At 70.0% G+C, this 114,273-nt stretch carries 106 protein-coding genes, 6 pseudogenes and 1 riboswitch (2 of these 113 only partly in view); of the genes and pseudogenes, 45 read left to right on the plus strand and 67 right to left on the minus strand.

From position 1 onward, the window contains the following. The 9 genes in view from KBX71_RS02895 to KBX71_RS02935 are tightly spaced (at most 17 nt apart) and all read right to left on the minus strand, a layout consistent with a single transcriptional unit that may run on beyond the window. Positions 1–756: the beginning of a cytochrome bc complex cytochrome b subunit gene (locus tag KBX71_RS02895; protein WP_210816384.1), read on the minus strand. Its footprint begins 966 nt before the window's first position; the window shows 756 of its 1,722 coding nt (coding positions 1–756); it begins with the start codon at positions 754–756; its stop codon lies beyond the left edge, outside the window. Beyond that, positions 753–1,619, minus strand: a complete 867-nt coding sequence (locus tag KBX71_RS34490; RefSeq protein ID WP_210816385.1) for a ubiquinol-cytochrome c reductase iron-sulfur subunit — start codon at positions 1,617–1,619, stop codon at positions 753–755. Before KBX71_RS34490 ends, KBX71_RS02895 begins: the two co-directional genes overlap by 4 nt. Further along, positions 1,616–2,401 (minus strand): c-type cytochrome, encoded by a 786-nt coding sequence (locus KBX71_RS02905; RefSeq protein ID WP_210816386.1) that lies wholly within the window; start codon positions 2,399–2,401, stop codon positions 1,616–1,618. Before KBX71_RS02905 ends, KBX71_RS34490 begins: the two co-directional genes overlap by 4 nt. A gap of 3 nt (positions 2,402–2,404) precedes the next feature. Then, a complete protein-coding gene (locus tag KBX71_RS02910) occupies positions 2,405–2,791 on the minus strand; it encodes a cytochrome c family protein (RefSeq protein WP_210816387.1) in 387 nt (128 codons plus the stop codon). After that, positions 2,788–3,675 (minus strand): cytochrome c oxidase assembly protein, encoded by an 888-nt coding sequence (locus KBX71_RS02915; protein ID WP_210816388.1) that lies wholly within the window; start codon positions 3,673–3,675, stop codon positions 2,788–2,790. Before KBX71_RS02915 ends, KBX71_RS02910 begins: the two co-directional genes overlap by 4 nt. Next, complete coding sequence (locus KBX71_RS02920; protein WP_210816389.1) at positions 3,663–4,064, minus strand: hypothetical protein; 402 nt, start codon at positions 4,062–4,064, stop codon at positions 3,663–3,665. The genes KBX71_RS02915 and KBX71_RS02920 overlap by 13 nt, the downstream gene beginning before the upstream one ends. Next, positions 4,064–4,678 carry a heme-copper oxidase subunit III gene (locus KBX71_RS02925; protein WP_210816390.1) on the minus strand — a complete coding sequence of 205 codons (615 nt, stop codon included), beginning with the start codon at positions 4,676–4,678 and terminating at the stop codon, positions 4,064–4,066. The genes KBX71_RS02920 and KBX71_RS02925 overlap by 1 nt, the downstream gene beginning before the upstream one ends. Further along, positions 4,675–6,603 carry a cytochrome c oxidase subunit I gene (ctaD, locus tag KBX71_RS02930; protein WP_210816391.1) on the minus strand — a complete coding sequence of 643 codons (1,929 nt, stop codon included), beginning with the start codon at positions 6,601–6,603 and terminating at the stop codon, positions 4,675–4,677. Before ctaD (KBX71_RS02930) ends, KBX71_RS02925 begins: the two co-directional genes overlap by 4 nt. Before the next feature lie 17 nt (positions 6,604–6,620). Continuing rightward, positions 6,621–7,649, minus strand: coding sequence for a c-type cytochrome (locus KBX71_RS02935; RefSeq protein ID WP_210816392.1), 1,029 nt, complete (start codon positions 7,647–7,649; stop codon positions 6,621–6,623). A 131-nt stretch (positions 7,650–7,780) separates the two neighbouring features. Between KBX71_RS02935 and ccsA the strand changes: the two genes are divergently transcribed. The 5 genes from ccsA to KBX71_RS02960 are packed head-to-tail and all read left to right on the plus strand — an operon-like array spanning position 7,781 to position 12,308. Further along, the gene (ccsA, locus tag KBX71_RS02940) at positions 7,781–8,566 is read left to right on the plus strand and encodes a cytochrome c biogenesis protein CcsA (RefSeq protein WP_210816393.1); all 786 of its coding nucleotides are present in this window, start codon (positions 7,781–7,783) and stop codon (positions 8,564–8,566) included. Then, positions 8,563–8,970, plus strand: coding sequence for a cytochrome c maturation protein CcmE (locus KBX71_RS02945; RefSeq protein WP_210816394.1), 408 nt, complete (start codon positions 8,563–8,565; stop codon positions 8,968–8,970). Before ccsA ends, KBX71_RS02945 begins: the two co-directional genes overlap by 4 nt. Beyond that, positions 8,960–10,864: a heme lyase CcmF/NrfE family subunit gene (locus KBX71_RS02950; RefSeq protein WP_210816395.1), complete on the plus strand. Its 1,905-nt coding sequence runs from the start codon at positions 8,960–8,962 to the stop codon at positions 10,862–10,864. Before KBX71_RS02945 ends, KBX71_RS02950 begins: the two co-directional genes overlap by 11 nt. Then, positions 10,861–11,418, plus strand: a complete 558-nt coding sequence (locus tag KBX71_RS02955) for a TlpA disulfide reductase family protein (RefSeq protein WP_210816396.1) — start codon at positions 10,861–10,863, stop codon at positions 11,416–11,418. The genes KBX71_RS02950 and KBX71_RS02955 overlap by 4 nt, the downstream gene beginning before the upstream one ends. Then, positions 11,415–12,308 carry a cytochrome c-type biogenesis protein CcmH gene (locus KBX71_RS02960; RefSeq protein ID WP_210816397.1) on the plus strand — a complete coding sequence of 298 codons (894 nt, stop codon included), beginning with the start codon at positions 11,415–11,417 and terminating at the stop codon, positions 12,306–12,308. The genes KBX71_RS02955 and KBX71_RS02960 overlap by 4 nt, the downstream gene beginning before the upstream one ends. A gap of 4 nt (positions 12,309–12,312) precedes the next feature. On the opposite strand, the gene KBX71_RS02965 is transcribed toward KBX71_RS02960, so the two are convergent. Further along, positions 12,313–12,495: a hypothetical protein gene (locus tag KBX71_RS02965; RefSeq protein WP_210816398.1), complete on the minus strand. Its 183-nt coding sequence runs from the start codon at positions 12,493–12,495 to the stop codon at positions 12,313–12,315. 63 nt (positions 12,496–12,558) lie between these two features. Then, positions 12,559–14,049 (minus strand): cation:proton antiporter, encoded by a 1,491-nt coding sequence (locus tag KBX71_RS02970; RefSeq protein WP_210816399.1) that lies wholly within the window; start codon positions 14,047–14,049, stop codon positions 12,559–12,561. 133 nt (positions 14,050–14,182) lie between these two features. Here KBX71_RS02970 and KBX71_RS02975 point away from each other — a divergent pair, with 133 nt between their 5' ends. From KBX71_RS02975 to KBX71_RS02995, 5 genes are all read left to right on the plus strand, one after another. Next, the gene (locus KBX71_RS02975) at positions 14,183–14,488 is read left to right on the plus strand and encodes a hypothetical protein (RefSeq protein WP_210816400.1); all 306 of its coding nucleotides are present in this window, start codon (positions 14,183–14,185) and stop codon (positions 14,486–14,488) included. 25 nt (positions 14,489–14,513) lie between these two features. Then, a complete protein-coding gene (gene fdh, locus KBX71_RS02980) occupies positions 14,514–17,753 on the plus strand; it encodes a formate dehydrogenase (RefSeq protein ID WP_210816401.1) in 3,240 nt (1,079 codons plus the stop codon). A 4-nt stretch (positions 17,754–17,757) separates the two neighbouring features. Next, positions 17,758–18,729 carry a 4Fe-4S dicluster domain-containing protein gene (locus KBX71_RS02985; RefSeq protein ID WP_210816641.1) on the plus strand — a complete coding sequence of 324 codons (972 nt, stop codon included), beginning with the start codon at positions 17,758–17,760 and terminating at the stop codon, positions 18,727–18,729. After that, positions 18,726–19,748, plus strand: a complete 1,023-nt coding sequence (gene nrfD, locus KBX71_RS02990) for an NrfD/PsrC family molybdoenzyme membrane anchor subunit (protein ID WP_307846939.1) — start codon at positions 18,726–18,728, stop codon at positions 19,746–19,748. The genes KBX71_RS02985 and nrfD overlap by 4 nt, the downstream gene beginning before the upstream one ends. A gap of 166 nt (positions 19,749–19,914) precedes the next feature. Then, on the plus strand, positions 19,915–21,228 hold the full coding sequence (locus KBX71_RS02995) for a DUF2254 family protein (RefSeq protein ID WP_210816402.1): 1,314 nt from the start codon (positions 19,915–19,917) through the stop codon (positions 21,226–21,228). Positions 21,229–21,256: 28 nt separating this feature from the next. Here the strand turns inward: KBX71_RS02995 and KBX71_RS03000 are convergent, their stop codons facing one another. The 10 genes and pseudogenes from KBX71_RS03000 to KBX71_RS03045 form a co-directional block, all read right to left on the minus strand. Beyond that, positions 21,257–22,672, minus strand: a complete 1,416-nt coding sequence (locus KBX71_RS03000; RefSeq protein ID WP_307846940.1) for an NADH-quinone oxidoreductase subunit N — start codon at positions 22,670–22,672, stop codon at positions 21,257–21,259. Continuing rightward, entirely contained in the window at positions 22,669–24,150 is a 1,482-nt protein-coding gene (locus KBX71_RS03005) for a NuoM family protein (protein WP_210816403.1), read from the minus strand. Before KBX71_RS03005 ends, KBX71_RS03000 begins: the two co-directional genes overlap by 4 nt. A 3-nt stretch (positions 24,151–24,153) precedes the next feature. Continuing rightward, complete coding sequence (locus KBX71_RS03010) at positions 24,154–26,076, minus strand: proton-conducting transporter membrane subunit (RefSeq protein ID WP_210816404.1); 1,923 nt, start codon at positions 26,074–26,076, stop codon at positions 24,154–24,156. Further along, positions 26,073–26,378 carry an NADH-quinone oxidoreductase subunit K gene (locus tag KBX71_RS03015; RefSeq protein ID WP_210816405.1) on the minus strand — a complete coding sequence of 102 codons (306 nt, stop codon included), beginning with the start codon at positions 26,376–26,378 and terminating at the stop codon, positions 26,073–26,075. The genes KBX71_RS03010 and KBX71_RS03015 overlap by 4 nt, the downstream gene beginning before the upstream one ends. Then, the gene (locus KBX71_RS03020) at positions 26,375–26,911 is read right to left on the minus strand and encodes an NADH-quinone oxidoreductase subunit J (protein ID WP_210816406.1); all 537 of its coding nucleotides are present in this window, start codon (positions 26,909–26,911) and stop codon (positions 26,375–26,377) included. Before KBX71_RS03020 ends, KBX71_RS03015 begins: the two co-directional genes overlap by 4 nt. A 1-nt stretch (position 26,912) precedes the next feature. Continuing rightward, positions 26,913–27,836, minus strand: coding sequence for an NADH-quinone oxidoreductase subunit H (locus KBX71_RS03025; RefSeq protein WP_210816407.1), 924 nt, complete (start codon positions 27,834–27,836; stop codon positions 26,913–26,915). Continuing rightward, the gene (locus KBX71_RS03030; protein WP_210816408.1) at positions 27,833–28,942 is read right to left on the minus strand and encodes a hypothetical protein; all 1,110 of its coding nucleotides are present in this window, start codon (positions 28,940–28,942) and stop codon (positions 27,833–27,835) included. Before KBX71_RS03030 ends, KBX71_RS03025 begins: the two co-directional genes overlap by 4 nt. Further along, positions 28,933–29,256, minus strand: coding sequence for an NADH-quinone oxidoreductase subunit A (locus KBX71_RS03035; protein ID WP_210816644.1), 324 nt, complete (start codon positions 29,254–29,256; stop codon positions 28,933–28,935). The genes KBX71_RS03030 and KBX71_RS03035 overlap by 10 nt, the downstream gene beginning before the upstream one ends. A gap of 135 nt (positions 29,257–29,391) precedes the next feature. Further along, a pseudogene (gene ctaD / locus KBX71_RS03040) lies at positions 29,392–31,050 on the minus strand (cytochrome c oxidase subunit I); the annotation flags it as partial. Between the two features lie 125 nt (positions 31,051–31,175). Beyond that, positions 31,176–31,685, minus strand: a complete 510-nt coding sequence (locus tag KBX71_RS03045; RefSeq protein ID WP_210816410.1) for a DUF421 domain-containing protein — start codon at positions 31,683–31,685, stop codon at positions 31,176–31,178. Between the two features lie 108 nt (positions 31,686–31,793). Here KBX71_RS03045 and KBX71_RS03050 point away from each other — a divergent pair, with 108 nt between their 5' ends. Continuing rightward, positions 31,794–32,990, plus strand: a complete 1,197-nt coding sequence (locus KBX71_RS03050) for a DUF2254 domain-containing protein (protein WP_247682841.1) — start codon at positions 31,794–31,796, stop codon at positions 32,988–32,990. A gap of 182 nt (positions 32,991–33,172) precedes the next feature. On the opposite strand, the pseudogene KBX71_RS34730 reads toward KBX71_RS03050, so the two are convergent. The 4 genes and pseudogenes from KBX71_RS34730 to KBX71_RS03065 form a co-directional block, all read right to left on the minus strand. Then, positions 33,173–33,454 (minus strand): annotated as a pseudogene (locus KBX71_RS34730) (STAS domain-containing protein); the annotation flags it as partial. Between the two features lie 43 nt (positions 33,455–33,497). After that, positions 33,498–34,709 carry a cation:proton antiporter gene (locus KBX71_RS03055; protein WP_210816412.1) on the minus strand — a complete coding sequence of 404 codons (1,212 nt, stop codon included), beginning with the start codon at positions 34,707–34,709 and terminating at the stop codon, positions 33,498–33,500. 107 nt (positions 34,710–34,816) lie between these two features. Continuing rightward, positions 34,817–35,188 (minus strand): DUF1330 domain-containing protein, encoded by a 372-nt coding sequence (locus KBX71_RS03060; RefSeq protein ID WP_210816413.1) that lies wholly within the window; start codon positions 35,186–35,188, stop codon positions 34,817–34,819. Positions 35,189–35,218: 30 nt separating this feature from the next. Then, positions 35,219–37,021 (minus strand): serine/threonine-protein kinase, encoded by a 1,803-nt coding sequence (locus KBX71_RS03065; RefSeq protein WP_210816414.1) that lies wholly within the window; start codon positions 37,019–37,021, stop codon positions 35,219–35,221. A 253-nt stretch (positions 37,022–37,274) separates the two neighbouring features. Here KBX71_RS03065 and KBX71_RS33495 point away from each other — a divergent pair, with 253 nt between their 5' ends. Then, positions 37,275–37,721, plus strand: coding sequence for a hypothetical protein (locus tag KBX71_RS33495; protein WP_247682842.1), 447 nt, complete (start codon positions 37,275–37,277; stop codon positions 37,719–37,721). Positions 37,722–37,744: 23 nt separating this feature from the next. Here KBX71_RS33495 and KBX71_RS34735 read toward each other — a convergent pair. Continuing rightward, a pseudogene (locus KBX71_RS34735) lies at positions 37,745–37,810 on the minus strand (hypothetical protein); the annotation flags it as partial. Positions 37,811–37,834: 24 nt separating this feature from the next. Continuing rightward, a complete protein-coding gene (locus KBX71_RS03075) occupies positions 37,835–38,548 on the minus strand; it encodes an SDR family oxidoreductase (protein ID WP_210816416.1) in 714 nt (237 codons plus the stop codon). Positions 38,549–38,629: 81 nt separating this feature from the next. Between KBX71_RS03075 and KBX71_RS03080 the strand changes: the two genes are divergently transcribed. Beyond that, positions 38,630–39,430 carry a helix-turn-helix transcriptional regulator gene (locus KBX71_RS03080; protein WP_210816417.1) on the plus strand — a complete coding sequence of 267 codons (801 nt, stop codon included), beginning with the start codon at positions 38,630–38,632 and terminating at the stop codon, positions 39,428–39,430. Between the two features lie 110 nt (positions 39,431–39,540). Here the strand turns inward: KBX71_RS03080 and KBX71_RS03085 are convergent, their stop codons facing one another. Next, positions 39,541–40,188: an NAD(P)-dependent oxidoreductase gene (locus tag KBX71_RS03085; RefSeq protein WP_210816418.1), complete on the minus strand. Its 648-nt coding sequence runs from the start codon at positions 40,186–40,188 to the stop codon at positions 39,541–39,543. 94 nt (positions 40,189–40,282) lie between these two features. Between KBX71_RS03085 and KBX71_RS03090 the strand changes: the two genes are divergently transcribed. From KBX71_RS03090 to KBX71_RS03100, 3 genes are all read left to right on the plus strand, one after another. Beyond that, the gene (locus KBX71_RS03090; RefSeq protein WP_210816419.1) at positions 40,283–40,684 is read left to right on the plus strand and encodes a helix-turn-helix domain-containing protein; all 402 of its coding nucleotides are present in this window, start codon (positions 40,283–40,285) and stop codon (positions 40,682–40,684) included. A gap of 322 nt (positions 40,685–41,006) precedes the next feature. Next, positions 41,007–42,080, plus strand: a complete 1,074-nt coding sequence (locus tag KBX71_RS03095) for an aromatic acid exporter family protein (protein WP_247682843.1) — start codon at positions 41,007–41,009, stop codon at positions 42,078–42,080. A gap of 109 nt (positions 42,081–42,189) precedes the next feature. Next, the gene (locus tag KBX71_RS03100) at positions 42,190–43,494 is read left to right on the plus strand and encodes a low temperature requirement protein A (protein WP_307846942.1); all 1,305 of its coding nucleotides are present in this window, start codon (positions 42,190–42,192) and stop codon (positions 43,492–43,494) included. A 189-nt stretch (positions 43,495–43,683) separates the two neighbouring features. On the opposite strand, the pseudogene KBX71_RS03105 reads toward KBX71_RS03100, so the two are convergent. From KBX71_RS03105 to KBX71_RS03120, 4 genes and pseudogenes are all read right to left on the minus strand, one after another. Continuing rightward, positions 43,684–43,890: pseudogene (locus KBX71_RS03105) on the minus strand (hypothetical protein); the annotation flags it as partial. A gap of 736 nt (positions 43,891–44,626) precedes the next feature. Further along, positions 44,627–45,190, minus strand: a complete 564-nt coding sequence (locus tag KBX71_RS03110) for a GerMN domain-containing protein (protein WP_210816420.1) — start codon at positions 45,188–45,190, stop codon at positions 44,627–44,629. Beyond that, the gene (locus KBX71_RS03115) at positions 45,187–46,542 is read right to left on the minus strand and encodes a cell wall metabolism sensor histidine kinase WalK (protein WP_210816421.1); all 1,356 of its coding nucleotides are present in this window, start codon (positions 46,540–46,542) and stop codon (positions 45,187–45,189) included. Before KBX71_RS03115 ends, KBX71_RS03110 begins: the two co-directional genes overlap by 4 nt. Next, positions 46,539–47,228 (minus strand): response regulator transcription factor, encoded by a 690-nt coding sequence (locus KBX71_RS03120; protein WP_210816422.1) that lies wholly within the window; start codon positions 47,226–47,228, stop codon positions 46,539–46,541. Before KBX71_RS03120 ends, KBX71_RS03115 begins: the two co-directional genes overlap by 4 nt. 154 nt (positions 47,229–47,382) lie before the next feature. Here KBX71_RS03120 and KBX71_RS03125 point away from each other — a divergent pair, with 154 nt between their 5' ends. From KBX71_RS03125 to nhaA, 5 genes are all read left to right on the plus strand, one after another. After that, complete coding sequence (locus KBX71_RS03125) at positions 47,383–47,799, plus strand: STAS domain-containing protein (RefSeq protein WP_210816423.1); 417 nt, start codon at positions 47,383–47,385, stop codon at positions 47,797–47,799. 149 nt (positions 47,800–47,948) lie between these two features. Continuing rightward, a complete protein-coding gene (locus KBX71_RS03130) occupies positions 47,949–48,566 on the plus strand; it encodes an STAS domain-containing protein (protein WP_210816424.1) in 618 nt (205 codons plus the stop codon). 121 nt (positions 48,567–48,687) lie between these two features. Continuing rightward, the gene (locus KBX71_RS03135) at positions 48,688–49,047 is read left to right on the plus strand and encodes a hypothetical protein (protein WP_210816425.1); all 360 of its coding nucleotides are present in this window, start codon (positions 48,688–48,690) and stop codon (positions 49,045–49,047) included. A 109-nt stretch (positions 49,048–49,156) separates the two neighbouring features. Continuing rightward, positions 49,157–49,456, plus strand: a complete 300-nt coding sequence (locus KBX71_RS03140) for a BON domain-containing protein (RefSeq protein ID WP_374102570.1) — start codon at positions 49,157–49,159, stop codon at positions 49,454–49,456. A gap of 202 nt (positions 49,457–49,658) precedes the next feature. Beyond that, on the plus strand, positions 49,659–50,978 hold the full coding sequence (nhaA, locus tag KBX71_RS03145; protein ID WP_210816426.1) for a Na+/H+ antiporter NhaA: 1,320 nt from the start codon (positions 49,659–49,661) through the stop codon (positions 50,976–50,978). 15 nt (positions 50,979–50,993) lie between these two features. Here the strand turns inward: nhaA and KBX71_RS03150 are convergent, their stop codons facing one another. The 5 genes from KBX71_RS03150 to KBX71_RS03170 form a co-directional block, all read right to left on the minus strand. Next, the gene (locus tag KBX71_RS03150; RefSeq protein WP_210816427.1) at positions 50,994–52,043 is read right to left on the minus strand and encodes a CdaR family transcriptional regulator; all 1,050 of its coding nucleotides are present in this window, start codon (positions 52,041–52,043) and stop codon (positions 50,994–50,996) included. 60 nt (positions 52,044–52,103) lie between these two features. Next, the gene (locus KBX71_RS03155; RefSeq protein ID WP_210816428.1) at positions 52,104–52,892 is read right to left on the minus strand and encodes an ABC transporter permease subunit; all 789 of its coding nucleotides are present in this window, start codon (positions 52,890–52,892) and stop codon (positions 52,104–52,106) included. Then, entirely contained in the window at positions 52,870–53,796 is a 927-nt protein-coding gene (locus KBX71_RS03160; protein WP_210816429.1) for an ABC transporter ATP-binding protein, read from the minus strand. Before KBX71_RS03160 ends, KBX71_RS03155 begins: the two co-directional genes overlap by 23 nt. Before the next feature lie 249 nt (positions 53,797–54,045). Further along, a complete protein-coding gene (locus KBX71_RS03165; RefSeq protein WP_210816430.1) occupies positions 54,046–54,324 on the minus strand; it encodes a BON domain-containing protein in 279 nt (92 codons plus the stop codon). Between the two features lie 91 nt (positions 54,325–54,415). After that, positions 54,416–54,844, minus strand: a complete 429-nt coding sequence (locus KBX71_RS03170; RefSeq protein ID WP_210816431.1) for a PRC-barrel domain-containing protein — start codon at positions 54,842–54,844, stop codon at positions 54,416–54,418. Positions 54,845–55,008: 164 nt separating this feature from the next. Here KBX71_RS03170 and KBX71_RS03175 point away from each other — a divergent pair, with 164 nt between their 5' ends. Beyond that, positions 55,009–56,988, plus strand: a complete 1,980-nt coding sequence (locus KBX71_RS03175) for an acyl-CoA dehydrogenase (RefSeq protein WP_210816432.1) — start codon at positions 55,009–55,011, stop codon at positions 56,986–56,988. A gap of 30 nt (positions 56,989–57,018) precedes the next feature. Here the strand turns inward: KBX71_RS03175 and KBX71_RS03180 are convergent, their stop codons facing one another. From KBX71_RS03180 to KBX71_RS03195, 4 genes are all read right to left on the minus strand, one after another. Then, on the minus strand, positions 57,019–58,485 hold the full coding sequence (locus KBX71_RS03180) for a metallophosphoesterase (RefSeq protein ID WP_210816648.1): 1,467 nt from the start codon (positions 58,483–58,485) through the stop codon (positions 57,019–57,021). A gap of 127 nt (positions 58,486–58,612) precedes the next feature. Then, complete coding sequence (locus KBX71_RS03185) at positions 58,613–58,795, minus strand: STAS domain-containing protein (RefSeq protein WP_210816433.1); 183 nt, start codon at positions 58,793–58,795, stop codon at positions 58,613–58,615. 123 nt (positions 58,796–58,918) lie between these two features. Beyond that, positions 58,919–60,046, minus strand: coding sequence for a PP2C family protein-serine/threonine phosphatase (locus tag KBX71_RS03190; protein WP_210816434.1), 1,128 nt, complete (start codon positions 60,044–60,046; stop codon positions 58,919–58,921). Next, positions 60,024–60,815, minus strand: a complete 792-nt coding sequence (locus tag KBX71_RS03195; protein ID WP_210816435.1) for a potassium channel family protein — start codon at positions 60,813–60,815, stop codon at positions 60,024–60,026. The genes KBX71_RS03190 and KBX71_RS03195 overlap by 23 nt, the downstream gene beginning before the upstream one ends. Positions 60,816–60,863: 48 nt before the next feature. Between KBX71_RS03195 and KBX71_RS03200 the strand changes: the two genes are divergently transcribed. The 3 genes from KBX71_RS03200 to KBX71_RS03210 all read left to right on the plus strand — a co-directional run bounded on the left by KBX71_RS03200 (position 60,864) and on the right by KBX71_RS03210 (position 62,656). Beyond that, complete coding sequence (locus tag KBX71_RS03200; protein ID WP_210816649.1) at positions 60,864–61,412, plus strand: MarR family transcriptional regulator; 549 nt, start codon at positions 60,864–60,866, stop codon at positions 61,410–61,412. A gap of 70 nt (positions 61,413–61,482) precedes the next feature. Then, positions 61,483–61,839, plus strand: coding sequence for an STAS domain-containing protein (locus KBX71_RS03205; protein ID WP_210816436.1), 357 nt, complete (start codon positions 61,483–61,485; stop codon positions 61,837–61,839). A 16-nt stretch (positions 61,840–61,855) separates the two neighbouring features. After that, positions 61,856–62,656, plus strand: a complete 801-nt coding sequence (locus KBX71_RS03210) for an ATP-binding protein (RefSeq protein WP_210816437.1) — start codon at positions 61,856–61,858, stop codon at positions 62,654–62,656. Here KBX71_RS03210 and KBX71_RS03215 read toward each other — a convergent pair. Continuing rightward, positions 62,588–63,835, minus strand: a complete 1,248-nt coding sequence (locus KBX71_RS03215) for a sodium:proton antiporter (protein WP_210816438.1) — start codon at positions 63,833–63,835, stop codon at positions 62,588–62,590. The two genes, KBX71_RS03210 and KBX71_RS03215, sit on opposite strands and share 69 nt — an antisense overlap. Before the next feature lie 137 nt (positions 63,836–63,972). After that, the gene (locus KBX71_RS03220; protein WP_210816439.1) at positions 63,973–64,299 is read right to left on the minus strand and encodes a YetF domain-containing protein; all 327 of its coding nucleotides are present in this window, start codon (positions 64,297–64,299) and stop codon (positions 63,973–63,975) included. An 85-nt stretch (positions 64,300–64,384) separates the two neighbouring features. Here KBX71_RS03220 and KBX71_RS03225 point away from each other — a divergent pair, with 85 nt between their 5' ends. Together KBX71_RS03225 and KBX71_RS03230 are read left to right on the plus strand one after the other, a co-directional pair. Continuing rightward, positions 64,385–64,813 (plus strand): hypothetical protein, encoded by a 429-nt coding sequence (locus KBX71_RS03225; protein ID WP_210816440.1) that lies wholly within the window; start codon positions 64,385–64,387, stop codon positions 64,811–64,813. A 176-nt stretch (positions 64,814–64,989) separates the two neighbouring features. After that, positions 64,990–65,919 (plus strand): mechanosensitive ion channel family protein, encoded by a 930-nt coding sequence (locus KBX71_RS03230; protein WP_210816441.1) that lies wholly within the window; start codon positions 64,990–64,992, stop codon positions 65,917–65,919. A 23-nt stretch (positions 65,920–65,942) separates the two neighbouring features. Here the strand turns inward: KBX71_RS03230 and KBX71_RS03235 are convergent, their stop codons facing one another. Both KBX71_RS03235 and KBX71_RS03240 read right to left on the minus strand, forming a co-directional pair. After that, a complete protein-coding gene (locus tag KBX71_RS03235) occupies positions 65,943–66,185 on the minus strand; it encodes a hypothetical protein (RefSeq protein ID WP_210816442.1) in 243 nt (80 codons plus the stop codon). A gap of 254 nt (positions 66,186–66,439) precedes the next feature. Continuing rightward, the gene (locus tag KBX71_RS03240) at positions 66,440–67,615 is read right to left on the minus strand and encodes a metallophosphoesterase (protein ID WP_210816443.1); all 1,176 of its coding nucleotides are present in this window, start codon (positions 67,613–67,615) and stop codon (positions 66,440–66,442) included. A 289-nt stretch (positions 67,616–67,904) separates the two neighbouring features. On the opposite strand from KBX71_RS03240, the pseudogene KBX71_RS34200 reads away from it, so the two are divergent. Further along, a pseudogene (locus KBX71_RS34200) lies at positions 67,905–68,006 on the plus strand (MerR family DNA-binding transcriptional regulator); the annotation flags it as partial. Positions 68,007–68,015: 9 nt separating this feature from the next. Here KBX71_RS34200 and KBX71_RS03250 read toward each other — a convergent pair. Further along, the gene (locus KBX71_RS03250) at positions 68,016–68,906 is read right to left on the minus strand and encodes a LysR family transcriptional regulator (protein ID WP_210816444.1); all 891 of its coding nucleotides are present in this window, start codon (positions 68,904–68,906) and stop codon (positions 68,016–68,018) included. A 95-nt stretch (positions 68,907–69,001) separates the two neighbouring features. On the opposite strand from KBX71_RS03250, the gene KBX71_RS03255 reads away from it, so the two are divergent. Both KBX71_RS03255 and KBX71_RS03260 read left to right on the plus strand, forming a co-directional pair. Continuing rightward, positions 69,002–69,445, plus strand: coding sequence for a nuclear transport factor 2 family protein (locus tag KBX71_RS03255; protein WP_210816445.1), 444 nt, complete (start codon positions 69,002–69,004; stop codon positions 69,443–69,445). A 156-nt stretch (positions 69,446–69,601) separates the two neighbouring features. Continuing rightward, positions 69,602–70,207, plus strand: a complete 606-nt coding sequence (locus KBX71_RS03260) for a short chain dehydrogenase (RefSeq protein WP_210816446.1) — start codon at positions 69,602–69,604, stop codon at positions 70,205–70,207. A gap of 243 nt (positions 70,208–70,450) precedes the next feature. On the opposite strand, the gene KBX71_RS03265 is transcribed toward KBX71_RS03260, so the two are convergent. Together KBX71_RS03265 and KBX71_RS03270 are read right to left on the minus strand one after the other, a co-directional pair. Continuing rightward, positions 70,451–71,443, minus strand: coding sequence for a zinc-dependent alcohol dehydrogenase family protein (locus tag KBX71_RS03265; protein ID WP_210816447.1), 993 nt, complete (start codon positions 71,441–71,443; stop codon positions 70,451–70,453). Between the two features lie 108 nt (positions 71,444–71,551). Further along, positions 71,552–71,998, minus strand: coding sequence for an acyl-CoA thioesterase (locus KBX71_RS03270; RefSeq protein ID WP_247682901.1), 447 nt, complete (start codon positions 71,996–71,998; stop codon positions 71,552–71,554). Positions 71,999–72,193: 195 nt separating this feature from the next. After that, a riboswitch (cobalamin riboswitch) is annotated at positions 72,194–72,408 on the minus strand. Between the two features lie 130 nt (positions 72,409–72,538). Here KBX71_RS03270 and KBX71_RS03275 point away from each other — a divergent pair. From KBX71_RS03275 to KBX71_RS03300, 6 genes are all read left to right on the plus strand, one after another. Beyond that, the gene (locus KBX71_RS03275) at positions 72,539–74,605 is read left to right on the plus strand and encodes a copper resistance protein CopC (protein ID WP_210816448.1); all 2,067 of its coding nucleotides are present in this window, start codon (positions 72,539–72,541) and stop codon (positions 74,603–74,605) included. 65 nt (positions 74,606–74,670) lie between these two features. Next, positions 74,671–75,273, plus strand: a complete 603-nt coding sequence (locus tag KBX71_RS03280) for a copper chaperone PCu(A)C (protein WP_210816449.1) — start codon at positions 74,671–74,673, stop codon at positions 75,271–75,273. A gap of 23 nt (positions 75,274–75,296) precedes the next feature. Then, positions 75,297–76,511 carry a Dyp-type peroxidase gene (locus KBX71_RS03285; protein ID WP_374102578.1) on the plus strand — a complete coding sequence of 405 codons (1,215 nt, stop codon included), beginning with the start codon at positions 75,297–75,299 and terminating at the stop codon, positions 76,509–76,511. Positions 76,512–76,533: 22 nt separating this feature from the next. Beyond that, a complete protein-coding gene (locus tag KBX71_RS03290) occupies positions 76,534–77,100 on the plus strand; it encodes a copper resistance CopC family protein (protein WP_210816451.1) in 567 nt (188 codons plus the stop codon). Positions 77,101–77,157: 57 nt separating this feature from the next. Then, positions 77,158–79,263 carry a cytochrome c oxidase assembly protein gene (locus KBX71_RS03295; protein ID WP_307846943.1) on the plus strand — a complete coding sequence of 702 codons (2,106 nt, stop codon included), beginning with the start codon at positions 77,158–77,160 and terminating at the stop codon, positions 79,261–79,263. A gap of 124 nt (positions 79,264–79,387) precedes the next feature. Further along, entirely contained in the window at positions 79,388–80,863 is a 1,476-nt protein-coding gene (locus KBX71_RS03300; RefSeq protein WP_210816452.1) for a PepSY domain-containing protein, read from the plus strand. Positions 80,864–80,911: 48 nt separating this feature from the next. Here the strand turns inward: KBX71_RS03300 and KBX71_RS03305 are convergent, their stop codons facing one another. Next, a complete protein-coding gene (locus tag KBX71_RS03305; RefSeq protein WP_210816453.1) occupies positions 80,912–82,045 on the minus strand; it encodes a cupin domain-containing protein in 1,134 nt (377 codons plus the stop codon). Positions 82,046–82,058: 13 nt separating this feature from the next. Next, the gene (locus KBX71_RS03310; RefSeq protein WP_210816454.1) at positions 82,059–82,319 is read right to left on the minus strand and encodes a hypothetical protein; all 261 of its coding nucleotides are present in this window, start codon (positions 82,317–82,319) and stop codon (positions 82,059–82,061) included. A gap of 198 nt (positions 82,320–82,517) precedes the next feature. Here KBX71_RS03310 and KBX71_RS03315 point away from each other — a divergent pair, with 198 nt between their 5' ends. Then, complete coding sequence (locus KBX71_RS03315; protein WP_210816455.1) at positions 82,518–84,098, plus strand: helix-turn-helix transcriptional regulator; 1,581 nt, start codon at positions 82,518–82,520, stop codon at positions 84,096–84,098. A gap of 7 nt (positions 84,099–84,105) precedes the next feature. Further along, on the plus strand, positions 84,106–84,933 hold the full coding sequence (locus tag KBX71_RS03320) for a GNAT family N-acetyltransferase (RefSeq protein WP_210816456.1): 828 nt from the start codon (positions 84,106–84,108) through the stop codon (positions 84,931–84,933). A 3-nt stretch (positions 84,934–84,936) separates the two neighbouring features. Here KBX71_RS03320 and KBX71_RS03325 read toward each other — a convergent pair whose 3' ends face one another. Beyond that, on the minus strand, positions 84,937–85,191 hold the full coding sequence (locus KBX71_RS03325; protein ID WP_210816457.1) for a hypothetical protein: 255 nt from the start codon (positions 85,189–85,191) through the stop codon (positions 84,937–84,939). Positions 85,192–85,424: 233 nt separating this feature from the next. Next, on the minus strand, positions 85,425–85,898 hold the full coding sequence (locus KBX71_RS03330; RefSeq protein WP_210816458.1) for an Lrp/AsnC family transcriptional regulator: 474 nt from the start codon (positions 85,896–85,898) through the stop codon (positions 85,425–85,427). Positions 85,899–85,998: 100 nt separating this feature from the next. Here KBX71_RS03330 and KBX71_RS03335 point away from each other — a divergent pair, with 100 nt between their 5' ends. Then, positions 85,999–86,931, plus strand: coding sequence for an SMP-30/gluconolactonase/LRE family protein (locus tag KBX71_RS03335; protein WP_210816459.1), 933 nt, complete (start codon positions 85,999–86,001; stop codon positions 86,929–86,931). 124 nt (positions 86,932–87,055) lie between these two features. Here the strand turns inward: KBX71_RS03335 and KBX71_RS03340 are convergent, their stop codons facing one another. The 4 genes from KBX71_RS03340 to KBX71_RS03355 form a co-directional block, all read right to left on the minus strand. Then, positions 87,056–87,685: a VOC family protein gene (locus KBX71_RS03340; protein ID WP_210816460.1), complete on the minus strand. Its 630-nt coding sequence runs from the start codon at positions 87,683–87,685 to the stop codon at positions 87,056–87,058. A gap of 64 nt (positions 87,686–87,749) precedes the next feature. Then, the gene (locus tag KBX71_RS03345) at positions 87,750–88,940 is read right to left on the minus strand and encodes an MFS transporter (protein ID WP_210816461.1); all 1,191 of its coding nucleotides are present in this window, start codon (positions 88,938–88,940) and stop codon (positions 87,750–87,752) included. 109 nt (positions 88,941–89,049) lie between these two features. Further along, positions 89,050–89,934, minus strand: coding sequence for a pyridoxal-phosphate dependent enzyme (locus KBX71_RS03350; protein ID WP_210816462.1), 885 nt, complete (start codon positions 89,932–89,934; stop codon positions 89,050–89,052). Between the two features lie 125 nt (positions 89,935–90,059). Continuing rightward, positions 90,060–90,836: a GntR family transcriptional regulator gene (locus KBX71_RS03355; protein ID WP_210816463.1), complete on the minus strand. Its 777-nt coding sequence runs from the start codon at positions 90,834–90,836 to the stop codon at positions 90,060–90,062. 395 nt (positions 90,837–91,231) lie between these two features. On the opposite strand from KBX71_RS03355, the gene KBX71_RS03360 reads away from it, so the two are divergent. Together KBX71_RS03360 and KBX71_RS03365 are read left to right on the plus strand one after the other, a co-directional pair. Further along, the gene (locus KBX71_RS03360) at positions 91,232–91,492 is read left to right on the plus strand and encodes a hypothetical protein (RefSeq protein WP_307846944.1); all 261 of its coding nucleotides are present in this window, start codon (positions 91,232–91,234) and stop codon (positions 91,490–91,492) included. Between the two features lie 11 nt (positions 91,493–91,503). Then, entirely contained in the window at positions 91,504–92,214 is a 711-nt protein-coding gene (locus KBX71_RS03365) for a DNA alkylation repair protein (protein ID WP_210816464.1), read from the plus strand. On the opposite strand, the gene KBX71_RS03370 is transcribed toward KBX71_RS03365, so the two are convergent. Beyond that, positions 92,211–94,490 (minus strand): LLM class flavin-dependent oxidoreductase, encoded by a 2,280-nt coding sequence (locus KBX71_RS03370; protein ID WP_210816465.1) that lies wholly within the window; start codon positions 94,488–94,490, stop codon positions 92,211–92,213. The two genes, KBX71_RS03365 and KBX71_RS03370, sit on opposite strands and share 4 nt — an antisense overlap. Positions 94,491–94,635: 145 nt before the next feature. Between KBX71_RS03370 and KBX71_RS03375 the strand changes: the two genes are divergently transcribed. Then, on the plus strand, positions 94,636–95,151 hold the full coding sequence (locus KBX71_RS03375; protein WP_124819258.1) for a MarR family winged helix-turn-helix transcriptional regulator: 516 nt from the start codon (positions 94,636–94,638) through the stop codon (positions 95,149–95,151). Positions 95,152–95,156: 5 nt separating this feature from the next. On the opposite strand, the pseudogene KBX71_RS03380 reads toward KBX71_RS03375, so the two are convergent. Then, positions 95,157–95,865, minus strand: a pseudogene (locus KBX71_RS03380) (SAM-dependent methyltransferase). 39 nt (positions 95,866–95,904) lie between these two features. Here KBX71_RS03380 and KBX71_RS03385 point away from each other — a divergent pair. Together KBX71_RS03385 and KBX71_RS03390 are read left to right on the plus strand one after the other, a co-directional pair. Beyond that, on the plus strand, positions 95,905–96,840 hold the full coding sequence (locus tag KBX71_RS03385) for a hypothetical protein (protein WP_210816466.1): 936 nt from the start codon (positions 95,905–95,907) through the stop codon (positions 96,838–96,840). 179 nt (positions 96,841–97,019) lie between these two features. Beyond that, positions 97,020–98,738 (plus strand): cellulose binding domain-containing protein, encoded by a 1,719-nt coding sequence (locus KBX71_RS03390; protein ID WP_210816467.1) that lies wholly within the window; start codon positions 97,020–97,022, stop codon positions 98,736–98,738. Positions 98,739–98,823: 85 nt separating this feature from the next. On the opposite strand, the gene KBX71_RS03395 is transcribed toward KBX71_RS03390, so the two are convergent. From KBX71_RS03395 to KBX71_RS03430, 8 genes are all read right to left on the minus strand, one after another. Next, positions 98,824–99,816: a LacI family DNA-binding transcriptional regulator gene (locus KBX71_RS03395; RefSeq protein ID WP_124819266.1), complete on the minus strand. Its 993-nt coding sequence runs from the start codon at positions 99,814–99,816 to the stop codon at positions 98,824–98,826. 112 nt (positions 99,817–99,928) lie between these two features. Then, entirely contained in the window at positions 99,929–101,656 is a 1,728-nt protein-coding gene (locus KBX71_RS03400) for an IlvD/Edd family dehydratase (RefSeq protein ID WP_210816468.1), read from the minus strand. A gap of 90 nt (positions 101,657–101,746) precedes the next feature. Further along, on the minus strand, positions 101,747–102,631 hold the full coding sequence (locus tag KBX71_RS03405) for a carbohydrate ABC transporter permease (protein WP_210816469.1): 885 nt from the start codon (positions 102,629–102,631) through the stop codon (positions 101,747–101,749). Then, positions 102,631–103,572, minus strand: a complete 942-nt coding sequence (locus tag KBX71_RS03410) for a carbohydrate ABC transporter permease (protein WP_124819272.1) — start codon at positions 103,570–103,572, stop codon at positions 102,631–102,633. Before KBX71_RS03410 ends, KBX71_RS03405 begins: the two co-directional genes overlap by 1 nt. 77 nt (positions 103,573–103,649) lie before the next feature. After that, positions 103,650–104,990: an ABC transporter substrate-binding protein gene (locus tag KBX71_RS03415; protein ID WP_124819274.1), complete on the minus strand. Its 1,341-nt coding sequence runs from the start codon at positions 104,988–104,990 to the stop codon at positions 103,650–103,652. 103 nt (positions 104,991–105,093) lie between these two features. Then, positions 105,094–107,235 (minus strand): alpha/beta hydrolase-fold protein, encoded by a 2,142-nt coding sequence (locus KBX71_RS03420; protein ID WP_307846945.1) that lies wholly within the window; start codon positions 107,233–107,235, stop codon positions 105,094–105,096. A 137-nt stretch (positions 107,236–107,372) separates the two neighbouring features. Beyond that, entirely contained in the window at positions 107,373–108,395 is a 1,023-nt protein-coding gene (locus KBX71_RS03425; protein ID WP_210816471.1) for a LacI family DNA-binding transcriptional regulator, read from the minus strand. Between the two features lie 290 nt (positions 108,396–108,685). Next, positions 108,686–111,058: a glycoside hydrolase family 3 N-terminal domain-containing protein gene (locus KBX71_RS03430; protein ID WP_210816472.1), complete on the minus strand. Its 2,373-nt coding sequence runs from the start codon at positions 111,056–111,058 to the stop codon at positions 108,686–108,688. Between the two features lie 251 nt (positions 111,059–111,309). On the opposite strand from KBX71_RS03430, the gene KBX71_RS03435 reads away from it, so the two are divergent. After that, complete coding sequence (locus tag KBX71_RS03435) at positions 111,310–112,833, plus strand: alpha-N-arabinofuranosidase (RefSeq protein WP_210816473.1); 1,524 nt, start codon at positions 111,310–111,312, stop codon at positions 112,831–112,833. 106 nt (positions 112,834–112,939) lie between these two features. On the opposite strand, the gene KBX71_RS03440 is transcribed toward KBX71_RS03435, so the two are convergent. Then, positions 112,940–114,273, minus strand: partial view of an alpha/beta hydrolase-fold protein gene (locus KBX71_RS03440; protein WP_210816474.1) — the 3' portion only. Its footprint extends 241 nt past the window's final position; only the last 1,334 of its 1,575 coding nucleotides appear in the window; its start codon lies beyond the right edge, outside the window; the stop codon is at positions 112,940–112,942.

Here is a 114,273-nt window from a genome sequence, read left to right on the forward strand (position 1 = left end):
CAGCGTGTAGCTGGGAAAGAGCCGGGAGCCGACGACGTTGTGCTCGGTCCGGCCCGGACCGGCGAACTGACTGTGCTTCTGCCGGACGATCATCGCCAGGTGCGCGGAGACGAGGGCGACCAGCACCGCGGGCACCAGCAGCACGTGACTGACGAACATTCGCGGGATCATCTCCTCGGAGGGGAACTCACCGCCGAGGCCGAGGAAGACCAGCCACGAACCGACCAGCGGGATCGACTCCACCACCGAGACGATGATCCGCAGACCGAGACCGGACAGCAGGTCGTCGGGCATGGAGTAGCCAGTGAACCCGTTCGCCAGAGCAAGCGCCAGCATCGTGACACCGACCAGCCAGTTCAGCTCCCGAGGTTTGCGGTACGCGCCGGTGAAGAAGATCCGCACCAGGTGCACGAGGATCGCCGCGACGAAGATCAACGCCGCCCAGTGGTGGGTCTGACGGATCAGCAGCCCGGCACGTACGTCCCAGCTCAGTCGGACCGTCGAGGCGTACGCCGCCGAGGTGGTGCTGCCGTCCATTGGGGCGTACGAGCCGTGGTAGACCCGGTCGGCGGAGCTGGGGTCGAAGAACAGCGTCAGATAGACGCCGGTCAGGATGAGCGCGACGAACGAGTACAGGGCGATCTCGCCGAGCATGAACGACCAGTGGTCCGGGAACACCTTCGCGAGGGCCTTGCGGGCCAGCGGCGACAGTCGCAGCCGATCGTCGAGCGCCCGGGCCAACCGATCCATGATCATGGCCAGCTCCAGAAGCCGGCGCCCGGCGGGGCGGTGAAGTCGCCGCTGGCACGCAGGTTGCCGTCCGCGTCCACGTCGATGGGCAGGCCGGGCAGCCGCCGGGCGGCAGGCCCGGCGACCGGGCTGGCGTCGGCGAACAGGTCGAACGAGGACTGGTGGCAGGGGCAGAGCACCCGGCCGGTGCCCTTGAGGTAGAGCCGTACCGGGCAGCCGGCGTGAGTGCACAGCAGGGAGTAGACGACCAGCCCGTCGAGATGGCCGGCCGCAGGCAGCCGGGTGAACCGTTCGGGCCGCAGCCGCACGGCGAACGCCGGGGCGTCGCCGGCACCGGTCCCGCCCTCGGGGAACACCCCGACCACGCTGCCGTCCGGCACGTTCTCCGGCCGCAGTGGTTGCCCGTCGGCGGTCAACAGCCGCACCCCCGGCCCCCACGGGGTGTCCTTCAACGCCTCCACCGGTCGGGTCCGGTCCCACGGAAGCAGCGACCGGAGCGGAAACAGCGCCGCGACGCCGAGTGAGGTCAACGCCAACCCCAGCGCGGCGAGCAGGCCACGTCGACGGATGGGGCTGTCCGGCGCGGTCAGTGCCGCCGCGGTCAGCGCCTGCTCCTCGGGTGGCGGGGTGAACCCCTCGTGCTCCTCGACGTAACCGCCGACCGGCACCAGCCGCCGTCCCCAGATCGCCAGGCCCGTCGCCAGACCGGCAAAGGCCACCGCCAGGCACACCCCCTCCCACTGGGTCTGCCCGCCGAGGCCGTAGGTCACCGCGAAGCCGACCGCGCCGGCGGCGCTGACCAGGAAGGACAGGATGATCCGCCGGTCGACGCCGGGCGGCGTCGGCGCGACCTGTGGACGTCGGCTCACTCTCCAGCCCTCCTGCCCAGCCAGCGGGCCGCGGCGACGAGCAGCCCGAGGGTGACGATCCAGGCGACCAGGCCCTCGGCCAGCGGACCGAGGCGACCGAGCGGGTTGCCGCCGCGGTCCAACCGCTCGCTCCGCAGCCGCTGCACGTAGGTGGCCAGGTCATCCACCTGCTGGTCGGTGAGCACCTGGCTGGGAAAGATCGGCATGAGTCCGGGGCCGACTCGGATCGCCTCGGCGACCTGGACCGCTGTCGCCTCGTACAGCGGCGGGGCGACCCAGCCGTTCGTCAGTGGCGCCCCGGACCCGGTAGCTCCGTGGCAGGGGGCGCAGTTGGCGGCGAAGAGTTCCCGTCCGCTGGTGAGGCTTCCGGGTGCGACCTGCGGAATGCTCGGGCCGCCACCGCCGAAGCTCCTCACGTGCTCGACCAGGGCCGCGATCTCGTCGGCCGAGAAGACCGGTTCGTCGCGGCGCGGCTGCTGCATCTCGTGCGGGATGGGCATCCGCCCGGTCGAGACCTGAAAGTCCACCGAGGCCGCTCCGACCCCGACCAGCGAAGGGCCGCGTTGGGCGCCCTGACCCTGCATGCCGTGACAGCTCGCGCAGTTCTGCCGGAACAGCTCCTCGCCCCGGTCTTCGCCGCGCGGGGTCGGCGCGGACGGGCTGTCGGTTGGCGTGGGCGGGGTCGGTGCGGCCAGAGCCGCCGGTCCGGCCGCCAACACCAGTACCGCACCCACCGCGCCGACCCGGGTTAAGTTGGCCCACCGGTACGTCCAGGCACGCATGGCTCAGTCCAGCGTAAACAGGTAGGCGGCGATGTCCTGCGCGTCGAGTGCGGTGACCCCCAGGTCCGGCATGGCCGTGCCGGGCTCGACCGCCTGCGGGTCGGCGATCCAGTGCTGCAGGTTGTCCGCGTTGTTCACCAGGTTGCCGGCGATGTAGGAGCGGGACCCGAAGCGGGTCAACGGTGGGCCCACCAATCCGTCGGCCCGGTCGATGCCCGGGATGGTGTGGCAGGACCCGCATCCGTACCGATCGATGAGCATCGCACCACGGTCCGGTTGCCCCGTACGGACCTCGGGCGGCGGAGGCGGGTCGGTGCTCGCGCAACCCGCGCCGACGAGCGGGGACAGCGCCACCAGCAGGGCCAACGCCCAACGTCCGCAGCGGTTCACGACACCACTCCCTCGGTAGCTGTCAGGCGGCCACCGGCCTCCGGTGAGGTCACCCGTTCCGGGCGTATCCTCTGCAGGTTCAGCAGCCAGCGCAGGAACGTCACCAGGGTCGCGACCAGCACCGCGACGTCCATCGGCGCCCACATCAGAAGCCCGGCCAGCTGCTGGTCGGCGAGCGGGTCGGCACCGAGGACCTCCGCCGGATAGACCGGGCGGGGGGCAAAGGTGAGTACGGCGCCGAGCGCGGACGCCGGCAGCATCGTGCCGACCAGAAGCAGCATCCCGGTCGGCGGCGGCAGCCGGTGCCGGGGAGCGCCGAGCAGCGGCGCCCAGAGCAGCCAGGCCGACCCGATGAAGCAAACGTGCGCCACCGCGTGGACGACCGGACTCCGCTCGGCGGCGAGATAGGGCACGGGCAGATGCCAGAACCAGAGCACGACCGTCTGGAGTCCGCCGGCCACGAACGCGACGACGGCGGGACGGCGCAGCCAGCGGCCCGCCGCGGTGACCCGCAGCCACGCCAGCCGGCGGCGCAACGCCGCCGGGCAGGCCAGCGTCAGCGGCAGGCCGGCGGCACCCGCGGCGAGCAGCGGACCCGCGACGAGCAACAGCAGCATGTGCTGCGTCATGTGCCCGGCGAGGCCGTTCTCTGCCACCGCGGCAACCGGTCCGTCCTGGGCGCCCAGCACGGTGACCAGACCGATCCCGAACGCGGCGACCCGCCAGCCCGTGACGACCTCACCGACACCCCGGCGAGCCCACAACTCGTGGACGCCCCGACCGTAGCCGGCGGCGAGCAGGGCCAGCGTGGCCGCCAGCAGCATCGCGAGGATCCCGGCGGCCACCTGGTCACCGGGGGCGGACGCGACGGTCACCGCTGGCATGGCGGCAGCACCAGCAGTGCGACGCCACCCAGCACGATGATGGCCAGGAACAGCAGGTTCGACCAGATGCCCACCACCGCGAAAAGGCGCCCACGCCCCACCGACCGGTCCTCGCCGTTGGGACCTGGCGGGTGGGCGGTGCGCCGCCAGAGCAGCGCGGACGCCAACAGCGCGCCCACTGTGGCCAGCGCCGGCAGCACCACCGCGGCGCCGAGCACGGCGCGCAGCGGGACGGCCCCGACCCGCTCGGATCCGCTGGCACAGGTCAGCTCGTCGACGCCCCAGCCGGCCAGTAGATGCAGCGCCCAGGCGACCGCGCCGCCGAGCACCGCGTACCAGAGCAGCAGGCCGCCGGCGAGGCGGGCCCGAGGGCCGGGGTGGGCGCTCATCACAGCCTCGGAGAGAGGTAGATGGTGAACAGGATGGCCGCCCAGACCACGTCGACGAAGTGCCAGTAGATGGCGGCGTTGCGGACCCGGTCGTGGCGGTGGGCGCCGAAGCTGCCGCCGCGCAGGGAGGCGGCCAGCAGCCAGGCGATCATGGTCAGCCCGACCAGCACGTGCAGTCCGTGAAAGCCGGTGATGACGTAGAAGAGGGACCCGTAGGCGTCGGTGGTCATGGTGAATTCGCGCAGCTTCTCCACATATTCGCTGGCCTGTAGGGCCAGGAAGGTCACCCCTAGCACCAGGGTCGCCGCCAGACCGCAGCGCAGCCGCCAGCGCTGACCCTGGCGGATGCCGTGCTCGGCCCAGATCACGGGCAGGCTGCTGGGTAGCAGCACGGCGGTCATCACCAGTGGACGCAGCAGCGTCGGTTCCTCGATCCCGGGTGGCGGCCACTGGGCGCCGTACTGGAAGCGCAGATAGAAGTAGCTGCCGAGCAGGCAGGCGAAGAGCGTGGCCTCGGTGACGACGAACATCACCATCCCCCACCAGCCGGTCGACCGGCCGACCGGCAGCTCCGTGGTCAGCGCCTCGGTACTGGTGGCCGCGGGCATGGTCATGCGCTCACCCCGACCTCGCTGTCGGGCCGACGTGGCGGCCAGAGCCACACCGCGATAATGCCGGCCACCGCGACGGCGGCCAGGGCGGCGAACGGGTACCAGGCGAACAGCATCGCCGTGAAGAAGACCAGCATCGCCAGGGCGAGCAGCAACGGCTGCCCGGATGCCTCGGGCATCTCCACCGCCCGTTCCCGCCGTCCGTCGAGTTCACTGGTGAACAGGGTCTTGCGCCCGTCGGCCAGAGTCCGGTCGGCGCTGGCGCCGGCGCCCATCGACTCCCGACTCGGCTCGTCCCAGGTCGGGTGCAGGCTGTGCACCTCGGGTAGGACTTGAAAGTTGTACGGCTTGGGCGGCGAGTCGGTGGACCACTCCAGACTGTCACCGCCCCACGGATCCGCTGGCGCCGCCCGCCCACGACGGACGGCGTGCACCACCCCGATGAGGACCAGCAGCAGCCCCACGGCCAGCAGGTACGAGCCGATGGTGCTGACCAGGTTCCAGCCGTCCCAACCCGGCTCGCTGCGGTAGGTGTAGACCCGCCTGGGCATGCCGAACAGCCCGTAGAGGTGCATCGGGAAGAACGTGATGTGCATGCCGGCGAACACGAGCCAGAACGCCCACCGGCCGAGCCCTTCGTGGTATATCCGCCCGGTCATCTTGGGCAGCCAGTAGTAGATGCCGGCGAGCATCGGGAACACGGCCCCGCCGATGAGCACGTAGTGGAAGTGGGCGACCACGAAGTACGAGTCGGTCACCTGCTGGTCGAAGGCGGTCAGCGCGAACATCGCGCCGGTGAACCCACCGAGCACGAAGGTCACGATGAACCCGATCACGAACAGCAGTGGCACCTTGATCACCAGGCGGCCGAGCAGCATGGTGGCGAGCCAGGCGAAGATCTGGATCCCCGACGGGATGGTGATGATGGTGCTCGCCGCGCTGAAGAAGCTGTACGAGAGCTGCGGCAGCCCGGTGGCGAACATGTGGTGCACCCAGACCCCGAACGAGATGATCGAGATGGACACGATCGCGAGCACGATCAGCGGATAGCCGACCACGCCCCGGCGGGTGAACGCGGGCAGCACGGCCGAGACGATGCCCAGCGCCGGCATCACGATGATGTACACGTCCGGATGCCCGAAGATCCAGAACAGGTGCTGCCACAGCAGCACGTTCCCGCCGGCGTCCGGGTCGAAGAAGTGGGTGCCGAACCGGCGGTCCAGGAACAGCATCGCGTTGTCGAGGTTCAGCGCGGGCAACGCGAAGATCACCATGAAGGCGGTGGCCACGATGGCCCAGACGAACAGCGGCACCCGGTTCAGCGACATGCCCGGCGCCCGCAGCTTGAGCGCGGTGACGATGAAGTTGATCGAGCCGGCGGTGGTGGCGACCCCGAGGAACAGCAGCCCGAGACTGTAGACGTCCATGTGCAGGCCGGGGGTGTTCTGTTCCTCGGTCAACGGCACGTAGGCGAACCAGCCCCCGTTGGGTGCAGCGCCGAACGGCAGGCTCGCCCACATGAACAGGCCGGCGAACAGAAAGACCCAGTAGCCGAACGCGTTCAGCTTGGGGAAGGCCATGTCCCGCGAGCCGATCATGAGCGGGACCAGGAAGTTGCCGAAGCCGAACAGCATCGGAGTGGCGAACAGGAAGATCATGGCGGTGCCGTGCATGGTGAAGAGCTGGTTGTACTCCTGCGGAGAAACCAGACGCAATTCCGGCCGGGCCAGTTGGGTCCGCATCACCAGGGCGCTCAGCCCGGCGAGGACGAAGAAGAACGCCGCGGTGACCAGGTATCGTCGGCCGATCTTCTTGTGGTCGACGGTGGTCAACCAGGACCGCAGCGAGGGTCGCTCCCCCCAGTGCTGCTCCAAGCGGTTCAGGTCCTCGCGGCTCGCGCCGGACGACGGTGCGGCGGTCGTGGACACTCCTCCCTCCCCTCCGCTCACTTCAGCGACCGCAGGTATGCGATGAGATCCGGCAGCCGCTCGGCGTCGACCGGCTGGGGTGGCATGTAGTTGCCCGGCTTGACGTTCTGGGGGTTGGCGATCCAGCCGCCCAGATGACCGGGGTCGTTGGGCACCGCGCCGGCACCGATGCTCCAACGTGAGCCGACGTCGGAGAGGTCGGGCCCGATCCGGCCGTTCGCCTCGGTGCCCCGCACGGCGTGACAGCCGGCGCAGGTGCCCTGCACGAACGCCTGCTGCCCACGTCGCTGCGGGTCGGTCTGCGGCGGGGTGGCGGGTGAGCCGAGCCGGGTCAGCCAGGCGTCGAAGTCGCGGCGGGGCTCGGCCACCACGAGGAACGCCATGTGGGCGTGCTGGGTGCCGCAGTACTCCGCGCACTGGCCACGGTAGTTGCCGGCCCGCTCGGCGTGCAGCCACGTCTCTCGGACCTCCCCGGCGATCAGGTCCGTCTTCGGCATGAGTTGCGGCACCCAGAAGCTGTGTAGCACGTCGGCGGTCCGCAGCCGGATGCGTACCTTCTCCCCCACCGGGATGTGCAGTTCGTTGGCGGTGGCCCCGTCGACGCCCTCCGCCCGCACCTCCCACCACCACTTGTGACCGGTCACCTCGATGGTGGGCGCCCGGGGACCCGGCCCGTCACCCAGCGCCGCCAGGTCACGCAGCCCGAGGGCGTAGACCGTCACGAGGATCACCAGCGGCACGCCGGCCCCGGCGATCGTGACGAAGCGCAGCGGCTGCCCGTGCCGGACCCGGGCGTCGCGTCGACGCCGGAACACCAGCGCCCAGACCAGTAACGCCATGACCTCGACGAAGACCGCCATGGAGATCCAGAACAGCACCCACCACAGCCCCGCGATCCGACCAGCACCAGCTCCGGCCGGGTCAAGCGTGGACGGACTCCCGCCGGAGCAACCGGTGACGGTGAGCACGCCGGCCAGCACCGTCGCCGGGGCGAGGTGCCGGCACTGGCGCCTGAGGCGCGTCGTCGGATCGGTTCGCGTGTCCACCGAACCCGACCCTAGTCAACAGATCCGTACATAAGAGCTATTGTCCTAATTCCAATGATTCATCCCTTTGCCGGCTACAGTCGGGGCTCAGGAAACAGCAGTCGAGCGCCGACGGCGCGGACAGGACAGTGATGCGCACCTCCACCGTGGACCTGACCGCGGACTCTCCGCGCGGCGCCGCCGCCCGACGCACGGCGGCGTGGACCGCCGGCGGTCTCGCCGTCGCCGCCGGCCTCACCGGCGGTCTGCTGGCACCGACCGACGCCTTGCAGGGTCCGGCGCAACGACTCATGTACCTGCACGTACCAGCCGCGTGGGTCGCCTACCTGGCGTTCGCGGTCGTCCTCGCCGCCAGCATCGCCCATCTCATCCGCGCCGACACCCACTGGGACAGGATCGCGCTGGCCGCCGCCGAGATCGGTGCCGTCCTCACCGCGCTCACCCTCGCCACCGGGTCGCTCTGGGGCCACCTGGTCTGGGGCACCTGGTGGGCATGGGATCCCCGCCTGGTCAGCACCGCCCTGCTGCTGCTCGTCTACACGGGGTACCTGGCCCTGCGGCGCACACTGGCCGAGCGGGCCAACGCACCCCACCACGGTGACCCGCGGGTCACCCGCCCCGCCGCGGCCGTGGGAATCGGCGGCTTCCTGCTCGTACCGGTCGTGCACTTCTCAGTGCTCTGGTGGCGCTCACTGCACCAGCAGGCCACCATCCTCGCCCCCGAACGACCACCGATCGACCCCCGGATGGCGCTGGCGCTGCTATTGGCCGTGGCAGCGGCGAGCGTCGCCGCCACCTGGGTGCTGGCCCGCCGGGTGGTGCGACTACAGCGCCCAACCGAGCCCGTCGCGACCGACGACCCGGGCGGCTCCGGATCCGCGGGTCCGGCACGACGGGTCCCGGCGTCGATCCGATGATCCGACGCCCCGGACGTCTGGCCCTGGTCGCGGTACTGCTCGCCGCCGGCGGCCTGCTGGTCGCCAGCGCCCTACGGGACACGCTCACCTACTACCGCACGCCCGCGGAACTGCTCGCCGAGCCGGAGGCCGCCCGGGACCGGGTCCGCCTCGGCGGCGAGGTCGTTCCCGGCTCCCTGCGACATGACGGCGAGCTGGTCGTGTTCCGCCTGACCGAGGCGGGCCGGGACGTGGCCGTCCGCCAGCGCGGGGTGCCGCCGGAGACCTTCCGCGAGGGCGAGGACGCAGTCGTCGAGGGACGGCTCGGCGCCGACGGGGTGTTCGACGCCGACCACGTGGTGGTACGACACGGCAACGAGTACCGGCCCTCCACACCAGCAGTGGAGCCGCCCGATGCTCGGTGAGTTCGGCACCGCCAGCCTCGCCGCCGGACTGCTCGCCGCTCCCCTCGCCGCCCTGCTCTGGCTCCGGGTAGCGCTGGCCGGGGCGCCGGCCCGGCCGGCCCGGCTCGCCTCGGTCGGCGCGTTGGTCGCCGCCGCCACGGCCTGCGCGGTTCTCGAGGCGGCGCTGCTGCGTCACGACTTCAGCGTGCGGTTCGTCGCGGAGAACGGCGGCCGCCACGTGCCCGTCTACTACACGGTCACCAGCCTCTGGTCGGCGATGGACGGATCGCTGCTGCTCTGGCTCCTTGTCCTCGGTGGGTACGTCGCCCTGCTCGGGCGAGGACGCCCCGACCGACTCCGCGCGTACGCGATGGTGGTGGCCAGCGCGGTGACCACCTTCTTCTTCGCGCTCTCCACCTTCGCCGCCAACCCCTTCCGCTCGGCGAATCCGGTCCCACTCGACGGGCCGGGTCCCAACCCGCTGCTGCAACAGCACGCGGCGATGGGCATACACCCGCCCCTGCTGTACGCCGGCTATCTCGGCATGGTGGTGCCGTTCGCGCTGGCGCTGGCCGCGCCGCTCGCCGGGCGGGTCGGGCGGACGACCTGGACCCGGGTGGCCCGACCGTGGGCGCTGGTGGCGTGGTGCGCCCTCACCGCCGGCGTCGTTTTGGGTGCCTGGTGGTCGTACGCGGTCCTCGGCTGGGGCGGCTACTGGGCCTGGGACCCGGTCGAGAACGCCTCCCTGCTGCCCTGGCTGACCACCACCGCGTTTCTGCACACCAGCCTGGGCGGCGGCCGAGGACGGGAGCGCTGGAACGCCACTCTGGCCTGCGCCGGCTTCCTGTTGGTCCTGCTGGGCACCTTCCTGACCCGGTCCGGGGCCGTGGCCAGCGTGCACGCCTTCACCGACTCGCCACTGGGGCCGCTGCTGCTCGGCTTCGTCCTGCTCGCCGTCCTGGCGGCCACCGTCCTCACCGGCCGCCGTCAACCGGTGCCGGCACGCCCGGCCACCCCGCTCTGGTCGCGGCGCACCGCCGTGCTGGTCAACGCCGTGCTGCTGGTCACCGTCGCCGCCGCGGTGCTGATCGGCACCGTCCTGCCGCTGCTCACCGAACCCCTCACCGGCACCCGGGCCAGCGTCGGCACCGCCTACTACCAGCGAACCGCGGTGCCGCTGGCCGTGGTGATCCTGTTACTCACCGGGGTGACGCCCGCGCTGCGGGTGCGCAGTCGAGCCGACGCGCTCGGCCGCCTGCTCCTACCCGGCGCGGCGGCGCTGGCGACGCTGGCCGTCGTCGGCCTGCTCAGCCGGCCCGGCCCCGCGGCGCTCACGGCCTTCGGGGCGGCGGCCTTCGTCCTGACCGGTCTGCTCGGCCAACTCCGCCGGCGGGCCCGGCCGTGGGCGGCCGTGCTGGCGCACGCCGGGCTCGCCCTGGTCGCCGTGGGCGTCGCGGCCTCGTCGTCGTACGGGCAGGCCGACGAACGGACCCTGCGGGTGGGCGAGGCACTACGGGTGGGCGACGTGTCGGCCCGGCTGGAGTCGGTGCAGCGCGGCGGGGCGGACGGACGAATGACAGTGCGGGCACGGCTGGCCGTGTCAGCGGGCGAGGGCCACCACATGGCCACCCCGGCACTGCGCTACGACCCTGCACGGGACACAGGGGTCACCGTGCCGGCAATCGACGGGGGCCCTCGCCGCGATATCTACCTCACGCTGATCGCCGTGGCCGGCGACGGCGAAAGCGCGACGGTACGCCTGGCCGTGAACCCGCTCGTCGGACTCATCTGGATCGGGGGCGCGGTCGGCACCGCCGGCGGCCTGCTCGCCCTGACCGAGACGGCGCGCTCGCGGTGGCGGCGACCAAAACCGGCCGGGCAGCGGCCAGCGGTGCCAACCGGGGTGCCGGCATGAGCACCGGTAACCGGCGGCCGTGGTGGCGGCGGATCAGGCTGGTCCCCGCCACGGTGCTGCTGCTCTCCGTCGGCTTAGGGATCGCGCTCGTCACCGACGAGCCTTCGCGGTCCAGCGACGTCGGGCAGGGGCCGGCGGTGGCTGCACCTCCCCTGACCGGGACCACCCTCACCGGTGTGCCCTTCGACCTGTCCGCGGCGCGCGGACACGTCGTCCTGGTCAACGTCTTCGCCTCCTGGTGCGGGCCCTGCCGTGAGGAACTGCCGCTGCTGGTCGAGACGGCCCGCCACCGGGCACCCGACGGGCTGCAGGTGGTCGGGCTCAACCTGCGTGACGGCCCGGAGGCGGTCCGCGCACTGCTGCAGCAGACGCGCGCCGACGATCTCACGGTGGTCCCCGACCCGGATGGCACCCGGGCCGTCGACTGGGGCGTCCGCGGTGTGCCCGAGACCTTCGTGGTGGACCGCGAGGGCCGGATCGTCGCCCACCAGCCGGGCGTGGTCACCCAGCAGTGGTTGCAGGACCACCTGTCCCCGCTGCTGGGGGCGGCGTGACACGGCGACGCCCGCTTCTCGTACTGGCGCTGGGAACGCTGCTCGCGCTGGCGCTCACCGGGCTGATCCGCTCGGCCGACTCGGCCGACAACAATTCTGACCCGGCCGCCACGGTCGCCGCTGGGCTGCGCTGCCCCGCCTGCCAGGGAGAGTCGGTGGCCGACTCCCGCTCGCCGATCGCCGAATCGATGCGGCAGGTCATCACCGACCAGGTGGCGCAGGGTCGCCGCCCGGAGGAGATCCGCCGCTGGTTCGTCGACCGCTACGGCGAGGAGGTACTGGCACAGCCACCCGTATGGGGCCCTGCGCTGCTCCTGTGGGTCGTTCCCGCAGTGGCGCTACTCGGCGCAGGGTACGCCGCGCGGCGTACCCTGCAGCCTCGACGCCGGGACCGCGACCGCCGGCCCCCTGACGGCGGCGCACGGGACAGACGGCCGCCGCGCTCCGCCTGGTTGTTCACCGGCGCCGGGCTGGTCGCCCTGGTGGCGTCGGTGGCCGTCGCCGCCGACCAACTGGCCCCGCCGGCACCGCAGCGCGTGGCCGCGGATCCGACGACTGTCGCGCTGCGGCTCGCCCACGATCTCGAGGGTCAACAGCGCTACGACGCCGCCGCCCAGATGTACCGGGAGGCGCTGCGCGAACGGCCAGACGAGGCCGTCCAGCTGCGCCTCGCGTTCGCCCTGCTGCGCTCGGCCGACGCCACCGGCGCGGAAGGTACCGCACGGGAGGTCCTGCGTCACTCGCCCGACTCACCCGACGGGCTGCTGGTGCTGGGCCTGGCCCAACGGACCACTCGGCCCGCAGACGCGACGAAGACCCTGCGACGGTTTCTCGCCGTGGCACCCGCGCACCCGGCCGCAGCGGAGATCCGCCGGATCCTCGGCTCGTGACAGCTCAGGATCGCCGCTTCGACCGGGCGACCAGATAACCGACGAGCAGACCGGCGGTCAGCGTGATCACCGCCCGGGAGGTGAGCGCGGAGCGCAGCTTGCCCATCCCGGCTCTCGGGTCGACCACGGCGCCGGCCAGATCGCCCGCCGTGCCCACCACCATGTCGCCGACCTTGCCGAGGTTCATGCCCCCACCGCCCTCTCCGGATTGCCCGCAGGGCTCTACCCGGCGCTTGGCCGCCGAAACGCCTCAGTCGGTCACGCCGGTGAAGATCCACTTCGCCGCGGGCTGCTCCCCGCCGGCCACCAGCACCTCGTCGCCGGCCCGCAGCACCGTCTCCCGGCCGAGTTGGAGCTGGTCACCCTCCCGCGCCACCAGACTGACCCACACCCCCTCATCGCGGCTCAACTCGAACAGCGGGCGGCCGTCAGCGGGAGCTCCGGCCGCGATGGTGTAGTGCCGCAGGCCCACGGGTTCGCCCTGCAGCCGGATGCCGACCGCCCAGGGTTGCAGCGGCGTCGTTCGCATCGGCACCCGGCACCAGCGCGCGACCAACGGCACCAGCCCGCCCTGCACCACGATCGAGAAGGCCACCACGGCGAAGATGATGTCGAACAACCGCAGATCCTGCTCCAGATCGGCGGTGAGGATGAAGGTGCCCAGCAGGATGGGCACCGCGCCCTTCAGCCCGGACCAGACGATGAAGACGCGCTCCCCCCAGCGCAGTCGCACGGCGGTGAGCAGACCGCCGACGATCAGTGGCCGGATCACGAAGGTCAACAGCAGTGCCAGCGCCAAACCGATCAGCCAGGCGTTCTCGGTGACCATGCTGCGCAGTGACACGATCAGTCCGAGCAGACCGAAGGCCAGGATCTCGCCGAGGCTGGCCATCGCGCCGTGGAAGCGTTGGATCTCCCGCTTGAACGGCGCCTGGGCATCGCCGACGACGATGCCGGCGAGGAACACCGCCAGGAAGCCGGAGCCGCGGGCAAGCGTCGCCGCACCGTAGACGGCCGCGGCGGCGAAAAGGACCTGCAGCGGGTAGAGACTTTCGTCGGGCAGGGCCACCCGGCGCATCAGCAGCAGGATCAACCAACCACCGGCAAGGCCCACCGCCGTCCCTACCACGAGTTGGAGTGCGAACTCCCCAGCGCCCGCCGAGACCGCGGACCACCCACCCGCCGTTCCCGCCGCGAGCAGGCTGACCATCAGGGCGATCCCGACCGGGTCGTTCGCGCCAGACTCGCCCTCGAGAATGGTGCCGCTGCGTCCCACCACGGTGCGCCGGCCCAGCACCGAGAACACGGCGGCGGGGTCGGTGGGTGACAGCGCGGTGCCGACGAGCAGCGCGGCGAGCCAGTCGAAGCCGAACACCCATCGCAGGGTCAGGGCCAACACACCGGCGGTCAGCAGGGTTCCCACCACACCGACCAAGGCGACCGGCCCGAGCGACGGCCGTAGTCGCCGCCACCCCATGTTCATGCCGCCGCTAAAGAGCACCAGCACCAGGGCGATCTCGACCAGGTGCCGGACGGTGTGCAGCGACAGTTCGCTGAGCTTCGGGTACACGTCGCTGGCGATCGCCGCGGCGAACAGGAACAGCGCTGGCGCCGGCACCCGCAGCCGGTCAGCGAGCCGGTTGGAGAGCACGGCGAGGACCGCGACGCTGCCCAGCACCGCCACGTAGAGCGCGAACTCCGTCACCGCCACCTCCCCACGTTCGAGCGGCCCGTCCTCCATCGCCGGCGCACCCGGTCCGCTACCCGCCGGCCGAATCGCGCTAACCAGCGATCAGCACCTCGCCAGGATCCGGCAAGTGGCACGGGCCAAGCAGCAGTTGATGCCAGGATTGACCCGTTAGGAGGCTTTGGTCATGCCCGACAAGGATCAGGTACTGCGGCTGCTCGACCAGGGACACGGATACCCGGAGGTCGGGCGAATCCTCGGCATCCCCGCCGGGCAGGCGTACCTGATCGCCACGGGAGTGCCGGCGGACAACGGCGACACGGTCACCCGCGAGCGGCGGGAGCGACCAGGAATCCTGCCGTCGCGAACGCAACGCCTGGTCAACGACCGGGAGGTCAACCCCACCTCGTCCGAGCGGGTGCACGAGTGGGTGCGGCGACGCGCCGCCGAGGACCACCAGATGCAGGACGCCCACACACACAGCGCGAGCTGATCGGGCCGAGGGAAGGGCAGGATCGATGGCCAGGATCTCTCTGAGTGGATGGCCTGTCTGGCGGCAGCTCACCGGCAACGACCCGTACGGGCGGGGCGCGGCAGCGAAGTCGTCGGCGAGTTCGTCCCTCACCGCCCGCACCGCGAGCGCGGAAAAGGTGGTGAAGTCCATCTGCCCCTACTGCGCCGTCGGCTGCGCCCAGAACGTCTACGTGCAGAACGACCGGGTCGTACAGATCGAAGGTGACCCCGACTCGCCGATCAGCCGCGGCCGACTCTGCCCCAAGGGCGCCGCGTCGCTGCAGCTCACCACCGACTCCGGTCGGCTCCGCACGGTCCGGTACCGCCCCCCGCACGCCACCGAATGGCAGGATCTCGACCTCGACACCGCAATGGACATGATCGCCGACCGGGTGATCCGCACCCGGCGGGAGACCTGGCGGGCCGAGGAGAACGGCAAGCGGGTCTCCCGCACGATGGGCATCGCCAGCCTGGGCGGCGCAACGCTGGACAACGAGGAGAACTACCTCATCAAGAAGTTGTTCACCGCTCTCGGCATGGTCCAGATCGAGAACCAGGCCCGGGTCTGTCACAGCTCCACTGTCATCGGGCTCGGCACCTCGTTCGGCCGCGGCGGGGCGACCACCTTCATGCAGGACGCCCAGCACTCCGACTGCATCATCATCGAGGGCTCCAACTACGCCGAGGCCCACCCTGTCGGCTTTCAATGGATCATGAAGGCGAAGGCGCGTGGGGCGGTCGTCATCCACGTCGACCCTCGGTTCACCCGCACCAGCGCGCTGGCCGACCTGCACGTGCCGATCCGGGCTGGCACGGATGTGGCCTTCCTCGGTGGCATCATCAACCACGTCCTGACCGAGGAGAAGGACTTTCGGGAGTACGTGCTGGCGTACACCAACGCGGCGACCATCATCCGCGAGGACTTCCGCGACACCGAGGACCTCGACGGGCTCTTCTCCGGCTTCGACCCGGAGCAGCACGTCTACTCGGAGCAGAGCTGGCAGTACGAGGGTGTCTCCGTGGTCTCTTCCTCCGGAAAACGCGACACCGAGTACGGGCAGCGTACCTCCGGCGCCTCTACCGGGAGGGGCGAGAAGCACGGCTCCGGCGGCGCCGCCCTCAACGGCGAACCCCGCCAGGACGTCACCCTGCAGCACCCGCGCTGCGTCTACCAGATCCTCAAGCGGCACTACGCCCGCTACACCCCCGAGATGGTGGAACGGATCTGCGGCATCCCGCCAGCCGTCTTCATCCAGGTGTGCCAGCACCTGGTGGAGAACTCCGGCCCGGAGCGGACCAGCGAGTTCATCTACGCGGTCGGCTGGACCCAGCACTCCGACGGATCCCAGTTCATCCGGGCCGCCAGCGTCCTGCAACTGCTACTCGGCAACATCGGTCGCCCCGGCGGCGGCATCCAGGCGCTACGCGGCCACGCCAGCATCCAGGGCTCCACCGACATCCCCACCCTGTTCAACCTGCTGCCCGGCTACATTCCGATGCCCCACGCTCACGGCGGCGAGACCCTGGACGACTTCATCAAGGCCGACGCCGCCAAGAAGGGCTACTGGGCCAACATGAAGTCCTACATGGTGAGCCTCATGAAAGCCTGGTGGGGACCGGCGGCCACGCCGGAGAACCAGTTCTGCTTCAACTACCTGCCCAGGCTCACCGGCAGCCACAGCACCTACGACACCGTCATGGAGCAGCTCGCCGGGACCTGCAAGGGCTACTTCCTGCTCGGCGAGAACCCGGCCGTCGGCTCCGCCAACGCCAAGCTCCAGCGGATGGGCATGGCCAAACTCGACTGGCTGGTGGTCCGCGACTTCAACCTCATCGAGAGCGTCACGTGGTGGAAGGACGGCCCGGAGATCGAGTCCGGGGAACTGCGCACGGAGGACATCGCCACCGAGGTCTTCTTCCTGCCCGCCGCCGCCCACACCGAGAAGTCCGGGACCTTCACCAACACCAATCGGATGCTCCAGTGGCACCACCAGGCCGTCGAGCCGGACGGCGACCGACGCAGCGACCTGTGGTTCATGTATCACCTGGGCCGCATCATCCGGGCCAAGCTCGCCGGCTCCACCGACCCGGCGGACCGACCCATCCTCGACCTCACCTGGGACTATCCCACCGAGGGAAATGTGGCCGAACCCTCGGCCGAGGCGGTCCTCGCCGAAATCAACGGCTGGGACGCCAAAGGCCACTCCCTTCCCGGCTACATCGCGCTCAAAGACGACGGCTCTACCGCCTGCGGCTGCTGGATCTACTGCGGCGTCTACAAGGACGGCGTCAACCAGGCCGCGCGGCGCAAGCCCGCCGAGGAACAAAACTGGATCGCACAGGAGTGGGCGTGGGCCTGGCCGGACAACCGGCGGCTGCTCTACAACCGCGCCTCCGCCCGACCCGACGGGCGGCCATGGAGCGAACGCAAGAAACTGGTCTGGTGGGATGAGGACGCCGGCCGCTGGACGGGCTACGACGTGCCGGACATGGAGCCCACCAAGCGCCCCGACTACCAGCCACCCGAGGGTGCCACCGGAGTGGCCGCGCTCAAGGGCACCGATCCGTTCATCATGCAGGCCGACGGGCTTGGCTGGCTCTACGTGCCCGTCGGCGTCGCCGACGGGCCGATGCCCACCCACTACGAGCCGCAGGACTCCCCCGTCGACAACCCGCTCTACGGCCAGCAACGCAACCCGGCCCGCCTGCTCTACCCGCACGAGCACAACCGCTACCAGCCCAGCGGGCGGCAGAAGGGCGCGGAGGTGTTCCCGTACGTGGTGACGACCTACCGGCTAACCGAACATTTCACCGCCGGCGGGATGAGCCGACGCACCCCGTACCTGGCCGAGCTGCAACCGGAGTTCTTCTGCGAGGTCTCGCCGGAACTGGCCGTGGAACGTGGACTGGAACACTGCGGCTGGGCCACCATCATCACGGCCCGCAACGCAATCGAGGCCCGGGTCCTGGTCACCGAACGGATGGCCCCGCTGCGGGTGGACGGCCGTGTCATCCACCAGATCGGCCTGCCGTTCCACTGGGGGCCGAACGGCTACAGCCGCGGCGACGCCGCCAACGAGTTGTCCTCGGTGTCACTCGACCCGAACTCGCACATCCAGGAGGTCAAGGCGTTCTCCGCCGACATCCGGCCCGGTCGCCGCCCGCGAGGCCCCGCCCGCCCAGCCCTGGTCCGCGAGTATCAGGCCCGCGCCGGCATCACCGAACTGACCGGAACGGAGGCGTGAGGTGATGGGATTCGACCTGCGCGAGGCGGCCGAACACGGCCTCGACCCGGCGACCGCCAGCGGCTACGACGCCCACCCCGCACGAATGGGCTTCTTCACCGACACCAGCGTCTGCATCGGTTGCAAGGCGTGCGAGGTGGCCTGCAAGGAGTGGAACACCATTCCCGAGGACGGCCTCACGTTCACCGGCATGTCCTACGACAACACCGTGGGGCTCGGCGCAGACACCTGGCGGCACGTGGCGTTCGTGGAGCAGCCCACGAGGCTCGGGCGGCAGGAGACGAACCTCGCCGACGCCGAACTGCCGACGGGGCTGGCGGCTGCGGCGGCCGGGCGCACGCCTGTCTCGCTCGGCATGCCCACCTCCCACCCGCCGGACGGCCACGTCGGCTCCGCCCGGGACATGGAGTTCCGCTGGCTGATGGCCAGCGACGTGTGCAAGCACTGCACCCACGCGGCCTGCCTAGACGTCTGTCCCACCGGCAGTCTGTTCCGCACCGAGTTCGGCACGGTGGTGGTGCAGGAGGACATCTGCAACGGGTGCGGCTACTGCGTGCCCGCCTGCCCGTACGGGGTCATCGACCAGCGCAAGGACGACGGGCGGGTGTGGAAGTGCACCCTCTGCTACGACCGGTTGTCCGTCGGCCAGGAACCAGCCTGCGCCAAGAGCTGCCCCACCGACTCCATCCAGTTCGGTGAGCTGGACGAGCTACGCGAGCGGGCCGACAAGCGGGTCCGTCAACTGCGGGATGCGGGCGTGACCAGCGCCCGCCTCTACGGCGACGACCCCGACGACGGCGTGGGCGGCGCGGGCGCCTTCTTCCTGCTGCTCGACGAACCTGAGGTGTACGGCCTGCCACCGGACCCGGTCGTCACCACCCGGGACCTGCCGGCGATGTGGCGGCGGGTCGGCGTGGCGGCAGCCGGGCTGCTCGTCGGGCTGCTCGCCGTGACCATCAGCGGAGGACGCCAGTGAACCAGGTCGACGTCCGCCTCGACGGGCACCCGGACCTGCCCGCCGAACGGGAGGCGGTGGTCGGCTCGTCCGGCCGGTGGCGCCGCAAGCAGCGCGGTGAGCGGCTCATGGTGCCCAAGGCCGAGTTCACGTCCTACTACGGCCTGCCGGTGCTCAACCCGCCCACCTGGAAGGCGCCCGACATCGCCGGGTACCTCTTCCTCGGCGGCCTGGCCGGCGCCTCGTCCACCCTGGCCGCCACCGCGGAACTGACCGGCCGGCACCGGCTCGCCGCCGGGCTGAAGGCGGGCGCCGCCGGGGCCCTCGGCGGATCGCTGTACGCGCTGATCCACGACCTGGGGCGGCCGAAGAGGTTCATCAACATGCTCCGGGTGTGCAAGCCCAGCTCGCCGATGAGCATGGGCTCCTGGCTGCTCGCCACCTACGGCCCGCTCGCCGTTCTGGCAGCGGGCAGCGCGGTGACCGGCTGGCTGCCAGGGCTCGGGCGGGTCGGCACGGCGGGCGCGGCACTGGTGGGGCCGGCGGTCGCGTCGTACACCGCCGCACTGATCGCCAACACCGCGGTGCCCACCTGGCACGAGGCGTACCGGGAACTGCCGGCGGTGTTCGTCGGCTCCGCCGCCGCCTCCGCCGGCGGCCTCGGGCTGCTGGTGGCGCCGACCGCCGAAGCCGGCCCGGCCCGGCGGGCCGCCGTGCTCGGCGCGGCCGTCGAGCTGGCCGCGACGCGCCGGATGGAACGCCGCCTCGGCCTGGCCGCCGAACCCCTGCGGACCGGCACGGGCGGCCGGCTGATGCGGCTGGGTAAGGCGCTGAGCATCGGCGGCGCGGCACTGGCGATCGCCGGCCACCGCAGCCGGCCGGTCAGCGCCATGGCCGGTGCGGCATTCCTGGGCGCCGCCATCTGCACCCGGTTCGGCATCTTCACCGCCGGAGTGGCCTCCTCCCTCGACCCGAAGTACACGGTGGCACCGCAGCGGGAGCGGCTTGCCGCCCGAAAGGCAGAGGAGGCGCAGGCGTGAAGAGGGCTCTGGCGTACCTGCCGTTCGCCGGCATCGTCGTCACGACGTGTGTCGCCGGGGTGCTCGCCGCGCGTCAGCAGGGGCATCGCCGCAAGCGCCGCCGATAGCGGACCGGGTCGCAATACCGGGACGGTTGACGCCGGAAGCGGACGACGGAGGTCGATGGATGACCAGGGTGGACCTGCGGACGGCGGCCTCCGGCGGCACCGGGAACCGGGCCGCTCAGCGTGTGGTCCGCGCCGTGCGCGAGTTCGCCGGCGTTCCCCTGCTCGTCGTCGCCGGGTTCCTGGTCCTGGCGGTGGCGTCGATTGTCGCCGATCAGGCCCACGCCCCCGTGGTAGACCGGTTCCGATCCCTGCTCGGCACCGTGATCGGGCGGGACTCTGCGACCACGGCGCTACAGGCGGTCGCCACCGGTCTGGTGACGCTCACCTCCATCACCTTCTCGGTGCTGCTGCTGGCCGTGCAGCAGACCGCCACGAGCCTGTCCCCGGTGGTGTTCGACCAGTTCGTGCGCCGGCGGGGCAACCAGGTCCTCCTGGGCTTCTTCGTCGGGCTCACCCTGTACGCGTACGTCGTCGTGACCGCCGTACCCGATGACACCGCGCCGGTGATCGGTGCTGCCCTCGCCACCCTGCTGACCGCAATCGCACTGGTCGGCCTGCTGGTGCTGGTTTACACCACCATCGACCAGATGCGGCCGGTGAACGTGCTGCGCCAGATCCGCGACCGGACGCTGCGCGCCCGCCACCGGGAACTACCGCTGATCATGCACACCCGCCGCGAGGAGACCTCCCCGCACCCGGTGACCGCCACCTACCGCAGCACCGTCACGGGTTACGTCACCCGGATCGACCTGCGTCGGCTCGGCCGTGCCCTGCGCCAGGTCCCCCGGGCGGAGATCCGCCTGCACGTCACCCTCGGCGGCCACCTCGCCTTCGGTGACATCGTCGCGACCGTCCGGGACGACCACCGATCCGACGCCGAACGGGTCGCCGACGAGGTACGGGCTGCCGTCGTCATCGGCGCCACCCCCGACCTGGACACCGACGCCACCACGGGAATCGACGAACTGGCGAACATCGCCTGGACGAGTGGGTCGACGGCCAAGCACAATCCCGAGACAGCCCGGCGGGCCATCCACTCCTTGCAGGACGTCGCCGCGCGCTGGTTGGCCGAGGACGTGCCGGACGTGGAGGGCCGGCTGGCCGTGGTGTATCCGGATGACGACCTCGATCGGCTGCTGGACGTGTTCTACTCGCTGCTGATCGTGTCGCACGAGTCCCAGCAGCACATGACCGCCGTCCAGGTGCTCGACGCGTACGGCAGCCTGCTCGCCCAGGCCGACGGGACGGTACGCGACCGGCTGCGCCGTGATCTCGCCACCGCCGACCCGCTGCTGGATGCGCTGCCCTTCTCGCCGGCCCTGCGGAGGGCACGCCAACGGCTGCACGCCGTGCTCAACGAGGTCGGTCGCTAAGTGACCGACGACGGACGGCCGTGTGATCTCAGCGCTGCAGCGTCTGCTCCACGAGCCGGTATAGCGGCACCGCGCCGACCGCGCCGACCAGCGCCGCCAGCGCGGTGACCGCCCCCGTGGCGGCCAGTGTGCGGTCCCGACCGACCGCCTCCGTCCGGTCAGGGCCGGCGGGCCAGGTGAATGCGGGCACCAGCCACCGCAGGTAGTAGAAGAGGCTGGCCACGGTGTTGAGCGCGGCGACGACGACCAGCCAGGCGAGCCCGCCGTCCCAGGCGGCGGTGAAAACTGTCAGCTTTCCCGCGAAGACCGCCGTGGGTGGGGTGCCGACGAGGCCCAGCAGGCAGATCACCAGCGCGGCGGCGAGCCAGGGTCGGCGTCCGGCCAGGCCCCGGTAGTCGTCGAGCCGGTCGTGTGGCTCGGCGGCCAGCACCGCGAACGCCCCCAGGTTCGTGACCGCGTACGCGACCAGGTAGACGAGCAGGGCGGGCAGCGCCCGCTCGGCGCGGCCGGCGACCGCGACGGCCATCAGCAGGTATCCCACCTGGGCGACGGTGGAGTAGGCGAGCAGCCGGCGCGGGTCGGACTGGCCGAAGGCCGCGAAGTTGCCAAGCGTCATGGTGACGGCCGCGAGCACCGCGACGAGCAGCGGCCAGTCGACCACGTCGGCGGGGATCGCGACGGCGAACAGCCGGTACGCGGCGAGCAAGCCACCGATCTTGGGAATGGTGGTGAGCAGCGCGCCGGCCGGAATCGTGGCGCCCTGCACGGCGTCGGGCACCCAGAAGTGGACGGGCACGGCACCGATCTTGAACAGCAGCCCCGCCAACACGCCGACGACCCCGACCGCGACGGCTGCGGACGGCGCCACAGCCAAGCCGACACGCAGCCCGTCGTAGTCGCTCTTTCCGCCGGCCACCGCTGTCAACAGGGCCACGCCCGCAAGCAGGCCGACACCGGCCAGCGCGCCCACCAGATAGAGCTTCAGGGCGGCTTCGGCTCCACGCCGGTCACGACCCCAGCCGGCCAGCCCGGACAACGGAATCGACGACAGCAGGTACGCCACGGCCAGCAGCAGCAGGTCCGACGCCCCGACGAGCAGCACCGCGCCGAGCGTGGCGAGCAGGATCAGCACGTAGAACTCGGTCTCCCGCCGGTTGCCGCCGACCCGGCCGGCGGCGATGCCGACGACGATCAGCGCCGCCAGGGGGATCAGCAGCCGGGCCGTCGTGGTGGCGGCGTCCAAGGCGTAGCTGTGGGCGTAGATGGTGCCCTGCTCGCCGAGCGCCGGCAGGGTGGCCGCCACGGCGGCGAGCAGCGCGCCGCAGGCGACCAGTCGGGCCACCCACTGCCGCCGTCGGGGCAGGAACACACCGGTGAGCAGGGTGGTGACCGCGCCGGCCAGCAGGAGCAACTCCGGCAGCAGAGCGAGGGGGTGCTCGTTCACCGGCTCACCAGGTCGGTCACCGTACGGGCGGCGGGCTCCACCACGTCGAGCAGCAGCCGGGGGAAGACCCCGATGAGCAGCGACAGCGCCAACAGGGGCAGCACGGCGGTCGCCTCGGCGGGCGTGATGTCGGCGGGCGCGGGCAGGTGGTGCCGGGCCGGGCCGAGGAAGACCCGGTGCAACGCCCAGAGGAACAGCGCGGCCGTGATGAGGATGCCGGGCAGCGCCAGCGCCACCGCGACCGGCGCGGAGCCGAGGCTGCCGGCGAAGATCTGGAACTCGGCGATGAATCCGCTGAAGCCGGGCAGGCCGAGGCTGGCGAACGCGGCCACCGCGGTCAGTGCGGCGAACCGTGGGGTGTCCCCGGCCAGCCCGCCGTAGTCGTCCATCCGGTAGGTGCCGCCACGGTCGTAGAGCACACCGGCGAGCAGGAACAGCGCGGAGGTGAGCAGCCCGTGGCTGACCATCTGGGTGACCGCCCCGGTCACCGCTACGGCACGGGCCTGCGCGTCCGACCCGGCGACCAGACCGGCCGCGCCGACGGCCAGCACGATGTAGCCCATGTGATTGACCGAGGTGTACGCGACCATCCGCTTGAAGTTGGTCTGGGCGAGCGCCACCAGCGCTCCGTACAGCACGCTCACCACGCCGACCACGACGATCGCCCACGCGTACCGCCGCCAGGCGTCGGGCAGCAACGGCATGGCGATCCGGACGAACCCGTACGTGCCCATCTTCAGCAGGATGCCGGCGAGCACGGCCGACCCGGCGGCCGGCGCGTCGGTGTGCGCCGGCGGGAGCCAGGTGTGGAACGGGAACGTCGGTGTCTTGATCGCCAGCCCGAGCAGCACGGCGAGCAGCACCAGGCCGCCCGTGACTCCGCCGGTGGCCGGATCGCGGGTCAGCGCCACGATGTCGAAGGTGTGTGGCCGGGCAGATACGTAGATTCCGATGAACCCCAGCAGCAGGGCCAGCGAGCCGAGGAACGTGTAGAGGAAGAACTTCAGCGCCGAGCGGCGGTGGTCGGGCCCGTGTCCCCAGCCGGCGATGACCGCATACATGCCCACGATGGACAGGTCGAAGAAGACGAAGAACAGGATCAGGTCGAGTGCGACGAACAGCCCGAGGCAGGTGGTCTGCAGGGCGAGGAAGAGGGCGGCGAACTGGCGGGGCCGGTGCTGGCGGCGCAGGGAGTAGACGGCACAGGCCGCGAAGACGACGGTGGTGAGCGCGAGCAACGGCAGGGACAGGCCGTCCACGCCGATGTGGTAGCCGGCGCCGGCCCCGGGCACCCAGGGCCGATTCGTCTCGTACGCGATCCCGGTGCCCGGGTACGCCCACCAGGCCCCGAGGACCGCGACGACCTCCGCAGCGCTGACCGCGATCCAGATCCAGGACACCGCCCGATCCGGTAGCCCCCGCCACAGCAAGAGGACCACCGCCACGGCGAGCGGCGCGAAGACGATCAGGGTGAGCATCGGTCACCTCGCCAGCAGCAGGATCAGCACGGCGGCGGCCAGTGCGACGACGACCTGGACGTAGTACTGGTGGACCAAGCCGGTCTGTGGCCGTCGGGCGAGCGCGCCCAGCCGGCGGGCCTGGGCGGCGATCCGACGCACCCCGGCGTCCACCCCCTGCTCATCGACTCGGGCCAGCACGGCGGCCAGCCGACCGGTCCCGCCCGCCGTGGCGGTCACCCCCTCGTCGAGCACGGCGTCGTCGAACCGGGCCAGGCCAACGGCGGCGACGCTGACCGCACGCGGCACGGCGTGCACCGCCCGGTCGAGCACGTGGTCGTCGAACCGGGCCAGGGTCCGGGCCAGCGCAAGCGTCGGTCGGACCACCAGCAGATGCGCGGCCGTTTCGAGCCCCAGCCAGCGGCGGGCCCAGCCGGGGGCGGACAGCCGGGCCGGTGCCGCGACGGCCAGCGCCACCCCGGCCACGGCGAGCAGACCGGACAGGGCCAGCTCGGCGGCCCGGGTCGGTGGGGCCAGCCCCAGCCCGACGGTCTGCGCCACAATGCCGGACAGGGGCGGCAGCGCCAGGGCGCCCAGCACTGTCGCCCCGACCGCCAGGGGCAGCAGCGGCAGCCGCTGTCCGACGCTTACCGCACGGGTGCCGGCGCGTTCCGTGTCATAGCCGGACTTCGCGTCAGGTGGCGCCGGGCGCAGGATCAGGCCGAGCGCCCGGCCAGCGTAGAGAGCCGCGAGCAGCGCGCCGGCCAGGCCGACGAGGTACAGCGCCGGTGAGCGCTCGCGGGCCCCGGCGAGCACCTCGTCCTTGGTGGCCCACAACGCCAGCGGCGGCACCCCGGCCAGCGCCAGCGCGCCCACCGCGAAGGTCACGCCCACCAGCGGATAGCGACGCCCGGCGCCCCGCAGGGCCGACAACCGCCGGGTGCCCAGCGCGGTCAGCCAGGCACCGGCGGCGAGGAAGAGCAGCGCCTTGGTGGCGGCGTGCGCGACCAGGTGGACGACCGCCCCGGCGGGTGCCACGGCGGCGCCGAGCACCACGTACCCGAGTTGGGCACTGGTGGACGCGGCGAGCAACTGTTTGAGGTCGGCCTGGGCGAGCGCGACCGCACCGAGGGCGAGAGCGGTGAGCGCACCGCCCCACGCGGCCACGTCCACCGCCCAGCCGGTGGCCGCGAGCAACGGGTGCAGCCGCACGAGCAGGTAGCCGCCCATCGCCACCATGGCCGCCGAGTGCAGCAGCGCGCTGACCGGGCTCGGGCCGAGCATGGCGCGCGACAGCCAGAACGAGAAGGGCAGCTGCGCGGCCTTGCCGAAGCCGGCGGCGAGCACACCGGCCGCGGCCAGGTCCCGCCAGCCTGCGGGCAGCGCGCCCAGTCCCGCCAGGTCGAGAGCGCCCGCACCGGCCAGCGCGGCGCCGGCGGCGAGGTAGAGCCCGAGGTCACCGAGCCGGGTGGTGAGGAAGGCGGTGGCCCCGGCGGTCACCGCGTCGGCCCGCCGCCAGTGGTGGGCGATGAGCGCGTACGACATGGCGCCCATGACCTCCCACCCCACGAGCAGCACGGGCACTGTGGTCGCGGTGGCGGTGAGCAGCACGGCCGCGAGGAAGAGCAGCATCAGCCCGTGGAACCGGGACCGGTCCCGGTGGATCTCGGTGGCGGCGTACGCCAGCACCAGCAGCGCCACTGCGGCGACCGTCGGTACGACGAGCGCGGCGAGCCCGTCGACGGCCAGTCCCCAGCGCGCCCCGGCCAGGAACGGGGCGTCGACCGCCGGTCGGGTGACGGCAACCAGCCCGGCCAGCACGGTCACCAGCGCGGCGACCACGAGCGCCGTACCCGGTGCGGCCCGTTCGGCCCGCCGGCCGGCGAGCAACAGCGCGCCGCCGGCCAGGGCCGGCAGGGCGACGAGGCACCACAGTGCGGCGCTCATCCCTTCAGCTCTCCGGCCATGTCGGTCATGTCCGTGTCGCTGGCGCGGAACAGCAGGGTCACCACGGCGAAGCCCATCGCCATCTCCACGGTCATCGCGGCGATCACCACCAGGACGAGAACCTGTCCGTCGGGCTGCTGGGGGGCCAGGAACCACCAGAGGGCCGCGGCCGCCACGATCACCCCGTTGATCATGAGTTCCAGACCCATCATGACCATGACCACGGCCTGTTGGCTGAGCGCGCCGTACAGGCCGACGCTGATCAGAGCGGCGGCGAGCAGCAGGAACATGGGCAGGGTCATGACGGTGATGCCTGCCGCTCGCCGACGGCCGGTTCCGCGTCGTAGCGGCCCCGGGTGGTGGCGAGCACCAGCCCGGCGATCATGGTGGCGAAGAGGACGGCGGAGACCGCCATCATCACCAGCATCTTCGAGCCCATCACGGCCAGGCCCAGTGCGTGCGTGGGGTCGTCGGGCGGCGCGCCGCGGCGGGTGGGCCAGGGCACGAACAGCGCGCCGGCGGCCAGCACGAGGAAGGTGGCCACCGAGAGCACGAGCGCTCCCCGCCGGTTGTGCAGCATGGACATCGGCATCAGACCGGCCGGGTTCATCATGAACATGATCATGAAGACGGCCATGATCGCCATCTCCATGACCATCATCAGCACGGTCACCACCCCGAGATAGCCGAGGTCGAGCAGGAGCAGCTCACCGCCGACCGCCACGAACGACAGCGCGAGCGCGAACGTGGCCCGGGCCATCGAATCCACCCGGAACACGGCGATGCCGGACGCCACCGCGACCAGCGCCAGCATGACGAAGACGACGACCGTCATCTCAGGCTCCTTTCACCGCGACCACGGCTACCACGAGCACCTGCGCGAGCGTGGCCGGCAGCACCACGAGCCAGGCCAGTCGCATCGTCCGGTCGGCGCGCAGCACCGGCATCCGCCGGCGCAACGCCACCAGGCACGCCAGCAGGGCCACCGTCTTCAGCAGGCTCCACAGCCACCCGGGCAGCAGCGGTCCCGCTCCCCCACCGAGAAACAACGCCACAGCCATCGCCGCGCCGGCCGCCAGCAACGCGTACCGGCCGGTCAGCAGCACCAGCCGGTCAACTCCGGACGGCTCGGCCAGGATTCCACCGGCGATGTCCCGCCCGGACGGATAGCTGAACGGCCCGGAGACACTGAACGCCGACACCGCGGCGATGAAGACCAGAAACGCCACCGGCATCCAGACCACGAACCACAGACCGCGTTGCGCGGCCACCACGTCCGCGACCCGCAGGCTTCCGGCCGCCACCGCCGGCGCGGTTAGCGCGAACATCAGCGGCAGCTCGTAACCGAGCGCCTGCGCCAGGAACCGGTAGCCACCGACCAGGCCGTAGACGCTGTTGGCACCCCAACCCGCCAACCACACCGCCGCCCAGAGCAGCACATCCATCGCGTTGAACCACACCACCCCCACAGACGGATCCGCCGCGACCCGATCGCCGAACGGCACCACCGCCACCATGAGCAGAGCCACCACGAGGGGGACGGCCAGCCCTAGCCGCCACAGCAGCAGGTCCGCGGCCAGGATCCTGCGACGCCGCTGGCGGAGCAGGCGCGCCGCCTCCCACAGGGGACGCCCGGCCCGACCCCGCAGGCTCTCCACGCCGGCCGGCGCCAGGACCGCGTCCAGGACCGCCCCGGCCACCGTCAGGCCCAGCAGGACGCCGGCGGCCGGCAGCGCACCCCACCACGGCCCGGCGGTCAACGCCGGACCCCGACAGTCAGCAACTCGTCCGAGTCCGGGTCGAAGGAGGCCAGCACCAGTCGGGCGGCCGCCAGGTCGAGCCCGACCATGAGGCGCGTCGCCTCCGTCAGCAGAGCTGCGGAGGCGGGCGCGCCTCCGACCGGCCCACCCCGCGGTCCGACGTCGGCCGGCTCACCACCGGCCAACAGCCTGCCGGTCTCGGCCAGCCAACACCGCCAGCGCGCGGTCACGTCACCGCCCGCCTCCGCGGACCGCGCCGCCGGGCCGGTGACCCCGGCCCCACGGGCCCGGGTGGCATCCAGCATCCCGAGGCCGTCGGTGGCCCAGCGCAGGGCGCGGGAGCGCCGGGCCCGCCGGTCGAGGGTCCGAAAGCGGCGGTACGCCTCGACGACCGGCATCCCGCCGACCACCTCGTCCCGCAGCCCCCGGACGGCCTCCGCACCGCCCTCCCACCCGGCCACCGCCCAGAGACGGCCGAGGGAATCGAGGTGGGCGGCGGCATGCCGACGACGTCGAGTGTCGGCATCGCCCACGTCCCAGTACGAACCTTCGACCGGCTGCGCCGGTGGCAGCACCCGACCGGTGGCAGCCTGCACCACGTCACCCTGCACGGTCAGCTCGACGACCAGCCCGGCGGGCCAGTCCACCAGCACCGGCCCGAGCGCGAGATGAAGCGCGTCGAGTTTCAGCCCGTCCCGGTCGTTCGCCCGCTTGGCCATCATCAGCCCGCCGGGCATCGACATGCCACCGTGGCCCTCGTGGCCGCCGTCGTGCTGCCCCTGCCCGCCACCGCCGCAATCGTGGAGCCGTTGGGCGGCCTCCCGCAGCGCGGCGGCCGCGTCCTGGGCGTCGACCACCTGGACGCGGGCCCGCGGCCCCGGAAACTGGTCCCACACCCGGTCGACCGCGCCAGCCAGCTCCGTGCCGGGCTCGCCGGCCACCACCAGAAGGTCGGCGTCAGCCGGCGATGTCGCCTGCGACCAGCCGTGGCGGCGGGCCTCCGCCTCGACGGCGAGCCGGACGGCGGTGGCACCGGGCACCGCCGCGAGAAGCAGATGCGGCCGGCGGAGCGCCCACCCGGCCAGGCTGCCACCGATCACGCCCATCGCAGTGCCCCCTCCCGCCAGGCGTAGACCACGCCGGTCAGCAGCAGACCCAGGAAGACGAACATCTCCACCACGGCGGGAGTGCCGACCTGGGCGACCACCACCGCCCACGGATACATGAACAACATTTCGACGTCGAAGGCGAGAAAGAGCAGGGTGACCGCGTACCAGCGGGCGTGGAAACGCGAGACGGCATGCTCACGCGGGGCCATCCCGGACAGGAAGGGCCCGGTCGTCAGTGGATCGGCGCGCACCGCGGTCCGCAGGTGCACGAGGTGGAGCGTGCCGACGAGGGCCGCGGCCAGCCCGAGCATCGTCGCCAACGGCAGGTACTCCCGCACCTGGCCCTCCTCGCACCGTTCGATGTCCCCACCCTGCCAGCCGACCACGCGGCCCGCTGGTTTTCCCCTGTCCTGCAGGCCGCCGACTCAGTCGTGGCTCTGCCGCTGTCCGGGCAGTGCTGCTCCAGCCCGCTCCTGGCGCAGGTCGTACGCCGGCCGCTCAGAACGGATGCGGGGCATCCGGTCGAAGTTACGCAGCGGCGGCGGCGAGCTGGTGACCCACTCCAACGAGAGCCCATGGCCCCACGGGTCCGCCTCCCGCACCACCGCGCCGAACCGGTAGGACCGCCATACGTTCCACAGGAACGGCAGCACCGAGACGCCGAGGAGGAACGAGCCAATGGTCGAGACGGTGTTCAGCGTGGTAAAGCCGTCCTGCGGCAGATAGTCGACGTACCGGCGAGGCATACCCTCGTTGCCCAACCAGTGCTGGACCAGGAAGGTCGTGTGGAACCCGATCATGGTGAGCCAGAAGTGCACCTTGCCCAGGCGGTCGTCCAGCATCCGGCCGAACATCTTGGGAAACCAGAAGTAGACGCCCGCGAAGACCGCGAACACGATCGTGCCGAACAACACGTAGTGGAAGTGCGCCACCACGAAATATGAGTCGTGCACGTGAAAGTCGACGGGTGGGCTCGCGAGCAGCACCCCGGTAAGCCCACCCAGCAAAAAGGTGACCAGGAAACCGACAGCGAACAGCATCGGCGTCTCAAAGGTGAGCTGCCCCTTCCACATGGTGCCGATCCAGTTGAAGAACTTGATCCCGGTGGGCACAGCGATGAGATAGCTGAGGAAGCTGAAGAAGGGCAACAGCACCTGACCGGTGGCGAACATGTGATGCGCCCAGACGCTCATCGACAGAGCCGCGATGCCGAGGGTCGCCGCGACGAGACCCCGATAGCCGAAGAGAGGCTTACGCGAGAAGACCGGAATGACCTCGGTGATGATGCCGAAGAACGGCAGTGCCACGATGTAGACCTCGGGATGTCCGAAGAACCAGAACAGGTGCTGCCACAACAGCGGCCCGCCGGTGCCGGGGTCGTACACGTGCGCGCCCAGCTCGCGGTCGGCGAGCGAGGCGAGCAGCGCTGCGGCCAGCAGGGGAAACACCAGGATCACCAGCACCGCGGTGACCAGGATGTTCCAGGTGAGGATGGGCATCCGGAACATGGTCATGCCGGGTGCCCGCAGGCACAGCACGGTGGTGATCAGGTTGACCGCACCGAGAATGGTGCCAAGCCCCGACACGACCAGCCCGACCAGCCACATGTTCGCGCCCGGGCCAGGAGAGTGCGTCGCCGAGGCCAGCGGCTGGTATGCCGTCCAACCGAAGTCGGCCGCGCCGCCCGGGGCGACGAAACCGCCCAACACCAGCAGCCCACCGAACAGGTAGAGCCAGTACGCGAACGCGTTGAGCCGCGGGAACGCCACGTCCGGCGCGCCGATCTGCAACGGCACCAGGTAGTTGGCGAAGGCGAACACGATGGGCGTGGCGAACAACAGCAGCATGATCGTCCCGTGCATGGTGAAAAGCTGGTTGTACTGCTCGGGCGAGAGCATCTGCATGCCCGGCCGAGCCAGTTCGGCACGCATGATCAGCGCCAACAGGCCACCCACCAGGAAGAAGCCGAACGCCGTGGTCAGGTACATGATGCCGATCTGCTTGGCGTCGGTGGTGCGCAGCAGCCGTGCCAGCGCCGACCCCCGCACCGGGTGGCGTGCCGGCCCGACCACGGTGACCACCGGTGGGGCTGTCCCCAGGTTCATGTTTCTCCCTCCCCCGGTCTGCTACCCGAAGTACCGGTGTCCGGCCGAAGCGGACTCGAAACCCGGCGACGGGTCTCAGCTTGCGGCGTGACCGCAGCGAGCCAGGCAGCGCCTCGCCGGTTGACTCACCTTCCGTGGACGTCGGTCAGGGCGCTCCCGTCACCGCACGAGCCCCGGCCAATGACGCTCAGGCTGCCGTCGGTCTCCAGGACGACAGCCGCCAGCCGGCTCAGGTCCCCGTGCCCCTGGCTCCGCGCCGCCTGCCGGATCTCGCTGTCCGAGATGCGCACCCGCCGCAGCACGTCGTGCCGCAGCACACCATCGCGTAGGAGCATCGTGGGCGCCGACTTCAGCAGCCGCTGCGACGGTGGCCAGCGCACGGCCAGGAACGCGGCCACGTACTGGAGCGCTACCAGCAGCGACAGAGCCAGCAGACCCTCGACCAGCGAGACGCTGCGGGAGAGCAGGATCGTCGCCAGGGTCGAGCCCAGCGCTACGGTGACCACCAGGTCGAAGGCGTTCAGCTTCGACAGGGTCCGTTTGCCGGAGACGCGCAGGAGCGTCACCAGAGCCGGATAGGTCAGTATCGCGATCAGCGTGAGGCGGAGCAGGTCGGAGGGGTCGTTGAGCCACATGGACCGGTCATACCCCGTCCAGCACCCCGTCCGCACCACTTGACGGCACGGGCAGGCATCCGGTTCCGATAATGCATAGACGCGGACGCAGTGGGCATACCGGAAGGGATGACGGGCGCTCCGCACACAGTGAAATCCCGCCTGGCGGCCCTGCGGACCAGCTTCTGGCCCGTCCCAGCGGCATGCGTGGCGGGAGCCATCCTGCTGGCGATCGGTCTGTCCGTGCTGGAGCTGCAGGTCGGTCTGCCCTTCGGCAACATCCTGCCCAGCGGCCTGGCCGGCGCCCGGTCCCTGTTGTCGTCGATCATCACCGCGATGATCTCGTTCACCGCGCTCGTCTTCTCGATAACGGTGGTCGCCCTGCAACTGGCCAGCAGCCAGTACTCGCCACGGGTGCTGCGCACCTTCCTGCAGGACCGCGTGACCCAGTTCGCCCTCGGCACCTTCCTGGCCACGGCACTGTTCGCCATGGTCGTGCTCGCCGCGCTGCCCGACCGATCCAGCGTCCGGCTGCCGGAGCTGTCCCTCGCCGTCGCGATGATCCTCGTGCTGGTCAGTAGTGGCCTCTTCCTCTACTACCTGCACCACATCACGTCGATCATGCGGGTGTCGCACATCGTCGCCGCCATCGGCACACAGACGCGCCGCAGCATCGACGAGCACATCTCCCGTACGGGAGCGCGGGAGACACCGGTACAGCTGCCACCGCCCGTCAGGGTGATCACCGCGTCCGGGCCCGGCCTGGTCGACGACATCGATATGCGCAGGCTCGCCCGGCTCGCCCGAACCCACGCCTGCGCCTTCTCGGTCCTGCCCACACCGGGGGATTTCGTCGTCGCCGGGCAGCCGCTCGTGGCCGTGCACGCCACCGACGCGGCGCCGCCTCCACCAGTGCCCGAGGCGCGGGTACGCGCCGCCGTGACCCTGGCGGTGGAACGACAGGCAGGTCAGGACGTCGGGTTCGGTCTTCGCCAGCTCGCCGACATCGCCGAACGGGCCCTCTCCCCCGGTCTCAACGACACCACGACCGCCGTGCGGGCCATCCAGGAGGCCCACGACCTGCTGCGTCGTCTCGCCGGACGGCCCCAGCATCCGTGGCTCGTGCGCGACGACGACGGCACGCTCCGGGTCCACGCCACACCGCAGAGCTTCGACAGCTTCCTCGCGGTGGCGATCGACGACATCCGCCGGGCCGGCCGCGACCAACCCCGCGTCACCCGGCTACTGGACGCCGTGCTGGCAGATCTGCGCACCGTGGCGCTGCCCGAGCACCTGCCGGACATCCTCCGCCGCGTGGAGCCGTGAACACGGTCTAGAGCCGCGTCCACGCCCGTTTCAGCCACCGCGGCATGCCCTGGCGTTCCGGCGACGGTGGCGTCGCCATGGGGTCGGGCGGGGTCGGCTACTCGGACGACACGCCTGGCACTGTCGGTGACACCCGCAGCCGCGCCTCCTACGATCGGCAGCGTCGAACGGACGGGAGCCGGCAGGCAGCTGACGATTCTGGTCAGGCCGGCCCGGTGAAGGAGGGCAAACCCGTCGCGGGACAGGTTGACAAGCGTGAGCCGCGCCCCCACGTGCACGCAGGCCCGACGGACGTCCAGCAGCGCCTTGGCCACCCGGGACGAGTCGACCGACGCGCGCCGCACGTCCATCACCACGGACCGCGGTCGCGTCGCCACGGCCATCCGGGTGAGACGGTCGCGGAGCAACTCCGCGCCATCGTCGTCGAGGGCGCCGATCACGCTCGCCACTGTGGTGCCGCACACTGTCGAACTTCCACACGGGTCAGGCCTCTGACGGGACGGCCGCTCAGCCCTCCGCGCGCTGCCGACCTCGGGCGTACCAACGTCGAGCGGGCATCGCGGTCACCCCGTGCACGACGGTGCTCAGCACCACCACCAGACTGCCGGCCGCCCACAGCAGCGGATCACGGGCGCCCTCCTCGTCGCTGAAGGTCAGGTAGAACAACGCCGACACGCCAATCGGGCCGAACCAGCCGAGGAACACCAGGTCCCGCCACGACAGGCCGAGCGGCCTGCGGAGCCCGAGCACCACCGGCAACCGGCGCAGCAGCAGCACCGCGACCGCGAACACCACAAGCCGCCATCCCACGTCGACCCACTCGTGCCACGGCAGTTCGACGCCGAGCAGGAAGAACAGCGGCAGCACCAGGTACCGGCTCAGGGAGTCGTCCAATTTCTGCTGCGCGACCCGGGGCTGGCCACCGACCACCCGGTTGTAGGCCAGCCCGGCGGTGAAGGCGGCCAAAATGCCGTCGGTGCCGAGAACGCGGGCCACGCCGAGGGAGGCCACCCCGAGCAGGACCGCGAAGATCACCAGCGAGCCGGAGTCGACCGTCTCCCGACGGTTCGCCGCGCGGACGGCATGCCCGGCCAACCAGCCGAGAACAACGCCTGCCAGCGTCGCCCCGAGTACGCCCCCGACCGCCTCCGCGACCTGGTCGCCCCAGGGCTTCGCACCCACCCCGGCGAGGGCGAGAACCACGAGCGGAAAGGCGAGGCCGTCGTTTCCGCCGGACTCGCCGCTGATCACCTGCCGTATCCGCGCGGGCAACTGCCGCTCGGCCGGCCCGCCGGACACGATGCTGGAGGCGAGCACCGGATCGGTAGGGGTGAGACAGCTACCGAGCAGGACGGCGATGCCCAGCGGCACAGCGAGCAGCAGCCAGGACAGACCGGCGCTGACCACGGCCATGCCCACCATGCCGGCGGTGAGCAGGACGGAAACCGGCCGGAGCACCTCTCGGTAACCCGAGATCGGGAACCGAAGCGCGACCGCCATCAGCGACACCGCCAGCAAACCCCGGCTCAGCTCCCGGGTCAGGTCCGAAGTCAGCGGATCGGCCACGTCGACGATGCCGAGCAGCGGGCCCGACAGCACTCCCAGGCACAGAGCCAGCAGCGGCTCGGTGACCGGTGTCCGGCGGATCGCGCTCGACCAGAATGCGAGCAGGACGGCGAGCCCACCAACCAGGGCGTAGCTGAGCAGGAGAGGGCTCACGGCGGTGCCCTACCCGCTGTCTCCGCATTCAGGCCTGCGGTCGTCGGGTTCGTACGGCCCTCGCGGCCTCACTCTGGCCGGTCATCCTGGTGACGGTGCGGGCGATCTCAGGACGGCGACCAGGGCACGGTGGGCTGCAGCACGGCCTCTTGCAGTGCGACGGTGCGCAGCCGGGTGACCTGCTGGTACGCCGGGTCGGCGACCATCGCGCAGAACGCCTGCCGGCTGGGGTAGCGGACCAGCAGGACGGCGTCCCAGGCCTGACCGTCCTCGGCCACCAGCGCCCGACCGCCCGCACCGGCGTAGATCACCTCGCCGCCGTAGCGGGCTAGGAACGTGTCCCGCAGTTCCGCGGCGTAGGCCGCATAGGATTTTCGGCCTCCGTCGGCGAACCGCAGCAGGTTGAGCATGACCACGGGCGCCTGCGGATCCTCTTCCAGGAAGTCTCGCAGGTCGCTGCCGCTGGGATCGATCGCCATCGCGCCTCCTCGCCTCGGCTGGCGGGAAGCCTAGTGCGAAGGTGAGGGCTCGTCACTGCCCTGCGCGGTCGCCGGTGTGCCGGCGGTGCTCGACGTGCTGGGCGAGCCACCGGGTCGGGGGCTGGTGGTGGGCCCGCCGCCGGCCGGTGGTGACGCCGACCCGGTGCTCGGTGAGGGGTCGGTGCTCGGCGACGACGGTGTGGTGGTGACATCTGGTTGCGCCGTAGTCGAGGGGGTGGCCGGCGACGGTGTGCCGACGCTCGGATCCGGTGCGGGCGAAGGCGTTTCGCTGCCCTGCGGAACCGTGGGCGACTCGGGAGCGGCGGCCGAACGCGGGCCGGTCGCGACCTTGGTCGGGCGCCTTCCCGGTGCCGCCGTCCTGACACCGGGAGCGGACGGCGCATCGGGCGCGACGACGGGTGACGCGATCTGGCTGACCACGCGATTGCACGGAAGGCCGTTCACGGAGAAGCCGGCCGGCACCTTCAGGTTGTCGCCCTCGGTGGTGCCACGCAGCACCGCCGCGAGGGTCGCACCGGGTGCCAACTGTGTGGCCGGCGTGAAGGTCACGTGCCGGCGGTCCTGATCCCAGGGTGTGTCGTCGGTGACGAGGCGCTGGCCTGGGGGCAGCGCGAATGCCAGTGACCAGTCGCGCAGCCACTGACCGCCGGTGTTGGTTACGGTCAGATCGGCCCGAAAGGTGCCGTCCGGCAGGTGGTGGGCGGTATAACGGGCGGCGCACTCTCCGTCCTGGGCATCGGCGACACCGCCGGCACCGGCAGCAGAGATGTCGGTACCCGCGACATCGTCTACGGCCTTGCGGCCCGGCAGTTGACCGACGAGGACGGCGGCGAGCAGAACCGCTGGCACCCCGACCGCGATCCCGGAACGAACCCTGCGGTGGCCCGCACGGTGGGGCGTTCCGGTGGGTCCGTGCGGTTTCCGCCCGATGCCCGCCACGGCGCTCGAACCGGCGATGAACTGACGGGTCGATCCGGCGGTCGCCGGCAGGTCGGCCACCGGGCCCGACGGCCGCAGCGCCACCTCCGTACCGCTGACCGTGCGGAGCACGGCCGCCACCTCGGCAGCCGCCGGCCGGCGGTCCACGTCCGTGGCAAGGCAACGGCGCACCAGATCAGCCACGCCGGCCGGCATCTCCGGAATGGACGGAAGCTCGTCGCCGTCCCGACCGCGCCGCAGGTCGTTGGCGCTTCGCCCGCTGACACACTCGACCAACACCAGACCCAGTGCGAAGACGTCACCGGCCGGTGCCGCCGTGGCACCGGCAGCCTGTTCCGGGGCCAGGTATGCCGGTGTCCCCCAGACCAGTCCCGCCGAGTCGGCGGGTTCCTGGCCGACCCCCGTCGCGATACCCAGGTCGACAACCTTGACCCCGCGTGGACCGAGCATCACGTTGCCGGGTTTGACGTCGCGGTGGACGAGGCCGTGGGCGTGCGCGGCTGCGAGGGCGTCCGCCACGGCCGCACCGGTCCGCGCGGCTTCGCGCCACGCCATCGGTCCCGAGCGCTGCAGGCGGCCGGCCAGCGTCTCGCCGTCGACGAACTCCATGACGATGAAGGGGACCCGCCTGCGGAGCCGCCGCTGCTCGCCGTAGTCGAAGACGCCCGCGATGTGCGGATGGTCCAGCTTCGCCGCGGCGAGCGCCTCAGCACGCAGCCGCTCGCGCGCCGCCGGGTCGTCCAGCAGCTCCGCAGAGAGCATTTTCACGGCGACCGTACGCTGTAACCGCAGGTCGAAACCGCGCCAGACCACCGCCATACCACCCTGGCCGACCGGTTCGTCGAGCCGGTAGCGCTGCTGCAGGATTCGCATGTGTCCGTCTTCCGGTCGTCGCACGGCATCGACACAGGCTCACGACGGTGAATTCCGTTCCGTCCGTCCGGCCGCGTCGACGTTCCCCTCGACGCTCGGCCCTACCCGACCTGATCTGGACCAAAACCCCTGCTCAACGCGTCCTACCGCGAGCGCCGGGGATTGTCATACGACCGTCACGGTTCTGTGGTCGTACCGCCAAATCCCAGGGAAGTTGTTGGATATGGGGCAGGACAGGAAGGCGGAACCGCGGATGAACGGATGGCGTGATCGGATGCGCCCGGCGCTGGCAGCTCTCGCGGCGGTGGTCCTGCTGGCCGTGGGCTGCACCCACCCGACCGCGGCTCCAGCCCCCCGCCCTGATCCCGAGCCGGGGACCCGGCCGGGCACGATCGCCCGAGCCGAGCTGGGTGACCGTCTCACCGTGACCGCCGCCGTCGAGCAGGTCATCACCGACAACGCGTTCGTCGTCCGCGACGCGGATCTGACCGACGGGACCCTGCTCGTGCTGTCGACAGGTCCCTCCGCGCCTGCTCCACCGCAGTTGGTCACAGTGGTGGGCACGGTGGTCCCCTTCTCCCACCGCGACCTCGCCACCCGCTACCACCTTGGGCCTGCGGGACCGTACCGGACCTTCGAAGGCGGCCGGGCGCTCGCCGCACAGGAGGTGACGGTCTGGGAACGGGAACCACCGCGCTGATCACGCACAGGCACCTTGGTGCTGGTCTGTCGACTGATGGAGGTCAGCCGGGCGAACGCCTCATCGGGCGAGCAGTTCAACCGGCCCATGAGCAGACCCTTGCCTGTTCATCATCACCAGGGCACGGGGGTTCCGTCCCAGGAGAGGAATTCGCCGGTGGGGCCGTCGTCGGGCAGCAGTGCCAGCCGGACGGCGCCTGCTGCGGCCTCGGCCGGGTCTCCGCCGCTGGCGGTGGCGGTCGCGTTGAGATCGGTCTTTCGCAGCCCGGGTGCGAGCGCGTTTACCTTGAAGCCCTCGCCGGCGAGCGCTTGGGCGTAGAAGACGGTCAGCGCGTTGAGTGCCGTCTTCGATGACCGGTACGCGGCGAGTGAGCCCGTCGTGGGGAACTGCGCCCGCGGGCCGGTACTCCAGCCCAGTGATCCGGTGCCGCTGGAGATGTTCACGATCCGGGGCTGGGCCGAGCGGCGCAACAGGGGCAGGAACGCGTTGGTCACCGCGACGACCCCGAACACGTTGGTCTCGTAGGTACGGCGGAAGCTGTCGGCGTCGGTCTCGGTCAGCGGGTTCAAGTCGAACGAGATTCCGGCATTGTTGACCAATATGTCAAGGTTCTCGATCTGACGGGTGGCATCGGTAATATCGTGCTCGTTGCTGACGTCGAGGACCAGCAGGCGGGCGCTGCCGCCGATCTCGTCAACGGCCCGCTGTCCCCGCTCCGGGTCGCGGGAGCCGACGTAGACGGTGAGCCCGGCGGCCGCGAGTTGCCGCGCGATCTCCTTGCCGATGCCCTTGTTGGCGCCGGTGACCAGTGCCGTGGAATCGTTCATGGTGTTCATGCTGTCAACGATGCTGGCGACAGTACGGCCGATCCAGGGACAACCGGTACCAGGCAGCGAAGGAGGCAACCCATGGCCAGACCGGAGATGGCGCGGTTCTTGCGCCAACGGCGGGAGAACCTGCACCCGGCCGAGGTCGGTCTGCCCGGCAGCGGGCGCCGGCGTACCCCTGGACTGCGCCGTGAGGAGGTCGCCCGGCTGGCCCACATGTCCGTCGACTACTACACCCGACTCGAACAGGCCCGGGGGCCGCACCCGTCGCCACAGATTCTGGACGCTCTCACCGGCGCGCTGCGATTGTCGCCGGCCGAGCGGACCCACCTGTTTCGGCTGGCCGGGGTGAGCCCGACACCACCTGCCGGCCCGGTGCGCCAGGTCCGCCCGTACGTGGCAAATCTGCTGCGCCGCATCCCCGGGACGGCGGCCGTTGTCACCGACGTCACCTACGATGTGATCGGGTTCAACCCGCTCGCCGACGCACTGCTGGGCAACCTCCGCGAGCAGCCCAACCTGGCGCGTCGACGGTTTCTGCACGTCGGTGGCTATGAAACCTCTAGCGCGGAAGAGTTCGGTCAGATCGCGGTGGCGCGGCTACGCGCCGCCGCCGACCGCTACCCGCGCGATGAACCCCTCGCGCGCCTCCTAGCCGAACTGAGCACTGGCAGCACCGAGTTCACCGAGATCTGGAACACCAACCCAGTTCGGGCTCCCGGCCACCGGACCAAGACCATCACCCACCCGGAGCTCGGCCCGCTGCGCCTCAACTGCGACGTGCTCGCCATCCCCGACGACGACCAGCAAGTCGTCTTCCTCACCGCCGATCCCGGCACCCCCACCGCTCACGCCTTACGCCACCTGTCCACCATCGGCTGACGAAACCGGCAACGACCGCCCACCTGGCCCAAGACCTGCCGTGGATGCTCGGTCTGCCCGGCGAGGAGTCCCGCCGGCCCGCCACCGAGCCCCTGCCCGAAACTTGCGACTCAGTACGCCAGGTTGAGGTGAGCCCGGTGGTGCTCGCGCTTCTCGATCAGGTCGACGAACCCGAGGGCGTAGTCCGGGCCGGAGATCGCTCCGCCGTCCCCGGGCTGAACGGCAACGTCGTCACCGACCCGGTACGTGCCCAGCCGCTCGCCGGGCGCGTGCGGGCCGAACCTGCCCGCCGGGCTCACGAACACCCAGTCGAGCGTCTGTGGCGTGGCCGGGAGGTCGTCGGTGACCAGCGCCGCCACGGTGACGAGTTCGTCGTGGTACTCGGCGGGGGCGTGGCTCAGGTCCGCCACGAAGCGCGGCGCGCCGGCGGCCGGGCGCAGCGACGAGAAGCCGCCGACGACGTACAGCGGGATCCGCTCGGCGTCGGCGATACGCGTGATCGTGGCGTAGACGTCGCGGAAGGAGCCGGTCAGCGGACCACGTGGTGCGAGCGCGCCAACAAGGACATCGGCACCGGAGATGACCGAGGTCAGCGCCGCCTCGTCGGTGACGTCGCCCTGGACGTAGGTCACGCCTGGGACGGGCTCGGCCGGGGCTGACCGATTGAACGCGGTGACCTCGTGACCGCGAGCGGCGGCCTCGGCGACGATGGCCGATCCAGCGTACCCAGTACCGCCGAGGACGGTGATGCGAGACATGAAGTTGCCCTTCTTTCCACTTTTCGGGGGACCGGTGCCCGGACCTCTCTGGTTACCATAGGAGACCAGGTCACTGTCGGGAAGAAGGCACTTTTTGGTAACCACGCAGGCCGCGGCCTTTCGCGGCGACCCCTATCACGCCGACTGTCCGACCCGGCGCATCCTCGACCGCATCGGCGACCGGTGGACCGTCCTGGTCGTCAGCGTCCTGGGCGATGGTGATGCCCGCTTCTCGGAGCTTCGACGGCGCATCGAGGGCGTCTCGCAGAAGATGCTGACCCAGACCCTGCGAGGGCTGGAACGCGACGGCCTCGTGCGCCGCACGGTCCACCCGGAAGTGCCGGTCCGCGTCGAGTACGCGCTCACCGAGGCCGGCCGGACACTGCTGGAGCCGCTGCGTGCTCTCCAGCAGTGGTCGATCGAGCACCTCGGCGACGTGTCGACATCACAGGACGCCTACGACAGGCGGACAGCGCCACGGCGCGACGCGCAGTAACTGATCTGAACAAGGTCGGGGTGGGTAGGTGTATTCGCCGTAGCGGACCAACGTCCGGGTGGTCAGGTAGGAGAAGTCCGATCTGAGCTGGGGAGTACCGCCCGCGCATGGCCGAGCAGCACGGCGGCCGCGTTGGCACCCGCGGAGTGGCCGACGATGCCTAGTTCGCGAGACGGCGCGACGGGTAGTCGGCCACGTGGCCGCTTCCCGATCCGAACCGGGCAATCAGGCACCACTGGTGGCGGTGGGTAGCCGCGTCCGAAGCCTGGCAGCCGGTACCCGACGTCGGGGAAGTCGAGCGGGCCGGCTGCGGCGACGACAGATGGAGATCATCGGACTGATCGCGGTGCAGGCCGGGCTCGCGGCGGCGCTCGCCTGGTGGCTGGCACACGACCTGTTGGGAAACCCGAACCCCGTCTTCGCACCGACAGCGGCGGTGGGCACCATCGCGGCGGCGATCGGCCAGCGGACACGCCGCACCGTCGAACTACTGGTCGGCGTGGGGCTCGGCATCGCCATCGGCGACGGACTGGTCCTCCTCATCGGCACCGGGGCATGGCAGACAGGCGTCATCGTCACCCTCGCCATCGCCATCGCCCTCGGCCTCATGGGCCGAGGCGGCACCGTGGTCAGTCAGGTGGGCGGTACGGCGGTGCTGATCGCCACGCTCTCCTCCAGCCAACGGAATCTGGAACTGCCCCGCGTCGTCGACGCGGTCACCGGCAGCGTGGTCGGCCTGATCGTGGTGGCGCTGCTACTTCCCCTGCACCCCATGCGCGTCCTGCACCGGGCGGCCGCGCCGGTCTTCGACGCGCTCGCCGCGTACCTGCGCGACATCGAGACGGCGATGCGCAGCAGCGACCCGAACCGCGCAACGCACGCACTGGACGGACTCCGTGCCATGGGACCGGACGTGGAACGACTCCGCGAAGCCCTCAGCGGCGCCGAAGAGGTGGTGACTGTCGCACCGGTTCGGTGGCACTGGCGGCGGCACATCGAACGCTATGACCAAGGTGTCAACCACATGGTTCGCGTCATCGACGACAGCAGAGCCCTGGCCCGACGGTCAGCCACGATGATCCAGTATCAGGAGAAGCTGCCCCACCACCTTCCCGACGCCGTCGCCGCCCTGGCCGACGCCGTCCGCCAGTTGCACCGGGAGACACGGGCCGACAAACCCCACGAACGGACTCGACGCCACGCCCTGCGGGCCGCGGACGAAGCCGGCCAGGCAACGGCCACCGGCTTGCAGAACTTCGGCGTCACCACCGCCACCCAGATTCGGGTGACCGCCAGCGACCTGCTCAGGGCAACCGGCTGCCCGCCGGACGAGGCGAACCGGCAGGTCCGGCAAACGGCGCGTCACGCCGAACAGTCAAGCCGACCGAAGAGGTGACCAAGGTCGAAGGTTAGGGCCAACTGCTGATGGTCGAGCCCGTGTCGGTTGCACCGTTCACGTTCGACGAAGGCGCACCGCCGGACTGTGCGACTGAAAGACTGCCGGTGTGGTCGGTAAGAGCAGCGGGCCGTGGGTGCGTCCGGGTGCACCCGGTTCCCGGACCACCAGGCTGGAGCTCTTCTACGATCTGGTGTTCGTCTTCGCGTTCCTGAACGTCACGACACTGGCCGCGAAGGATCTGACCGCGTTGACGCTGCTGAGCAGCCTGGTGGTGCTGGGTCTGCTCTGGTGGTGCTGGACGAGCTTCGTCTTCCTCGGCAACCTGGTCCGGGCCAACTACGGCATCGTCCCACTGGTCGGGTTAACCACCATGATCGGCGTGTTCCTGCTTGCCCTGACGGTGCCTCAGGCATTCATAGACGCGCCGGGCGGACTCTTCAGCCCGGCGGTCTTCGCCTTCTCCTACTTCTTCGTCCGCATGCTGCAGGTGGGTGCCCTCTGGCGCATCGCCGGGCGCACCGGTGCGACGCACCCGCCACCGCTGCTACTGCTCTCTGCGCCGGTACTGGCGAGTTCTACGTTGATCATGATTGCGGCGTTCGCGCCGCAGCGGCTCACCCACGGCTACGGCCTCGAGCTGATCCGGATCGCACTGTGGTCGGTGGCGCTGGCCGTGGAGTACGTAGCCGGCGCGCTCACCACGGTGACCCGGTGGACGCTGGTCTCCGCCGGGCACCTGGCGGAGCGCCACGCCCTGATCCTGCTGATCGCGCTCGGGGAGTCCGTGCTGGCTCTCGGCCTCGGACCCGGTATCGGACCCGGACTGCCGATCACCTGGCCCGTCGTGGTAGCGGTCGTCTTCGGCATCACCGTGATCGCCGCCCTCTGGTGGGTGCACTTCGACGTGCTGGCCCCGGCCGTCGAGCAGGCGCTGCACGGCACCCGGGACGCCTCTCGCGGTCGGCTGGTGCGCGACGTCTACACCTACCTGCATTTGCCCCTCGTGCTCGGCATCATCTTCTTCTCGCTCGGCCTGAAACGTCTCCTGGCCGACATCTCGGCGCCCACCGTGCCGGCCGGGCGCGACACGCTCGGCTCAGCGGCTCTCTACGTCCTCTACGGCGGGGTTGCGCTCTATCTCGCCGCGTCGATCGCTGTCACGCTGCGTACCTTCCGACGGGTACGGCCACCAAAGGTGACTGCAGTCGCCCTGGTGATCATCCTGGCCCCGGCCGCGGACCGGCTACCGGCTCTTGCCGCGCTCGCCCTGCTCACCGCGATCACGCTGACACTGGTGGGGCTGGAACTGCGCTCCGGGCGGGAGGTGCGGCAACGGGTGCACGCGTTGGAGGACGGCGAGCAGGAAGCCCTCGAGGCGGAGGCGAGCAGGTGGCGACAGCGTCACCTTTGATCCCGGCAGAACATCTTCGCCCCCGCTGGCCACCGGAAGCGCTACGCATCGCCGCCATGCTCGTGCCTGGACCCTATCCACCACCTGCTGTCCTGACGCGGACGTCCTCGCGCCGATTCGCCGGTTTGCGCGAGCCAACAGCTCTGCTCGCGCAGGCGCTCGTCCACGACGAACCGCTCAGCCCGGCCGTCAGTCGGTCCGGCTGCGATCCAGCGCGTCGACTGTTCCCCAGCGTCCCGGCAGGTTGAGGACCTCGATGCGCCCAAGGCCGGCGGGCACGGCGGGATCGATGATGAGGTGTTCGTCGTGGGGTTGCAGTCCGAGCATGACGCGGAGCAGAAGCAGCGGCGTTCCGGCTGACCATGCTTGAGGGCTGCACGCCGTGCGGTATCCGATCACGGATAGCTTGATGATCGAGTGAACGCTCAGCGGCTATGTGCGGATGCTCCCCGACTGACAACCGGGAGCACCATGGTTGACGCCTTCGGATCCACCGAAGAGGTCTCCAGACTGAAGGGTGTGGTCACGGCGCCGCCCGTGGGATCGGCGTCTCAGATGACGGAACCGTGACGGACTCCAGCAGGCTCGCCCGCGATGCTTCACATCGATCTACAGCAGACCTACAGGCGTGGCGTTAGGCGACCCGAGACGCCGGCCGGCGACGGCCATCCTGGAGCAACACGCCTGACCACTTCGACCTCTACCGGGAGGTCACGCCGCACCGCTCGACCTCCATCACCCCAGGTCAAAGCGCCTCGTCTCCGCCCGGCATCGGTGAGCACTTCGGGCGCGGAGACCACTTCGCCATCCCGCACCCAATCTGCTCCCAGCTGCAAGGCCAGGCCAACCAACGACTCCTTACCGCCTTGACCTGCGCACACTCCCCTACCAGGTGACATAGAGCACTGTCGACTGCTGCGCAGAACCGCAGAGCACTCCGCGGGAAACAGGACGCCGCACTGACTCTGACCTGCGGGAACCTAGAGCCGCCGGCCCAGTGCATGATTGGCACCAGCGCTGGCTCCCGCTCCCGCAGCCGCATCAGTCGATCGGGGCATCCATGCGGCGTCGCAGCAGTTTGATGGCATAGCTCCGGGCGTACCGACTCGACCAGGCGCAGCGGAGACGGAGGTCAACGAGGGGTGATCAGTGGTGCGAAATCGGCGCGAGTGAGGGGCTGGTCGGACAGTGAACCGTCGGCGCGAGGCACTCTGAGAGGTCGGCCATCACGGGAAAACGTGACGGTGGTGACGTCGGCGCGGCTGGTGAGGGTGCAAACGATTTGCCCGAAGGCGAGGACCTCGTCGCTGCGGCCGGCGTCGTCGCCGGGTTTGTCGACCACAATGCGGGCCTGGGTGCCGGTCACGGTGACACCGGCGGCGTTGACCGCTCCCGGTAGCGCGCTGGTCAAGTCGGTGCCGCGTTCGCTTGCGGTGGGTCCGGATAGCAGATGCCGCAGTTGGTCCTCGATGGTTGGTGGCCGGTCGACGCGCCGGACGAAAGAGATGATGCGGTTGTCGCGGACGAAGCAGAGCGTTTCGGCGGCAGGGCCGGCTGGTGCGCTGGTGTCGGCGGGCGCGGAGCTCTGAAATGGCCCTTGTGGTGCCTGCACTACGCGGGGGGACTCGTCGGTGGGGATGCTGCAGCCGGTCACCAGTGCGGCAAGCGCCATCACAGCGAGATGACGGTGGTTCATGGCAAGCTCTCCGGCAGGATGACACGGAAGCAGGCGCCGCCGCCGGGCCTGTCACCGACGGTGACGTTTCCGGCGTGTGCTGCGGCGTGCTGCGCGACCAACGCGAGTCCGAGCCCTGTCCCGTCGCCGGCGCCGCGGGTGTGAGCTGCTCGTCCCCGGACGAAACGGTCGAAGATCGCCTCGCGGTCCTCGATGGGCACACCGGGTCCGTCGTCCTCGACTTCGATGACGCCGGCGCTACCGTCGCGGCCCAGTCGGACGCCTGCGGGACCGCCCCCGTAGGTCACCGCGTTGTCGAGCAGGTTCGCCAGGACCTGCGCGACACGGCGCCGCTCGACCAGCCACGTGGCCGGCACGTCGGGTGCGAGATGGACGAGTGTCGTGGGCAGGTCGAGGGCGCGGCAGGCATCGCGGGCCAGCCCTACGACGTCCACGGGGCCCCGATGGGCGGGCTGGTCACTGCGGGCCAGGTCGATCAGGTCATTGACGAGCCGCTGGAAACGGTCGATCTCGTCGGCGACGAGCCCGGCCGCGATTGCGGTTCGTTCGTCCTGATGTTCCCGACGGCGGGCCAGGACGCTGGCCGCCGCGGCGAGGGTCTGCAACGGGGAACGCAGTTCGTGGCTGACGTCGGCGGCGAAGCGCCGGTCCCGTTCGATGCGGCGGACCAATTGGTCGACCATTTGGTTGAACGAGGAGGAGAGGCGGGTGAGGTCGGGGTCGGTGGCGGGGTCGAGGCGGGCGGTGAAGTCACCGGCGGCAATCTTCTCGGCTGCGTCGGCCACAGCCGTCAGCGGCCGCAGCCCGTGTCGGGTGGCGTACCAGCCGAGGGCCGCGCCGGAGCCGGCGACCATGATCGCGACGGTGGTCAGCGCGAGCGCCAGGACCTGGAACGTCTGTTCCAGCTCCCGGAGCGAGTTGACCTCGAAGTACGTCGCGGACGAGGACAGGGGCACGCCGACGACCAGGACGGATTGGCCGTCGACGCGTACCCGCTGCACCGCGGGCTCGCCGGCCGCGACGACCTGACGCAGCTCAACGGGGATGGCAGCGGTGGTGTTGGGGTCGGCGGTACGGGCATACCACTCGCCGTTCAGGTGCAACACCGGCCGCCGACTCCCGCCCGTGTCCAGCGACCGAAGCACCTCCACCACATCGGGGGTGTCGGTGTCGAGCCCGGCACGAACGACGGTAGCGTCGAAGTATGCGGCGCGCAGAGCGGTGCGTTCCCGCTCGTCGAGTAGGGATCGGCGGGTCAACTCGTAAGAGACCAGGGCCATCGACGCTGAGAGCAGGAGCGCGCCGACGGCGAACGCGGCAGTGACCCGGGTACGCAGGCCGAGGCGTCTCATCGTTGCAGCTTGTAGCCCAGGCCCCGCAGGGTGACCAGGTGCTGCGGGTTCGCCGGGTCCGACTCGATCTTCTGCCGCAGGCGGCCGACATGCACGTCGACCAGCCGTTCGTCACCGCTGTCATACCCCCAGACCCGTTCGAGCAGTTGCTGGCGAGACAACACCCGGCCGGCGTGCTCGGCCAGCTCGCACAGCAGCCGGAATTCGGTGCGGGTGACCGGTACGGGTTGTCCGGCTCGGCGAACCTCTCCCCCGTCCGGGCTGATCTCCAGTTCGCCGACCACGAGCACGGGCACGGGCTCCGGCGCTTGCCCCGCGACGCCGGCACGGGCGCGGCGGCGCAGGGCGCGCAGCCGCGCGCTCAATTCCTTGATCGCCACCGGCTTGACGACATAGTCGTCGGCGCCGGCTTCTAGAGCGGCGACGATGTCGTGGGTGTCGTCGCGGGCGCTGACCACCACGATCGGCACGTCGTCGTCACGGCGCAGCTGCCGAATGCACTCGAAACCGTCGAGGCCGGGCAGCATCAAGTCGACCAGCACGTAGTCGGCCGGGTCGCGGCGCTGCACGCGCAGACCCTCCTCGGCCGTGGCCGCGCCGAGAGCGTCGTAGCCTTCCTCCTCGAGCGCGAGCAACAACGCCAGACGGATTCGGTCGTCGTCCTCGATCACCAGTACGGCCGTCATACCGGGAATCATCCCCAGACGACCGGCTCGGCGGCCAACCGTGGCGACCGGTTGGCTGATTTGTCACGGAACTGTCACAGATCCGCGTGGTGACCGCCAAGCCGGCACGGCAGGGTCCTAGACGACCGCGTCCGTGAAGGAGAGGGGTGTGCCCGTGACCGGGCCTCTGGCAACCACGCCGTGCACGCTGCCGCTGGTCGAGGTGTGCATCACCGAGTTCGACCTGGCCTGCCTGCCGGCGACCGGAGCAGTGTTCGACCGACTATTGGCCCTGAGTCCCGCACAGGTGGTGGTCGACCTGTCCGGGTGCCGGCACATCGACGCCGCTGCCATCGGCCTCCTGCTGGATGTGCACCGGCGGCTGGCCCGTGTCGACGGGGTCCTCACCGTCCGCAACCCGAATCCACGCATCCGACGCATCCTGCAGACCGCCCGTCTGGACCAAGTTCTGCCGGTCGTCGACACTGCCTCATCGTCGTCGTCCTGCACGCCCACGACGGGACAGGAAACCGGCTCCACACCACCGGTGTTGGTCGCTCATGGCCGCGCCTCGGTAAGAGCCCCGCACTGACGATCGCCAGTGGTCTCACCTTTTCCACCATGGGGCTTCACCGCCACCGGCAGGGAAACACCAGATTCGGGAGCCAGCTCCGCTTCGGCACCGCACGAATGCCGTGTCACAGCGCGCCGAAAGACACGGACCCAGGAAGGACCAGCAGAATGACCGTTGTCCCAGACGACCACCTGATGACCCTGATCTGCGACACCTGCGGCGACACCGTCAAGGCCACCGCGTGCGTGCTCCCCGACGCGGAGGTCGTCTGGACCCTGGTGTCCGAACAGGGCTGGAGCGGTTCCCCGTTCGCCACCGGCCCGCACCGCTGCCCGCACTGCAGCCTGCTGCCGCTCCCTGGTGGCGGCGACGCGTCGTGCGGCGACCATGGTCCTGGTGGCATCCTCGGCATCGACCATCTCGACGACGTGACCGTTGTCGCCGCCGCCGGTGACGTCGATCTCGACAACGGGGACACCCTGCGCACCGCCCTGCGTCACGCAGCCGACATGGGCGGGCACGTCGTGGTTGATCTGAGCCGAGTACACCTCATCGACTCCACCGGCCTCGGTCACCTCGTCCGTGCCCACCGCGACGCCCGAGACCGTGGGGCCACCCTCTGCCTGGCCGCGCCGTCGCGGTTCATCCGTACCGTCCTGCACACCATGCGCCTGGACGGGGCCTTTCCCATCTTCGACAGCCGCGAAGACGCCCTCGCCCAACTGTCCAAGGGGTCGGTGTTGGAGCGTTCAACCGCAGCCGCCGCGACGGCCACCGGTTCCTGATCGAACTCGGTCCCGAAGCGAAGGAATCTTCGTCGCCGGCAGCGACATCTGACACCCATGGGATCGGATCGTATCCCCACTTGTCGCAGCACCCGTACTCGAAGGAGATTCGAGGGAGCCCGTGAGCATCGCTGGTCTCGTCACCGCGCTCCTCGTCGGCGTCGCTATCGGCCTGCTCGGCAGGCTCATCATTCCAGGACGCCAGGAGGCCCCGATCTGGCTGAGCGTGTCCGTCACGGTGGTCGCCTCGCTGGCGGGCAGCGTCGTCGCCCGTCTCACGGGCGTCGATACCAGCACCCTCAACCTCCTGACCCTGGTCATCCAGGTCGGTCTAGCCGGCATTGGCGTCGTGCTCGTCGTGGCCACCGCCAGGCCCGACCCATCCGACTCCCCCGGGAACCGGAGACGACGTAGCGCCAGCACCAGAGGCCAGCCACAAGCACGGTTAGGCCGGTTTCCGTTCAAGGTGGACGAGGAGTAGGAGTGAAACGTCTCGTGTCCCGCCCGACCGCGTTCCTGACCGGCGTGAGGATGTCACCGCCTCGCCGTCCGCCATCCCGCCCGGCCTCGTCACAATCAAGGAGCTGACCGTGTACATGCCATGGCCGTTACCCGATGAGAACTGGTTCGCCGACACCTCGCACCAGCCCGAGCCGGACCACGAGGACCTGAGACTTGAGGCGCTGGTCGCGCAGCGATTGAGCATCGACTGGACCACGCGGCGCCAGCAGATCACCGTCGCCGTGCAGAACCGGGTCGTCATCCTCGCCGGTGTGGTGAGTGACGCGAACGCGCGGCAGGTCGCGGCGGACCTCGCCTACGACGTGCCGGGCGTCTTCGACATCTGCAACACACTGCGGCTCAGCGGCCGGCGGCGTAGCCACCGATAACCGACGGTCACCGGTGATCCGGCTCAGGGCCACATCGAAGGCGCGAATGACCTCCCAGGCTGCACGCTGCCTAGCCGTGGATGACCCGCTCTCGTTTTCAGGGGCGGCGACAGGCTGACGGTCGTCGTTTGGCTAACGTAGCAGCCGGTGTGCCGGGAAGACTGGTCGGCGACTTCGTCACCGACCCCACCGGAGGACCACGATGAGCCGCCCACCGGCTAACCGCACGCCACTCCTGCTCAGCCGCAGGAGTTGGCCTGAGGTACGCCGGATCGGGGACATTCTCCGGACCGAAACGGTCGGCGGGGTGCTGCTGCTGGTTGCCGCCGTGCTTGCCCTCGCGTGGGCGAATTCGCCCTGGTCCGACGCGTACCGGTCGCTCGCCGACGTCACCGTGGGCCCCGAAGCGCTGCACCTGGACCTCTCATTGGCGCAATGGGCCGCCGATGGTCTGCTAGCGATCTTCTTCTTCGTCGCCGGGCTGGAGCTCAAGCGCGAGTTCGTCGCCGGTGACCTGCGCGAGCCCCGCCGGGCGATGCTGCCCGTCGCCGCTGCGCTCGGCGGCATGACGCTGCCGGCGCTGATCTACGTGGCATTCAACGTCGGGGCCGGCGACGGGGCGTTGACCGGGTGGGCGATCCCGACCGCCACGGACATCGCGTTCGCCCTGGCCGTGCTCGGAGTGATCAACACAAGCCTGCCCTCGGCGATGCGCACGTTCCTGCTCACCCTCGCGGTGGTCGACGACCTGCTCGCCATTGTGATCATCGCGGTCTTCTACACCAGTACCCTGCACTTCGGGTTGCTGCTGCTCGCGCTGGTCCCGATGGCACTGTTCGGTCTGTTGGTTCAGCGCCGGGTGCGGTCCTGGTGGCTGCTGCTGCCGCTGGCGGTCACGACGTGGGCGCTGGTGCACGCCTCCGGGGTGCATGCCACCGTCGCCGGGGTCGCGCTGGCCTTCACCGTGCCGGTGCTACGCCGCAAGCCAGGACCTGGCCCTGGCCTGGCGGAGCACTTCGAACACCGAATCCGGCCCCTGTCCGCCGGGGTCGCGGTGCCGGTGTTCGCGTTCTTCGCCGCCGGAGTCTCGGTTGCCGGCGCGGGTGGCCTCGGCGCAACCCTGACCGACTCGGTCGCCCTGGGCGTGATGGTGGGGCTGGTGGTGGGTAAGGCGGCTGGCGTTCTCGGCGCCACCTGGCTCGTGCAGCAGTTCACCCGGGCCCGGCTCGCGGAAGGGCTGGCCTGGTGGGACATGGTGGGGTTGGCGCTGCTGGCCGGGGTCGGTTTCACCGTGTCGCTGCTGATCGGTGAATTGGCGTTCGGCGCCGGCACCGAACGCGACGACCACTCCAAGATCGGCGTTCTGCTCGGGTCGCTGCTGTCGGCGGTGCTGGCCACTGTCGTTCTACGCGCTCGTAATCGGCACTACCAGGGGGTCTGCGCGCTGGAGGAGCGTGACAGCGACGCCGACGGGGTGCCAGACGTCTATGAGGAGCAGCCGACCAGGACGATGCCGTCCTGATCTGGCATTCCTGGGCTATGGCGGCCAGCCGAGCAGTCGAGCGCCGAGTACGGCTGTTTGCAGGGTGAAGCGTTGGGTCGGCTCGCCGGGGTGGTAGCCGGTGAGGTCCCGGATGCGGTCGAGTCGGTAGGTGATCGCGCGGACGGACAGGTGCATCTGCCGGGCGGTCGCGGTGTGGTTGCCCTGGTTGTCGAAGAGCACGGTCAGGGTCTCCAGGTACGGCTCGGCACCGCCGCGCGTCGTGGTCAGTGGCCCGAGGACCGTGGTCACCAGGTCGGTGATGGCGTCGCGGTCACGCAGCAGCACGGGGAACACCAGCAGGTCGGCAGCATTGAGGACGGGCGTGGTGAAGCCGAGCCTGACGGCGTAGTCGAGGGTGTGGCGGGCCTCGTCGAGGGACGTGGCCAGGCCGTGCACCCCCGGTTGGGTGCGGCCGACGGCGATCTGCCAGTTGCCCGCGCCGAGTTCGGCGAGGAGCAGGTGGGCGAGTTCGGCCGCGATGCCGCGTAGGCCGCCGGCGCTGATGCAGACCACGTCGCCGTCGCGGAGGGTGGTGAGGGTGTTGCCTTCGCCGAACCTGGAGGCCAGCGCAGCATCGATGCGGTGCGTGATGCCGGGAGTCAGGCCGGCCGCACGGGCGATGAGGACGGTGTGGGTGGCCGACAGGCGGATGCCGTATCGATGTGCGCGCTCGGCCAGACCGCCCGGGTCGGCGCGGCCGGTGAGCAGGTCGTTGACGAATGCGGCACGTTCGTTGTCGTGGCGATCCAGCTCGGCGCGGTTCTGCCGGGTGTACCCGTCCACGGCATCGGTGAGCAGGGCACGGGCGGTGTGCAGCAGTGTCTCGGCGCGGGAGTGCACGGCGACGGCGGTGTCGGTCGACGCGACCGGGGTCCCGCTCCAGTGGGCAGTGGTGGCATCCAGCAGACCAGTAACAATCTCACGCAGCGTCAGCCCCTCATCCGCTGCGCGGGCACCCAGGTTGACCGCTGCCTGACGCCGGGCACTTGCCGGGACGTACAGCAGGTCCTGGCAGTTGGCCGCCAGCCAGTTGGCGTCGCTCATGGGCTGTTCCTTGTCGGCGTGCTGGTGGCCGCCGGTAGCCGGAGGCCACCAGCCTCAGGTTTACACACCGATGTCGCGGCGGTCGAACATGATGACTCCGGCGGTCGTCGTTGCGGCGCCGAGGAGGACGAGGGTGAGAAGCTCGGCCGGATGCCAGCCGGTGTGCAGCGGGTCGGTGCCGATGAAGTAGTGAAACGGTGACAGCCAGCGCACCCAGTGCCACCCGTCGAGCATGCCCCCGATGGCGTTGGCCATGTAGGCGGCCACGGCGAGGCCACCGGTGATCGCGAGGACCGCAGCCCGTTTTCCGGTGGCGGCGCCAACGAGGAAGGCGACACCGGCGAAGCTCCACACCAGGGCGACCAGGCCGGCGGACGCGGCGGCGACGTTGGACAGGGGGATATCCATGCCGATCCAGGGAACAATGATCATCAGCAGGATCCACGGGATGGCGGCGATCGCGGTGAGCGCGCTGCCTGCGGCGGCCACCCGTTGCCAGGCGAAAGCCGTTCGCGAGACCGGGTTGGCCAGCATCAGCTCCATGCCCCCGTCCTCCTCCGGCCGAGCGATCGTGCGGGCAGTCAGCGTGATGGCGCACATCAGGACCAGCAGTGGGCCGACCAGGCTGAAGATGGTCGCCTGCAGATAGCCGGCGGGCGACAGCATGTCGGCGATGCCGAGGAAGTCCAGCATGCCCTGGGGCAGGGCGTCCTGCTTCAGCTCCGCGGCGCCCTGGAACTGGCTGTAGAACGAGGTGTAGATGGCGGTGAAAGCGGCAACGCCACCGGCCCAACCGATCAATGCCAGGCGGTCGTCACGCCAGGTCTTACGCACCAGCGCGGGAAGCATCGCCGGCTCCTTCCCCGTGGTAGTAGAACGACAGGAACGTCTCTTCCAGGTCAGGTTCGGCCGACAACATGTCCACCACCTGATGACGCGCCGCTGCCTTGATCAGCGGATCGATGCGGCCGTCGACAGTGCATTTCAGCACCGGGCCGGACACCACCACGTCACTTACTCCGGGCAGGACACTGAACTCTGCCGGGTCCACCGGATCGTCGAAATGGATCTCGACGGCGCGGACCGCCCGCTTCCCCAGTGACTCAACCCGCTCGACCGCGGCCAACTGGCCGTCCCGGACGATGGCGACCCGGTCGGCGGCCTGTTGCACCTCGGCCAGCACGTGGGAGGACATGAAGATGGTCTGCCCCGCAACGCTTGCATCGCGGACCATGGCCAGGAACTCCTGCTGCATGAGTGGATCCAGACCGCTGGTCGGCTCGTCCAGGATCAACAACGCCGGCTGGTGCATGAACGCCTGCACCAGGCCGACCTTCTGCTTGTTGCCCTTACTCATCGTCCGTACCGAGCGCGAGAGGTCCAGGTCGAGCCGCTGCGCGAACTCGGTCACCTGCGACCAGGCCACGCCACCCCGCGACTCAGCGAAGAAGCGCAGCAGATCCTCCGCCTTGTCCCGCCCGGGGAACGCCAGCTCACCGGGCAGGTAACCGATCTGACGATGCAGCGCGGCCCTGTCCCGGCGCGGGTCGAGCCCGAGCACAGTCGCGTGCCCACGAGTGGGGCGCAGGAAGTCCAACAGCAGCCGAATCGTGGTGGTCTTCCCGGCTCCGTTCGGCCCAAGGAACCCCATCACCTCCCCGGCAGAAACCTCCAGGCTGAGACCCTCGATACCGCGACGCTGGCCATAGAACTTGGTCAAGTCCTCGGTGAGTAGGGCGATGTCGCTTGTCATGCCCCCATCGTCGTCGGCTTCCCGGCCCGGCATCCAGGTCAGCGTCCGGCCGACATCCCACTGATGCCGTTGCCGGACATCGGAAACAACAGCCAGAGCGACGCCGCAGCCGTGGCCGTCCCCGAGCCGTGGCTGCCGGGAGCACTCTCACAGCAGGTGCGCCGGGAAGTCCGGTCGGCAGGTCACGCCGTCGCGGCTACCGCCGGCGTGACCTGTGTGCCTGAGCGGGATTTCCGTGCGCTCCGGCGTTCACCGCTCCAGCGGGCGCAGCCGGTTGTTGACGTCGTGCACTCCCGGAGTGCTCCAGGCGCGGGCGTGGGCCTCCGTGCTCACACCGGCGCACGTGACCACGCCGTCCAGGATGACGACACGGTTCTGCACCTCGATGCAGATGCGTTCGTGACGCAACCGGGGATCCCGCTGCATGCTCTCCAGCAGCCGGCAGGCCAGCCCGGCATCCTCAGAGGCAGGCTGGATATGGAACAGCGATGGAAGGTCGTCGGGCAGGAACCAGGGGACGTAGGTCATGATGTTCCCTCACAGGTGCCTCGGTGTTCCGGTGTTTCGGCGGCCGTTTCCGGCCACCGAAACACCGGCCGGTCGGGGGTTGCCGGAAAGCTCAGCGTCGGGTTGGGGGCACCGGGTACGGCGCAGCGACCCCGCTCGGGCTGAAGAACGGCGCGTAGCCGTAGTACCAGTACACGTCCTCGTAGTAGCCGGTCTCCTCGACGACCTCCGGGTCGTACGTGGGGGCCTGCTCGATCTTCTCCCGGGTGAGGTCGACCCGCACCGTGTCGTCCGTGACGTCGCTGACCGCCTCGACGGGGAGGAAGGTGGCGGTGGCGCCGATGCCGAGAATTCCGCCGTGCTCGACGCGCAGGAACCGCACCTTGCGCTCCTCGCGATCGATCAGCAGGTCATCAACCTTGCCCAGGTCGCCACCATCGACGTCGAGAACTCGCCGGCCGCGCACGTCCTGCTCGGCAGCCGCGATCGTCTGCCCGGAGTCACCGAGCTTGACCAGAATCGCCGTCGTGTCGTGTGACATGAACTGCTCCTTCCGTAGCGTCTGCTCCCTTTGCGCTACCCAATGAGCGGCCGGGACTAGACGACGAAACGATGACGCTTCCTGCCCACTTTCGTGACGGCCGGCGGCGGTATTCTTGATCGAGTACGACCTGTGCGCATATGTCTGCTAGCTGAGGGGGGACCGTGCCCGATCAGATTGACCTCGCTCGCCTGCGGGATGTGCTCGACGGACCGTGGGCCGCGGTCCGCAACGCGCACCGGAAGCACCTCGACGCGCGTTTCCTCCCTGTGTACGGCGAGACCGGTGACCAGGCACGGGAGCGGATCTCCCGGTTGCTCACTGAACTCCCCGCCGAGCTGGGTATGGCGTCGGCCTTCCCCACCGAGTACGGCGGCAGCTCCGACGTCGGCAGTTCGATCGTCGCCAGCGAGATGCTGGCGCAGGTCGACCTGTCGTTGATGGTCAAGGCGGGCGTGCAGTGGGGCCTGTTCGGCGGCGCAGTCCAAGCCCTCGGCACCCGACGGCACCACGACGCCTATCTGCGGGACATCATCTCCGGCACTGTCTTCGGCTGCTTCGCGATGACCGAGACCGGTCACGGCTCCGACGTCCAGCAGCTGCGCACCACCTGCACGTACGACCCGCGGACACAGACCTTCGACCTGCACACCCCGCATGAGGCGGCTCGAAAGGACTACATCGGCAACGCCGCTCGGGACGGGCGGATGGCGGTGGTCTTCGCGCAGCTGATCACGAACGGGCGCCGGCACGGCGTACACGCGTGGTTGGTGCCGATCCGCGACGCGCAGGGCGGGCCGCTGCCCGGCGTGCGCATCGGCGACGCCGGGCCCAAGGCCGGCCTGCTCGGCGTGGACAACGGGCGGCTCAGCTTCGACCACGTGCAGGTACCGAGGGACATGCTGCTGGACCGCTACGGTCAGGTCGCGCATGACGGCACGTACTCCAGCCCGATCGAGAACGACTCCCGGCGCTTCTTCACCATGCTCGGCACCCTGGTCCGCGGCCGGGTGAGCGTGGGCGGCGCCGCGTCGGCGGCCACCAAGTCGGCGCTGACCATCGCAGTGCGCTACGGCGACATCCGGCGGCAGTTCGGCACGCCCGACACGGAGCGGGAGGTACTGCTCAACGACTATCTGGCCCACCAGCGCAAGCTGCTGCCCGCCCTGGCCACCACGTACGCGCTGCACTTCGCCCAGACCGAGCTGGTCGCCGCGCTCAGTGAGGTGCAGGGCGGCGACGGGCCGGTCGATGAGCACCGGCAACGGGAGCTGGAGTCCCGGGCCGCCGGTCTCAAGGCCGCGCAGACCTGGCACGCGACCCGCACCATCCAGATGTGCCGCGAAGCGTGCGGCGGCGCCGGCTACCTGGCCGAAAACCGGCTACCCAGCCTCAAGGCCGACACCGACGTCTTCACCACCTTCGAAGGCGACAACACGGTGCTGTTGCAGCTGGTGGCCAAGGGACTGCTCACCGGCCACCGGGACGAGTTCGGCTCGCTGGACGGCTGGGGGCGCGCCTCCTTCGTCGCCGAGCAGGTCCGCGAGATGGTGCTTGAACGCACCGCCGCGCGCTCGCTCATCGAACGGCTGATCAGCGCCGTGCCCGGTCGCGACGACGAGGTCGCCGTCACCGACCGCGGCTGGCAGCTCAAGGCCTTCGAGGACCGCGAGAGGCACCTCCTCGACGGCGCGGTCCGCCGCCTGCGCAACGGCGCGACCACGAAGAAGGACCATCCCTTCGACATCTTCAACGACGTCCAGGACCACGTCCTGACCCTCGCCGGCGCGCACGTCGACCGGATCACCCTGGAGGCGTTCGTCGCCGGCATCGACGACACCACCGACCCCGCGGTCCGAGCGCTGCTGTGCCGCGTCTGCGACCTGTACGCGCTCACCGTCATCGAGGCCAACAAGGGCTGGTTCCTGGAGCACGGCCGGCTCACACCGCCCCGCACCAAGGCCATCACGGGCGTGGTCAACGCTCTGCTCAAAGAGCTACGCCCCCACATGCGCACCCTCGTCGACGGTTTCGCCATCCCGGACTCGTGGCTGCACGCCGCGATCCTGCGCGAGGAACCCCACCGGCAGGAGACCATGACCGCCCACGACGCCGCCGGTGGACCGCAGGTGGTCCCAGCCTAGGCAGGATGACGCCGGTATGGCTTTCAGCAGCTAATTGTTGGCCGGAGTCGCGGACGGCGCAGCCGGACTCACTGGCGGTGTGCCGTCGACCACCTTGCGGTTGAGGCTCACCTGCGCGGTGCCGGCGCCGCCGACCTGAATGTCGTCGTACGCCTGGAGCCGATGATCCGCGCCGAGGTAGAGCACCGACATGACCAGAGGCATCGGTTCGTCACCTTCGAGTCCGCGCAACCCCGCCCCGCCGGTGGAGCCCTGCACTGCCAGCCGGGTGGTGACCGCGCCGGTCGGCTCCAGCGTCGTCACCTTTCGCTGGTGTGTGTGGCCGGCCAGGACGAGCGGCGTGGCACCGTTGAGCGCGGTCGCCGATGCGGGGTCGTGCACGATGGCGATGTCCACCGGAAGGTCCAGCGAGCGGATCGTCGCGGCGAGCTGCTGCCCACTCCCCTCGACCGTTGCCGCTGGTTCCTCCCAGGGTCCTGCCTCGGCCTCCTGCTTGTCGGGGGTGAACCGGGGGTCGCCGATTCCGGCGATCGTCACTCCGGCGATCGTCGTGACTGAGTCGTCAAGGACGACGGCGTTCGACTGGCTGGCCACCGCCGTTGCGGTTCGGGGTGAGTCATGGTTGCCGCGGATGTATACGTAGGGCACCTTGAGCTGGCCGATCATGGAAACGTACGAGGTCTCGGGTTCGCTGCCCCAGTCGGTGATGTCCCCGGTGTCGATGACGAGGTCGATGTCGTACTGCTCGACCACCGTTTTGATCATTGGCCAGGCGGCGGGGTTCAGGTGCAGGTCCGAAACGTGCAGGATCCGGGTCGTGTCGGGCGCAGCCTGATAGATCGGCAGGGTCGACACGGTGGTGTACAGCTCGCCGACGTTGCCGACGAGCCGTTGGAGTTGCTCGGCGTAGCGGTTGTAGTCATCGGCGATCCGTTGCGCGTCACCGATCAGCGCCGGGGCGTTGACCAGCAGGCCCTCGTACCGGGGTTCGGCCAGCGCCTGCGGTCGTACCGTCAGGGCGGCCGTGCCGAGGGTGCCGCCGGTGACCAGCAGGGCGAGACCGCCGGACCAGGCGACGCGGCGCACGGACCGGAACGTCAACCCCGCGAGCAGCATGGACGCGAGGACCGACACGCCGAGCGTCCGCAGCCCGAGGCGGACCAGGGCGTCGCGGATGTCCTCGGGTGCCGTGGCGCCGGCGTGGGCGAGGCCGGCGGGGTCGTCGAGCAGCGCCTCGGTGCGGCGCTGGTCGAGTGAGTCGAGGCGGACGGTCAGTCGCGCGGGGCCGTCGTGGCTGTCGAGGAAGAGCGACCCCAGCGGGGGTATGGCGATCTCCGTGCCGCCGTCCGTGGATGGGGTCAGCTGGAAAGCGACTCGGAAGGGCCCGACGTCACTGGCGCCTCTGGCGCCGAGCAGGGTGCCGATCGTGATGCCCGTGGCGGTTACGGCGAACAGCGCGACCGCCGCCAGGACACGGCCTGCCCACGGCGAGCGCATGATCCGGCGCGGCCGAGCAGCCGCGTGTCTGAGGCGTTCGGCCAGGGCGGTGCGACGCGGCGGTGCCGCGTCCGGGGGCGGAGTCACGAGGGGATCCGATCTGTGGGGTGACCGAGGGACGGCGGAGTCAGTTCGAGGGGGCGACCCGGTCTTCGGTCCCTGGGCACAGCATGTCGAGCAGCCCGGCGGCGAAGAGCTGCCGCCGGACGACAGACGCGAGGTTCTCCAGCCGTAGGGCGCCGCCTCGCACGGTGACGGCGCGTTGGCAGGCCACGAGCGTTCCCATGCCGGTGGAGTCGATGAAGGCCACGACTCCTAACCGTGGCATTGCCAGGTGAAACATGCATGGATGCAATGAATTATTTTCGCTGGCCAGCCTATCCGCTGAAGGGAACGGCGTCCAAGATCGTCAAGCGCGGGACGTATTCGTCACTCACGGGACCGTGGGCTGGCGCTCGGCCAGCAGAAGTGCGATGTCATCGTGCGGCTCGCCGCCCACATGCCGGTGTACGGCGTTCCAGACCGCGTCGAGACAGCTGTCCACCGATGGCTCGGCCAGACACGCCCTGAGCGCGGGCATCGGAAAGAAGCGCCGTTCGCTGTCACGTGCCTCGAGCAGGCCGTCGGTGAGCACCAGCAGCCGGTCACCGACGTCCCAACGGCCCACCTTCTCCGGTGTCCGAGGCCCACCCAGGCCCAGGGGTCGATCCGGCGCAGAGACCGTCAACTCCTCCAGCTCTCCGGAGCGGTGCCGCAGAATGGGCGCGGGGTGACCGCAGTTGACGGTCCGGACCTCGCCTCCGCGCAGCTCGACCAGGATGGCGGTGACGAACGTCGCGCCCCGGGCGGGAGTCGGCTCCCGGGCGACGAGATCATCCAGGTCGCGCGCCACCTGCGTCAGGTCGGGCCGAACGATCGCCGACTGCCGAAACGCCCCCGCCACCGCCGAAGCCAGCCGCACCGCGGCAAGCCCCTTGCCGCAGACGTCACCGACGATGATCCGCAGCCGGTCCTGGTCGGCCACCACCTCGTACAGGTCGCCGCCCACGCCGGCCTCCTCGTAGGCCGAGACGTACCGGGCGGCCAGTTCCACTCCGGCCAAATACTGCGGCGGTTCGCGCAGGATCGCAGCCTGGGTGATCCGCACGATCTCGGCCATCCGGCGCAGACGCTCCTCCCGTCCCGTTCGAGCCCGCGCGACGTAAACCGCCATCAGGCTGACCGTAATGACCACCGCCACCCGGAGCAGGTGATCGAGACTGCCGAGCATGCCGGTTGGCACCCCCGCCCCCACCGCCGCCGCCGTCGCGGTGGCTGACACCGCGGCGGTGCGGCGCGGGCTCTCGACGGCGGCGGCGAACAGCGGGGCGAGGGCCAGAAAGCCAATGAGTACGGCATGGGTGCCCGCCGCGACGTCAATCAGCAGGACCACCGCGATGAATCCGATGGCCAGCCGCACCCCGAGCCAGCGGGTCCACCTGCCCAGCTCCGCGTCGGCGACGGGGAAACGGGCGGCCGGCTCACTGCCCTCGCTCCGCTCAACCGGAAGGTTGGGCCGCATGGCTCCGCCGATCCGGATCGTCGCCCGCCGGCGATGACCCTGGGTCGAGCTGTCGACGTAGCGCCTCGATCTCCGCGCGCAGGGCCGCGATGTCGTCGACGGTCGCCGGCGCGGTGCCGCCCTTCTGGGAGACCCGATCCACGATCCAGGTTGCCAGTGACCCGGTGACGAAACCGATGAGGCCGATGCCGCCGATCATGAGTCCCAGGGCGACGAACCGGCCCGTCCCGGTGACCGGGAAGTGATCACCGTAGCCGACGGTCGTGATGGTCACCGTCGCCCACCACAGGGCGTCATCGAACGACACGATGTTGCTGCCCGCCGCAGACCGCTCGGCGTCCAGCACCGCCAGCGCGGATACCAGCACCAGCAGCATGGTGGTGGCGCCCACGTAGACGGCGAGCCGGCCACGTGCCCACGATTCCGCGCGTCTGCTCAGGCTCAGCACCACGGTGATCAGCCGCAGGGCACGCAGCGGTCGCAGGACGGGGAGCAGCAGAACTGCGAGGTCGAAGAGGTGATCGCGCAGGAAACGCCGCCGGGCTCCGGTCAGGCTCAGCCGCACCACGAAGTCGACCCAGAACGTCAGCCAGATGAGGACAGTCGTCGCCTCGCACACCCGGAGCCAGGATTCCGCCAGGTCGGGCCGCAGGATAGGTGCCGCGTAGACCACGAGAAAAAGGACCGACAGGACGGTCAACGGGAGTGCCGTCAGCCGCTCCCACCGTGCCGCCCGGTCGGTGGGCGGCGCTTCAGTCCTCACCTGCATGAACGGCCCACCCGACGATTATGCGTGCACCCGTGCAATCATTTCTGGGTGAAACCTTACGGGGAAGGCGGCACCGCGTCGACCGCAGCTGAGGATCAGCTGGTTGACGGCCTGTCTGCGCTGGCCCGCACCTTGGTAGGGATCACCGCCCGAACCCTCGGGTCGGTGGATGCCGAGGTCACCCTGCCGCAGTACCGGACACTTGTCGTCCTCGCGTCACGCGCTCCCCTGCGCACCGTGGATCTCGCGTCCCTGTTGGGGGTGCACCCGTCAACGGCGACGCGAACGTGCAATCGCCTGGTACGCCGGGAATTGGTGGCCCGACGTCAACAACCCGACGACCGGCGGGTCGCCTGGCTGAGCCTCACCGAGGGCGGCAAAACGCTCGTGGGCGATGTCATGCGACGCCGGACCGCCGAGATCCGGCGCCTCCTGAGCATCGCTGACTCCAGACGCGGACGGACACCGGCCGAGCTGATCAATTCTCTGGTGGTCGCCGCCGGAGAGCCGACGGAGGAGCTGTGGTGGCGGCACTGGGAGCAGTCAGCGTCGGCACCTGAGGACGGGAGCCATGGAGCAGGTACCGTTACGCCCTGACGATACCTGCAGTCATGCAGGTATCTTGGCGTACCTAATGGCGTCGGCTCGTGGGAGGTGGCAGTAGCCCGTGTTCAGCATCCGGTCCTCCGGTGCGGGGCTCGCGCCGAGGACCCTGCACCTCTCCGGAGAACTGGACATGGCCGTCTCCGGCCATCTGCGCGACGCCGTCGAGCGCACGCTCGCGGCGACCTCAACGCAGTGGCTGATCGTCGATCTTCAGGACACCACACTGATCGACTCCGGTGCGGTGAAGGAGTTTGTCGACGTCCACCGGTTCGCCGCCCGACAGGGACGGGTCCTGATCCTGCGCAACGCCAACGGAATCGTCGCCGAGGTGCTCAGGGTCACCGGGGTGGCGGCCACGCTCGGGCGTCCCGCCGACCGGCCGACCGGCACGATCTACGGCTCGCCGACCGGCAGATGACATTCGCGTGGCACGAATGAGATGGACCGTCCTGCGCGACTTCGAGAGTGGTAGCACCCGGATCACCCTCGCCGGCGGCCTCACCCCGGAAGCGGAACCACACCTTGCCGCCCTGCTGCTCGCGGGTGCCCTGGACGCCCCGCTGGCCCTCGTGGTCGACCTCGACGCGCTCACGACGGCGGACGTCGCCCCGATCGGCACGTTCCTCGCCCGGTGGGCCACCGAACTCTCCGACGGGCCGGAGCTGACGGTGTCGGCCAATCCGCTGACTCCCCCGGGACGCCTGCTGCGCGCCACACTCGGTCAGCACGCGATCCTCGGGAGAGCTCTGCTCGAACACCCCGGCGAACGTACGCCGATCTCTGCGTACCGCGCGCACCTGCGACTGCCCGCCGACGCGCAGTCGCCCGCCGCTGCCCGCAGGCTCGTCGCCCGGCAGTGTGAGGCCTGGGGCATGCGCGCGGTGGCCGACCGAGCGATGGTCATCGCCTCGGAGCTGGTCAGCAACGTCGTCCAACACGCTGGAACCGACATGGATATCACCGTCTCCGACGTGGCAGGATCGCTGAGGATCAGCGTCCGGGACCGGGAGGGCGAAACACCCGATTCCACCACCCCGACCCTTCCTCGTCAGGTCACCGAAGGTGGTCGGGGCCTGCCGATCATCGCCGCCCTGACCACGAACTGGGGCTTCTTCCCCTTCGGCGACGGCAAGACCGTCTGGGCCGCGATCGACAGCCCCAACGGGTCACCCGTCAGCGGACGAGCTGTCCCGATCTCGCCGCCAGGGCCGCAACGGCCGGCGGACCCGGTGTAGCACGCCGAACCAGGCGGGGGCCTCGCGCGACTCGTCGAACGCCCGCGCAATCACCACGTCGGTCGACGAGTGCAACAGGATGGAGATCACGATTGTCAGGGCGACGAGGTGGAACACCTCGTCGCCGGCGGCGATGCCGGACTCCAGGACCAGCAGCCCGTAGACGACGGAGGCGAAGCCCTTCGGCCCGAACCACATCGCGGCGGCCTGCTCCCTGGCGCCGAGCCCGGAGCGTAGGAACGAGATCCACAACGCGACGGGGCGGGCCACGAAGATGGCCAGCACCGCGAAGGCCCAGCCGGTCCACGAGATCTCGCCCAGGAACCGTACCGAGATCAGCGCACCGAAGACCAGCAGCGCGGCGAGTTTCAGCAGCTCGGCGATGTTCTCCCCGAAATGTTCGAACGCCGCCCGCTCCCTCGGCCCGAACGTGGCCACGGTGATCCCGGCGGCGAACGCCGCCAGGAACAGGTTGCCGTGCGTGATCTTGCCCAACGCCAGCACCAACAATCCGATCGCCACCCCGTTCAGCGGCGCGTACGCGGCGGACGCCGCAAGCCAACGGGTCCGCTCCAAGGCGATCGCCAGCAGTGGCACCAGCACACCGATGAGCAGGCCCACCGCCAGTTCGCTGACAATCTTTCCCAGGTGCAGGTCGTCCGAGCCGGCGGCCAGAGCCAGCAGCAGCACCACGAACGGGAGAGCCAGACCGTCGTTGACGCCGGACTCCACGTTGAGCAGATGCCGCAGCCGGGCAGGAACCTTGTCATTGCCCACCAGTGCCGCCGCGAACACCGGGTCGGTGGGGGCCAGGACAGCGCCGATCAGCAGCGCCTCCGGCCAGCCCAGGCCGGCCACGAAGTGGGCCAGTAGCGCCGTGATCAGCAGGGTGAGCGGCAGGCCCCAACCCAGCGCCCGGCCGGGCAGCCTCCACGCGGAACGCAGGTCCGCCCATCCGACCCGCATCCCGTCGGTGAACAGCACCGCGAACAGGGCAAGCTCCGCGAGTTGCGCCACGATGGGGGAATCGGAGTGCAGGTGTAGCAGCCCGGTGGTGTCCTCACTGAGGATGAACCCGGCAACCAGGAACAACGCCGCCGTGGACAGGATGGTGCGGTGTGCCAGCGCCGAGAGCAGGACCGCCACCAGAAGGACAACGGCGAACGACAACAACAGCATCGGTCACGCTCCACGGACATGCGTCATGACGATGCCGAGAAGACATCGCGGCGCCCCGCTGGGTCCGAATGATCATAGCGTCCGAGGTGTACGAGCGCGCTGCCATCAGAAGCGGTGTCCAGCACCCGTGGGCTCACCTAGCCAGCATGGTCGAGCACGTCGATGAGGCTGCTGGCATCCCCAAGCCTGTCGCTGGGGATGACGCTGAGGCTTCTGTCCGTCCCCAGCACGACCGCGGCCAACTCACTCAGGTCCCCGGCGCCGTGACTGCGGGCCGCCTGCCGGATCTCACTCTCCGCGACCGGGGCCCGCCGCAGGGCTGCGTGCCGCACCTGCCCGTCGCGTAACAGCATCGTCGGACGCGCCTTGAGCAGGCGCTGCAGGCGGCGGAGGCAGCCGGGCGAGCCACCGCTTTGGGGCTGCGCGACTTCGGTATCACCACGACAACACAGGTCGATCGTCACCAAACCGTCACAGTTTCGGGGTCATGCCGCCACATCCCAGGGAACTTCGTTGCGGAGGCGGTACGACGGAGCGGAGGAACCACCAATGGGCAGAAGAAAGGGCCGGTTGCGCCCAGCAATGACAACGCTCTCGGCGGTGGTCCTGCTCGTTGGGGGCTGCACCGGCGAGCCCGCGGCGCCGCGGCCCAGCCCCGTGCCGACGCCCACCACCCCACCGGGCACGGTTGCGCGGGCGAAGGTGGGCGACCAGCTCACCGTGACCGCGAGCGTCGAGCGGGTCATCACCGACGGCGCGTTCGTCGTCCGCGACGTCGACCTGACCGACGGGACCCTACTCGTGCTGTCGACGGGCCTGACGGCGCCTGCCGCGCCGCAGTTGGTGACCGTCGAGGGCACCGTGATCCGGTTCTCCCACCGCAACCTCACCGGCCGCTACCACCTCGGGCCGCCGGGACCGTACCGGGCCTTCGAGGGCGGGCGCGCGCTCGTCGCCCGGGAGCTGACCGTCTGGTGACGATCCCCCGCGCGCCGCGCAGAGGTGGCCCCGTCGCATCGCCGAGCCGGGCGCGTCCGACCGACCCAGCCCGCACCGGCCGTTTCCAACAATCCGCTGACAACCGCTGCCTATGGTGAAGCAGACGCGACAGCAACGCACCGACCGGTCGCCGCCGAGGACGATGGGCAAGCAACATGGAGCGGTTCCTGGAGGCACTCTGGGACACGAGCAGCGTGAGCGGTCGCCTCGTGACCAGCGTCGTCCTGGTCGTGCTGGCCTTCGTCATCGCCGCCCTGGCCGGGCGCCTGTCCACCCTGCGGGTGAAGAACACCACCAACCGCTACTACCTGCGCAAGGCGACGCACTACCTGGCCGTCGTGGTGTTGCTGTTCGCGCTGGCACTGCTGTGGAAGCCGTTCGCCGGCCGGATCGGCCTGGTGGTCGGACTGGTCGGCGTCGGTCTCGCGCTGGCCCTGCAGGAGGTCATCGGCGCGTTCGCCGGATGGATCAGCATCATGACCGGCCGACAGTTCCGCGTCGGTGACCGGATCCAGATGTGCGACGTGCGCGGCGACGTCCTCGAAATCACCCCCCTGCGGACCCGCATCCTGGAAAGTGGTTCGTCCACCGATCCGGAATCCTGGGTCCGTGGCCGCCAGTACACCGGCCGGGTGGTCTCGCTGTCGAACCGCTTCGTGTTCTGCACACCGGTCTACAACAGCAGCATGGTCCTGGACCATCTGTGGGAGGAACTGACCCTGCCCATCCCCTACGAGGCCGACTGGCACCTCGCGGAGAGCATCCTGTGCGAGGAAGCGCAGAACGTTTCCTCGACCGCCGAAGCGCGCGGCGCCATCGACGCGATGCGCCACCGCTACCCCACCGCCGAGGCGGAGGTCGATCCCCGCGTGTTCGTCCGCGCCACCTCGAACTGGATCGAGCTGTCGGCACGGTTCGTGGTGCCGGTGCGCGGCGCCCGTCAGGTCAAGGACCAGGTCACCCGGCGGGTGCTGGATCGCTTCGCCGAAAGCGGCATCCGGGTGGCATCGGAGACCCAGGACGTCACCATCCACCAACCCCACCCGATGAAACCACCCGCCGTCACCTCGACCGACCATCGGTAGCGGTCGCCGACGGTCCGCCGCTGTCAGCGACCGGAGACCGACGACTGCCGCGCGTACCAGCGACGACCGGGCATGGCGGTGACGCCGTACACCACCGTGCTCGCCGCCACGACCAGACTCCCGGCAGCCCACAGCCGAGGATCCCGTACCCCCTCTTCCTGGCTGTAGGTGAGATAGAACAGCGCCGACACGCCGACCGGCCCGAACCACCCCAGGAACACCACACCCCGCCAGGGCAGCCCCAGCGCCGGCTTCAGCGCGAGCACCAACCGGCGGAACAGGGCGGGATCGCCCGCGCGACCAGCGCCTCACGACGGAGACTCTGTCGGTGAGTGCCATCCCGCCGCTGCGCCGCTCGCGATGGAACCGCCCCATCGTCTCCGGCAAGTCACCCGGCTGGAACTGTTCGTCGACCTCATCGGGTGCATGCGGGTGGATCCCTGGGCCCGGGTAGCCAGCGGAGTTGACCGGGGAATCCCGTCACATTCAGGTGAGGCGGTAGGTGTTGGCCCGGTCGGGGCTACCTCGCCCGGAGGGTGAGCAAGGTGATCTCGCTCGGCGCGAAGATCCGGAATGGCGGACCCCAGAAACCGGTCCCCCGGCTCGTGTAGAGCTGGGTCTGGCCATGCCGGCTGAGGCCCTGCACGACCGGCTGGTCGAGCCGGACCAGGTAGTGGAACGGCCACATCTGGCCGCCGTGGGTGTGCCCGGACAGTTGCAGATCCACGCCGGCAGCGACCGCGTCGTCGATCTGCTTGGGCTGGTGCGCCAGCAGCAGCACGGGCAGCCGCGGGTCGGTGCCGGCGAGCGCCGCGGCGTGGTCGGCGCGGTGACCGGCGACGCCGGACGAGGCGGCGGTCACGTCGTCGACCCCGGCGACGACGAGCCGGGCACCACCCCGCTCCACCACAAGGTGCCGGTTGTGCAGCGGCTCCCAGCCGAGGGTCCGCATGTGCTCGACCCAGCCCTCCGCCTCGCCGTAGTACTCGTGGTTGCCCGTCACATACACCCGGGCCAGCTGGGCCCGGACGGCGCCCAGCGGCGCGGCCTGCGCCCGGCGCTGGTCGACCGTACCGTCCGCGATGTCGCCGGTGTGGCAGACGATGTCGGCAGCCAACCCGTTGACCACCTCGGTGGTCCGGGCGGACCAGCGGGCACGGTCGATCGGCCCGTAGTGGGTATCCGTGAGCAGCACCACCCGGACCCCGTCGAGACCCGCACCCAGCCGATCCACCGTGACGTCCACCCGCCGGACTCGGGGCACTCGCATCGCCTCGGCGTACCCCCAGACGGCCAGGACGACCGAGACGATCGCCGCACCGACCGCCACAGCCCGGGACCGCACCGGATCGGCGACCCCCGCGGCGGCCAGCGGGAGCCGGGCCACGTTGCCGAGCAGCGCCCAGACGAACAGGATCCAGACCAGGCCGAGGAGTGTGTCCCCCGCGCGGGCCGCCGCGTCCAGCCGCCGGCGGCCGTGCCCGAGATACATCAGAACGGGGAACGCGACCAGCGCGACGACGAACACGCTCGTGCCGGCGGCCACCACCGGAGCCGGCCACCGCGCCGCCACCGTCAACGTCCACCACGGCAGCCCGAACAGCAACGCCAGGAGCGCGACCAGCGTCGCCCCGGACACCAGCGGTCGCAGCGACCCTCGCGCCGGCCGCACCTGTACGGCATCGCCAGCAGCCATCGTCGTCGTCCTCCGTTCGGGTCTGTGCAGCATGACACGGTCCGGGCCGGATCGACCACGCCCGGAAACCGGGACGGATCCAGCCCGTAGGTGATCGACCCGCGACCTGGGGGTGCCTCGCTTCCGGGACAATCAGCGGGTGGCGGACGACGCCCCGGCCGAGAGTCGGCCGGCGGGCCCGTTCCATGATGATGATTCGTTCCGTGGTCGGTGCGGCAGGGGCCGGGCCCGGGTTGATTCTCTCCCCGAGGGAGGGTCGAGGCTGTTGAAGGCGTCGGCCACGAGGTTGATGCCGACCGGGGTGTTCGCGCGAGCGACCCGGTTGTCCGTTCGAGTGCTGCGTAAATACGACCGGCTGGGTCTGCTCGTCCCGGCATGGTTCGATCGATCCGGATACCGGCTACCGCCGGTGCTGGAGACAGGCACGGACGAAATCGCCGACCACCTGGTTGTTGTCATCGGCGGGGGCCCACGCGACCCCGACCTGGCTGGGGCTGACACCCGTGACGGGCCGGTAGATGACCCCGGGACGCTGGTAGAAGCGGGCGGTGGCTTCCGCGGTGAGGCTGACGCCATAACCGTTGGCGATGGCCGTGAGCCACTCATCCGGATTGTGAGCGACCGCACCGATGCGGACCTCGTGACCGTCTCGTTCGTCGGTGGCCAGCCAGTAGTCACGCCACCAGCCGGACTCCGGCGGAGTGGCGATGAAAGGCTCGTCCCATAGCCGCTGGAACGGGATCTCGGCGAGTTCGGCGAGTGGGTGAGAGCTGGGTAGGCCGACCCAACGCGGCTCGGTGAGCACAACTTCCACCCGCAGCCGATCCTGTCCGGGAAACGGTAGTCGCAGCAGCGCGACGTCCACCAGCCCGTCGGCCAACCCGGCGGCGGGATCGGACCAGTCGGTCTGGCGCATCTCCACTCGCCAGCCGGGACGACGGCGCGCGAACGCTCCCACGATCGTCTGCGTGCTCTCGTTGGCGGCGCTAGCCACGAACCCGACGCGCAGCATGTGAGCGGCCCTGCTGGACGCGCTGCGTGTCTCGCGCAGCGCCTCGTCCCATGCCTGCAGCACTGCCGGTGCCCGTTCGCCCAGGCTGCGCCCAGCCTCGGTAAGCGTCATGCCAGCCCGGGAGCGGGTGAACAACTCGACCCCGAGTTGGGTCTCCAGCTGCTTGACCTGCTTGGTCAGCGCCGGCTGGGACACGAACAGCCGCTGTGCCGCCCGGGTGAGGTGACCTTCCTCGGCGACGACCGTGAAGTAGCGCAACAACCGCGTGTCGACATCCATGCCGTCAGGTTATGGATACAGGTATTGGACGGTCACGGCCGGGGGGATCCAGGATTGATCACACAAGCAGGACCAATGACGCGAGAGCGGGACCCATGAGCGACAAGACCGCGAAGATCGACGCCATCAACAAATTCTTTGCCGCCTACGCGACCTACGACATTCCGGCCATGCGGGCCGTGCTGACCGATGATGTCGAGTGGACCATCCCCGGCCACCACGCGCTGTCCGGCACCAAGCGGGGCGTGGAGGAAGTCGCGGCCTTCTTCACCGAGTTGGGCAAGGCCGGATTCCAGGCCGAACCGTTGTTCCTGGAAGCCAACCAGGAGTACGTGGTCGACATCCATCGCGGCTGGACCACCGAGGGTGTCGGCAAGGTCGACACCCTGTGGGCGCTGGTGTGGCACTTCACCGCCGAAGGCAGGATCGACCGGGTGGTCAACCTCTCCGCCGACCAGCACCAGATGGACAGCTACGTGTGGAACAACTATGCGCTCGCCCCACTTCCCAACCGGCTGGCCCGGGCCGGTCAGCCATAGTGGCAATGCCGGCACCGCAGCGTGACTCTGCTCAGTCGACTCGAGATGTCGAGCGGATCGCCCGTCGGCACCCCCGACGCCGATGCACTCACCTTGCTGGCACGAGCCTCGAACGACTCGTCCGCACCAGTAACCCGGACCCAGAGGCCGACCACGATGAGGATCATCGTCGTCGGCGGCGCCGGCACCATCGGACGACGATTGGTGCCCGCACTGCGATCCCACGGTCACGACGTCGTCGTGGCTGGACGCACCTCGGGCAACGTGCACGTCGACCTCACCGCGCACGCCACTATCGAGGCCATGTACCGCGAGGTCGGGGCAGTCGACAACGTCGTCAGCATCGCAGCGCACGGTGCCCTCGACGAGTTCACGACACTGACATCAGACGCGCTGCTCGAGAACATGCGAGCCAAGTTCTTCGGGCAAGTCGATCTGGTTCTCACCGGCCAGAACTACTGCACTGACCGAGCCTCCTTTACTCTGACTTCCGGTATCTTCGCTGACCAAGCATGGCCGCACGTCACTGGCGGCGGCGTCATCAGCGGGGCCTTGCACAGCTTTGCCCTATCGGCCGCGATCGAGCTACCGCGGGGTATGCGGATCAATGTCGTCAGCCCCACGATGATAGGCGACTCCGCTGACGCCTACGCCGAGCACTTCTCCGGCATGCGTCCGGTGCCGATGGATCAACTCGTCAACCACTACCTGCAATGCGTCGAAGGCGACGAAACGGGCCGCATCATCCGAGCCTACGGATGACCGCGCCACTCACCTCTGCCGAGCCTATCGGCACAGCGGTGACCAAGACCGCCGACGGCAATGCCCCAGCACTCCGGCGAGGCCATCGCGAATCTCCCGCCCGGTTGGTCAAAATCCTCGAACAGCCGCTCGGCGAACAGGTCCGAGGCGGGTGCCCTCGGTCACCCCGGCCGTTCGACAGCCAGCACCAGCCAGTCGGAGGGCCGGAGGGTTGAGCTCTTCGGCGTGAACGAACGGCTCCGCTCAACCGGCGACGTCCACGATGACCTTACCCTCGGCGGTGCCGTCGGCGACCAGCCGGTGGGCGTCCATGACCGTGTCGAGCGTGAACGCGCGTGGATCCAGTCGCGGGCGCAGCGCACCGGCATCGGCCAGCGTCGCGATCTCGCGCAGGATGTCGCCGTGGTGTTCGCGGCCCCGTCCGGTGAGCATCGGCAACAGGGTGAACACCCCGGAGTAGGTCGCGCCTCGGAACGACAGCGGGGCGAGCGAGTGCGACCCCCAACCCAGTGCGCTGACGACGTGCCCGTGATAGGTGCGTACCGCCGCGAACGACGCGTCGAGCGTCGCGCCACCGACGTTGTCCACGACGATGTCGAACCCCTCGCCGCCGGTGTACCTCTCGACGTACTCCTCGATTTTGCTCGCTGTGTAGTCGATCGGCACGGCGCCCAGGCTCTCGATCACCCGCATGCTCGCCGGCCCGCCCGTGGCGTACGCCTCGGCGCCGCGCGCCTGGGCAAGCTGCACACCCACGTAGCCAACCCCGCCGGCACCGCCGTGCACCAGCACCTTCTGCCCGGCGTGGACTCCGGCACGGTCGACCAGCCCCTCCCAGGAGGTGACCGCCGCCAGTGGCAACGCGGCGGCCTCCCGCATCGAGAGGCTCTTCGGCTTGTGGGCCAGCAACCGGGCGTCCACGGCGGCGTACTCGGCCAGCGAACCCTGGAGGTCGCCGACGCCCCCGCAGAGCCCGTACACCTCGTCTCCCGGCTCGAAGCTCGTCACCTCCGTGCCGACCGCCGCGATGACGCCGGCAAGGTCCAGGCCGAGCACCGCGGGAAGCGCGACACGCGCGTGCGCGGCCTTCCCTGCCTGGATCTTCGTGTCGAGCGGGTTGACGCCGCTGGCGACGATCCGCACCAGCACCTGCCCGCGCTTCGGGGTGGGGTGATCGATCTCCTCGACCGTCAGCGGAGCGTCGAACTCCCGCAGCACCGCAGCGCGCATAACCATCCACACTCTCCGTGATCGAGGTTTCACGTGGACGCTATCCGACCGGATAGGCGGCGGGGCGGGTTCCTCGGACCGCGCCAGCGCCGCAGCGGGCGGACCGCGCAGGGGTCAGCCGTCGTCGGCGCCGTCGAGCAGCGCGCGCCGCAGCGCCAGCCGGTGCTCCCGGCGGATCTCCGCCTCCCGGTACCGGCGTCGGTCCCCGTCGGTCTCCGGTAACAGCGGCGGCACGATACGAGGCTGGCCGTCGTCGTCGATGGCGACCATGACCAGGTGGGCGGTGGCCACGTCGGTGGGCGGCACCGCCCGGTCCCACCGGTCGGCTGTCACCTTGACCGCCACCTCCATCGAGCTGCGGCCGGCCCAGGTGATCCGGGCGTCGACGTGAACGACGTCGCCGACCCGCACCGCGCGGAGAAACGCCGTCTCGTCGATGGCGGCGGTCACCGCCGGCCCGTCGGAGTGCCGGGCGGCGACCACACCGGCGACGGAGTCGATGAGGTTGAGGATCCGGCCGCCGTGCACCGTACCCATCAGGTTGGTGTGGTGCTGGTCCATGATCTGCGAAAGGGTCAGGTGCGACGCCGACGGCGCTCGGCCGGCGATCGTGGTGGTGTCGTGCACAGCGGTAGTCCGTCCCTCGGGAAACCACACCGCCGGGTCGCGGACACACGCTGACGAGGACTGGCCGCGCACCACACTCACGGCCCGTCACCCGCTCAGCCCACCCGCGAGGCCGACGGCAGCGCACACGGTTGTGTACGCGGCGCCGGCAGGTCTTCGGACTCGCGGGCCTGACCGGTCGAGCCGGTCCCCTACTGGCCGTCGCTTCCCAGGCCACTGGCCCAGTGCTGATGACGGCGGTCGTTCCCACTCACCGCTGCGGGGCAGCCCCGGATTTCCACCGGGTTCCCTCTTACGACGCCCAGCCGGTCACGACGGGGCGAACCAGCGCCGTCGGCAGCATAGCTGGCCAGGGGATCTGTCCACCCGGGGCGTCCTGCCGCGGCGGCGGATGGCCTCATCGTCAACTTTTGTCGTCTGAGGAAGAAGATCGCCACCTATTGAAAAAAGTCTCGCGAGGGTGAGGATATCCAGATGCGTCGTCTCCCCCAGACTTGCGGGCGGGTGGTCTCGGGCCTCCTCGCGTTCCTCCTCGCCTCGGCGGTCGCCCTCCTCGCGTCCGCCCAACCCGCCGCAGCGCACGGGACGCTCGCCATGTCCACACCGGCGAGCGGCGCCACCGTGCGCGAGCCGTTGACGTCGGTGCAGCTGTTCTTCACCGAGAAGGCCGCCGCCAACGCGTTCTTCACGATCACCGCCCCGGGCGGCATCCGTGTCGACAACGGCTGGTCGCAGGGGGAGCCGAAGCCGCTGGAGAAGCCGGTACGGGAGTACTTCCTGGTCAACGGGCAGTTCGAGCCACGGGAGTACACGACGGGGTTCCCCGCGGTGGTGTCCGTCTCCCACCTGCCCGCCAAGGGCCAGTATTCGGTGAGCTACCTGTCGGTCGCCTCGGACGGCGACACCGTGCGGGGCACCCTGACCTTCCGCTACGACGGGCGGGTGACGGCGGCGCCGAAGGGGTGGAGCCCGCCGTCGACCCAACCGGACCCGGCGCTGGTGGCCGCCAGCGAGCAGCACAACACGTCCGGGCAGGCCTCTGCGGTGCCGACCACAGCTGACGATCCGTCGAGCCCGCCGGCTGCGGCGGCCCCGTCGACCGGGTCGACCGAGGAGAGCGGTCCCGGGGCGCTGGCCTGGGCCGGCTGGGCGGCGGCGGTCGCGGCGGTCGGGGCGGTGGCCGGGTTCGTCGTCTGGCGTCGCCGATCCGCCGGCACACCCACCGGCCGGGGCCGTACCTCGGCGGCGACCTCCGGCCGACGCGGCGGTGGCGCCCGTGTCACGAACAGGACCGGCACTGGCAAGTCCGTCGGCGGCAAGGCTGCCGGGGACAAGGCCGTCGGCGGCAAGGCCGGCGCTGGCAAGATCGTCGGGGGCAAGGTCGGCGTCGTCGCGCGTTCCGCGAGCGACAAGCAGCGGCCCGCGACCGTGCCGGCGGAGCGCAAGGGCAACACGGTCGTCACGGCCCGCACGGGCGTTGCTGTCGATCCGACGCCTACCGATCAGGTGACCAAAGCCCTCGCCAGCACGGACGGCGAGCCGACTGTCGAACCCGGACCACGGCCCGACACGGACCTCGCCGCCGCGACGCCTGGGTCCCGGCTGAGCAACACCCACCTGGCGCTGTTCGTCGGTGGCCTGGTGGTGGCTCTGTTGGCCGGGTTCGGGTTGGCCCGCATCGGCACCGCCGACGAGAGTCCGACGACCGGCAACGCACGACCGGCAGCCGGTGGACAGCCCGACTCGGGCCAGGCGGGCTCCGCGAGCGACGGGCACCAACACCCGGCCGGTACGGGGCCGCACACACATCGGGGTGACGACGCGACGGGCGCGACGCTGGCGACCGGGACGACTGTCAGCGCCGGTGGGTACACCCTGCAACCGCTGGAGCGGTCCCAACCCCCTGGTGTACGCGCCGACTACCGGTTCCGCGTCGTCGGGACCGACCGGCAGCCGGCAACGACCTTCGCGGTCGTCCACGACAAGCCGTTGCACATGATCGTGGTCGGCCGCGACCTGTCCGGCTACCAGCACCTGCACCCGACGATGGCACCCGACGGCACCTGGAGCGTCCCCCTGACGCTGGCCCGCCCCGGCGGCTACCGCGTCTACGCCGACTTCTCCGTCACCACCGCCAACGGCACGCAGATCCCCCTCGTGTTGGGCGTCGACCACACCGTGCCCGGCGCGCACAACCCGACCGCGCTGCCGCCCGCGGCGGCACAGGCCACGGCTGGTCCGTACGCGGTGTCGATGACCGGCACCCCGACGGTGGGGGTGACGGCTCCGATGCACTTCCAGGTCAGCGCCGACCCGACCGTACCGGCGCAGTTGGAGCGGTACCTGGGCGCGTACGGGCACCTGGTCGTCGTCCGTGAGGGCGACCTCGGCTACGTGCACGTCCACCCCGAGCCGGAGCTGGTCGACGGGACTGTCAAGTTCTGGCTGACCACACCGAGTTCGGGCCGGTACCGGGCCTTCTTCGACTTCCAGATCGCCGGCAAAGTGCACACCGCCGAGTTCACGATCAACGTGCCCTGAGTCCGGAACTTTCTCCCTGCTGCGGCCGACCAACCTCCCAGCAGCAACCATCGGAGGAAGAACACATGCGCACCACCAGCCCATTCGCTCCCGGCCGCCGTTCGGCCGCCGTCCTCGCCGCCGCGATCCTGACGGTGGGCGCCGCCGGTTGCGACTCGTCCGACTCTCCGTCGAAAGCGCAGGCGGGCCCGTCCGCGTCGACCTCGGCCAACCCGGACGCTGGTGTGCTCGGCATTCGTGACCCGTGGGTGAAGGCGGCCGACAAGGGCATGACGGCCGCCTTCGGGACCCTGGTCAACGACGGCGACGCCGATGTCACGGTGACAGGTGCCACGACCTCCCTGTCGCCGATGGAGCTGCACGAGATGGCCATGAAGGACGGCAAGATGGTCATGCGGGCGAAGCAGGGCGGCATCGTGATCAAGGCCAAGAGCTCGCACGCGTTGGAGCCCGGCGGCGACCACCTCATGCTGATGAACCTCACCAAGCCCGTTCAGGCCGGCGACGAGGTGACCTTCACCCTGACCTTCGCCGACGGCAAGACCCAGCAGTTCCGCGCGGTGGCCAAGCCGTTCACCGGCGCGCAGGAGAGCTACGCCCCCGGGCACGGCGAGCCGATGACCGGCATGAGCGCCACGCCGGAGATGAGCATGAGCCCGAAGTCGTGACCGACACGCCAACTGCCCGGCCGGTGAGCAGGCGCGGTCTGCTCACCGGCGGGGCTCTCGCCGTCGGCGGTGCCGTGGCCGGCGGTGCCGCGATCGCCACGACGCGTGCCGACGGGTCCGGGCGACCCGCCGCGGTCGGCACCGACGTGACGCCGGTGGCGAGGGTCGGCGGCCTGGTCGAGCCGTTCCACGGCGCCCGGCAGGCCGGGGTGGCCACCGAACCGCAGGCGCACGCGTCGTTCGTGGCGCTCACCCTGCGGGCCGGCACCGACCGGGCCGCGCTGGGTCGGATGTTGCGGTTGCTCACCGACGACGCCTCCCGGCTCACCCAGGGTCGACCCGCTCTGGCCGACACCGAGGCCGAACTCGGGCTGCTGCCGGCACGGTTGACAGTCACCTTCGGCTTCGGGCCCGGCCTGTACCGGGCCGCCGGCGTCGACGACCGCCGGCCGGCATCGGTCACCGATCTACCCGCGTTCCGCATCGACCGGCTCCAGCCGGCCTGGTCCGGCGGTGACCTGCTGCTCCAGATCTGCGCGGACGACGCGATCACCGTCGCCCACGCCCAACGAGTCCTGGTCAAGGACAGCCGACCGTTCGCCACCGTGCGGTGGGTCCAGCAGGGCTTCCGGCGCAGCCCCGGCGTCGAACCGGGCGGCCACACCCAACGCAACCTGTTCGGTCAGCTCGACGGCACCGCCAACCCCCGACCGGGCACGCCCATGGACACCGCCCTCTGGGTCCCGGACGGCCCGGAGTGGCTGCGTGACAGCACCACAGTGGTACTCCGGCGGATCAGCATGAACATGGAAACCTGGGACCTGCTCGGCCGAACCGACCGCGAACTCGCCGTCGGCCGACGCCTCGACACGGGCGCCCCGCTCACCGGCAGCGCCGAACACGACGAACCCGACTTCGCCGCCACCGGCCCGGACGGCCTCACCGTCATCCCCGACTTCTCGCACATGACCCGCGCCCACGTCACCGACGACCGGTTGAAGATCCTGCGCCGGCCCTACAACTACGACGGTGTGCCGACGGCCGAGGGTCACGCCGACAGCGGTCTGATCTTCACGTCGTACCAGGCCGACATCGCCCGGCAGTACCTGCCCATCCAACGCCGGCTGGCCGACCGGGACCTGCTCAACGAATGGACCACCCCGATCGGATCCGCTGTCTTCGCCATCCCGCCCGGTTGCCAACCGGGAGGATGGGTCGGCGAGCAGGTGCTCGGATGACCACACCAACCGGAGTTTCGTCATGACCGTACCGCCGTCCCGCCCCACCGCCGTCCGGCTCGGCGCGGCGGCGCTCGCCATCCTCGTGGCGGTGCTCATCCCGGCCAGCCCGGCCTGGGCGCACAACTCGCTCAAGACGGCCACGCCCGCTCGGGACGCGACAGTGCCGAGCGCACCGACCGAGGTCACGCTCGAATTCATGCAGCGGCTCGACCCGACGTTCACCACGATCGTGCTCAGCGACGCCGCCAAGCGGAAGCTGCCCACCGGCGAACCGGTGGTCACCGGAGCGAAGAGCACGGTCCAGGTGACCGACACACTGCCCAACGGGACATACACGGTCGCCTACCGGGTCGTCTCCGCCGACGGTCACCCGGTTCAGGGGTCGTACCCGTTCACGGTGGCCGATCCCACGTCCAGCGCCGCGCCGGTCGCCAACGTCAGCGCGTCAGCGTCCGCCCCGTCCGCCGCCGCCGCAGTGGAGCCCGACGGGGGCCCGAACGCCGGCGTACTCGTCGCGGGTGCCGCGCTGGCCCTCCTCGTCCTGGCCACGGCCGGGGTCCTGTGGCGGCGGGCGGCGCGGCGCTGATCCGACCCGTCCCGTGCGGTCGGGTCGCACCACCACCTCACCAGTCAAGGTCAACACGTGTCCGACACAGAACCACTGCAGCTCGCCACCCCCTCGGAAACCCCGACCGATCCAGCCCTGACCGGCCCAGCCCCGTCCGCCGTCCGACCGAAGGGGCCTGGCGGATCCGGCTGGGTGGTCACGGTCGCCGCCGTCGCGGCGGGGATCACCCTGTTGGTGCTCGGCCTCCGGGTCGGGGGTGCGCTCACGGCCGCAATCCCGGGCCTCCCCGACGCGGGGCCGAGCACGGCCTGGGCACTACCCGTGTTCCGGCTGCTGTCCGACGGTCTCGCCACCGTCACCGTCGGCATGCTGGTGACCGCCGCCTTCCTGCTGCCCGGTGATGGACGCAGCGTCTCACCGCACGGCTACCTGCTCCTGCGGCGGGCGAGCCTCACGGCGCTGGCGTGGGCAGTCACGGCACTGGCGCTGATGGTGTTGACGGTTTCGGACCTGCTCGGCCAACCGCTGGAGACGCTCGAACCCGCGACGGTCCTCAGTTTCGCCACCACCATCTCGCAGGGTCAGTCGCTCACGCTGCAGGCCGGACTGGCCCTGGCCGTGGCACTGCTGGCCCGATTCGGTGTGTCCCGTGGGCTCGCCGCGACCGTCGCGGTCCTGGCCCTGGTGGCGGTGCTGCCTCCGGCCTTCACCGGGCACTCCGCAGGTGCCGGTAACCACCAGATCGCCGTCACCAGCCTGGCCCTGCACATCCTCGCCGCGGCGGTGTGGGTCGGTGCCCTCGTCGCCCTGCTGGTGGTACGGCGCAGTCGGCTGCTGCCCGACGCCGCTGCTCGGTACAGTCGCCTCGCGCTGGGCTGCTTCGTCGCGGTGGCGGTCAGCGGGCTGGCCAACGCCGCCGTCCGCCTCGGTGCTCTCGACCAGCTCTGGCAGTCCCGCTACGGCTGGTTGGTCCTCGGCAAGCTCGCCGCCCTGCTGATCCTCGGCGTGCTCGGCGCGGCACACCGCACCCGGACCCTGCCGGCGTTGCGCGCCGGAAGGCGGTGGGCGTTCGGCCGACTGGCCGCCGGTGAACTGGTCGTCTTCGCGGCCACTGTGGGGTTGGCGGTGGCGCTCTCGCGCAGCCCCACCCCCATTCCCGACGACGGCGTCGACGCCGACCCGATCACCGAACTGCTCGGCTTCCCGATGCCCACCGCACCCAACGCGGGGAACCTCCTCGGGCAGCCGCTGCCGGACATGTTCTTCCTGACCCTCTGCGCTGTCGGGATCGGCGGCTACCTGACCGGCGTGCGACGGATGCACGCCGGCGGGCACCGCTGGCCGCTCGCCCGGACAGCGAGCTGGGTGGGCGGGCTGCTTCTGCTCGCCGCGACCACCAACCTCGGCGTCGCCCGCTACGCGTACGTGCTGTTCAGCGCGCACATGGCCCAGCACATGGTGCTGTCGATGCTGGTGCCCATCCTGCTGGTCGGCGGCGCACCCGTCACCCTCGCCCTACGCGCCCTGCGTCGACCATCCGACCCCCGGGTACGCGGCGCCCGGGAGTGGCTGCTGATCGCGGTGCACAGCCGCGCCACCAGGGTGCTCACGCACCCGCTCGTCGCGCTGGGCATCTACACCGCCAGCCTGTTCGGCCTGTACTTCAGCAATCTGCTCGGCGTGCTGATGCGCTCGCACCTCGGTCACCTCGCGATGCTCACCCACTTCGTGGTCGCGGGCTATCTGCTGTTCTGGGTGCTCATCGGCGTCGACCCCGGCCGCCGGCGACTCCCCCATCCCCTGCTGGTGATCATCCACCTGGCGTCGATGATGGCGCACGGCTTCTTCGGCCTGGTCCTCATGCAGACGACCACCGTCATCGCCCCCGACTGGTACATCGCCGTCCACCCCACCTGGGCCTCGTCGCTGCTGACCGATCAGAAGCTCGGCGCCGGCATCGCCTGGGCGTTCGGAGAGATCCCCGCCGTCGTCGTCATGATCGTCCTGATTCGCCAGTGGATCCGCGCCGACATGCGCGAACAGGGCCGCCTCGACCGGGCCGCCGACCGCGCCGACGCCACCGGCGCGGAGGACGACCTGGGCCGCTACAACGCCTTCCTCGCCGCGGCCGCACGGACCGACGGCGATCCGCGCCGCACGGTCCGGCCGGACCAGCCCTGACTTCGGGAACCACGGGCGTCTCTCCCCCGACTATCAGTCAGAGCCGACGCGGCACGTAACCGGGCGACCAGACCAGTACGGGAAACGCCTTCGGGTGCTTCCCGACTCTTCCGATCGGATCACCATGTCTCTTACCGAGTTGTCCGGCACGCCGACGCCGGAACCTTCCACGACCGCCGAGAAACCGGCCCGGCCGGCCCGGCGCACGTCAGCGTTCGGTGCGCTGCTGCTGCGGCTGCATTTCTACGCCGGCATCCTCGTCGCCCCGTTCCTGGTGGTCGCCGCACTGACCGGCCTGGCCTTCACCACCACCCCGCAGCTCGACACGATCCTCTACGGAGACCAGTTGACCGTCGCCCAGGTGGGTGACCGTCAACTCCCGGTGGCCGAGCAGATCGGGGCCGCGCGTAACGCGCACCCGGACGGCAGCATCACCACAGTGCAACCCGGCGACGGCGACCGGACCACAAAGGTGGTCTTCTCCCTTCCCGAGCTCGGCGAGAACCAGCACACCGTCTACATCAACCCGTACACCGCCGAGTCGCAGGGGCAGCTCACCACCTGGTTCGGGTCCACGCCGGCCACCACCTGGTTGGACGACCTGCACCGCCACCTGCACCTGGGCCCGGTGGGCGAGAACTACTCCGAGCTGGCCGCGAGCTGGCTGTGGGTGATGGCGCTCGGCGGGGTCATCCTCTGGTGGCGTCGGCGCGGCGCCGCCCGAGCCGCCGCCCGGCATCTGCTGGTGCCGGACCTGTCCACCGGTAAGGGTGTCCGCCGTACCCGAGGGTGGCACGCCACCACAGGCATCTGGCTCACCATCGGGCTCCTGTTCCTCTCGGTCACCGGATTGACCTGGTCCCGCTATGCCGGTGCGAACTTCGCCGCCGGCCTCGACGCGCTCAGCGCCCGCACTCCGGAGATCTCCACCAGCCTCACCGTCGGCCCCACCGCCCCTGCCGAGACCGGTGGGGGCCACGAGCACGGCGCCGCCGGGGCGGGCGGGGTCGTCGAGTCGGCGGCCTTCGATCGGGTCCTGGCGGTCGCTCGCGACGCGGGCCTCGCCGGTCCGGTCGAGATCACTCCCGCGCCGGAGCCCGGCTCCGCCTGGACCGTCACGCAGGTCGACAACACCTGGCCGGTCGCCAAGGACCGCATCGCCGTCGACCCGTCCTCCAACACTGTCACCGCCCGCAGCGACTTCGCCGACTGGCCGCTGCTGGCGCAACTGAGCGGCCTCGGCATCCAGGCCCACATGGGGATCCTCTTCGGCCTGGTCAACCAGATCCTGCTCGCCGCGCTCGCCCTCGGGCTGCTCTGCGTCATCTTCTGGGGCTACCGGATGTGGTGGCAGCGCCGACCCACCCGCGTCGACCGCCGCGCCCTCGCCGGGACCCCGCCGGCCCGCGGCGGCGTACGCGGCCTGCCGCTCTGGGCGCTGCTGATCGGCGTACCGGTGACCGTGGCGATCGGCTGGGCGCTGCCCCTCTTCGGGCTCACAGTGCTCGCCTTCCTCGTCATCGACGTCGTGGTGGGGGCGGTGTCTCGACGCCGACGACCTGCCGCCGCTCCCACCTCCCCGGCACCCGCCGGGAGCTGATCCACAGGTCCGGCCGTCCGTTCCACGACGGACGGCCGGACGCCTGCCTCAGATCACTACCTGTTTGGTGTTCGGCAGGTTGTCGACGATCGACCTCTGCACGTTGATCGTGTCGGCGATGATCTCGTGGGGCGTGTTGGCCATCCACTGCATCACCGAGATGTCCTCGAACCGGGGATGGCGGAACATCTCCAGGAACACCAGCGGCTCGTCGCCGGTGTTCTCGATGTAGTGGCCGTACGCGAAGGGCACGTAGCCCACGTCACCGGCCTGGAAGTCGAACGTCCGGGCGGCGGCCTGCGACGCGAAGACGCCCATCCGCCCGGTGCCGGAGATGTAGTACTGCCACTCGTCGGTGGTGGGGTGCCAGTGCAACTCGCGCATCCCTCCCGGCTCGACCTCGACCAGGGCCGCGGCAGTGGTCACGGAGGCGGCGAAGTTGGTCGAGTCGGTGATCCGGACCGTTCCGCCCCGGAAGCGCTGCGGGGTCTGCGCGAGCATCCGGTGCTTGAAGCTTCGGGGGATGTCACCGGTCGGACTGACCACCCGGTCCTGTTGCAGGGGCGGTGGGACGTCGCCCTGGAAGATGTACTTCTCCCGCTCCGGCAGGTTCTCCATCTGGTCCAGCGTCCAGCCGAAGTTCTTGGCCAGGACGTGCCGGGGCGTGTGCGCGAAGAAGTCGCTGAGCAGGAACGTGTTGTTCTCCGAGAACGCGCCGTCGTCGAAGACCAGCAGGAACTGCGCGCCGTTCTCCAACGCCTGGATGTTGTGCGGCACACCCTGCGGAAAGAACCACAGGTCGCCTGCCTTCACGTCCTCGATGAAGTTGCGTCCCTCGTGGTCGACGGCGCTGATCCGGCAACTGCCGCTGAGCATGTACGCCCACTCCGACTGCTGGTGCCAGTGGATCTCCCGGTACGCGCCCGGCTCGAGACCGAACTGGACGCCGGACAACTGACTGGCGATCGGGAGGTCGCGGTTGGTGACCTCCCGGGTCCAGCCGCCCTTCTCCACCCGGGTGTGCGCCTGCGAGAACGAGAACTTGAGGTTGGGCACCAGGCGGCTGTCGGTCGTCGGCGGCACCAGGAGGTCCGGGTTCTGCCGCTCAAGCTCGACGTCACGGCCCGCGAAGGGCGCGGCGCCCTGGTCGCCGCGTCGCGGCTCGGGATCGCTGTTCGCCATGATCGCTGTCTCCTCAATCGGGTTGGATCGGACGGGACGCGGCAACGGCTCCGCCCCGCAGCCGTAGCCGGGACGAGGTCCCCAGCAGGGCACGCACTCCGGGCCAGCCGTACTGGACCGCGATCGCGACCGGGATCACCGCCGCGGTCGCCATCAGCACCAGGCGGGTCCACGCCGGAGCGTGACCACCCGCCCCGGTGCCGGCATAGAGGACGAACATCAGCAGTACGACCCGCAGCCGATGCAGGCCGGGAAGTTCGGTGAGCTGGGCCATGGTTCGATGATCGGTGCCGAACACCGACCGTCGCATCACGTGATCGCGCCATTACCACACGTCAAATTCCGGACGGCGACGGCCATTCGGCGCAATCGCGCCGGTTCGTCGATCTGGTCGCCGGCACCTACCACCGTGGCTAGGCTCGGTCGTAGGACGGCATGTCGACGCGCCTGGTAACAACCGGGGAGAACGCCATTGTCCGAATCACCCTTCACCGCCGGAACGATTCCGGCCGACGACATCTCCGCCGACGCCGAGCAACGACGGCACCGGCTGTTCGCCACTGCGGATCAGCTCCGGCTCGCCGGGCGCGGGATGGAGGCGCTGCATGTACTGGCGGCGGAGATCGCGACGAGTCGCAGCGGCGAGCGCCACCGCGCTCACCTGCTCGGCCGCCTGGCGCAGACCGTGGCACTGGAGCAGCCGACCATCGCTCTCGCCGGTCTCCGGGAGGCGCTGAACCTTCGACTGGACGCCCGCAGCCGCAGCACAGTGCTCGCCCTGGTCGCCACGGTCGCGGCCCGCACGGGACATCCGGACACCGATGCCCTGCTCCGCGAGGCGGGCACCGCGCACGCCGCGTCGGGTGACCAGTCGTCCGCTCGCCACCTCGCCCTCGGTCGGGCCGCCCGCTCGCTCGCGTACGGCGATCTGCCGGGCGCCCAGGCCGTGCTGGCGGCCCTGGATCCGGACTCCTGGGCGGCACGAGCCGACGCATCGTCCATCCGGGCCGAACGGGTCCTCGTGCAGCTCGGCCTGGGCCGGCATCAGGACGCGCGGACCGCCACCCGCCGGGCGCCCGGCGAGGCCGATGTTTCGAGCACCGGGCTGACCGCGCTGAACTGCCTGCGCATGGTGGCCGTGGGAGAGCTGCCCGAGGCGGCCGCACTGGCCGTCACGGCGCTCAGTTCCGGCTCGGCGGACCTCAGTAGCGGGGTGCGTGCCCTGTTGGTCGCGGTGATCGGCGAGGTCCGCTACCGCCGTGGCGAACACGACGACGCACGCGCCATCCTCCGCACCTGCCTCGCCGAGGAACGATGGCCCGACCGGACGATGTGGAGCCTCGCGTTTTGCGTGGCGGTCCGTGACCCCGCCCTCAGTGCGCCCGCTGGCCTCCTCACCAGGATCGTCGCCGACCTGCACCGGTCGGTCCGGCCGCTCCTGCCGGTGCCGCACGTCGGCCCCCGACTGGTACGCGCGGCGGTGGCCACTGGCGACACCCTGGCCGCCCGCCGGGTCACCGAACTGGTCGAGCTGGTGTCCACGCGTACGCCGGTGCCGCTGTGGCACGCGCTGGCGGACCAGAGCCGGGGGTTGCGTGACGGCGACCCGGACGCGCTCCGGTCGGCGGTCGACAGGCTGCGCACCACCGCCGCTCGGCCGGCGCTGGCCGACGCGTTGCTCGATCTCGCCAACAGCCCTCGGCTGCGATCCGGGGAGGCGCGCGATGCCGCGTACGAGGCGGCTGCCCTCTACGCGCGAATCGGCGCCCCGGGCGACCAGGCGACTGCCGACCGGCGCTGCGCCGACCTATCCGCCACCCCGCGCCACCGGCAGTCGATCGACGGGCCGCCAGGCGGGGGCATCGGCGCGCTCACCCCCGCCGAGGAGCGGGTGGCCGAGATGCTCGCCGCCGGCGCCACGAAGAAGGAGGCTGCCAGGAGCCTCTTCGTCTCCTTCCACACCGTGGACACCCAACTCCGCTCCATATATCACAAGCTGGGCATCAACAACCGGATGCAGTTGGCGCGGGCCTGGGAACGGACCAGACGATAATCAGCCGATGACCGCGCCAGCCGATTTGACCCCGCTCGCCGAAGCCGTGGAGTGCGAGTTCATGCACTCCTACGAGTCGCAGGCGCCCGGGCCCACGTACACCGATCTCGGGATCGCGACCACCCGCATCGGCGGCGGTGTCGTCCTCGCCATGCGCAACGATCCCTCCGGCGGGTACTGGAGCAAGGCCCTCGGCTTCGGCACCGCCGAGCCGTTCACGGTGCAGACCCTGGATCGCGTCCTCGACTTCTACCGGGAGCAGGGCGTCGACCAGGCCGTCATCCAGCTCGTTCCGTCGGTGCTGCCCGCGGGCTTCGACGAGGTCGCCGCCGCACGTGGCCTCGAGCCGGGGAGCACCTGGGTCAAGCTCGCCGCCCGCCCCGGCGACGTCGCCGCGGCGCAGACCCGCCTGCGCGTCGGCCCGGTGCCGGCCGACGAGGCGCGGCGCTGGGCCGACGTGCTGCTCGCCGGGTTCGGCATGCCGAGCGGTGGGCTCACCGAGATGCTGGCCGCGACGGTCGGCCAGCCGGCGTGGCGACCGTACGCGGCCTGGAACGACGGCGAGCTGGTGGCGGGCGGCAACCTGTTCCTGCACGGCGAGACCGCCTCGCTCAACGCCGCCGCCACGGCCGCCGCTCACCGCGGCCTCGGGGCGCAGTCGGCGCTGATCGCCGCCCGCGCCCGAGCCGCCGCCGAGGCGGGATGCCGGTGGCTGTTCGCCGAGACCGGCAAGCCGGCGCCCGGTCAGCAGAACCCGTCGCTGAACAACATGCGCCGTGCCGGGCTGGTGCCGCTTTACGAACGCCGCAACTGGGTCTGGCGGGCAACTGCCTGAGGGTCACTTCTCGCTGTCGAGCAGCGCCATCGACGCGGTCGCGTACCGCTGGCCGGAGGCGGCACCGGCCGGCACGGCGCGCTCGATCTCGTCCAGCGCGTCCTGGTCGAGCACCAGGTCGACAGCGGCCAGCGACTCGGTCAGCCGGTCCCGCCGCCGCGCCCCGACCAACGGCACGATCTGTTCGCCCTGCGCCGTCGGGGGCAGATAACGATAGCGCCACGCGCCGATAGCGGCGGTTACCCCGAGAAGCGCCACGGCCGATGTCAGGAGTATCCATGGTGGACGCACCGGGTTGGTACGCCGGGACGTGTCGGCGGTAATTCCCGGACGGGTATCGGCGTACCAGTCTCCGTCGCGCTTGCCTGCGGTGACCGATCGGTGCGCGCGATAGCCCAGCGCGCATTTCGAGCAGGCCGAAGAATGTTTGTCCAGCCATATTGCGAACACCAGGCGGATCGATGTCCGCGCGGCGGAGTAGTGCCGTTGGTCTACCCGGCCAAGTCCGGATCGGTAACCTTCAGTGGCCGTTCGAAGAAGGTCTCTAGCACGACGATGGTCTCGGTACCGGTGACGCCGTCGATGTCGAAGGCTTGCCGCAGCACAGCCTGTAGCTGCTCGGGGGTCGAGGTGCGGACCTTCACCAGGAGCGACGCCGACCCGGCGATGATGTGGGCCTCCTGGATCTCGGGGATAGCCGCGAGCGCGTCGCGGGTCGGCGGATTGCCCATCCACGCATTGGCCTGCAGCATGACGAATGCGAGCACACCGCAAGCGACGGCGGCTGGGTCGACGTCGATGGTGGTACGCCGGATGACCCCCCGTTCGCGCAGCTTGCGCACTCGCTCGTGGGCAGACCCCGCCGACAACCCCACCCTCTTGCCGAGATCCGCATACGCCTGCGTGGCGTCGGCCTGCAACGCCGCCAGCAGCGCCAGGTCTATTTCGTCCACCGCAGCCCCCATCTTCAGAACGTGGATTTGGAAAAGCTGCTGTTGACCATATCAGATTCGGGGATGTTAGCATCTTGACGAATGGTGATCAGATCACGATAAGGAGCCCGCGATGGCTGAGACCATCCCCGCCCAGTTCCAGGTGCTCGACGAACGCTTCCAGTGCATCAACGGCGACTTCGTCCTCGAACGCCTACACACCGGCTCACGCAAGACCGAAGGCCCGGCCTACTACCCGGCCGGGCGCTACCTGGTGTGGAGCGACATCCCCAACGACCGGCTTCTGCGCTGGGACGAGACCACCGGCGCCGTCGGTATCTTCCGCCACTCCTCCGGTTACGCCAACGGCAACACCATCGACCGGCAGGGCCGGCTCGTCACCTGCGAGCAGGGCAATCGGCGCGTCACCCGCACCGAACACGACGGTGCCGTCACTGTGCTGGCCGAGCGGTACCAGGGCAAGCGGTTCAACAGCCCAAATGATGTGGTCGTGCGCGCCGACGGCACGATCTGGTTCACCGACCCGAGCTACGGGATCTCCAGCGACTACGAGGGCAACAAGGCCGACAGCGAGTTCGGTGGCGCCTGCTACGTCTTCCGTCTCGACCCAGCCACCGGTGACCTACGGGTGGTCGCCGACGACTTCTGCCGCCCCAACGGCCTAGCCTTCTCCCAAGACGAGCAGCAGCTGTACATTGCGGACACTCGGCAGGAACCCAGCCACATCCGCGTCTTCGACGTCGCCGCCGGGGGCGCCCTGACAGGCGGAAAGATCTTCGCCGAATGCGACAACGGACGTTTCGACGGCGTCCGGTTGGATGAGGCTGGCCGGGTCTGGGCCGCCGCCTGGGACGGCGTGCACTGTTTCGACACGGACGGCACCCTCATCGGCAAGCTCCTGTTGCCCGAATCGGTCGCCAACCTCACCTTCGGGGGCCCGAAGCGCAACTGTCTCTTCATCACCGCCGGGACCAGCGTGTACATGCTGCGGGTCACTGTCAACGGCGCCTGCTACCCCCAGGCGTCCGGAATCGAGCGGTCATGAACGACATCGCGACCGCCGGGCGGACCCGGCACCATCTCGCCCGGAAACTGCAGGTACAGCGAGTCACCACGATGACTCACCGGCAGCACGCCGATCGGTAAGGGTCTGACCCCGTCGGCGGGGCTCACTCGGGCAGCTTCGCCCCCGACTGCTCGCTGACCATGTACGCCGCGTACCAGTCGGGCCAGTTGTCGTCATGCTCCCCCGTACGTTTCTCGTGCTCACCGTGCGCGTCGGCCGCGCGCCGCAGCGCGCTCGCCAGGTCGCTCACGGAGCCGAACGACGTCAGGCCACCCTCGATGCGCCCGGGAAGCCTGTCGGTGATCTCCTGCATCAGCCAGGTGTTGCCGTCCGGGTCGCGCAGCGTGGCGCGCGAGACGTAGCTGCGCCGCTCCGGGTCCGGCCCGTCGACCGGGCCGTCCGGGCTGACATGGAAGACGTCGCCGACCTCGACACCGGCGGCGACAAGGGTGTCCCGGGCCGTCTCGATGTCGGACACGATCAGGTACGCCATGGCCGAGCCGGGTGCCGCCGGCGTGAGCCCGGGGCCGAACTGTACGGAGCACGCGGAGCCGTGCGGCGTCAACTGGACGATGCCGGGCGGGGTCTGGTCGAGCCGCCATCCCAGCCGTTGGTAGAACGTCTTCGACCGGTCGACATCCGAGACCGGGATGACGATCACCTCAAGCTTGACGTCGAGGCTCTCGATGCGCGACGCCGCACTCGCGTCGCCCTGGGCAACCTTCGGGCTCATCGCCGCCCCCTTCCTGATCATCACGCTACTGCTTGCGTCAGTGCTCGGCGCGGGCTTCCCGGCATCAACCCGCCGCCATCCTGGTGGCCCTGCGCACTCCCAGAAGGGCGACCAGGGCGAGGAGGATGACGGCGACGGAGTACTCGTCGGCGGTCCGCGGCAGGCCGCCGGCGTAGACCACGAGGAAGCCGGCGATCACCGTGGGGAGACCGAAGCCGACGTAGCAGACGACGTAGAGCACGGACAGCACGCTGGCGCGTTGGTGCGCCTCGACCAGCGGCATGACCGTCTTGAGGCTGCCCTGGAAGCCGCTGCCGAAGCCGACGCCCCCGAGCGCGAGGCCGACGAAGAAGCCCGGGATGGACTGCGCCATGACCGCCACCAACGTGACGATCATGCCGAGGATGAGCGCGACGATCCCGGTCAGGATCACGGTCCGCGCGGCGGTGTTGCGCTGCACCAGGACGGCGATCGATCCGAAGACGGCGAAGACGAAGAGGACCAGACCGCCGACCACGATCGAGGTGTTCATGAGACTGCGGACAAGCGCCGGGCCGAGCGCGCCGAAGAAGCCGGCCAACGCCCAGACCGCGAACAGCACCGGGACGACGACCAGGACCGGTTGACGTACCGAGCGGGGCAGCGTGATGTCCGGCCGCAGGCTGCGGCGGGCCCCCGCCATCGGCGTGACAGTCTCCGGCATCAGCGCGACCCCGACGGCCTGGATCAGCAGAATCACGAGCAGCACCACGTACACCAGTCGGGTCGGCGCGGGCAGGAACTGGATGAGCAGCGCCGAGAGCAGGGCGCCGCTTCCGGTGCCGATACCGGGGGCGATCGAGTTCGCGAGCGTGCCCCGGGCACGGTCGATGTCGAGCATGGCGGCACCCACGGCGCCGGTGGCGGCGCCGGCGGCCAGCCCCTGCACGAGGCGGGCGACCAGCAGGGCCGCAACGCCGTTGGCGAAGATGAAGACCACCAGCGCGAGCATCTGCACCGCGATCGCGACGGCCAGCACCGGCCGCCGGCCGACGTGGTCGGACAGCTTGCCGAAGATGAGCAGCGACGCCAGCACCGCGAGCGCGTAGACGGCGAACACCACGGTGGTCGTGACCGGCGAGAAGTGCCAGCGCTCCTGGTAAACGCCGTAGAGCGGGGTCGGGGCCGCCGACGCGGCCAGGAACGACACCAGGATCGACGCCAGCAGCACCAGGGAGACCGTCGGTGAGAGTCGGCCCCGCCCCACGATAGGCATGTCGGTGCTCCTCGGCTGCGTGAAAAGCGGTCAGCCTGGGCGTTCCGCCGGCCCCCGGGGCCACGGCGGCGTACCCGGTTGGTGCCGGCACATGCCAGCTCAGCCCCGCCTACAGCTCGGGGTGGCCGAAGAGACCCGGCAGTCCGCCGCTGTGCAGGAAGACGACCCGTTCGCCGCGCGGGAAGCTGCCGGCCAACAGCGCCGCCATCGCCCGACCGGTGTACGTCGGGTCCAGGAAGACCCCCTCCGTGCGCGCGGTCACCTCCAGCGCCGCCCGGACGGCGTCGGTAAGCGTGCGATAGCCGGCACCCACCTGGGTGCCGTCGATCCGCAGCGCGTCCGGCTCGACCTCGCCGACGAGCAGCCCGGCGACCGTCGCCCGGGGGTCCGGCACGGCGCCGACATCCACGCCGATCACCCGCTGCGCACCCAACTCCCGCACCAGACCGGCCATCGTCCCACCCGAGCCGAGCGCCGCCACGACCTCGACCCCGTCGACGGCCGGCAACTGGGCCCGCAGCTCCCGACCACAGTCCACATAACCCTGGATCGACGCGGAGGAGGTGCCGCCGAACGGAATGACGTACGCCGATCGTCGCTCCGCCTCCACCGCCACCACCTCGGCGAGCGGACTGTCTCCGGCCCAGACGATCTCCGCGCCGGCGAGCCCGTCGAGCAGCAGGTTGCCTCGCCTGCTCTCCGGGGGCGGGCCGGCGAGCACCAGCACACAGGAGAGGCCGAGCCGCGCGGCTGCGGCAGCGGTGAGCCGTGCGTGGTTGCTCTGCGGCGCCCCCGAGGTGATCAGCGTGGTGGCGCCGTCGGCGATCGCCTGCGCGCAGGTGTACTGGAGCTTCCGGATCTTGTTGCCGCCTCCCCCGAGGCCGTTGAGGTCGTCACGCTTGAACCAGAGCTCGGCCAGCCCCAGCCGGGCGGCGAGCCGGGGCGCGGCCTCCAACGGCGTCGGCCACGTACCGAGGGGAACGGGTGTGATCATCCGTGCAGCTAAGCACTCCGCGGCCCCGTACGCAGCCGGTCACCGCCGCAGGCGACGACCTGACCGACGGTGGCCGGCGACCGCGGGCGCCCGTGCTGGTCGTCTTCCCGGAAGCCTCGGTCGCCTCAGGTCAGGTCGATCCAATAGTCCAGGTCGACGAGGTCGGCACGCATCACAATCTCTGCCACCTCGACCACCCGATCGAGGACGTACGTCTGCCGAGTGATCACCACTACGTGAACACCGCCAGGGATGCGCAGAGCGTCGACCTCTTCAGGAGTAGGCAACCGCCACCGGGGCCGTTCCCGGATTCCGGTGATCGTGTGCCCGAGGCTGTGGAGCTGCGATGTGTTACCGCCTGGCCAGGGCTCGTTCTCGGGGTCGGCTACCGGAGTGCCAGCGACCATGTCGAGCAGCAGGCATGAGACAGACATCTGCTGCGGCACGCCATGGGTGCGGAACAGGAAGTGACGCTCCAGGAGCATCGTTTCCGGCTCCACTCCGAACAGTTCGGCCTGCACTTTCGTGGCCGGCACTTCTCGGAAGTCCTTGTCCAGGGTGTACGCGGACCAGTCGACCCTCTGATCCGCGGTGAAGGAGGTGCCCAGCTCACCGCTACGAACCTGCTCCAACTCTTCGCGGTAACGCTCGGAGGCCAGGCGACGGACCGGCACGATCGGACGGGCGTAGGTGCCCCGCCCAACCTCCGTCATTGCCAAGCCCTCAGCCCGCAGCAGCGCCAGCGCTTCACGAACGGTCCCCCGCGCGACCGAGAACTCAGCCATCAAGGTCGACTCGCTGGGCAGCAGAGAGCCAGGCGGGATGACACCAGCCTCGATCCGGCGGCGCAGCTCATCAGCGACCAGCCGGTAGCGGCGCGGCTGTGGGTGCGGGGTAGGCACGCCCGTCACCGTACTCCCGATCTACCCAACCGCTCGATCACCACGACACGCACCCTACCTGTCTAGACAGGCTGAATAGACAAGCCTACGGTTGCAGCGTGGCCGGCACACAGAGTGATCTAGGGGTAGGCATTCGGTGTCGGCCACCTCAAACTCTCGGGAGGCTGAGCGTGTGCCGGTGGAAGTGGTTCCAGCGTCCAGACGATCCGGTTGATGTCGTAGCGCAGACCAAGCGTGACGGTCGGCGCGATGCTTGAGCAGCCTCGACCCGAACCGCCGTTCACCGTGATCATGGCTGGGTTCATTGTCGACCTCCACAACCGCTCCAGGTGTCCTCAATGTCGCCCCGACGGCTCCTGCTCGAAACTGAACGGCGCGAGCCGGACCCTGAAGGCGTGGCGAGCGAGGAAGCCGGCATGAAGGCCGGTGACCTCCTACGGATCGACCGAGCGGCAAGCGTTCAGTTCAGGACCCCCATCACTGTGCGTCTCATCAGGGTTCTCGATTGGATCACCTACGACGGCTGGGCCTGGATCGACTGTTATCAGCTCAACAACAAGGGTGACGCCATCGAACGACGTGAGCTGTACCTGATGCCCGAGCGGGTGCAGGTGCTGTCGCGTCCATCACCCAGGCCCGCTGCCGCCAAACGGTAATGTGGACCGTCATGGCCACCAGCGTTGACGTGCGTCGGGACCTAGCCGGCCTCGCCGACCCACGTCGAGCCGAGGCGTCGAGCCGGTTCCTGCAGATGGTTCCCGGCGGGTACGGCGAGGGCGACAGGGCTCTCGGTGTCTCCGTGCCCGACCAACGCAGGGTGGCCGCCCGGTACTGGCGCGACCTCTCGCTCGCCGAGACGACGAGGTTGCTCACCGACGGCGCACACGAGGAGCGGCTGACCTCGCTGCTCATCCTGGTGCGGAAGTTCACCAAGGGCGACGAGCGGGAACGGGGTCAGGTCTTCGACACCGTTCTGGCCAACACCGGCCGCATCAACAACTGGGACCTGGTGGACTCGTCCGCTCCGTACATCGTCGGCCCCTGGCTGATCGGCAGGGACCGGACTGTCCTCGATCGGTTGGCCGAGTCGAGCCTGGTGTGGGATCGGCGCATCGCCGTCATGGCGACCTTCGCCTTCATCAAGGCCGGGGACTTCGAGTGGACCTTCCGAATCGGCGACCAACTCCTGCACGACCCGCACGACCTCGTCCGCAAGGCGGTGGGCTGGATGCTGCGTGAGGTGGGCAACCGGGACAGAGCGGCGGAGGAGGAGTTCCTCGCCCGCCGCTACCGGGTCATGCCACGGGTCATGCTGCGGTACGCGATCGAGAAGTTCGAACCGCAGCGTCGCCGCGCCTACCTGTCCGGCGTCCTCTAGACGACCGGCTCAGCCGGTGGGATCGGGAAGTTCCGGTTGAAGACGTTGTCCGGGTCGTACGTGGCCTTGATGGCGCGCAGCCGGCCGAGGGTGGGCTCGGGCCAGGCGTCCAGCAGTCGAGCCGGATCGGTGTCGCTCTCGAAGCTGAGATACAGGCCGTCGAGGTGCCCGTACAACTCGGCCCAGTGCTTGTCGAGGTGGGGTCTGCGGTCCGGGACCGTGGCGGCGAGCACCGAGAAGTTCTGCTCCCGGTGCGGGTACGCGGTCGCGTCGCGGGCTACGTCGTTGACCGCCCCGCCGACGGACCGGAGCTGCATGATCATCACATCGCCGGAATGGATCATGTTCTCCATCAGATCGGCGGCCTGCGGATTGACGTGGTGCAACAGGCCGCTGCGGGTGTCGCGCAGCCCCTGCCCCCGATGCTGGTTGCCGGGCGGCACGACGATCGCCGGGTACGGCGCGAGCTGCGCCTGCTGATCGAGGATCGGCCCGATCTCCAGGAACGGGCTCAGGGCGGACTGCGCCGCCTCGATGTCGTCATCGGCGTAGACGAGCGTGACCTGGGCAGCCGGTGGGCTGCCACGGCGAGCGGGAAAGAGGGAGAGGAAGCTTGTCAGCTCCCGTGGCGCGTCCTCGACGAGCTGGCCCCACCGGCGCAGTAGTTGGGCGGTGTCGGTCGCGTCCACGGCGAGTTGGGCGTAGACGACGTTGTCGACCTCGTACGCCTCCAGCTCTATTGCGGTGACCACACCGAAGTTCCCACCGGCGCCCCGGATGGCCCAGAACAGGTCGGGGTGGTGCTCGTCGTCGACGCGGAGCAGGCAGCCATCCGCGGTGACGATCTCGGCGGCGACGACGTGGTCGATGGTCAGGCCGTGCTTGCGCGCCAGAAATCCGATCCCGGCGGTGGTGGCGAGACCACCGACGCCCACGTCCCCGTAGTCGCCCGAGCTCATGGCCAGGCCGTACGGGGCGAGCGCCTGGGCCACGTCACCCCACCGGGCCCCCGGCTCCAGCCGTACCCGGCGGGTCGTCCGGTCCAGCACCTCGGCCTTGTTCATCCTCGACATGTCGATGACAACTCCCCCATCGTTCGTCGACCGGCCGCTGATGCCGTGCCCGCCGCTGCGCACCGACAGCGGGACGTTCTGCGTCCGGGCGTACGACACGGCGTCGACCACCTCGGCGGCGTTCTGCGGACGGATCACCAGGGCCGGCGATCCGTGCCAGCTGTAGGTGTGGCGCACGCGCTCGTACTCCCGGTCACCGGGCTCGACGGACCTGGTGGCCAACGACGTGGGCAGCGCGTCGTAGTCGAGGCCCGGCTGCCGCTCGGCCAGCGCGACGCTCGTGCGGACCGGCCCGGTGCCGACCTCACCCCCGGTGCGCTCCTTGGCGACCGCCTCTCGCAGCGCGGGGGCGATCTCCTGCCCGAGGGTCTGGATGAGGCGTGGGTCGTCGCGCCCGATCAGGAAGGTGCTGAATCCCTCCTCGATGACCAGCGGAAGGAGCTGGTCGACCCACTGCTCGGCAGGCCCCTGGAGGAAGCCGCGGCTACGCGACGAGACGTCGACAGTGAACAGGTTGAGCAGCCGTCGGATCTCCCGGGGCTCGCGGCCCGCGGCGATGGCCGCCTCGTCGATGAGCCGGTTGGCGGTCACCCGGTCCGGAGATCGCAGGTATTCCAGCGTCGGCAGCCAGCCGTTGGCCTTCTGGCCGGTCAGGGCCAGCATCTTCGGCTGGTACGCGCCGAGCCAGATGTCGATGTCATGTGCCGGCTTCGGGCCGCGCTGCATGCCGGGTACCGGGTAGTACTCCCCGTCCAGCCGCAGCGGTCCGTCGGCGGTGTCGTCCCAGACCCCGCGCAGGACGTCGACAGCCTCCCGCAGGGCCGTGACTCCCTGCCCGGCGGTCAGCCGACGCGCCCCCATGCCCTCGATCCCGTCCCAGAACGCGCCAGCGCCGAGACCGAGGTCGAACCGGCCGTGCGACAACCGGTCCAGGCTCGCGGCGGCCCGGGCCAACACTGCCGGCGGTCGCAGCGGCAGGCTGAGGACGTTCCCGGAGATCCGGAGTCGCTGTGTGCGGGCGGCGACCCAACTCAGCAGGGTCCAGGTGTCGAGGAACTCCGGGTTGTACGGGTGGTCCTGAAAGGTGACCAGGTCCAGCCCTGCCGCCTCGGTCAGCTCGGCCAGCGCCACCACCTGATCCGGGTCGTGCACGCTGGGTGTCAGGAACGACCCAAACCGGAGTTCGTGCCCGTAGTCCGACATTGCTTTCACCATCCACGCGATCGTTTGATCAACCTATCATGTTCTGCACCTATCGTTTGTCAGACAACCTATCTTCGCCGCCAATCATTCCTGGGCTGCCGCGATGTCGGATGATGATCAACGCGCCGGCCACTAGCATCGGGACATGTCCGTGACCGATCCCTGCGAGCTGCCGGCCGACCGCAGGCGCGGCTCGAACTTCGGCTGGTCTCTGGGCATGGTGCTGCGCCGCTGGCACGAACACGTCGAGGAGCTACTGCGGGACCTGCCGCACGGCAGTCGGGGCTACCACATCCTGGCCGTCGTCGTGCACGAGGAGGTGCCCACGCAGGGCGCCCTGGCCGCCCGCCTGGCCATCGACCGCAGCGTTCTGACGTACGTCATCGACGACCTGGAGAACGCCGGCCTCATCGAGCGTCAGCGTGATCCCCAGGACCGGCGCGCCCGACGGATCGTGGCCACCGAGCGCGGACGTCAGACACTCGCCGAGGCCGAGCGGCGGGTCGCCCACGCCGAGGACCACGTGCTGGGCGGGCTACCCGAGGAGCAGCGCGAGGTCTTTCGCGACCTCGCCGACCGCGCCGCCGAGGCGATCCACGCCGCCGCCCCCGCCACAGACCCCTGCGTGGCCGTGCGGAGCGTCCTTCCTCCGTCCGACTGAGAGCGTCAGCGCTTGCGGCCCACCCCGCCGAAGGCGTCGATGTCGACACGCGTGTCGACCGCGTCGTCGGGTCGCCACTGCGGGCACGGCACAACCCCGGGCTCGACCAGCTCCAGGCCGTCGAAGAAGCCGGCGATCTCGTCGGGCGAGCGCAGAGTGTACGGAGTAGCGCCGCTGTCGTTGTAGTCGTCCTGCGCCTGCTGAATCGTGGCCCATGACGCCACTGAGGATGAGACCGATCGGCTGCGCGAAGTCGAGCGTCTTGCCGGCCTCGGCGATCACCGCAGCCGGGTCGTGCAGGTCGCCGTCGATGTAGGCGGTCCTGCCCTCGGCGGTGCCGACCAGCAACGCCCGAGCGTGCACCAGCACCAGCGGGTCGCTGTCGACGTAGACGATCCGGGCGTCCGGCGCGATCCGTTGCACCACCTCGTGGGTGTTGATAGCGGTCGGCAGCCCGGTGCCGACGTCGAGGAACTGGCGGATGCCCGCCTCGGCGGCGAGAAACATGATCGAGCGGACCAGGAACTGCCGGGAGGCCCGGGCCACGTCGACGACGCCGGGGAAGACCTGCCGGTACTGGTCCCCGGCCTCGCGGTCGACAGCGAAGTTGTCCTTGCCACCGAGCCAGTAGTTCCAGATCCGCGCCGAATGCGGCCGAAGATTCGCACCACACCGGTCACGTCCCTCCCGCGAGGGAGTGACGTCCCCTGTCAGCGGGGTCCCCCCACTGCGGGCCCCCAGCAGGATCGGTGCATGACGACATCGACACCGATCGTCGGTCGGACCGTCCACGGCCTGACGTACGCAGTGCTCGGCTGGGCCGTGGCATACGGGGGCGTGCGTCTGGCGTGGACGGTCGGCGAGACTCCGCAGTTCGGGCGGCTCGGGTTGGACCTGCTCGGCTTCACCGGCTGGTGGTCGGTGGCGTTGTGCGCGGCCGGCGGCGTGCTGGCGGTTGCCCTGGACCGGGTGGCGACCTGGCGGCCGGCGCTCGCGGGGCTCGCCTGGACGGTCGCCGGGGCCCTCGTCGCGGCGGCGGCGATCCTGCTGCCGGAGCTGGTGGGTTTCCTGCTGCTCACCGTCGGCCCGTTCTTCGACCCACTGGCGTTCGCGAGCCGGCTCGCTTGTGTCACCGGGGCGGTCCTGCTCGGTCTGGCCACCGCCCGCTATCAGCGGCGCACCCGCGGCGACTGCCCGGACTGCTGCCGGACGGTCCGACCGGGTGCGCGACGCGCGGCGCCCGCGCGGTGGGCACGCTGGGCCGCGTGGGCAGCGGTGGGCGGTCTCGTGACCCGCTTCGCCGCCCAATTCGTGGTGGGGTTCGACCGCGTCGACCAGAGCGCCACCCTGCTCGGGTTGGAGATCGGCCTGGTGCTGGCCGGAGTGCTGTTGCCGTTGGCGCTGGTGCACCACTGGGGTGCGGTCTGGCCGGGGTGGGTGCCGCTGCTCGCCGGCCGCACGATTCCTCGTCCGCTGCTGCTGGTGCCCGGCTTCGGGCTCGGCGCGGGCATCGTGGCCTACTTCGGGATGGGGATGGTGCAGGTGTCGTCGGGCTCGCACAGCGAGTTCTCCGACGCGTTCCTGTGGGTGGCGATGTCGGCGTACCTCGTCATGGGGTTGGGTCTGCTCGTCGGGTCCACCGACTACCACCTGCGCACTCGCCGACAGTGCGGCACCTGCGGCCGGTGACGGCAGCACTGGCTACGGGCCGAACGCATTGACAGGATTCGTTATACGAATTAGCTTTCTGGAACCGGGCACCTGGGAGCGCTCCCAATTCATCCACCTCCCACACCATCACTGAAACTCGCCGCAGACGAGCCCTCCCGAGCCGTGGACACCACCACCACCAGTTCAGGAGGAGTTTCATGAAACGAAGAAGAGTGACGAACACCGCCCTGGTGTCGGCCGGCACCGTCCTGCTGGCAACTGCGGCGGTCGCCGTGGCGATGCCGGCGGGGGCCGCGGCCGCCGGCTGCGGGGTGAACTACGGCGTGTCGTCGCAGTGGCAGGGAGGATTCGGCGCCAGCGTCAGCATCACCAATCTGGGTGACGCGGTGACGAGTTGGACGTTGGCCTGGAATTACAGCGCCGGTCAGACCGTCACGCAGGCCTGGAACACCACGCTGACCCAGAGCGGCACCGCCGTCACCGCCAAGAACGTCAGCTACAACGGGGCGATCGCGACCAACGGGACGGTGTCGTTCGGTTTCAATGGCGCGTGGGCCGGCAGCAACCCCGCTCCGACCACCTTCGTTCTGAACGGGGTGGGCTGCACCGGTGGCACCGAGCCGACGCCGCCGCCTACCACCAGCCCACCGCCGACGGATCCGCCGCCGACCACCCCGCCGCCGACCGGGCCGGCGGACATCACGGTGAACAGCGCGACCAGATACCAGACCGTCGACGGGTTCGGGGCCGCGCAGTCGATCTGGGGTAGCGCCTGGTCGACGACGGACACGCAGACGCTGGTGGGGATGGGCGCCAACCAGTTGGGGTTGTCCATCGTGCGGACCGGCCTGTCGCCGGAGTCCAGCGAGTGGGCGACGCACGTGAACTCGCTGAAGACGGCGAAGTCGTACGGGTCGAACGTGAAGATCCTCGCGTCGCCGTGGACCGCGCCGGCGGCGTGGAAGACCAACAACAGCCGGGTCAACGGCGGCAAGCTGAAGACCGACTACTACGACGACTACGCCAACCACCTGAACAGCTACGTGCAGTACATGCGTGGCCAGGGCGTGCCCGTCGACGTCACCTCGGTGCAGAACGAGCCCGACTGGCACCCGGACTACGACTCGATGGACTGGAGCGGCACCGAGCTACGCACCTTCGTGCGCGAGCAGGGCACCAAGGTACAGAACACCAAGCTGATGGTCGCCGAGGCGGTGAACCTCAACTACAACTTCACCGATCCGACCCTCAACGACTCGGCCGCCCGCACCAACATCGGCTACATCGGCGGGCACCTGTACGGCACCGAGGACTCGGGCCGGCTGCGCCCGTACTCCCTGGCCCAGCAGTACAACAAGCCGGTGTGGATGACCGAGTGGAACCTGCACGCCGCCGACGGCGGCGGCTCCAACATCTGGGGCAACCCCGCCAACGCGGCGGTCTGGAACGAAACCCTCGACGACATCATGCGCACCGTACACAAGTCGATGGAGGCCAACTGGAACGCCTACATCTGGTGGTACGGCAAGCGCTTCTACTCCTTCATCGGTGACGGCGAAGCAGCGTTCGGCACCGTCGCTGGCGCCCCGCTCAAGCGCGGGTACGCCTTCTCGCAGTACGCAAAGTACGTCCGCCCCGGTTATCAGCGAGTCGCCCTGACGAAGAGCTCGAAGGCCTCACCGCTGGAGGTGACCGCCTACCAGGGCGACGGGAAGATCACCCTCGTGATCCTCAACCGCTCGAACAGCGCGGTCAACAACGCCGTGATCCAGGCCCCGCAGAACGTCACCCGGGCCGAGCACTACCTCACCTCGCAGAACGCCAACGCGGCAAGCCAACCGACAAGCGTGAACGGCGGTCAGGCCACCATCAACGTCGGCGCACGCAGCATCTCCACCCTCGTGTTCACCCTCTGAACACCTCGTTCGGCCCACGTACGACCGACGTAGCGGGAGCCCCGGCCACACGCCGGGGCTCCCGCCCGTTCGCGGAGTTCGTCGCTCACGTGCCCGACCGGGTCGGCGGCGCCGTGCTCTGCCGCACCACGAGCTTGGGGATGACAAGTGGCAGGCGCTGCGGCACCGTGTCGTCGATGGCCTGGGTGACGGCCGTGATGGCCCGTCGACCGACCGCGTCGAAATCCTGCTGGATCGTCGTCAACGGCGGAATGAGGTAGGGCGCCTCGGGGACGTCGTCGAATCCGACGACGGAGACGTCCTGTGGCACCCGCCGCCCGCGTTCGTGCAGCGCGCGCAGCACGCCGATGGCCATCTGGTCGTTGGCGGCGAACACCGCGGTGGCCCTGTGCATCGCACCGACCCGCAGCCCCGCGACGTAGCCGCTGTGCGCCCTCCAGTCGCCCTCGACCGGCTCCGGCGGGCGTAGGCCCGCCGCACTCATCGCCTGACGCCACCCTTCCAGGCGGGCGCGGGCCTCCGCCCAGTTGAGTGGGCCGCTCACATGCACGATCTCCCGATGTCCGAGGTCGAGGAGGTGCTCGGTGGCCATCCGGGCGCCGAGCACCTGGTCGACGCCGACGGTCACGCTGGCCCGGGACAGGTCGCCCTCGACGACGACGAAGGGGACACCCGAGCGCGTCATCCGCACCACCTCGAGAGCCTCGTCATTACCGGCGATCATCACGACGCCCTCCACGCCGACGCGCATGAGGTGTTCGGTGGCGTCGCTGAGGGCGCGTACCGTCACCTCGGAGAGGCTCACCGACGTGGCGAAGTAGCCGGCCGCGCGGGCGGCGTCCTCGACGCTGCGATGGATGCTCGTCGGACCGAACAGCGTCCTGGCCGTGCCGATGATGCCGATCATCCCGGACCGTCCACGGACCAGAGCGCGGGCGGCCGTGTTGGGGCGGTAGTCGAGTCGTCGGATGGCCTCGAGGACCCGCTCCCGCGTCTCGCGCCTGATGCTCGGCGCCCCGTTGATGACCCGGGACACCGTCTGGTGTGACACGCCCGCCAGGCGAGCGACGTCGGCCATGACCGGTGGCCGGTCGGCCGCTGTCACAGCGGCCTTTGCGTGAACTCGCACTGGCGGGCCGTCCGTTCTTCCATGGGATCAGTTCCTCGTGGGCGTCGTCCGAACGTGACCGTCAGTGTGAGTGACGGGGCACCGCGCTGCCGCTGCCACCGACGAGGAAGTCGAGGTCCGCGCCGCTGTCGGCCTGCAGGACGTGCTCGCTGTACAGCCGTACCCAACCACGGTCGGCCACCGGCTTCGGAGGCTGCCAGGCGGCGCGGCGTTGGGCGAGTTCCGCGTCGTCGACCAGGAGGTCCAGGCGGCGCGTCGGGACATCGACGGTGACCAGGTCACCGGTGCGGACCAGCGCGAGCGGGCCGCCCACGGACGCCTCCGGCGCCACGTGCAGGATGCAGGTGCCGTAGCCGGTGCCGCTCATCCGAGCGTCGGAGATCCGCACCATGTCCGTGATGCCGTCGGCGAGCAGCCGCTGTGGCATGGGCACGTTGCCCACCTCGGGGAAGCCGGGGTAGCCCCGCGGTCCGGCGTTGCGCACGACGATCACCGTTTCGGGGGTGACGTCGAGGTCCGGGTCGTCGGCGGCGACGACGTAGTCCTCGATGCGGTCGAAGACGAGCGCCGGGCCGGTGTGCGTGAGGAGGTGGGCGGAGGCGGCGGAGACCTTCAACACCGCCCCGGACGGCGCGAGCGACCCGCGCAGCACCACGGTGCCCGAGCCGGCGGGCTGGAACGGCTCCTCCATGGTGCCGATGACGTCCCGGTTCCAGCACTGGGCGCCGTCGACGTTGTCCGCCACGCTCCTGCCGCTGACCGTGACGTGGTCCATGTGCAGCAGCGGGGCGAGTTCCTTCATCACCGCCGGAAGACCGCCCGCGTACGCGAAGTCCTCCATCAGGTACTTCCCGGACGGCATGAGGTTGACGAGCATGGGCACGTCGGCGGTGAGGATGTCGAAGTCCTCAAGCGACAGGGGCACGCCGAGGCGTCCGGCGATCGCGAGCAGGTGTACGACAGCGTTCGTGGAACCGCCGATCGCGGCGTTGACCCGGACGGCGTTCTCGAACGCCTGCCTGGTGAGCACCGAGGACAACCGTTGGTCCTGTTCGACCATGGCGACGATCCGACGTCCGGCGGCGTGCGCGAGCGCGTACCGTCGGGAGTCGACAGCCGGCACGGCGGCCGCCCCCGGCAGCTGCACGCCCAGGGCCTCGGTCACGCAGGCCATCGTGGAGGCCGTACCCATTGTCATGCAGTGACCCCGGCTGCGGGACATGCCGACCTCCGCCTCGGAGCAGTCGGCGGCGGTCATCCGACCGGCCCGCATCTCCTCGGTGAAACGCCAGACGACAGTGCCCGAGCCGATGTCCTGGCCGCGGAACTTGCCGTTGAGCATCGGGCCGCCGGTCATCATCAGGGTCGGCAGGTCGACGCTCGCCGCTCCCATCAGCAGGCCGGGGGTCGTCTTGTCACAGCCGGAGAGCAGGACCACCCCGTCCAGCGGATTGGCGCGGACGGACTCCTCCAGCTCCATCGCCAGCAGGTTGCGGTAGAGCATGGTCGTGGGGCGCATCAGCGGCTCGCCCAGACTCATCGCCGGGAACTCCAGCGGCAGGCCCCCGCTCTCCCACACGCCCCGCTTCACCGACTCGGCCAGGTCGCGCAGGTGGGCGTTGCAGGGTGTCAGCTCCGACCAGGTGGTGGCGATGCCGATCACCGGGCGACCGTCGAAGACGTCGTCCGCGAACCCCTGGTTGCGCATCCAGGATCGATGGATGAACCCGTTGCGGCCTTCCGCACCGAACCACTGCCCGCTGCGCAACGGTCGATTCGTCGTCGACATCAGCACACCTCTCTGTCATCCGTCCGGCCGCGTCCTGCGCGGCAGCGATCAATGCCCGTGTGGTGGATTGGCTGGTAGCGCCGGTGCGCCCTACCGGAGACCTCCGACGGACAGGCCGCCGCGCCAGTGTCGTTGGAGGCTGAAGAACGCGATGATCAGTGGGATCACGGACACCAGGGAGCCCAGGATGATGAGGCTCCACAGCGACGTGCCGCCCGAGTTGTTCGCCGACGCGATCCCCTGCCAGAGGCCGAGCCCGACGGTGACGGGGAAGAGCCGGTTGTCGGAGAGCATGGCCAGCGGCAGGAAGTAGTTGTTCCAGGAGGCCACGGCCGACAGCAGCAGCACGGTGACCACTGCGGAACGCATCAGCGGAAGGGCGATCTGGATGAACGTCCGTATCTCGCCCGCGCCGTCGACCCGCGCCGCGTCCAGGAGTTCGTCGGGCACCGCGTCGCGCGCGTACACGTGCATCAGGTAGACGCCGAACGGGTTGAGCAGCGACGGGAGGATCACCGCCCAGACCGTGTTCGTCAGGCCGAGCCGGGAGAACATGATGAAGGTCGGGATGACCAGGGCGGTGGCGGGCACCATCAGCGCGCCGAGCACGACGGCGAAGCTGAAGCGTCGGGCGGCGAACCGGTACTTGGCGAACCCGTAGCCGGCCATGACCGCCAGGATCGTGGCGCCGACCCCGCCGGCGATGGCGTACAACGTGGAGTTGAGGATCCACCGGAGGTAGATGCCACCGTCGTAGGTGAAGAGCTGCCTGAGGTTACCGAGGTAGTCGATCTGGTCGGTGAACCAGAGGGTGTTGCCGCCGCCGAACAGGCCCGGCGCGTCCTTGGAGCTGTTGACGATGACCCACCAGAACGGTACGAGGAAATAGATCACCAGGAAGCCGAGGAGGATCTGCAGAGGGAGATAGCGCTGCGGTCGGCGGGCGCCTGCGCGGACGCTGCTGTGGTCGGTCATCAGAGGAAGCTCCTCCGCTTGCGGGTGAAGAACAGGAAGGCGTACACGCAGATGAACACGATCCCGCCGAGGGCGAAGGAGATCGCGGACCCGTAGTTGAAGTTGGCCAGCGAGAACGCCTGCTGGTAGGCGTACATGTTCGGGGTGAAGTCCGAGCCGATGGTGCCCGCGGCGAGGTATCGCAGGATCTGCGGTTCGTTGAAGAACTGCAGGGTGCCGATGAGCGAGAAGACCAGGATCAGGATCAGGGCGGGCGCGATCAGCGGGATCTTGATCCGCGTCGCGATCTGCCAGCGCCCGGCGCCATCCATCCGGGCCGCCTCGTAGAGCGTCGGGTCGACGCCCTGCAACGCCGCATACAGGATGATCATGTAGTAGCCGGCCCACTGCCAGGTGACGACGTTGAGCAGCCCGTAGAAGATCAGGTCGCTGCCCAGGAAGTCGGGTGCGGTGGCACCGAACAGCCCGAATATGTCGGTCAGCGGCCCGAAGCCCCTGCTGTAGAGGAACCCCCACATCACGGCCCCGATGACTGTGGGGATCGCGTACGGAAGGAAGATCATGAGGCGGGAGAAGCGGGCGAACACTGTGGTGACCGAGTCCAGGATGAGGGCCAACGCGAGCGCGAGGATGATCTGCAGCGGGATCGAGACGAGCGAGAAGCGGATGACGAACCACGCACCGGACAGGAAGCTCGGGTCGGTGAACGCCTTCACGTAGTTGTCGAAGAGAACGAAGCTGGTGCCGCCGATCAGCTTCTTCTGAAAGAGACTGAGGTACAACGCGTACGCCAGCGGCGCGATGAGGAACGCCAGGAACACCACCCCGAATGGCCCGACGAAGAGCCACCCCATCAGGTGTTCGCGGAGGTGCACCTTGCCACGGATCTTGCGCGTCTCAGGCTGAGTACGCGGTGCGCGCTTCTCGGTCAGGGATGTCATCTTGGTCTCCGGGACGTGGACGCTGAGGGGTGGAGGGTGGGCCCGCCGACCGGTGCCGGCGCGGCCCACCCATCCGGTCACTGAACTGTGAAACCTTGTTCCTTGGCGTACTTCGCCACGTCCTCCTGGAGCCGGTCGGCAGCCTGCGAACCGGTGACGGAGCCCTTGATGATCTCGCTGACCTGTTTCTCCATGGCGTCGAGGTAGTACTGGCCGAACGGGGCGTACGCGACGCCCTTGTAGGCGTCGGCGGCGGGAAGGTAGACCTCCTTGTTCGCCTGCTGACCGTTGAAGAACGCCACCTTCAGGTCGACGAGCGCCGGGTCCTTGAGCGCCGTGAGGTTCAGCGGGAAGATGATCTGGTTGGTCCAGCCGTCGGTGAGCGACTCCTTGTCGGCGTAGAGCCCGTAGGCGACCTTCGCGGCCAGTTCCGGCTTCTTCGCCTGCTTGGTCACCGAGAAGGCCGACCCACCCCAGTTCACCTGCACCGGGTTGGCCGGATCCCACTGCGGCAGCGGCGCGACCGCGAACTTGCCGGTGTCCTGACCCTTACCGACACCCGCGCCGGTGAGGTAGCCGGGCGCCCACGCCGCCGAGATGTACGTCGCGTAGTTGCCGTTGATCACGCCGGAGATGTACTCCGGGACGAACTGGTTCTGCGTACCGACCAGGCCCTTCTTGGCGAGGCCGCCCCAGTAGTCCAGGACGTCCTTGGACGCCTGGTCGTTGAGCTTCACGCCGATCGCCTTCGGCTGCGCCGGGTCATAGGTGAAGGGCGAGGCGCCCTTCTGGATCTGCAGCGCCATGGTGAGCGCCGGGACGTTCGCGCCGAGGTCCCCGAACAGCGGGCCGCCGGCGTCCTTCACCTTCTGCGCGGCCTGCTCGTACTCGGCCCAGGTCTTCGGCGGCGTGATCTTGTACTTGTCGAAGATGTCCTTCCGGTAGATCATCGCCACCGGGCCGCCGTCGACAGGTACGCCGTAGACCTGGTCGCCGACCGACACGTCCTTCCAGGCGCCCTCGCTGTAGTTGGCCTTGACGGCGTCGAAGCCGTACTGCTTGATGTCGACCAGCGCGCCCTGGATCTGGAAGGTCGGGATCCGGTCCGCCTCGACCATGATCACGTCAGGCGCGCCGGTGCCCGCCGAGATGGCGGTCTGGAACTTGTCGTACTCGTCGCCGCCCTGGCCGACGTTGGTCCAGCAGACCTGCACGTCGTCGTGCTGCTTGTTGAAGTTGTCGACCACGAGCTGGGTGTTGGGGTACCAGCCCCACATCGTCACGACCGGCACGTTCTGCTTGGTGATGGTGTTCGTGCAATTGCTCGCGTCACTGCCGCCGTCGTCCGAGGAGCAGGCGACGAGGCCGCTCCCCGCCGCGAGCATGGCTACCGTGGCGAGTATCCGTCTTCTCTTCATTGAGATGGTTCCCTTCGGCGATGGCGGTGCACAGCATCCATCCGCTGGCGGGCGCCACCGGGGCAGGAAGACCTGCTCCCGGTGGCGTCGCCGGCGAAGGCTCCTAGCGCTTGAACAGACGGGGCGCCAGGTCGATGAGGTTCTTCTGCCACACGTCCCAGCCGTGCGGCCCGGGGGTGACCCCGTCGAACTCGTAGCGGATTCCGAGGTTGTTCAACGTGGTCAGCGATGCCATGAAGCTCGGGTACACGAAGTCGGTCTGGTCACCGACGTACAGGCGCAGCATCTTGGTGCCGTTGTTGATCGCCTCCACGTCGACGCCGGTGCCGCTGCCGAACCCGGCCGAGAACGCGGCGACGTAGGCGAACTCGCCCGGGTATGCCTTCAGCACCCCGAACGCCTGCCCGCCGCCCATCGACAGGCCGGCGAGGGCCTGCTGGGACGGATCGCTGGAGATGTGGTAGCGGGCACGGGCCGTCGGAACGATGTTCTCCCGCAACTCGCTGTTGAAGTTCGACGAGTTGCCGTTGCCCATCACGACGACCATCGGCGTGAGGTCGCCGTCGAGGAACTGATTGTCGAGGATCTGCTTGGCGCGGCCCATCTCGACCCAGTCCGTGTAGTTCTGGCCGCCGCCGTGCTGGAGGTAGAGAACGGGGTACGGCTGTGCCCGGTTCGGGTCGTACCCCGGTGGGGTCCACACCAGTGCGGTGCGGTCCTGGCCGGCCACCGTGCTGGTGTAGGTCATGCTCTCGACCTTCCCGCCACGACCGGCGGGTACGTCCGACAGCAGTCGGGCACCCGGCCCCGGGATGAGGAAGGTGCTCCACATCGGCTCGGTGGTGACGGTCGTCGGGTTCGAGGCGTCCTTGACCGCGACCCGGTCCACGATCAGCCGGTAGTAGTAGAACCAGGGCTTCAGTGGGCCCACTGTCGCCCGCCACCGGTCGCCGTCGCGGGTCAGTGGCAGTCGCAGCCAACTGCCGCCCGGCGCGACGTTCGCCCAGACCGTGACGTGCTGAGCGTCCTTGAAGGCCGTGGTGGTCTCGAAGGTGACGAACCCGTCCTCGGTGACGAAGGGCGTCGGGGTGGTGCCGGCCGGCGGCGGGGTGAACTCCCGCTTCAGCGGCTGGTGACCGGGGCTCGGCCCGTGGTCCCGCACGTGACCGAACAGTCGCGGCAGGAAGTCGACCAGGTTCTCCTGCCAGCTGGTCCAGTTCGCGCCGCCGTCCGGGTTGACCCCGTCGAACTCGAACCGGACGTCGGCTCGGTCCAACGCCTTCGTCAGCCGGTAGGTGGTGCTGTACGCGGGATCGGTGACGTTGCCCGTGTACAGGCGCAGCAGCTTGACGCCGCGGTTGATCGCCTTGGCGTCCTTCCGGTCGATCGCCGGAGCCGACGTGCCCGAGAACGAACCGACGTAACCGAACTGGCCCGGCTTGGTGAGCGCGGCCCGCAGTGCCTGCGTGCCACCGTCGGCCACGCCCGCGATCGCCTGGTGCGCCGGGTCGCGAAGGACCCGGTAGTTGTCGGCAACCGCCTTGCGGAGGTCCTTCAACTCCTTGTCGTCCGAGGCGTTGGCGTTGTTGAGCACCACCACCATCGGGCTCACGGCGCGCGCGGCCGACAGGTTGTCGAGGATCTGCTTGGATCGACCGAGGTCGAGCCAGTCGGTGGCGGCAACACCGTCACCCGACTGCAGGAAGAGCGCCGGGTAACCCTTCGGGCCCTTGGCCGCGTAACCCGGTGGCGTCCAGACCAGGGCCGAGCGCTGCGCGTTCCTGGTCCGATAGGTCAGCGTCTCGATCTTTCCGCCAGTGCCCGACGGCGCGTCGACCAGCCATCGCGCCGAGTCACCCGCGACGAGGAAGGTGCTCAGGAGCGGGTTGGACGCGACACTCGTGCTGTTCGTCGGGTCCTTGATGGTCTTGGTATCGTCTGCGGTGAGCTGGTAGCTGTACAGACCGGGCTCCAGCGCGCCGAGAACACCCGACCAGGCGTCACCTCGGCGGGTCAGACCGAACTCCGCCCAGCTGGCTGACGGGCCGAAGTTTCCCTCGACGACGACCTGCGAGACGGTGCCCAGCTTCTCCTGGACGTACGCCGCCGGGACGGTGAACGTGGCGTAGCGGTCTGCGGAGACGTCCAGCCACGGCGTGTCCGCCGCCGCCGGTTGGGGGGCGAGGAGAACCGCCGCGGTGGCGATGACGCCGGCGGTGAACGCTGCCGCGAGCCGCCGGCGCACGCCCAGACGGCGTAAACGCCCATGATACTGTTCGGTAGTCACACTCCACTCCTTTCAATGCGCCGGCAGCGGATGCGACCCGACTGACCGGCTCAGTTCAACTGTGGATCTGGCCGTGTGTGCTGCGTGCACCTCCTTCAGGCTGCTGCCACGGTCTTCGGTGGTGCGGTCGAGTTGCGCACGACGAGGCTGGTCGGAAGCACGATCTGACTCGGCTCGTCCCACTCGCCGGTCACCAGTGACTTCAGCATCCGCGCGGCCTCGTACCCGAGCTGATACATCGACTGGTCCACTGTGGTCAGACCCGGCTGGGTCAACGCCGACTCGGGGATGTTGTCGAACCCGACGACGGACAGGTCTCCCGGCACGGAGAACCCCAACTCCCTGGCGACCTCCAGAACCTTGAGGGCCATCCCGTCGCTCGCCGCGAAGATCGCCGACGGCGGGTCCGGTCGTTGCAGCAGGACGCGCGCCAGCGGAGTCGCCGACTCGGGGTTGAAATCCCCTCGGCCGATCAGCGTCGGGTCGACCGGGATGCCGGCGGTGGTCAGCGCGGCGCGGTAGCCCTCCTCCCGCGACCAGGCCGAGGCCAGGCTGTCGCGGCCGGCGATGAACCCGATGCGCCGATGGCCCAGGCCGAGCAGGTGCTCGACGGCGGTGGTGGCGCCAGCGAGGTTGTCGGAGATCACCGAGGGTGCCGTCGAGCCCCGCACCGGGTCGATGGCCACGACCGGCGTCCGGGTCCGGAAATCACCCCAGGGCGTGACGACGATGCAGCCGTCGGTGAGGGTGCCCGACAGCCGGGTCAGGTGCCGCTGCTCCCAACCCTCCGAGTACGACCCGTAGAGGTCACTGTTGGCGTAGATGATCAGATCGAAGCCCGAGCGGCTCAGCGCCTTCATCACGCCCTTGAGCACCTCTGCCGTGTACGACTGGAAGCTGTGCGCCACGAGGCCCAGAACGTTGGTGCGGCTGCGTCGAAGGCTGGTGGCCACCAGGCTCGACTCGTAGCCGAGCTGCTCGATGGCGGAGCGCACCTGAGCGACAGTGCGAGCGCTGACGCCGTAATGCCCGTTGACGACACGCGAGACGGTGGCCGTGGAAACGCCGGCAGCTCGGGCGACATCACTCATTGTTACCGGCGCATTGACTTCAATCATGCGGCTCTCTCTGGACTGCAATCGTTATCGGTTACGTTTCCAGGATGTTGCCAACGTAACCGAGAACGATTACGAACACAAGACCTCTTCACCCTTAGTCAACTGCCAGGAAGAAGGTCCTAACCGGATGCTCGCAAGGGCGCGGTTGATCCTCGGATGCCGTTGCGAATAACGCAATCGGCGGCCTCCTCCGGCGATCGAAGTGGAGTCCCGTTTTCCGCGCCGGTTCTACCCGTTGACAACAGGACGGCACACTCCGTCAAGAACCATTCCGCGACCCGGGTGAACGATCACAGCTGCCGAACTTCGGCGGTCCCGGAAAAGACCTTCGGCGTCGGCCGGTCCGGGTCGGCGGTGATCACAAAGGTGCCGGCGTGGGTATGGTCGGCAGCCGAGAAGCCGACGTACACCTCGATCTGCCCGGCCTCCACCGCGTAGGCCATGCTCCGGTCGTAGAAACCGAGCTGGCCCGTGGGGAGCGCGAACCGCACCGATACCCGCTGACCGGGGGCCGCCGCGACGCGGGCGAAGGCCTTCAACTCCAGCACCGGCCGGGTGATCGTGGCCTGCGGGTCGCGGACGTAGAGCTGCACGACCTGCTCCCCCGCCCGGTCTCCGGTGTTGGTGACCGTGACCTCGACCCCGACGCTGTCCCCGGCGCGGACCTCGGCGCTCTCCACCGCGGCGTCGTCGACGGCGAAGGAGGTGTACCCGAGGCCGTGACCGAAGACGTATCGCGGGGCGACCGGCGAGTCCACGTAGTCGCCGTGCCAGTGTGACCGCCCGCCGGACACCTTGTGGCCGTAGAAGACGGGTATCTGGCCCACGCCACGGGGGTACGAGATCGGCAGTCTGCCGCTCGGGTTCACCTCACCGAGGAGCACCTCGGCGATCGCCTGCCCCCCGGTCTCCCCCGGCAACCAGGCCATCAGCACCGCTGCGCACTCCTCGTGCAGGAAGTCGCTGCCCACCGGTCGGCCGGCGACGAGCACCGCCACGACGGGCGTGCCGGTGGCGACGACGGCACGGACCAGCTCTTCCTGCACTCCCGGCAGGTCCAGACTGGACCGGTCCCGCGACTCGCCAGTGGTGGCCCCGGGCGTCAACCCCGAGCGGTCCCCGAGGACCAGCACCGCGACGTCGGCCGCCGCGGCGGCCGCGACCGCGTCGGCGAACCCGTCCGTCGACGGATCGAGAACGTCGCAGCCCTGGGCGAAGCGCAGCCGGTCGCCCAGCCGCGCCGCCAGTTCGTCGCGCACCGTGGGGACACCGTCGGTGCTCTCGTCGATCTCCAGGTCATCCGGGATCGTCATCATCTCGCCGAGCAGGCCACGGCGTTTGCGCGCCTCGACCAACGCCTCGATGTGGGCCGCGAACGAGTAGTCGCCGAGCAGGTGTCGGGCGTCGTCGGCGTTCGGGCCGATGAGAGCGACAGTGCCTCCTCCCCCGAGCAGCGGCAGGACCCCGTCGTTCTTGAGCAGGACGAGGCTGCGACGGGCGATCTCCAGCGCCACGTCCCGGTGCCGCTCGGCGTTCGCCGCCGTCGCGGCCGCGTCCTCGTCGACGTACGGGTTCTCGAAGAGCCCGAGTTCGACCTTGTGCCGAAGGACCCGCGAGACGGCCTCGTCGAGCTGGGCCTCGCTGACCTCGCCGGCGTCCAGGGCGCGGGTGAGTGCCTCGGCGTACGCGTCAGTCGCCGGAAGCTCGACGTCCACGCCCGCGCCGAGGCCCACCGTCGCGGCCTGCTGCTTGTCCTGTGCGAAGTGGTGGTACGAGTGGAGGTCGTTGACGGCGAAGTAGTCCGACACCACGCTGCCGGTGAAGCCCCACTGCCCACGCAGGACGTCGGCGAGGAGTTCCTGGTTGGCGTGGCAGGGGACGCCGTCGAGCTCGTGGTAGCCGGCCATCACCGACTGGAGCCCGCCCTCGCGGACCGCCGCCTCGAACGGATACAGGTACACCTCGCGCAGCAGACGCGGCGGCAGATGGGCCGGCGCCCAGTTCAGCCCACCCTCGGACGCCCCGTAACCGACGAAGTGCTTGGCGGTGGCGAGGACGCCGTCGGCCAGGTCGACGCCCTGCAACCCCCGGACGAACGCCACTCCCATCCGGGACACCAGGTACGGATCCTCGCCGTAGGTCTCCTCCGTCCGGCCCCACCGTGGGTCACGCACCACGTCGAGCACCGGCGACAGGCCCTGGTGGCTTCCCATGGCGCGCATCTGTGCGCGAACGGCGTCGGCCAGCTGCCTGTTGAGTTCCGGCGCCCAGGTGCTCGCGACACCGATCGCCTGCGGGAAGATGGTCGCCTCGCGGGCCATCACCCCCGAGCAGACCTCCTCGTGCACGATGGCCGGGATCCCCAGCCGGGTCTCGGTGACCAGGAAGCGCTGGATGGCGTTGGCGGCCCGCGCCACCTGCGCGGCCTTCAGGCTTGTCGCGCCCGCGACGCGGGTCACGTGCCCCAGGCCGTGTCGAAGGATCGGCCGGGCCCGCTCGGCCGCGAACCGTCCGCCCTCCAACACTGTGAACGCCCAGGTGCTGCCCAGTTGCGCGAGTTTCTCCTCGCGGGTCATCCGGGCCAGCAGATCCGACACCCGTTCGTCGACGGACGCTGTCGCATCGGCGTAGGTCGCCTTGATCGCCGGCTCAACAGTGGTCACCCGGTCACCCCAATCACCGCGACAAGCTGGCCAGCCCAGAACATCGATCCAGGTGCCGTGTTCCCTTACGTAAACGTAATCGGTAACGTTTACATAGATCGAGAACGTAATCGAAGACGATCACCTTGTCCAGAGCTCACACTGCCTCCACCACCCCTCGGTCCCGGCGCTCGGGCAGAGATCCCGCGTCGGACCTCGCACGAAGGGAGCCAGCCCTGAACACCGACCTCGACAGCGCGCCGGAGAACGTCGTGAACACGGCCCGCTTGACCCTGGACCCCCGCCGACGCGTCGCACCGGTGCCCCGCCGGATCTTCGGCTCGTTCGTCGAACACCTGGGTCGCTGCGTCTACACCGGAATCTACGAGCCGGGGCACCCGACTGCCGACGCCGACGGCTTCCGGGGCGACGTCCTCGCGCTGGTGCGCGAGTTGGGCGTCACCACCGTGCGCTATCCGGGCGGCAACTTCGTCTCCTCCTACCGCTGGGAGGACGGCGTCGGCCCGGTCGACAAACGGCCGGCGAGGCTCGACCTCGCCTGGCACAGCCTGGAGACCAACGCGTTCGGGCTCGACGAGTTCATGCGCTGGGTCGGCAAGGCCGACGTGGACCCGATCATGGCCGTCAACCTCGGCACCCGTGGCACCGCCGAGGCAGTCGACCTGCTCGAGTACGCCAATCACCGCGGTGGGAGTCACCTCGCCGACCAGCGCCGCGACAACGGCGCGGTCGACCCGTACGGGATCAAGCTGTGGTGCCTGGGCAACGAAATGGACGGCCCGTGGCAGGTGGGCCAGCGCAGCGCGACCGAGTACGGGCGGCTCGCGGCACAGACCGCGAAGGCCATGCGCCGCTTCGATCCCGACCTCGAACTCGTCGCCTGCGGCTCCTCACACCTGGGTATGCCGACCTTCGGCAGCTGGGAGCGCGACGTGCTGACCGAGGCGTACGACGACGTCGACCTGATCTCGCTGCACGCCTACTACCAGCCGGCCGACGACGACCTGGCCAGCTTCCTCGCCTCGGCCGAGGACATGGACAGGTACATCGACGCCGTCACCGCCATCGCCGACTCGGTCGGGGCGATCCGTCGGTCGACCAAGAAGATCATGATCGCGTTCGACGAGTGGAACGTCTGGTACCAGTCCGCCGCCCCGTCCACGCCGCCCAGCGGCGAGGACTGGCCGGTCGCGCCGCCACTGCTGGAGGACCACTACAACGTGGCCGACGCGGTCGTCGTCGGTGGCCTGCTCATCAGCCTGCTGCGGCACAGCGACCGGGTGAGCGCGGCCTGCCAGGCCCAACTGGTGAACGTCATCGCACCGATCATGACCGAGCCGGGCGGCTCGGCCTGGCGCCAGACCATCTTCCACCCCTTCGCCCGCACGGCCCGGCACGCCCAGGGCACAGTGCTGGACGTGCTGCGCGAGGGCAGCACGACGACCACCGACCGCTACGGCGAGATCGACGCGGTCGACGCGGTCTCCACCTGGGACGACACCACCGGGGAGATGACCGTCTTCCTCGTCAACCGCGCCCTCGACACCCCGGCCGAGGTGACCATCGACGTCGCCGGCGCCCAGGTCAGCGACATCGTCGAGTGCGTCAGCGTCGGCGGCATCGACCTGCACGCCAAGAACACCGCCGATGGTCCGGACCACGCCGCGCCGCGCCCCAACGACACGGCACGCGGCGCCGACGCCACCGTCCAGCTGACTCTGCCGCCCGCGTCCTGGACCATGCTGCGACTGCACGCCACCGACACGACCCCGTGATCGGCTGACGCGGTCCCGGACGCGCCCCGGCCGCGCACACCCTGGGATCACCAGGGGTGCGCGGCCGGAGCTTCCCCACCACAGGGAGTACGGGGCGAGGCCGTTGTTACCGGGCGTCGACCGGGGCGCTGTGGGAGTCGTTGAAGAGCTTGTCGCCCTGGTAACGGGCGACCACCGGACCGTCCAGCTCGCCATGGACGGTCTTCTTCAGCCGGGCGACGCCGTGGTGCACCGGCGCCGACCCCAGGCGCGTGTCACCCGCGTAGAAGTCGACAGCGCCGGAGGGCGCCGACGTGCTGGTGCTGACCGCGCCAACCGTCGCGGTGGCGGTGACAGTCGTGTGGTGCGATCCGCCGGCGGGTGACGTGGTGACGTCGAGATCGGTGGTGGTGGTTCGGAAGGTCAGCGTGCGCAGGTAGTGGTTCAGCAGCGGACGCCACACGTGCCAGGTGTGCACGCCCGGCACGTTGTACTCGTCCAGCTCGACGCCGGCGGCCCGCAGGGCGGCGGCGTTACGCTGCGAGTTCTCGGCGATGTTGCCCAGGCGATCCTGGAGCCCGGTACCGATCGTGATGCCGCCGGCCACGGCCTTCATGCTGTCGATCTGCACCGGGGTGGCCGCCGGGCCGCCGGCGCTCCAGGCCGCGTGGTAGCCGAACAGGTCGGTGTGGTTGTACATGATGGTGTACGCCCGGCTGCCGCCGGCGGAGAAGCCGGCGAACGCGCGGTCCTGCGCCCGGGTCGAGACGTGGTAGTTCTGCTGCACGAACGGGAAGATGTTGTTCCGCAGTTCGTTGACGTAGCCCTCGTTGCCACCGGGCAGGCCGTTGAAGTCGGTGGACACGATCACCATGGGCTGCGCCGCCCGGTCCTTGATCGCGTTCTCCAGGATGAGGTGGGCCACGCCCTGCATCGTCCAGGCGGTCGAGTGGTCGCCGCTGCCGTGGCTCAGGTAGAGGGTCGGGTACGGCGTGGCCCGGTTGGGGTCGTAGCCGTGCGGCAGGTAGACGACGATGTCGTGGACCCCTACCGGGTTTGTCGACAGCGGTGAGGTGTACCGCCGCGACTCCAGCCGGCCGACCCTGGCGACCGGCGCCTGGTAGCCGGTGTCGTACGTCGGGAACTTCCTGCTGGCCGGCACGTAGATCGTGCTGCGGACCGCGCCGGGCGCTCCCGGGTACTGCGGCTGGATCTGCCAGCGGTTGGCGGGGTCGTCGTGCAGGGCACAGCCGGTCGCGAGCTCGTTGACGCAGTCGTGGGTGAAGGCGTAGCGGAAGGTGCCCGCCGGCAGCGGAGTGGTGAAGGTCCAGACGCCGTCGGGGCCCTTCCGCATGGCCTGGATGTGCCACGGGGTGGCCGCGACGTCGCCGGGCTGCCACTCGGCGGGCGGTCGCGCGTCGCCGCAGTCCTGGCAGGGAATGTTCTCCGGTCGGGAGTAGA

The organism is Micromonospora sp. D93 (assembly GCF_018070365.1).
Lineage (GTDB): Bacteria > Actinomycetota > Actinomycetes > Mycobacteriales > Micromonosporaceae > Micromonospora > Micromonospora ureilytica.

Coding starts and splice junctions, on each gene's coding strand:
- KBX71_RS03320 (WP_210816456.1), top strand. CDS start 84,106: ATGACCGCGCCAGCCGATTTGACCCCGCTCGCCGAAGCCGTGGAGTGC.
- KBX71_RS03255 (WP_210816445.1), top strand. CDS start 69,002: ATGAGCGACAAGACCGCGAAGATCGACGCCATCAACAAATTCTTTGCC.
- ccsA (WP_210816393.1), top strand. CDS start 7,781: ATGCGCACCTCCACCGTGGACCTGACCGCGGACTCTCCGCGCGGCGCC.
- fdh (WP_210816401.1), top strand. CDS start 14,514: ATGGCCAGGATCTCTCTGAGTGGATGGCCTGTCTGGCGGCAGCTCACC.
- KBX71_RS03010 (WP_210816404.1), bottom strand. CDS start 26,076: ATGAGCGCCGCACTGTGGTGCCTCGTCGCCCTGCCGGCCCTGGCCGGC.
- KBX71_RS03345 (WP_210816461.1), bottom strand. CDS start 88,940: ATGCCTATCGTGGGGCGGGGCCGACTCTCACCGACGGTCTCCCTGGTG.
- KBX71_RS02920 (WP_210816389.1), bottom strand. CDS start 4,064: ATGAGCGCCCACCCCGGCCCTCGGGCCCGCCTCGCCGGCGGCCTGCTG.
- KBX71_RS03400 (WP_210816468.1), bottom strand. CDS start 101,656: ATGTCGACGACGAATCGACCGTTGCGCAGCGGGCAGTGGTTCGGTGCG.
- KBX71_RS03225 (WP_210816440.1), top strand. CDS start 64,385: ATGGGCAGAAGAAAGGGCCGGTTGCGCCCAGCAATGACAACGCTCTCG.
- KBX71_RS02975 (WP_210816400.1), top strand. CDS start 14,183: ATGCCCGACAAGGATCAGGTACTGCGGCTGCTCGACCAGGGACACGGA.
- KBX71_RS03340 (WP_210816460.1), bottom strand. CDS start 87,685: ATGAGCCCGAAGGTTGCCCAGGGCGACGCGAGTGCGGCGTCGCGCATC.
- KBX71_RS03230 (WP_210816441.1), top strand. CDS start 64,990: ATGGAGCGGTTCCTGGAGGCACTCTGGGACACGAGCAGCGTGAGCGGT.
- KBX71_RS03080 (WP_210816417.1), top strand. CDS start 38,630: ATGGCCAGACCGGAGATGGCGCGGTTCTTGCGCCAACGGCGGGAGAAC.
- KBX71_RS03335 (WP_210816459.1), top strand. CDS start 85,999: ATGGCTGAGACCATCCCCGCCCAGTTCCAGGTGCTCGACGAACGCTTC.
- KBX71_RS03190 (WP_210816434.1), bottom strand. CDS start 60,046: ATGCGGCCCAACCTTCCGGTTGAGCGGAGCGAGGGCAGTGAGCCGGCC.
- KBX71_RS03155 (WP_210816428.1), bottom strand. CDS start 52,892: ATGCTTCCCGCGCTGGTGCGTAAGACCTGGCGTGACGACCGCCTGGCA.
- KBX71_RS03375 (WP_124819258.1), top strand. CDS start 94,636: ATGTCCGTGACCGATCCCTGCGAGCTGCCGGCCGACCGCAGGCGCGGC.
- KBX71_RS03045 (WP_210816410.1), bottom strand. CDS start 31,685: ATGTGGCTCAACGACCCCTCCGACCTGCTCCGCCTCACGCTGATCGCG.
- KBX71_RS03170 (WP_210816431.1), bottom strand. CDS start 54,844: ATGTCACACGACACGACGGCGATTCTGGTCAAGCTCGGTGACTCCGGG.
- KBX71_RS03270 (WP_247682901.1), bottom strand. CDS start 71,998: ATGGACCAGCACCACACCAACCTGATGGGTACGGTGCACGGCGGCCGG.
- KBX71_RS03300 (WP_210816452.1), top strand. CDS start 79,388: ATGTCTCTTACCGAGTTGTCCGGCACGCCGACGCCGGAACCTTCCACG.
- KBX71_RS03115 (WP_210816421.1), bottom strand. CDS start 46,542: ATGAGACGCCTCGGCCTGCGTACCCGGGTCACTGCCGCGTTCGCCGTC.
- KBX71_RS02950 (WP_210816395.1), top strand. CDS start 8,960: ATGCTCGGTGAGTTCGGCACCGCCAGCCTCGCCGCCGGACTGCTCGCC.
- KBX71_RS03150 (WP_210816427.1), bottom strand. CDS start 52,043: ATGAGCGACGCCAACTGGCTGGCGGCCAACTGCCAGGACCTGCTGTAC.
- KBX71_RS03130 (WP_210816424.1), top strand. CDS start 47,949: ATGACCGTTGTCCCAGACGACCACCTGATGACCCTGATCTGCGACACC.
- KBX71_RS02925 (WP_210816390.1), bottom strand. CDS start 4,678: ATGACCATGCCCGCGGCCACCAGTACCGAGGCGCTGACCACGGAGCTG.
- KBX71_RS03030 (WP_210816408.1), bottom strand. CDS start 28,942: ATGGGCGTGATCGGTGGCAGCCTGGCCGGGTGGGCGCTCCGCCGGCCG.
- KBX71_RS03305 (WP_210816453.1), bottom strand. CDS start 82,045: ATGGCGAACAGCGATCCCGAGCCGCGACGCGGCGACCAGGGCGCCGCG.
- KBX71_RS03415 (WP_124819274.1), bottom strand. CDS start 104,990: ATGAAGAGAAGACGGATACTCGCCACGGTAGCCATGCTCGCGGCGGGG.
- KBX71_RS03240 (WP_210816443.1), bottom strand. CDS start 67,615: ATGGCTGCTGGCGATGCCGTACAGGTGCGGCCGGCGCGAGGGTCGCTG.
- KBX71_RS02995 (WP_210816402.1), top strand. CDS start 19,915: ATGACCAGGGTGGACCTGCGGACGGCGGCCTCCGGCGGCACCGGGAAC.
- KBX71_RS03180 (WP_210816648.1), bottom strand. CDS start 58,485: ATGCGCTCGCCGTGGGCAGGCCGTGTCCTGGCGGCGGTCGCGCTGTTC.
- KBX71_RS02945 (WP_210816394.1), top strand. CDS start 8,563: ATGATCCGACGCCCCGGACGTCTGGCCCTGGTCGCGGTACTGCTCGCC.
- KBX71_RS03370 (WP_210816465.1), bottom strand. CDS start 94,490: ATGTCGGACTACGGGCACGAACTCCGGTTTGGGTCGTTCCTGACACCC.
- KBX71_RS03405 (WP_210816469.1), bottom strand. CDS start 102,631: ATGACCGACCACAGCAGCGTCCGCGCAGGCGCCCGCCGACCGCAGCGC.
- KBX71_RS03210 (WP_210816437.1), top strand. CDS start 61,856: ATGAGATGGACCGTCCTGCGCGACTTCGAGAGTGGTAGCACCCGGATC.
- KBX71_RS03065 (WP_210816414.1), bottom strand. CDS start 37,021: ATGCGAATCCTGCAGCAGCGCTACCGGCTCGACGAACCGGTCGGCCAG.
- KBX71_RS03075 (WP_210816416.1), bottom strand. CDS start 38,548: ATGAACGATTCCACGGCACTGGTCACCGGCGCCAACAAGGGCATCGGC.
- KBX71_RS03005 (WP_210816403.1), bottom strand. CDS start 24,150: ATGCTCACCCTGATCGTCTTCGCGCCGCTCGCCGTGGCGGTGGTCCTC.
- KBX71_RS03280 (WP_210816449.1), top strand. CDS start 74,671: ATGCGCACCACCAGCCCATTCGCTCCCGGCCGCCGTTCGGCCGCCGTC.
- KBX71_RS03050 (WP_247682841.1), top strand. CDS start 31,794: ATGACGGGCGCTCCGCACACAGTGAAATCCCGCCTGGCGGCCCTGCGG.
- KBX71_RS03085 (WP_210816418.1), bottom strand. CDS start 40,188: ATGTCTCGCATCACCGTCCTCGGCGGTACTGGGTACGCTGGATCGGCC.
- KBX71_RS03365 (WP_210816464.1), top strand. CDS start 91,504: ATGGCCACCAGCGTTGACGTGCGTCGGGACCTAGCCGGCCTCGCCGAC.
- KBX71_RS03060 (WP_210816413.1), bottom strand. CDS start 35,188: ATGGCGATCGATCCCAGCGGCAGCGACCTGCGAGACTTCCTGGAAGAG.
- KBX71_RS03120 (WP_210816422.1), bottom strand. CDS start 47,228: ATGACGGCCGTACTGGTGATCGAGGACGACGACCGAATCCGTCTGGCG.
- KBX71_RS03095 (WP_247682843.1), top strand. CDS start 41,007: ATGGAGATCATCGGACTGATCGCGGTGCAGGCCGGGCTCGCGGCGGCG.
- KBX71_RS03410 (WP_124819272.1), bottom strand. CDS start 103,572: ATGACATCCCTGACCGAGAAGCGCGCACCGCGTACTCAGCCTGAGACG.
- KBX71_RS03015 (WP_210816405.1), bottom strand. CDS start 26,378: ATGACCCTGCCCATGTTCCTGCTGCTCGCCGCCGCTCTGATCAGCGTC.
- KBX71_RS03265 (WP_210816447.1), bottom strand. CDS start 71,443: ATGGTTATGCGCGCTGCGGTGCTGCGGGAGTTCGACGCTCCGCTGACG.
- KBX71_RS02915 (WP_210816388.1), bottom strand. CDS start 3,675: ATGCCAGCGGTGACCGTCGCGTCCGCCCCCGGTGACCAGGTGGCCGCC.
- KBX71_RS03385 (WP_210816466.1), top strand. CDS start 95,905: ATGACGACATCGACACCGATCGTCGGTCGGACCGTCCACGGCCTGACG.
- KBX71_RS03310 (WP_210816454.1), bottom strand. CDS start 82,319: ATGGCCCAGCTCACCGAACTTCCCGGCCTGCATCGGCTGCGGGTCGTA.
- KBX71_RS03215 (WP_210816438.1), bottom strand. CDS start 63,835: ATGCTGTTGTTGTCGTTCGCCGTTGTCCTTCTGGTGGCGGTCCTGCTC.
- KBX71_RS03390 (WP_210816467.1), top strand. CDS start 97,020: ATGAAACGAAGAAGAGTGACGAACACCGCCCTGGTGTCGGCCGGCACC.
- KBX71_RS03395 (WP_124819266.1), bottom strand. CDS start 99,816: ATGGCCGACGTCGCTCGCCTGGCGGGCGTGTCACACCAGACGGTGTCC.
- KBX71_RS03425 (WP_210816471.1), bottom strand. CDS start 108,395: ATGATTGAAGTCAATGCGCCGGTAACAATGAGTGATGTCGCCCGAGCT.
- KBX71_RS33495 (WP_247682842.1), top strand. CDS start 37,275: ATGAACGGATGGCGTGATCGGATGCGCCCGGCGCTGGCAGCTCTCGCG.
- KBX71_RS03250 (WP_210816444.1), bottom strand. CDS start 68,906: ATGGATGTCGACACGCGGTTGTTGCGCTACTTCACGGTCGTCGCCGAG.
- KBX71_RS03350 (WP_210816462.1), bottom strand. CDS start 89,934: ATGATCACACCCGTTCCCCTCGGTACGTGGCCGACGCCGTTGGAGGCC.
- KBX71_RS03160 (WP_210816429.1), bottom strand. CDS start 53,796: ATGACAAGCGACATCGCCCTACTCACCGAGGACTTGACCAAGTTCTAT.
- KBX71_RS03330 (WP_210816458.1), bottom strand. CDS start 85,898: ATGGGGGCTGCGGTGGACGAAATAGACCTGGCGCTGCTGGCGGCGTTG.
- nhaA (WP_210816426.1), top strand. CDS start 49,659: ATGAGCCGCCCACCGGCTAACCGCACGCCACTCCTGCTCAGCCGCAGG.
- KBX71_RS03110 (WP_210816420.1), bottom strand. CDS start 45,190: ATGAACCACCGTCATCTCGCTGTGATGGCGCTTGCCGCACTGGTGACC.
- KBX71_RS02965 (WP_210816398.1), bottom strand. CDS start 12,495: ATGAACCTCGGCAAGGTCGGCGACATGGTGGTGGGCACGGCGGGCGAT.
- KBX71_RS03195 (WP_210816435.1), bottom strand. CDS start 60,815: ATGCAGGTGAGGACTGAAGCGCCGCCCACCGACCGGGCGGCACGGTGG.
- KBX71_RS03290 (WP_210816451.1), top strand. CDS start 76,534: ATGACCGTACCGCCGTCCCGCCCCACCGCCGTCCGGCTCGGCGCGGCG.
- KBX71_RS02985 (WP_210816641.1), top strand. CDS start 17,758: ATGGGATTCGACCTGCGCGAGGCGGCCGAACACGGCCTCGACCCGGCG.
- KBX71_RS02955 (WP_210816396.1), top strand. CDS start 10,861: ATGAGCACCGGTAACCGGCGGCCGTGGTGGCGGCGGATCAGGCTGGTC.
- KBX71_RS03275 (WP_210816448.1), top strand. CDS start 72,539: ATGCGTCGTCTCCCCCAGACTTGCGGGCGGGTGGTCTCGGGCCTCCTC.
- KBX71_RS03035 (WP_210816644.1), bottom strand. CDS start 29,256: ATGCTCGGGCTGGCCGCGGCCCTCGTCGGCACGCTCCACCTCGTGCAC.
- KBX71_RS02970 (WP_210816399.1), bottom strand. CDS start 14,049: ATGGAGGACGGGCCGCTCGAACGTGGGGAGGTGGCGGTGACGGAGTTC.
- KBX71_RS03020 (WP_210816406.1), bottom strand. CDS start 26,911: ATGACGGTCGTCGTCTTCGTCATGCTGGCGCTGGTCGCGGTGGCGTCC.
- KBX71_RS03260 (WP_210816446.1), top strand. CDS start 69,602: ATGAGGATCATCGTCGTCGGCGGCGCCGGCACCATCGGACGACGATTG.
- KBX71_RS03165 (WP_210816430.1), bottom strand. CDS start 54,324: ATGACCTACGTCCCCTGGTTCCTGCCCGACGACCTTCCATCGCTGTTC.
- KBX71_RS02905 (WP_210816386.1), bottom strand. CDS start 2,401: ATGCGTGCCTGGACGTACCGGTGGGCCAACTTAACCCGGGTCGGCGCG.